At 47.5% G+C, this 107704-nt stretch carries 116 protein-coding genes, 1 rRNA gene and 3 riboswitches; of the genes, 10 read left to right on the top strand and 107 right to left on the bottom strand.

The window, feature by feature from the left end; all coding sequences use genetic code 11:
• The coding region (locus tag BLQ99_RS07265) for an IS30 family transposase (RefSeq protein ID WP_143005878.1) at positions 1 to 274 on the top strand (274 nt) is incomplete at its 5' end.
• 24 nt (positions 275 to 298) lie between these two features.
• Here the strand turns inward: BLQ99_RS07265 and BLQ99_RS07260 are convergent.
• The 3 genes from BLQ99_RS07260 to BLQ99_RS15275 form a co-directional block, all read right to left on the bottom strand.
• Positions 299 to 1219, bottom strand: coding sequence for a MutS N-terminal domain-containing protein (locus tag BLQ99_RS07260; protein WP_245690327.1), 921 nt, complete (start codon positions 1217 to 1219; stop codon positions 299 to 301).
• Between the two features lie 26 nt (positions 1220 to 1245).
• On the bottom strand, positions 1246 to 2601 hold the full coding sequence (miaB, locus tag BLQ99_RS07255; RefSeq protein WP_093689585.1) for a tRNA (N6-isopentenyl adenosine(37)-C2)-methylthiotransferase MiaB: 1356 nt from the start codon (positions 2599 to 2601) through the stop codon (positions 1246 to 1248).
• A 116-nt stretch (positions 2602 to 2717) separates the two neighbouring features.
• Positions 2718 to 3350 (bottom strand): 3D domain-containing protein, encoded by a 633-nt coding sequence (locus tag BLQ99_RS15275; RefSeq protein ID WP_093689583.1) that lies wholly within the window; start codon positions 3348 to 3350, stop codon positions 2718 to 2720.
• Positions 3351 to 3354: 4 nt separating this feature from the next.
• A riboswitch (cyclic di-AMP (ydaO/yuaA leader) is annotated at positions 3355 to 3486 on the bottom strand.
• Between the two features lie 202 nt (positions 3487 to 3688).
• Here BLQ99_RS15275 and BLQ99_RS07245 point away from each other — a divergent pair.
• Both BLQ99_RS07245 and BLQ99_RS07240 read left to right on the top strand, forming a co-directional pair.
• Entirely contained in the window at positions 3689 to 5077 is a 1389-nt protein-coding gene (locus BLQ99_RS07245) for an FAD-dependent oxidoreductase (RefSeq protein ID WP_245690325.1), read from the top strand.
• Entirely contained in the window at positions 5077 to 5373 is a 297-nt protein-coding gene (locus tag BLQ99_RS07240) for a ferredoxin family protein (protein WP_093689581.1), read from the top strand. Before BLQ99_RS07245 ends, BLQ99_RS07240 begins: the two co-directional genes overlap by 1 nt.
• Before the next feature lie 65 nt (positions 5374 to 5438).
• Here BLQ99_RS07240 and BLQ99_RS07235 read toward each other — a convergent pair whose 3' ends face one another.
• Together BLQ99_RS07235 and BLQ99_RS07230 are read right to left on the bottom strand one after the other, a co-directional pair.
• A complete protein-coding gene (locus BLQ99_RS07235; protein ID WP_093689579.1) occupies positions 5439 to 5624 on the bottom strand; it encodes a 4-oxalocrotonate tautomerase in 186 nt (61 codons plus the stop codon).
• A gap of 171 nt (positions 5625 to 5795) precedes the next feature.
• Positions 5796 to 6476 (bottom strand): TVP38/TMEM64 family protein, encoded by a 681-nt coding sequence (locus BLQ99_RS07230; RefSeq protein WP_093689577.1) that lies wholly within the window; start codon positions 6474 to 6476, stop codon positions 5796 to 5798.
• Positions 6477 to 6571: 95 nt separating this feature from the next.
• Here BLQ99_RS07230 and BLQ99_RS07225 point away from each other — a divergent pair, with 95 nt between their 5' ends.
• Positions 6572 to 6835, top strand: coding sequence for a DUF4911 domain-containing protein (locus BLQ99_RS07225; protein ID WP_093689575.1), 264 nt, complete (start codon positions 6572 to 6574; stop codon positions 6833 to 6835).
• Positions 6836 to 6862: 27 nt separating this feature from the next.
• Here BLQ99_RS07225 and BLQ99_RS07220 read toward each other — a convergent pair whose 3' ends face one another.
• From BLQ99_RS07220 to BLQ99_RS07210, 3 genes are all read right to left on the bottom strand, one after another.
• Entirely contained in the window at positions 6863 to 7066 is a 204-nt protein-coding gene (locus BLQ99_RS07220) for a hypothetical protein (RefSeq protein ID WP_093689573.1), read from the bottom strand.
• A 162-nt stretch (positions 7067 to 7228) separates the two neighbouring features.
• A complete protein-coding gene (recG, locus tag BLQ99_RS07215; protein WP_093689571.1) occupies positions 7229 to 9283 on the bottom strand; it encodes an ATP-dependent DNA helicase RecG in 2055 nt (684 codons plus the stop codon).
• A gap of 18 nt (positions 9284 to 9301) precedes the next feature.
• A complete protein-coding gene (locus BLQ99_RS07210) occupies positions 9302 to 9499 on the bottom strand; it encodes a DUF1858 domain-containing protein (RefSeq protein WP_093689569.1) in 198 nt (65 codons plus the stop codon).
• 171 nt (positions 9500 to 9670) lie between these two features.
• On the opposite strand from BLQ99_RS07210, the gene rpmB reads away from it, so the two are divergent.
• A complete protein-coding gene (rpmB, locus tag BLQ99_RS07205; RefSeq protein ID WP_093689568.1) occupies positions 9671 to 9862 on the top strand; it encodes a 50S ribosomal protein L28 in 192 nt (63 codons plus the stop codon).
• Positions 9863 to 9887: 25 nt separating this feature from the next.
• Here the strand turns inward: rpmB and hslO are convergent, their stop codons facing one another.
• The 30 genes from hslO to BLQ99_RS07055 all read right to left on the bottom strand — a co-directional run bounded on the left by hslO (position 9888) and on the right by BLQ99_RS07055 (position 40172).
• On the bottom strand, positions 9888 to 10763 hold the full coding sequence (hslO, locus tag BLQ99_RS07200) for an Hsp33 family molecular chaperone HslO (RefSeq protein ID WP_093689567.1): 876 nt from the start codon (positions 10761 to 10763) through the stop codon (positions 9888 to 9890).
• Between the two features lie 17 nt (positions 10764 to 10780).
• Positions 10781 to 11338 (bottom strand): phosphodiesterase, encoded by a 558-nt coding sequence (yfcE, locus tag BLQ99_RS07195; RefSeq protein ID WP_093689565.1) that lies wholly within the window; start codon positions 11336 to 11338, stop codon positions 10781 to 10783.
• Positions 11339 to 11384: 46 nt separating this feature from the next.
• Entirely contained in the window at positions 11385 to 11849 is a 465-nt protein-coding gene (ribH, locus tag BLQ99_RS07190) for a 6,7-dimethyl-8-ribityllumazine synthase (RefSeq protein WP_093689563.1), read from the bottom strand.
• 3 nt (positions 11850 to 11852) lie between these two features.
• Positions 11853 to 13067, bottom strand: a complete 1215-nt coding sequence (locus BLQ99_RS07185) for a bifunctional 3,4-dihydroxy-2-butanone-4-phosphate synthase/GTP cyclohydrolase II (protein ID WP_093689561.1) — start codon at positions 13065 to 13067, stop codon at positions 11853 to 11855.
• 21 nt (positions 13068 to 13088) lie between these two features.
• A complete protein-coding gene (locus BLQ99_RS07180; protein ID WP_093689559.1) occupies positions 13089 to 13745 on the bottom strand; it encodes a riboflavin synthase in 657 nt (218 codons plus the stop codon).
• On the bottom strand, positions 13708 to 14847 hold the full coding sequence (gene ribD, locus BLQ99_RS07175) for a bifunctional diaminohydroxyphosphoribosylaminopyrimidine deaminase/5-amino-6-(5-phosphoribosylamino)uracil reductase RibD (protein WP_093689557.1): 1140 nt from the start codon (positions 14845 to 14847) through the stop codon (positions 13708 to 13710). The genes BLQ99_RS07180 and ribD overlap by 38 nt, the downstream gene beginning before the upstream one ends.
• 73 nt (positions 14848 to 14920) lie before the next feature.
• Positions 14921 to 15051, bottom strand: a riboswitch (FMN riboswitch).
• Between the two features lie 70 nt (positions 15052 to 15121).
• Positions 15122 to 15766: a ribulose-phosphate 3-epimerase gene (gene rpe / locus BLQ99_RS07170; RefSeq protein WP_093689555.1), complete on the bottom strand. Its 645-nt coding sequence runs from the start codon at positions 15764 to 15766 to the stop codon at positions 15122 to 15124.
• Between the two features lie 3 nt (positions 15767 to 15769).
• Positions 15770 to 16645, bottom strand: a complete 876-nt coding sequence (gene rsgA, locus BLQ99_RS07165) for a ribosome small subunit-dependent GTPase A (RefSeq protein WP_093689553.1) — start codon at positions 16643 to 16645, stop codon at positions 15770 to 15772.
• A gap of 11 nt (positions 16646 to 16656) precedes the next feature.
• The gene (gene pknB / locus BLQ99_RS07160; RefSeq protein ID WP_425440873.1) at positions 16657 to 18477 is read right to left on the bottom strand and encodes a Stk1 family PASTA domain-containing Ser/Thr kinase; all 1821 of its coding nucleotides are present in this window, start codon (positions 18475 to 18477) and stop codon (positions 16657 to 16659) included.
• Positions 18478 to 18553: 76 nt separating this feature from the next.
• Positions 18554 to 19960, bottom strand: a complete 1407-nt coding sequence (locus tag BLQ99_RS07155; protein WP_093689549.1) for a peptidoglycan D,D-transpeptidase FtsI family protein — start codon at positions 19958 to 19960, stop codon at positions 18554 to 18556.
• Positions 19953 to 21227: an FtsW/RodA/SpoVE family cell cycle protein gene (locus tag BLQ99_RS07150; RefSeq protein WP_093689547.1), complete on the bottom strand. Its 1275-nt coding sequence runs from the start codon at positions 21225 to 21227 to the stop codon at positions 19953 to 19955. Before BLQ99_RS07150 ends, BLQ99_RS07155 begins: the two co-directional genes overlap by 8 nt.
• Positions 21228 to 21240: 13 nt before the next feature.
• Entirely contained in the window at positions 21241 to 21963 is a 723-nt protein-coding gene (locus BLQ99_RS07145; protein WP_245690321.1) for a Stp1/IreP family PP2C-type Ser/Thr phosphatase, read from the bottom strand.
• Positions 21960 to 22415, bottom strand: a complete 456-nt coding sequence (locus BLQ99_RS07140; protein ID WP_093689543.1) for an FHA domain-containing protein — start codon at positions 22413 to 22415, stop codon at positions 21960 to 21962. Before BLQ99_RS07140 ends, BLQ99_RS07145 begins: the two co-directional genes overlap by 4 nt.
• Before the next feature lies 1 nt (position 22416).
• The gene (locus BLQ99_RS07135; RefSeq protein ID WP_093689541.1) at positions 22417 to 23178 is read right to left on the bottom strand and encodes an FHA domain-containing protein; all 762 of its coding nucleotides are present in this window, start codon (positions 23176 to 23178) and stop codon (positions 22417 to 22419) included.
• A 112-nt stretch (positions 23179 to 23290) separates the two neighbouring features.
• Positions 23291 to 24343, bottom strand: a complete 1053-nt coding sequence (gene rlmN, locus BLQ99_RS07130) for a dual-specificity RNA methyltransferase RlmN (RefSeq protein WP_093689539.1) — start codon at positions 24341 to 24343, stop codon at positions 23291 to 23293.
• Between the two features lie 9 nt (positions 24344 to 24352).
• On the bottom strand, positions 24353 to 25681 hold the full coding sequence (gene rsmB, locus BLQ99_RS07125; protein WP_093689537.1) for a 16S rRNA (cytosine(967)-C(5))-methyltransferase RsmB: 1329 nt from the start codon (positions 25679 to 25681) through the stop codon (positions 24353 to 24355).
• Positions 25682 to 25690: 9 nt separating this feature from the next.
• Complete coding sequence (locus tag BLQ99_RS07120; protein ID WP_093689535.1) at positions 25691 to 26452, bottom strand: DUF116 domain-containing protein; 762 nt, start codon at positions 26450 to 26452, stop codon at positions 25691 to 25693.
• Between the two features lie 11 nt (positions 26453 to 26463).
• Positions 26464 to 27405 carry a methionyl-tRNA formyltransferase gene (gene fmt / locus BLQ99_RS07115; RefSeq protein WP_093689533.1) on the bottom strand — a complete coding sequence of 314 codons (942 nt, stop codon included), beginning with the start codon at positions 27403 to 27405 and terminating at the stop codon, positions 26464 to 26466.
• On the bottom strand, positions 27405 to 27869 hold the full coding sequence (def, locus tag BLQ99_RS07110; RefSeq protein WP_093689531.1) for a peptide deformylase: 465 nt from the start codon (positions 27867 to 27869) through the stop codon (positions 27405 to 27407). Before def ends, fmt begins: the two co-directional genes overlap by 1 nt.
• 130 nt (positions 27870 to 27999) lie before the next feature.
• On the bottom strand, positions 28000 to 30435 hold the full coding sequence (gene priA / locus BLQ99_RS07105) for a primosomal protein N' (RefSeq protein WP_093689529.1): 2436 nt from the start codon (positions 30433 to 30435) through the stop codon (positions 28000 to 28002).
• Between the two features lie 242 nt (positions 30436 to 30677).
• A complete protein-coding gene (locus tag BLQ99_RS07100) occupies positions 30678 to 30905 on the bottom strand; it encodes a heavy-metal-associated domain-containing protein (protein WP_171904623.1) in 228 nt (75 codons plus the stop codon).
• Positions 30906 to 30969: 64 nt separating this feature from the next.
• Positions 30970 to 32160 (bottom strand): methionine adenosyltransferase, encoded by a 1191-nt coding sequence (gene metK, locus BLQ99_RS07095; protein WP_093689525.1) that lies wholly within the window; start codon positions 32158 to 32160, stop codon positions 30970 to 30972.
• A 56-nt stretch (positions 32161 to 32216) separates the two neighbouring features.
• A riboswitch (SAM riboswitch) is annotated at positions 32217 to 32318 on the bottom strand.
• Positions 32319 to 32369: 51 nt separating this feature from the next.
• Positions 32370 to 33572: a bifunctional phosphopantothenoylcysteine decarboxylase/phosphopantothenate--cysteine ligase CoaBC gene (coaBC, locus tag BLQ99_RS07090; RefSeq protein ID WP_093689523.1), complete on the bottom strand. Its 1203-nt coding sequence runs from the start codon at positions 33570 to 33572 to the stop codon at positions 32370 to 32372.
• A gap of 9 nt (positions 33573 to 33581) precedes the next feature.
• Complete coding sequence (gene rpoZ / locus BLQ99_RS07085; protein ID WP_093689521.1) at positions 33582 to 33788, bottom strand: DNA-directed RNA polymerase subunit omega; 207 nt, start codon at positions 33786 to 33788, stop codon at positions 33582 to 33584.
• A gap of 14 nt (positions 33789 to 33802) precedes the next feature.
• A complete protein-coding gene (gene gmk / locus BLQ99_RS07080) occupies positions 33803 to 34432 on the bottom strand; it encodes a guanylate kinase (protein ID WP_093689519.1) in 630 nt (209 codons plus the stop codon).
• A gap of 21 nt (positions 34433 to 34453) precedes the next feature.
• On the bottom strand, positions 34454 to 34720 hold the full coding sequence (gene remA, locus BLQ99_RS07075; RefSeq protein WP_093689517.1) for an extracellular matrix/biofilm regulator RemA: 267 nt from the start codon (positions 34718 to 34720) through the stop codon (positions 34454 to 34456).
• Between the two features lie 54 nt (positions 34721 to 34774).
• Entirely contained in the window at positions 34775 to 35647 is an 873-nt protein-coding gene (locus BLQ99_RS07070; protein ID WP_245690319.1) for a YicC/YloC family endoribonuclease, read from the bottom strand.
• Positions 35648 to 35828: 181 nt separating this feature from the next.
• Positions 35829 to 36428 carry a hypothetical protein gene (locus tag BLQ99_RS07065; RefSeq protein WP_093689513.1) on the bottom strand — a complete coding sequence of 200 codons (600 nt, stop codon included), beginning with the start codon at positions 36426 to 36428 and terminating at the stop codon, positions 35829 to 35831.
• Between the two features lie 120 nt (positions 36429 to 36548).
• Positions 36549 to 37388 carry a diaminopimelate epimerase gene (gene dapF, locus BLQ99_RS07060; RefSeq protein ID WP_093689511.1) on the bottom strand — a complete coding sequence of 280 codons (840 nt, stop codon included), beginning with the start codon at positions 37386 to 37388 and terminating at the stop codon, positions 36549 to 36551.
• 30 nt (positions 37389 to 37418) lie between these two features.
• Entirely contained in the window at positions 37419 to 40172 is a 2754-nt protein-coding gene (locus BLQ99_RS07055) for a calcium-transporting P-type ATPase, PMR1-type (RefSeq protein ID WP_093689509.1), read from the bottom strand.
• Between the two features lie 125 nt (positions 40173 to 40297).
• On the opposite strand from BLQ99_RS07055, the gene BLQ99_RS07050 reads away from it, so the two are divergent.
• Entirely contained in the window at positions 40298 to 42052 is a 1755-nt protein-coding gene (locus tag BLQ99_RS07050; protein ID WP_093689507.1) for an Rqc2 family fibronectin-binding protein, read from the top strand.
• Between the two features lie 32 nt (positions 42053 to 42084).
• Here BLQ99_RS07050 and pyrR read toward each other — a convergent pair whose 3' ends face one another.
• The 67 genes from pyrR to folP form a co-directional block, all read right to left on the bottom strand.
• A complete protein-coding gene (gene pyrR, locus BLQ99_RS07045; RefSeq protein ID WP_093689505.1) occupies positions 42085 to 42636 on the bottom strand; it encodes a bifunctional pyr operon transcriptional regulator/uracil phosphoribosyltransferase PyrR in 552 nt (183 codons plus the stop codon).
• A 19-nt stretch (positions 42637 to 42655) separates the two neighbouring features.
• The gene (locus BLQ99_RS07040; protein WP_171904622.1) at positions 42656 to 43585 is read right to left on the bottom strand and encodes an RluA family pseudouridine synthase; all 930 of its coding nucleotides are present in this window, start codon (positions 43583 to 43585) and stop codon (positions 42656 to 42658) included.
• Complete coding sequence (gene lspA, locus BLQ99_RS07035) at positions 43566 to 44024, bottom strand: signal peptidase II (RefSeq protein ID WP_093689501.1); 459 nt, start codon at positions 44022 to 44024, stop codon at positions 43566 to 43568. Before lspA ends, BLQ99_RS07040 begins: the two co-directional genes overlap by 20 nt.
• Before the next feature lie 40 nt (positions 44025 to 44064).
• Positions 44065 to 44430, bottom strand: coding sequence for a methylglyoxal synthase (locus BLQ99_RS07030; RefSeq protein WP_093689499.1), 366 nt, complete (start codon positions 44428 to 44430; stop codon positions 44065 to 44067).
• Between the two features lie 227 nt (positions 44431 to 44657).
• Complete coding sequence (locus BLQ99_RS07025; RefSeq protein WP_093689497.1) at positions 44658 to 48323, bottom strand: PolC-type DNA polymerase III; 3666 nt, start codon at positions 48321 to 48323, stop codon at positions 44658 to 44660.
• 185 nt (positions 48324 to 48508) lie between these two features.
• The gene (locus BLQ99_RS07020; protein ID WP_093689495.1) at positions 48509 to 50212 is read right to left on the bottom strand and encodes a proline--tRNA ligase; all 1704 of its coding nucleotides are present in this window, start codon (positions 50210 to 50212) and stop codon (positions 48509 to 48511) included.
• A 1-nt stretch (position 50213) separates the two neighbouring features.
• Positions 50214 to 51281: a flavodoxin-dependent (E)-4-hydroxy-3-methylbut-2-enyl-diphosphate synthase gene (gene ispG, locus BLQ99_RS07015; RefSeq protein WP_093689493.1), complete on the bottom strand. Its 1068-nt coding sequence runs from the start codon at positions 51279 to 51281 to the stop codon at positions 50214 to 50216.
• Between the two features lie 34 nt (positions 51282 to 51315).
• Positions 51316 to 52347: an RIP metalloprotease RseP gene (gene rseP, locus BLQ99_RS07010; protein ID WP_093689491.1), complete on the bottom strand. Its 1032-nt coding sequence runs from the start codon at positions 52345 to 52347 to the stop codon at positions 51316 to 51318.
• Between the two features lie 21 nt (positions 52348 to 52368).
• Positions 52369 to 53523 (bottom strand): 1-deoxy-D-xylulose-5-phosphate reductoisomerase, encoded by a 1155-nt coding sequence (locus BLQ99_RS07005; protein WP_093689489.1) that lies wholly within the window; start codon positions 53521 to 53523, stop codon positions 52369 to 52371.
• Between the two features lie 14 nt (positions 53524 to 53537).
• Positions 53538 to 54365, bottom strand: a complete 828-nt coding sequence (locus BLQ99_RS07000; RefSeq protein ID WP_093689487.1) for a phosphatidate cytidylyltransferase — start codon at positions 54363 to 54365, stop codon at positions 53538 to 53540.
• A 9-nt stretch (positions 54366 to 54374) separates the two neighbouring features.
• Positions 54375 to 55160 (bottom strand): undecaprenyl pyrophosphate synthase, encoded by a 786-nt coding sequence (locus BLQ99_RS06995; protein WP_093689485.1) that lies wholly within the window; start codon positions 55158 to 55160, stop codon positions 54375 to 54377.
• 74 nt (positions 55161 to 55234) lie between these two features.
• Entirely contained in the window at positions 55235 to 55402 is a 168-nt protein-coding gene (locus BLQ99_RS06990) for a DUF362 domain-containing protein (RefSeq protein ID WP_007288516.1), read from the bottom strand.
• A 2-nt stretch (positions 55403 to 55404) separates the two neighbouring features.
• Positions 55405 to 55629: a hypothetical protein gene (locus BLQ99_RS06985; RefSeq protein WP_093689483.1), complete on the bottom strand. Its 225-nt coding sequence runs from the start codon at positions 55627 to 55629 to the stop codon at positions 55405 to 55407.
• Positions 55630 to 55632: 3 nt separating this feature from the next.
• Positions 55633 to 56193, bottom strand: a complete 561-nt coding sequence (gene frr, locus BLQ99_RS06980; protein ID WP_093689481.1) for a ribosome recycling factor — start codon at positions 56191 to 56193, stop codon at positions 55633 to 55635.
• Positions 56183 to 56917: a UMP kinase gene (gene pyrH / locus BLQ99_RS06975; protein WP_093689479.1), complete on the bottom strand. Its 735-nt coding sequence runs from the start codon at positions 56915 to 56917 to the stop codon at positions 56183 to 56185. Before pyrH ends, frr begins: the two co-directional genes overlap by 11 nt.
• A 110-nt stretch (positions 56918 to 57027) precedes the next feature.
• A complete protein-coding gene (tsf, locus tag BLQ99_RS06970) occupies positions 57028 to 57675 on the bottom strand; it encodes a translation elongation factor Ts (protein ID WP_093689477.1) in 648 nt (215 codons plus the stop codon).
• Between the two features lie 71 nt (positions 57676 to 57746).
• Positions 57747 to 58451, bottom strand: a complete 705-nt coding sequence (gene rpsB / locus BLQ99_RS06965) for a 30S ribosomal protein S2 (RefSeq protein ID WP_093689475.1) — start codon at positions 58449 to 58451, stop codon at positions 57747 to 57749.
• 170 nt (positions 58452 to 58621) lie between these two features.
• Positions 58622 to 59128 carry a DUF6115 domain-containing protein gene (locus BLQ99_RS06960; protein ID WP_093689473.1) on the bottom strand — a complete coding sequence of 169 codons (507 nt, stop codon included), beginning with the start codon at positions 59126 to 59128 and terminating at the stop codon, positions 58622 to 58624.
• Positions 59129 to 59142: 14 nt separating this feature from the next.
• Positions 59143 to 59472, bottom strand: a complete 330-nt coding sequence (locus BLQ99_RS06955; protein WP_093689471.1) for a hypothetical protein — start codon at positions 59470 to 59472, stop codon at positions 59143 to 59145.
• Between the two features lie 22 nt (positions 59473 to 59494).
• A complete protein-coding gene (locus BLQ99_RS06950; protein ID WP_093689469.1) occupies positions 59495 to 61120 on the bottom strand; it encodes a flagellar assembly protein A in 1626 nt (541 codons plus the stop codon).
• Positions 61121 to 61138: 18 nt separating this feature from the next.
• Complete coding sequence (locus BLQ99_RS06945; RefSeq protein ID WP_093689467.1) at positions 61139 to 61897, bottom strand: FliA/WhiG family RNA polymerase sigma factor; 759 nt, start codon at positions 61895 to 61897, stop codon at positions 61139 to 61141.
• A gap of 30 nt (positions 61898 to 61927) precedes the next feature.
• Positions 61928 to 62227 (bottom strand): hypothetical protein, encoded by a 300-nt coding sequence (locus BLQ99_RS06940; RefSeq protein ID WP_093689465.1) that lies wholly within the window; start codon positions 62225 to 62227, stop codon positions 61928 to 61930.
• Positions 62228 to 62241: 14 nt separating this feature from the next.
• Complete coding sequence (locus BLQ99_RS06935; RefSeq protein WP_093689463.1) at positions 62242 to 62727, bottom strand: chemotaxis protein CheD; 486 nt, start codon at positions 62725 to 62727, stop codon at positions 62242 to 62244.
• Positions 62727 to 63347 carry a chemotaxis protein CheC gene (locus tag BLQ99_RS06930; RefSeq protein ID WP_093689461.1) on the bottom strand — a complete coding sequence of 207 codons (621 nt, stop codon included), beginning with the start codon at positions 63345 to 63347 and terminating at the stop codon, positions 62727 to 62729. The genes BLQ99_RS06935 and BLQ99_RS06930 overlap by 1 nt, the downstream gene beginning before the upstream one ends.
• A gap of 11 nt (positions 63348 to 63358) precedes the next feature.
• Entirely contained in the window at positions 63359 to 63829 is a 471-nt protein-coding gene (locus tag BLQ99_RS06925) for a chemotaxis protein CheW (RefSeq protein ID WP_093689459.1), read from the bottom strand.
• A 17-nt stretch (positions 63830 to 63846) separates the two neighbouring features.
• The gene (locus tag BLQ99_RS06920; RefSeq protein WP_171904621.1) at positions 63847 to 65880 is read right to left on the bottom strand and encodes a chemotaxis protein CheA; all 2034 of its coding nucleotides are present in this window, start codon (positions 65878 to 65880) and stop codon (positions 63847 to 63849) included.
• Positions 65881 to 65895: 15 nt separating this feature from the next.
• Positions 65896 to 66948, bottom strand: a complete 1053-nt coding sequence (locus BLQ99_RS06915; protein WP_093689457.1) for a protein-glutamate methylesterase/protein-glutamine glutaminase — start codon at positions 66946 to 66948, stop codon at positions 65896 to 65898.
• A 22-nt stretch (positions 66949 to 66970) separates the two neighbouring features.
• Entirely contained in the window at positions 66971 to 67600 is a 630-nt protein-coding gene (locus BLQ99_RS06910) for a flagellar brake protein (RefSeq protein WP_281240875.1), read from the bottom strand.
• Between the two features lie 48 nt (positions 67601 to 67648).
• Positions 67649 to 68536 carry a MinD/ParA family protein gene (locus BLQ99_RS06905; protein WP_093689453.1) on the bottom strand — a complete coding sequence of 296 codons (888 nt, stop codon included), beginning with the start codon at positions 68534 to 68536 and terminating at the stop codon, positions 67649 to 67651.
• Position 68537: 1 nt separating this feature from the next.
• A complete protein-coding gene (gene flhF, locus BLQ99_RS06900; protein WP_093689451.1) occupies positions 68538 to 69629 on the bottom strand; it encodes a flagellar biosynthesis GTPase FlhF in 1092 nt (363 codons plus the stop codon).
• Positions 69630 to 71690 (bottom strand): flagellar biosynthesis protein FlhA, encoded by a 2061-nt coding sequence (gene flhA, locus BLQ99_RS06895; RefSeq protein ID WP_093689449.1) that lies wholly within the window; start codon positions 71688 to 71690, stop codon positions 69630 to 69632.
• A gap of 19 nt (positions 71691 to 71709) precedes the next feature.
• Positions 71710 to 72840, bottom strand: a complete 1131-nt coding sequence (gene flhB, locus BLQ99_RS06890) for a flagellar biosynthesis protein FlhB (protein WP_093689447.1) — start codon at positions 72838 to 72840, stop codon at positions 71710 to 71712.
• Positions 72794 to 73576, bottom strand: a complete 783-nt coding sequence (gene fliR / locus BLQ99_RS06885; RefSeq protein WP_093689445.1) for a flagellar biosynthetic protein FliR — start codon at positions 73574 to 73576, stop codon at positions 72794 to 72796. Before fliR ends, flhB begins: the two co-directional genes overlap by 47 nt.
• 15 nt (positions 73577 to 73591) lie before the next feature.
• Complete coding sequence (fliQ, locus tag BLQ99_RS06880) at positions 73592 to 73861, bottom strand: flagellar biosynthesis protein FliQ (protein ID WP_093689443.1); 270 nt, start codon at positions 73859 to 73861, stop codon at positions 73592 to 73594.
• Between the two features lie 12 nt (positions 73862 to 73873).
• Complete coding sequence (gene fliP / locus BLQ99_RS06875) at positions 73874 to 74614, bottom strand: flagellar type III secretion system pore protein FliP (RefSeq protein ID WP_093689441.1); 741 nt, start codon at positions 74612 to 74614, stop codon at positions 73874 to 73876.
• 45 nt (positions 74615 to 74659) lie between these two features.
• Positions 74660 to 75214, bottom strand: a complete 555-nt coding sequence (gene fliO, locus BLQ99_RS06870) for a flagellar biosynthetic protein FliO (protein WP_093689439.1) — start codon at positions 75212 to 75214, stop codon at positions 74660 to 74662.
• 5 nt (positions 75215 to 75219) lie between these two features.
• On the bottom strand, positions 75220 to 75582 hold the full coding sequence (locus BLQ99_RS06865; protein ID WP_093689437.1) for a response regulator: 363 nt from the start codon (positions 75580 to 75582) through the stop codon (positions 75220 to 75222).
• A 35-nt stretch (positions 75583 to 75617) separates the two neighbouring features.
• The gene (fliY, locus tag BLQ99_RS06860; protein WP_093689435.1) at positions 75618 to 76742 is read right to left on the bottom strand and encodes a flagellar motor switch phosphatase FliY; all 1125 of its coding nucleotides are present in this window, start codon (positions 76740 to 76742) and stop codon (positions 75618 to 75620) included.
• The gene (gene fliM, locus BLQ99_RS06855) at positions 76735 to 77739 is read right to left on the bottom strand and encodes a flagellar motor switch protein FliM (protein ID WP_093689433.1); all 1005 of its coding nucleotides are present in this window, start codon (positions 77737 to 77739) and stop codon (positions 76735 to 76737) included. The genes fliY and fliM overlap by 8 nt, the downstream gene beginning before the upstream one ends.
• 49 nt (positions 77740 to 77788) lie before the next feature.
• A complete protein-coding gene (locus BLQ99_RS06850; RefSeq protein ID WP_093689431.1) occupies positions 77789 to 78259 on the bottom strand; it encodes a flagellar basal body-associated FliL family protein in 471 nt (156 codons plus the stop codon).
• A gap of 17 nt (positions 78260 to 78276) precedes the next feature.
• Positions 78277 to 79059, bottom strand: coding sequence for a flagellar motor protein (locus BLQ99_RS06845; protein WP_093689429.1), 783 nt, complete (start codon positions 79057 to 79059; stop codon positions 78277 to 78279).
• A gap of 12 nt (positions 79060 to 79071) precedes the next feature.
• Positions 79072 to 79269, bottom strand: coding sequence for a flagellar FlbD family protein (locus BLQ99_RS06840; RefSeq protein ID WP_007288430.1), 198 nt, complete (start codon positions 79267 to 79269; stop codon positions 79072 to 79074).
• A gap of 53 nt (positions 79270 to 79322) precedes the next feature.
• Positions 79323 to 80570 carry a flagellar hook protein FlgE gene (locus BLQ99_RS06835; protein WP_093689427.1) on the bottom strand — a complete coding sequence of 416 codons (1248 nt, stop codon included), beginning with the start codon at positions 80568 to 80570 and terminating at the stop codon, positions 79323 to 79325.
• A 97-nt stretch (positions 80571 to 80667) separates the two neighbouring features.
• Positions 80668 to 81057, bottom strand: a complete 390-nt coding sequence (locus BLQ99_RS06830) for a TIGR02530 family flagellar biosynthesis protein (RefSeq protein ID WP_093689425.1) — start codon at positions 81055 to 81057, stop codon at positions 80668 to 80670.
• Complete coding sequence (flgD, locus tag BLQ99_RS06825) at positions 81057 to 81467, bottom strand: flagellar hook assembly protein FlgD (RefSeq protein ID WP_093689423.1); 411 nt, start codon at positions 81465 to 81467, stop codon at positions 81057 to 81059. Before flgD ends, BLQ99_RS06830 begins: the two co-directional genes overlap by 1 nt.
• A gap of 14 nt (positions 81468 to 81481) precedes the next feature.
• The gene (locus BLQ99_RS06820; RefSeq protein ID WP_245690330.1) at positions 81482 to 82882 is read right to left on the bottom strand and encodes a flagellar hook-length control protein FliK; all 1401 of its coding nucleotides are present in this window, start codon (positions 82880 to 82882) and stop codon (positions 81482 to 81484) included.
• 44 nt (positions 82883 to 82926) lie between these two features.
• The gene (locus BLQ99_RS06815; RefSeq protein ID WP_093689421.1) at positions 82927 to 83517 is read right to left on the bottom strand and encodes a MotE family protein; all 591 of its coding nucleotides are present in this window, start codon (positions 83515 to 83517) and stop codon (positions 82927 to 82929) included.
• Between the two features lie 18 nt (positions 83518 to 83535).
• Positions 83536 to 84066, bottom strand: a complete 531-nt coding sequence (locus tag BLQ99_RS06810; RefSeq protein ID WP_093689420.1) for a lytic transglycosylase domain-containing protein — start codon at positions 84064 to 84066, stop codon at positions 83536 to 83538.
• A gap of 8 nt (positions 84067 to 84074) precedes the next feature.
• Positions 84075 to 84518: a flagellar export protein FliJ gene (fliJ, locus tag BLQ99_RS06805; RefSeq protein ID WP_093689419.1), complete on the bottom strand. Its 444-nt coding sequence runs from the start codon at positions 84516 to 84518 to the stop codon at positions 84075 to 84077.
• A 14-nt stretch (positions 84519 to 84532) separates the two neighbouring features.
• On the bottom strand, positions 84533 to 85852 hold the full coding sequence (gene fliI / locus BLQ99_RS06800; RefSeq protein WP_093689417.1) for a flagellar protein export ATPase FliI: 1320 nt from the start codon (positions 85850 to 85852) through the stop codon (positions 84533 to 84535).
• The gene (gene fliH, locus BLQ99_RS06795; RefSeq protein WP_093689415.1) at positions 85849 to 86586 is read right to left on the bottom strand and encodes a flagellar assembly protein FliH; all 738 of its coding nucleotides are present in this window, start codon (positions 86584 to 86586) and stop codon (positions 85849 to 85851) included. Before fliH ends, fliI begins: the two co-directional genes overlap by 4 nt.
• Positions 86579 to 87592 (bottom strand): flagellar motor switch protein FliG, encoded by a 1014-nt coding sequence (fliG, locus tag BLQ99_RS06790; RefSeq protein WP_171904620.1) that lies wholly within the window; start codon positions 87590 to 87592, stop codon positions 86579 to 86581. The genes fliH and fliG overlap by 8 nt, the downstream gene beginning before the upstream one ends.
• Positions 87593 to 87609: 17 nt before the next feature.
• Entirely contained in the window at positions 87610 to 89145 is a 1536-nt protein-coding gene (gene fliF / locus BLQ99_RS06785) for a flagellar basal-body MS-ring/collar protein FliF (RefSeq protein ID WP_093689413.1), read from the bottom strand.
• A gap of 38 nt (positions 89146 to 89183) precedes the next feature.
• Positions 89184 to 89483 carry a flagellar hook-basal body complex protein FliE gene (fliE, locus tag BLQ99_RS06780; protein WP_093689411.1) on the bottom strand — a complete coding sequence of 100 codons (300 nt, stop codon included), beginning with the start codon at positions 89481 to 89483 and terminating at the stop codon, positions 89184 to 89186.
• Positions 89484 to 89497: 14 nt separating this feature from the next.
• Entirely contained in the window at positions 89498 to 89929 is a 432-nt protein-coding gene (flgC, locus tag BLQ99_RS06775) for a flagellar basal body rod protein FlgC (RefSeq protein WP_093689409.1), read from the bottom strand.
• Between the two features lie 2 nt (positions 89930 to 89931).
• Positions 89932 to 90336, bottom strand: coding sequence for a flagellar basal body rod protein FlgB (gene flgB / locus BLQ99_RS06770; RefSeq protein WP_093689407.1), 405 nt, complete (start codon positions 90334 to 90336; stop codon positions 89932 to 89934).
• A gap of 246 nt (positions 90337 to 90582) precedes the next feature.
• Positions 90583 to 91359, bottom strand: coding sequence for a GTP-sensing pleiotropic transcriptional regulator CodY (codY, locus tag BLQ99_RS06765; RefSeq protein WP_093689405.1), 777 nt, complete (start codon positions 91357 to 91359; stop codon positions 90583 to 90585).
• 62 nt (positions 91360 to 91421) lie between these two features.
• Entirely contained in the window at positions 91422 to 92810 is a 1389-nt protein-coding gene (gene hslU, locus BLQ99_RS06760; RefSeq protein WP_093689403.1) for an ATP-dependent protease ATPase subunit HslU, read from the bottom strand.
• 18 nt (positions 92811 to 92828) lie between these two features.
• Positions 92829 to 93359, bottom strand: a complete 531-nt coding sequence (gene hslV, locus BLQ99_RS06755; protein ID WP_093689401.1) for an ATP-dependent protease subunit HslV — start codon at positions 93357 to 93359, stop codon at positions 92829 to 92831.
• Positions 93360 to 93373: 14 nt separating this feature from the next.
• The gene (xerC, locus tag BLQ99_RS06750; protein ID WP_093689399.1) at positions 93374 to 94282 is read right to left on the bottom strand and encodes a tyrosine recombinase XerC; all 909 of its coding nucleotides are present in this window, start codon (positions 94280 to 94282) and stop codon (positions 93374 to 93376) included.
• Positions 94283 to 94352: 70 nt separating this feature from the next.
• Positions 94353 to 95672, bottom strand: coding sequence for a methylenetetrahydrofolate--tRNA-(uracil(54)-C(5))-methyltransferase (FADH(2)-oxidizing) TrmFO (gene trmFO / locus BLQ99_RS06745; RefSeq protein ID WP_093689397.1), 1320 nt, complete (start codon positions 95670 to 95672; stop codon positions 94353 to 94355).
• Positions 95665 to 97800: a type I DNA topoisomerase gene (gene topA / locus BLQ99_RS06740; RefSeq protein WP_093689395.1), complete on the bottom strand. Its 2136-nt coding sequence runs from the start codon at positions 97798 to 97800 to the stop codon at positions 95665 to 95667. Before topA ends, trmFO begins: the two co-directional genes overlap by 8 nt.
• Complete coding sequence (gene dprA / locus BLQ99_RS06735; protein ID WP_093689393.1) at positions 97797 to 98882, bottom strand: DNA-processing protein DprA; 1086 nt, start codon at positions 98880 to 98882, stop codon at positions 97797 to 97799. The genes topA and dprA overlap by 4 nt, the downstream gene beginning before the upstream one ends.
• A 79-nt stretch (positions 98883 to 98961) precedes the next feature.
• On the bottom strand, positions 98962 to 100098 hold the full coding sequence (locus BLQ99_RS06730) for an MGDG synthase family glycosyltransferase (protein WP_093689391.1): 1137 nt from the start codon (positions 100096 to 100098) through the stop codon (positions 98962 to 98964).
• Positions 100099 to 100113: 15 nt separating this feature from the next.
• Positions 100114 to 100596 carry a 2-amino-4-hydroxy-6-hydroxymethyldihydropteridine diphosphokinase gene (folK, locus tag BLQ99_RS06725; protein WP_093689389.1) on the bottom strand — a complete coding sequence of 161 codons (483 nt, stop codon included), beginning with the start codon at positions 100594 to 100596 and terminating at the stop codon, positions 100114 to 100116.
• The gene (folB, locus tag BLQ99_RS06720; protein ID WP_245690317.1) at positions 100593 to 100961 is read right to left on the bottom strand and encodes a dihydroneopterin aldolase; all 369 of its coding nucleotides are present in this window, start codon (positions 100959 to 100961) and stop codon (positions 100593 to 100595) included. Before folB ends, folK begins: the two co-directional genes overlap by 4 nt.
• Complete coding sequence (gene folP / locus BLQ99_RS06715; RefSeq protein WP_093689385.1) at positions 100961 to 102160, bottom strand: dihydropteroate synthase; 1200 nt, start codon at positions 102158 to 102160, stop codon at positions 100961 to 100963. The genes folB and folP overlap by 1 nt, the downstream gene beginning before the upstream one ends.
• A 118-nt stretch (positions 102161 to 102278) precedes the next feature.
• Between folP and BLQ99_RS06710 the strand changes: the two genes are divergently transcribed.
• Entirely contained in the window at positions 102279 to 103331 is a 1053-nt protein-coding gene (locus tag BLQ99_RS06710) for a nicotinate phosphoribosyltransferase (protein WP_093689383.1), read from the top strand.
• A 70-nt stretch (positions 103332 to 103401) separates the two neighbouring features.
• Here BLQ99_RS06710 and BLQ99_RS06705 read toward each other — a convergent pair whose 3' ends face one another.
• Positions 103402 to 104241, bottom strand: a complete 840-nt coding sequence (locus BLQ99_RS06705) for a methyl-accepting chemotaxis protein (RefSeq protein ID WP_093689381.1) — start codon at positions 104239 to 104241, stop codon at positions 103402 to 103404.
• Between the two features lie 302 nt (positions 104242 to 104543).
• On the opposite strand from BLQ99_RS06705, the gene BLQ99_RS06700 reads away from it, so the two are divergent.
• The 3 genes from BLQ99_RS06700 to BLQ99_RS06690 all read left to right on the top strand — a co-directional run bounded on the left by BLQ99_RS06700 (position 104544) and on the right by BLQ99_RS06690 (position 107275).
• The gene (locus tag BLQ99_RS06700) at positions 104544 to 105641 is read left to right on the top strand and encodes a zinc-binding dehydrogenase (protein WP_093689379.1); all 1098 of its coding nucleotides are present in this window, start codon (positions 104544 to 104546) and stop codon (positions 105639 to 105641) included.
• A 137-nt stretch (positions 105642 to 105778) separates the two neighbouring features.
• Positions 105779 to 106597 (top strand): bifunctional DNA-formamidopyrimidine glycosylase/DNA-(apurinic or apyrimidinic site) lyase, encoded by an 819-nt coding sequence (mutM, locus tag BLQ99_RS06695; RefSeq protein WP_093689377.1) that lies wholly within the window; start codon positions 105779 to 105781, stop codon positions 106595 to 106597.
• A 42-nt stretch (positions 106598 to 106639) separates the two neighbouring features.
• Positions 106640 to 107275: a YigZ family protein gene (locus BLQ99_RS06690; RefSeq protein WP_093689375.1), complete on the top strand. Its 636-nt coding sequence runs from the start codon at positions 106640 to 106642 to the stop codon at positions 107273 to 107275.
• A 107-nt stretch (positions 107276 to 107382) separates the two neighbouring features.
• Here the strand turns inward: BLQ99_RS06690 and rrf are convergent.
• Positions 107383 to 107499 (bottom strand): 5S ribosomal RNA (rrf, locus tag BLQ99_RS06685).
• Positions 107500 to 107704: the final 205 nt, after the last annotated feature.

Below are 107704 nucleotides of genomic sequence, written 5' to 3'. Positions count from 1 at the left end.
TAACGGGTCGGAGTTTGCCGAACTGGACGCATTTTTAAAGAGCCATAACACCAGCGTATACTTTGCTCATCCCTATTCTTCCTTTGAGAGAGGCACGAATGAACGCCATAACGGTCTCATCCGCCGATTTATCCCCAAAGGGACCAGCATAGCAGCTTTGGCTGCCTCTGTCATTCAGCGTATTCAGAATTGGTGTAATCATCTGCCTCGCAAAATACTCGGCTATAAAACTCCTCAGCAATGCTTTGACGAGGAACTGGCCCAAATTTCTTGATAGCCTCTTTATATACCGTTAATTTTACAGGGTGTTGCATTTGCTATTGCAATTTAGAGTAAAATCTAATATAGAGAGAAGAGTGTCTTTCCTTCCGCCGTCTCGCAAATTACGAGTAATTTCAAGATTGCGAAGCGCTGCCGTATCAATGGTCATAAATTCGGCGGCATTATACCGCATTAACTTGTTGACATGCGATAAATCGGTTTTTAACGTTTGGTGCAGGTAATATAGTAAATGCCCTACTGCAATAGCGGCTCCCGCATGAGGAAGTTCTTCATCGGGAAAGTGGCGTTGCAGTAGTTCCTGAGTCGTTTCCGTATCTTCAATAGCTAGGTCTGTTATAGTACAGCCATGCAGGCGGTTGGCGAGAAAAGTGTCCAAAGTCTCTTTATCAGTGAGACGACCGGTTAGCACAATCTCCGCCGGTGAAAGGCGATATAGGTGGTCGCAAAGAGTATTGATCCGGTAAGGACCGGCAAAATCTGCCCAATAACATTCGCCGGTTGAAATATCCGCTCCTGCCAGGATTAGGAGATCGTCTTTTTCATGGATAACAACCAGATAATTATTGCTCTTATCCGGAAGTAGCACATCTGACAATACTGTTCCGGGAGTAATAATTTTAATTACTTCCCGGCGCACAATCCCCTTAGCTTGCTTAGGATCTTCTACCTGTTCGCAGATTGCTACTTTATAGCCTTTATTAATGAGGCGGGCTATGTAAGTATCGGCCGCATGGAAAGGAACGCCGCACATGGGAATCCGCTTACCGGACCCTCCGTCGCGTCCCGTTAGGGTAATTTCTAGTTCGCGTGATGCAATTTCGGCGTCTTCAAAAAACATTTCATAAAAGTCGCCCAGTCGGAAAAATAAAATTTTATCGGTATGGTGCCGTTTTATCTCCCGGTACTGCTCGATCATTGGGGTATAGGTCTCTGCCATGGTATTCTCCTTTTTCCCACCCAAAGTTAATCAGCCACTTCACCTTTCAACAACCAAGTCTGCGCTTTAAGAACTTTTATTGGGAGAAGCTGCCCTATTTGCTCATTTCCCCTATTCCAAAGTACAATTTTGTTAGTTCGCGTCCGTCCCATCATCTTATCCGGATCATTTTTACTGGGACCCTCAACAAGTACCTCTACTGTTTGGCCAATAAGAGTTTCATTAATAGCTAAACTAATTTCATTTTGGACGGCCATTAGTTGTTGCAGGCGTTGCTTTTTTACCATCAACGGCACTTGATCAGGCATAGTTGCTGCTGGCGTGCCAGAGCGAGGAGAATACAAAAAAGTATAAGCCGCATCAAAGCGAATTGACCGGACAAAATCAAGCGTTTGCATAAATAGTTCATCCGTTTCCCCAGGAAATCCCACGATAATATCCGTAGTAATACTGGCGTGCGGTATTTCTCTACGAACCTTTTCCACAAGTTTCCGATAATATTCTGTTGTATATCCGCGGTTCATCCGCTGCAAAATGATATCACTGCCTGACTGGATTGGCAGATGAAAATGTTCGCAAATCCTCTGGCCATGCTTAATGACATCAATCACCTTGTCGTTCATGTCGCGCGGGTGCGAAGTCATATACCGAATTCGGGCAATTGTCTCCACTTTGTCCACGGCTGCCAGTAAATCGGCAAAATCAATGTTTTCTTTCCCATCCTTGCCATAGGAGTTTACATTTTGGCCTAGCAGCGTAATCTCTTTAAATCCCTCTGTCCCTAATTGCCTGATCTCGGCAAGGATGTCGGCAAGCGGGCGGCTTCGCTCCCGTCCGCGCACATATGGTACGATGCAATATGTACAAAAGTTGTTACACCCGTACATAATGGGTACCCAAGCCGAAACCAGACTTTTGCGTACCGTTGGCACATCGGGTGCTAGCCGCTCTGCCTGATCCCATATCGCCAGTACCCGATCCTTGGACTGGGAAATCTCTTTTAGCAGGTCTGCGAGTTGGTGGACATTATGAGTCCCCATAACCAAATCAACGTGAGGCGCCTTAGTAAAAATTTTGTCGCGATCTTTCTGTGACAAGCACCCTGTTACGCCTATGATCAGATTGGGATTTGCCGCTTTGAGTCTTTTTAATTCGCCAATTTTTCCATATATTTTTTTTTCCGCGCTCTCGCGGACACAGCAGGTATTAATTAAAATAAGGTCTGCCTGTTCAATTTCATCGGCACTGCTGTAACCAAGACCGCGCAATTGGCCGGCCAGCCGCTCCGAATCATTTTCATTCATTTGACAACCGTAAGTAATAATGTGATATTTTTTTGACCGCCCATAATTGAGGTCGGTATCTCTATTTAAAGTATCCATATCATCACTCCCTAACCACATCCTTCTGATTATTATATCCCAATTTTTTCTGGTAAACAATGCGATATAAAGCTCTCTCCCGTCATAAAAAACACCCGGGATCCCCCGGGTGTTTTTTAGTCTAAGATATAAACTTTAACTTTTTGGATGCCGAAATTATACGCTTCGGCAACCGTCCACATAGCAATATCAATACGGTTGCCCTTGATCGCGCCGCCTGTATCCTCGGCTACGGCATACATGCCATGACCGTCAGGAAACTCGATATAAACACGCGTGCCAAGTGGAATAACTTTCGGGTCAACGGCAATAATGCCTGGCCGAACCTGGGTACCGATATGAGTAAGATTTCCCCATTTGCCGTTATCATGGGGACCTGGAGCATAAGCGGTCGCAACAATATCCAGGATCTGTTTATAACGCACCGGAGCATCGCGGAATACTTTGGGCGCCTTTTTTTGAATAATAGTTAACAGATCTTGATCGGCAATGCCATCGCTCTCGAGATTATTTGCTTTTTCAAACATCTTGACCGCATTTTGCGTTTTGGGACCAAAAATACCGTCTACAGTTCCGGCATTAAAGCCTAGTCCATTTAATTTAATCTGTAATTCACGGACGTCGTCGCCTATGGCACCAACTTGCAGCACTCGTTCCCCGAGGGCTGCAGCACTTACCGGCGCAAGGCCGATAAGACCGAAAATAATAGCAGCAACCATTGATGCTATCACTGTGCGTATTTTTTTCATTATCAATCACTCCCTTTCTCTGCCTACGAAGTTAGCTGCCGGGTTCGGGATAAGGGAAACCCCTACCGCATACGCGGATTCACCCCATTAATGGTTCCTCCGTGTTCCTTTGAGGGAACTTCGGCATGTCAGTATAATACATCATTTCAGTTAAAGAGACAAAAGAGAAAAATGCCCCAAAACGGCGCTATATATCATTTGCCTAAAAAAAATCTTCACTATTCGCCGCTATTCTTATATATCAATATATATACCAATTAGTTGCAAAAAGTAATACAAATCAAATAGAGCATTTTTAATTAAGTGGATGGAGCGCTTATCAGGTGGACACACTAAAAATGGGTGATGGTGTGCTAAAAGAATGGTACAAAACCCAAAAAACTCAAAACCGATCAAAGCCGGAGGTTAATAATACCCATTTGAACTTGGCCGATCCAGCCAAAAAATATGATGCAATTGTCGTAGGAGCCGGTCCGGCAGGGGCAACAGCTGCCTATTTTATGGCCAAAGAAGGTCTTGACGTGCTTTTGCTGGAGCGTGGACCTTATCCGGGCGCCAAAAATTGCGGTGGCGCGTCAATTATCGCCGAGCACGTCCATAAACTCTTCCCCAATTTCTGGGAAGAGTGTCAGTATGAACGTATTGTCACTGACCAATCGTACTGGTGGATGACTGAAGATTCGATATTAACAGCCAGATTTCGCAGCACAAAACTTGCTGCCGCTCCCTATAATCGATTTACAATAAAACGTGTCAATTTTTACAGATGGTTGGCTGCAAAAGCAATTAACGCCGGAGCTACATTGCTGCTGGGCCATCATGTGTCTGAGGTACTGTTTGACGGCTCGCAGGCCATCGGGGTGCACGTATCTCCGCCACAAAACAACGATTTTATTGCCGATATAATTATTCTTGCGGACGGTGCCAATTCTATGTTGGCTGAACGGGCGAAACTGGTCCCCCGGATTTCACCCCAAAATTTTTCCCTTTACGTAAAAGAAACTATTGCCTTACCCGCGAAAGTTATTGAAGAACGGTTCAACTTGCTTCCGGGCCATGGTACCATCATCGGACTTATCGGTTACCCTACTGCCGGGTTTAACGGTACTGGTTCGATTCATACTTTCAAAGACAGTTTTAATATTAACGTTGGTATTTCTTTAGCTGACTTAGCTAAGGCTGCCTTAAGCCCTAATGATCTATTGGAACGAATAAAAAAGCATCCGTATATGCAGCCATTGCTGGATGGCGGTATTACTGTTGAATATGGCGCTGCCCTTATTCCCGAAGGCGGATATTACGCAATACCTGAATTAGTACATCCGGGACTGATGATTATTGGCGATGCCGCTTCATTAGTAAATGGCGTTCATGGTTTTAATTTGGCCATGTGGTCTGGTTTTTTTGCCGCCAGGGCTGCTTATGCCGCAAAAGCCAGTCGTAGTTTTTCCGTTAAGAAACTATCACTGTACCGGACCTTACTTGATGAAAGTTTTGTTATGCAGGATTTCAAAGCCAATGCCGGAGCAGCTAAGTTAATGCAGGATATACCATATTTGTTCGATCTATATACCCGTATGGCCAATGAAACCGCATATCATATTACCAAGGTATACACTATGCCGAAGCGCGAAAAGCGGAAATTTATATTTCAAAAAGTTACCAGTATGCAGCCAATTTTAAAAACAATAAGAGATGTCTGGGAAGTGTTGAAGGTGATACGGTGATGTCCAGCTTAGCTGAGTTAGATGCAAAAGTAAAATTGCTGCTTTTTAAGACCGATGAACAATGGCAGCATATTGTCATCAACGACCAGGAAGTCTGTCGTAATTGCACAGACAAACAGTGTTTAACTATATGTCCCTCCGGTGTATTTAGATGGAATTATCAGCATACTGATCCCATCATAGTGTTATACAAGCAATGTATCGAATGCGGTTCCTGCCGGCTAATATGTCCGGCCAATAATATTAATTTTTCCTATCCTAATGGTGGTTATGGAGTGTTATATAAAGAAGGATAATAAGCAAATATATTTTCTCATAATAAAACAGCCCATTTCGTTATATACGAAATGGGCTGCTATTTTTACATGTCGGAGCGCAGTTTACCAGCTTTACCAAGATGTTCTTTAGGCATTTCACGGATAATAATCGTCACTGCTTCTGGCGGGCAATTGGCAGTTTCAACAATGACCTCTGTCACTTTTTTTACCAATTCCCGCTTTTGCTCGAGAGTCCGGCCTTCCAACATATCAATTTGCACGACTGGCATGTTAATCACCTCCCCTTGCGCTGGTTATTGTATTCGGCGAAGGTGATTCTATCCCTGCAAAACAATCCATTTTATTATTTTATTTAGTTATCTGAAATAATTAGAGAGTGTCTGCATAGCAGCCTAATTTATACAACCGATTTTCTGAATAAAAGGCGAAAGACAATCGCGTTACCGGTTTTCATGATTTTGCTTTTTCTTACGTCTGTGCCACCATAAGGCGGCATAGACGGCAATAACCAAGACAATTATAAAAATCAGCCGTGTCATGTTTTCCTTAGCAAAAACGAGGTCATGGCCCAGTAATACCTTAATAACCACTGGCGGTAATTTCCCCAAAAAAGTGGCCCAAAAAAAATCGTAAAACGAAATCCGGCTAATGGCGGCTACAGCAGTAATGATACCGGACGGAGCCAACGGCAAAAGCCGCGCTATCAGCAAGGCCTTAAACCCGTTAGCCGCGCTGTAGTCGTCTACCTGTTTGAGGTATGGACTTTTCGCAATCCACCCTTCAACGGCGTGGCGAAAAAAATAGCGGGCAAATACAAACATAAATAGGGCGCCAATCAATTCTCCCATCCATGAGAGGAGCGTTCCCCAGAAAAGCCCATAGACAATGCCGGCGGCTCCGGATAAAATCATGAACGGAAAAACGATTGTGAAGGTCATTATAACGAATAATGCCAGCGTGACTAAGATACCCCATGCTCCGAAAGAGCGGAGATACTCTGCTAGGGCGGCAATGTCGCCTCTTTCGATTATGCTGTAAGCATGCTGAAAAAATTCCGGCTGCCACCAGTACAGTAAACCGCAGACAATAAAAATAAAAAGCCATCCCCAAATTTTTCCCATCGTAATCTTTCCTTTGCCAATCTTTTCTCTATCTTTGCAGTTCACAATTAAATATACTAAAATATTGAACAGATGGCAATAAAGGGGTAAAGAATGTGAGTCGACGCTATAAAGGAACCAGCTGTTTTGCCAATACAGCCCGGAAATATGAACAGGATAGCAATGATATTGATATTAAGTTAAAAGTTTGTGATATCAATTTATTCATTCGGTTGCTTGAAGGATATGAAAATATTGTCATGATTATCCCGCTCGAACCCAAACAAGGCTTGGTTAAGCTGCGCCCCAGCCCCGATACCTGTGCTGACGTATGGGAAATTCTCAAGACGTTGCCGATTGAATTTGAAATTATGGGATAAAAAAGAGCACTGCGGTGCAGTGCCTTGTCAATGCCATTGCCGGATTTCGTCACGGAAAATACCGCATGATCCACCAAGCCAATGTATACAGTCACTACAGCGACGAACATAGTTATCTGGGGAAACATTTAGCAGCGAATAACCGTAACCCATTGCATTTATGACATGCTCAAACTCCTGACATTCTTCAGCTATCGCCCGTAACTGTTTTTCCGCAAAATCGTCTTGCATGCCCCGCCACCTCTTGCCAGTTTTTCTTTAGTGTGCGCCAAGATGCGCGAAAATAATAAAAAAATTTCATTAAACGGTGTATAGAAACGATGATACGGGGCATAATTAGAATGTAAATTTTCTCCTCTCCCATAATTGGCGGCCAGCAGCCGCCCTTTTTTTCTAATTGTTAAATATCATATTGAACGCTTCGCCAAAACGAAGCTTAAGAACATCCTGAAGTTTAGCGAATATTTCCGGATGCATTACAGTCTGCTGAGCAGCTTGCCTTGCTTCCAGCAAGATTTCAATGTCACGGACAATATCAGCAAGTTTTAAATCCGGCATGCCGTGCTGCCGCGTGCCAAAAAACTGGCCCGGTCCCCGTAGCAATAGATCCTTTTCCGCTAAAACGAAGCCGTCTTGAGTCGTGGTCATTACCGCTAGCCGCTCTCTACTTTCCTCGCTTTTGCTATCAGAAATTAAAATACAATAAGATTGGTGTTCGCCTCTCCCGATGCGCCCCCTCAATTGGTGCAACTGGGCCAAACCGAAGCGGTCGGCGCCCTCTATGACCATAACGGTCGCGTTCGGTACGTTTACACCTACTTCAATAACCGTCGTGGCTATAAGGACTTGAACTTCGCCCGAATAAAATGCGCTCATCACGGCTTCTTTTTCCTGAGACTTCATTTTGCCGTGAACCAAGCCGCAGGTCAAGCCTTTGAAGTATGTGCTGGCTAATTGCTCATACATTTGTACCGCCGCCTGAGCTTCCAGTTTGTCCGATTCCTCGATAAGAGGACAAACGACATAAGCCTGCCGTCCGGCAGACACTTCCCGGACGACAAAATTATAAACCCGGTCGCGCATTTCTCCGGTAACACTGTAAGTTTTGATTGGTTTACGTCCAGGCGGTAGCATGCGAATTACCGATACATCCAAATCCCCATAGACGGTAAGTGCCATCGTGCGGGGAATCGGCGTCGCCGTCATTACCAGGACATCAGGCAGTTTCCCTTTTGCTTGAAGTGAAGCCCGCTGCCGTACACCAAACCGATGTTGTTCGTCAGTAACTACCAAGCCGAGGTGTTTAAAATGCACGTCATCCTGGATCAAAGCGTGCGTGCCAATTACAATATCGACAAGTCCCTCGCGCAGATGGGCAAGTATTTGATCCCTCTCCCGTTTTGTCAGGCTACCTGTTAATAACGCCAATCTTATTCCCAGGTTGGCCAATAAACGGGACAAGGTATGAAAATGCTGTTCAGCCAAAATTTCGGTGGGAGCCATCAGCGCCCCCTGATATCCGTTTTCTACCGTCTTAACCAATGCCAGAGCGGCAATAACTGTTTTCCCTGATCCGACGTCGCCCTGAAGCAACCGCTGCATAGGTCGCGTATCTTCCATGTCGGCTTTAATTTCTTGTAGTGCCTGCTCTTGATCAGTTGTTAATGCAAACGGTAAGCGCGCCAAAACTTCTTTGCTCAGTTTTCCGTCGGGAGCGTGTTTAATGCCCTGAAGTTCGCGCTTATTACGGTTTTTTAAGTATAAAAGCCCGTACTGCAAAAAAAACAACTCTTCAAAAACTAAGCGGCGCCGAGCTTGGAGCAAAGCATCCTTGTCCGGCGGAAAGTGGATGTTTTCTAGAGCTTGATCCCTCGCAACCAAATTATATTGCCTAATTATATTGTCGGGAAGAATCTCAGGGATAGGGCGACAGTCTGCCAAGGCTTGCCGTACTAATTGACGCAGCAAGCGTTGATTAATATTCTCTGTGGCCGGATACACGGGAACAATGCGGCCAACATTCAATAGTTCTTCCGCTTCATCTACGATTTCCACCTCGGGATTAACGATCTGGATAATATTAAAACGCCGTTCCGCTTTGCCATAGACAATAAGCTCCATGCCCGGTCTATACCGATTTTTAAGATAAGACTGGTTAAACCAGACCAATTGCGCTACCGCCGAATCGTCCCGAACGGTCACTTTCGTCAATGTAAGCCCTCGGCGCGGCTTTTTTTCTTCTAACGCAACTACGGTTGCCCGAAAAGTCTGAACTTCGTTATCTTCAAGCAGTTTTATCGGTTTAAAATAGCTTCGGTCTTCATAGCGACGGGGATAGTGCGTGAGTAAGTCTTCTATGGAAAAAATGCCTAATTTTGTTAAATAAGCGGCTCTTGTCGGCCCTACTCCTTTCAGATATTTAATATTTGTCGACAACCTTTCCGGCAACGGTATCCCCCTTTGGTACTATTTTTCCGACTCGAGAGCGTTTAGTTCCTTCAACAACGTTTCCAAATCAACGTCGTGCATCTTGGCCCCTTTTTCGATTGTTTCCGTAGCCGATCCCATACAGCCAATACATCCCATACCGTGGCGAATAAAAACCTCGCGGGCCTGCGGCAGCAGCCGCAAAACGGTCATTATCGGCATCTCTTTAGTAATCAAAGGGTGCGCCCTCCCCTCTCTTTTTTGTTCTACTTTCAATATATGTTGGCGAAATCCTCCCTGCGCTGCAATATTATTCTTCCAACCCTTGCATACCCTAAGTTTCCTGTGATAGAATAATTGTGTTTAGTTTGAAGGATTGGTTGTCTTCTTTAAAAGGAGGTGGAATAGATGGCAAATATATGTGAAATCTGTGGCAAAGGTGAACGTAGCGGCTTCAACGTCAGCCATTCCAATTTGAAAACCAAGCGCACCTGGAAACCCAATATTCAGCGCGTAAAAGCAGTCGTGAATGGTGAAATTAAGCGGATTAATACTTGCACCCGTTGCTTACGGTCCGGAAAAGTACAACGGGCAATCTAATTTAGTCAGTATTTAAGGGGCGACATTAGGTCGCCCCTTGTTTTATGCGTTGTAAAATATTTTCTAGCTCTTGCCGGTTAAAATGATATTTTTCACTGCAAAAGTGACAAACCAGCTCGGCTCGTCCTTCTCCGATCATATCCGTCAACTCTTGCTCGCCTAGGCTGATAAGAAGCCGGTCCACTCGCTCGCGCGAACAAGGACAATGAAAGGTAACTTTTTTCGGCTCATATAGATTTATTGAAAATCCTGCAAAAACTTTTTCCAGTATATCGGCGGCGCCATATCCTGAGCTTATCAAGTGAGATACCGGCTTTAACGACGCTAGATTTCGCTCCAATTTATCAATAACTTCGTCTGCCGCACCCGGCAGAGCTTGAACTAAAAATCCGCCAGCCGCCTGCACGGTATAGTCAGTCCCGACCAATACCCCCAAAGCGACGCTTGATGGCGTCTGCTCCGAAGTTAAAAGATAATTAGTAACATCTTCCGCAATTTCGCCGCTCACTAACGGGGAGCTTCCGGTAAAAGGCTGTTTCAATCCGGTAAACCGTGTAACGAAAATATTGCCAGCGCCTACAGCTCTACCGACGTCAAGCTTACCCTCCCGCAGCGGCAAATCGATCTGTGGCTTCTTAACATAGCCACGAACTGTACCTCGAGCGCTGGCATCGGCAACAATTTCCCCTAGTGGGCCGTCTCCGGCAATGCGAATGGTAATACTTTCCTCTGCTTTTAAATTCGTCGCCAACAGCAGCGCAGCCGTCATCGTTCGCCCTAGCGCCGCAGCGGCTACGGGATAACAATTATGTCGCCGGCGCGCCTCGTCCGTTAAGTTGGTCGTAACAGCCGCAAAGGCGCGCAACCCCGGCGCAGTCGCCCTAACAATATGGTCATGCATAAAACTGAACGCCCCTATTAACCAAGTTCTTCTGCCAGTAATACCTTACCGGACTCAATATCTAACACCTCAATCCTGCTTCCGATCATGCGGGCAATTGTGCCTACGCCGTCGGGGCGCTTAGACATCGCCGGTGATCCCGGGTTCAAAAAGATACAGCCATTTTGCTTGGTAAGAGCAGCCACATGAGTGTGGCCGGTGACGAAAAGAGAGACTCTCATTTTTTCTGCAAGCGCATGTTTAGCATCATCACTTAAATTATGGCCGTGGTTTACAAGAACAGATACGTTTTCTAGCCGCAGATAAGTATAGGGCGACTGGATTGGAATGTTTAACACCATGCCGTCAACTTCGGCATCGCAGTTGCCGCAAGCTGCAACAATTGGTATTGGACAATTGTTTAGCTCTTCGGCTAACGCCTTCGGGTCATATTCGTCAGGAATAGCATTGCGTGGCCCGTGGTAAAGAACGTCACCAGCATGAATAATCACGTCCATGTCACGGAAATAACGATTGTATATTTTGCGCCACGTTGCTACACAGCCGTGTGTGTCACTCACAATACCTACCTTCACGGTTTATTGTCCCCCATAACGGAAAGTTTCATTTCCTGGAAATATTTTACATGACTTTTAAAAGATTAGCCATCTCAATGGCTGTCATTGCCGCGTCAAATCCTTTATTACCTGCCTTAGTACCTGCCCGTTCAATCGCTTGCTCGATTGTTTCGGTGGTCAGCACACCGAAAACGGTCGGTATCCCGGAAGCGAGAGCGACATGGGCAACTCCTTTCGAAACTTCTGCGCACACATAATCAAAATGCGGCGTATTGCCACGAATGACTGTGCCCAGACAGATAACAGCATCATACTTTTTGCTTGCCGCCATTTTTTGCGCGACCAAGGGAATTTCAAAGGCCCCCGGCACCCACGCGACTTCAATATCTTCGGCCGACGCGCCGTGCCGCTGAAGGGCATCCAAGGCGCCGCTCAGCAGCTTATTGGTGATGAATTCGTTAAAGCGCGCGACGACAATACCGAACCGCAGCCCTTGCGCCGTTAGTTTTCCTTCAAAAATCTTTACCATAAGTTATGCCTCCTCGTATTGTTTGAGCAAATGCCCTAGTTTTGATTTTTTCACCGACAAATACCGACAATTAAATTTATTGGCTTTAATTTCCAGCGGTACGCGCTCCGTAATGGTTAAACCATAACCCTCTAGCCCTGCCCGTTTGCGTGGATTGTTGGTCAGAAGACGAATGCTGGACAAGTTTAAATCAGCAAGGATTTGCGCACCAATCCCATAGTCGCGCATATCTGGCGGAAAACCAAGCAATTCATTGGCCTCTACCGTATCTTTGCCTTTATCTTGGAGTGCGTAGGCCCGAATTTTATTAGCAAGGCCAATACCGCGGCCTTCCTGACGCATATACAGCAGCACGCCCTGGCCTTCCTTTTCAATCTGGCGCAACGCAGCTTCCAATTGTTCGCCGCAATCGCAGCGCTGCGACCCAAAAACATCGCCAGTCAAACACTCCGAGTGGACGCGGACGAGAACATTCTTCTTGCCACTCACGTCACCTTTTACGAGGGCAACATGACATTGACCATCCAGTTCACTTTCGTAAGCGATTAAACGGAATTTACCGTATTTAGTCGGCAGTTCCGTTTCTGCTATCCTGGCAACAAATTTTTCATGCTGCTTACGGTATTTAATTAAATCGGCAATTGTCACAATTTTCAAATTGTGCTTCTTAACAAATTCCATTAACTGGGGAACACGCGCCATTGTGCCGTCATCATTCATTATTTCGCAGATTACCCCAGCCGGATACAGGCCGGCCAGTTTTGCAAGATCAACTGCCGCTTCGGTATGGCCTGCCCGGCGGAGAACACCACCTTCGCGATACCGTAGCGGAAAAACGTGCCCGGGCTTGCGTATGTCTTCCGGCGTAGTGGCGGGATCAAGGACCGTCTTAATCGTCAGCGCCCGTTCGTAAGCAGAGATGCCGGTCGTTACATTTTTAGCATCAATAGACACGGTAAAAGCTGTACAATGAGTATCGGTATTTTCGGCGACCATGGCGCCAATTCCCAGCTCATCTAACCTGCTGCCGACAATCGGCATGCAAATTAGCCCCCGGCCATAAGTAGCCATAAAGTTAATGGCTTCCGGCGTTACTTTTTCCGCGGCCATAAGAAGGTCGCCTTCGTTTTCCCGATCCTCATCATCTACGACTACAACCATCCGGCCTTGTCTGATGTCTTCAATAACTTCCTCAACAGTATTAAATTTAAAGGTCATAGCAAAGCCACCTTTCTGTTGCTAATCCAAAAAGCCGTGCTGCGCCAACAGATCCAGCGACAACCTTCCCGCTGGCGGTGTGTCCGGTTCTTTTTGGGCTAACAGTTTCTCTACATATTTACCAATAATATCTGTCTCAAGGTTGACGGGGTCGCCCGGACCCTTGAGACCTACCGTAGTTACAGCAGCGGTGTGGGGAATAAGGGAAACAGTAAACCAATCGGGACCATAATCTACGACGGTAAGACTCACGCCGTCGATAGCCACCGAGCCTTTGCGGACAATATAACGCATAATCTCGGGGCCGGCCCCGATACGCACAATCACGGCATTATCGCTACGTTCCTTGGCCCGTATGTAACCAACACCATCAATATGCCCAGTCACAATATGGCCGCCTAACCGGTCGCCTAACCGCAAGGTTCGTTCCAGGTTGACCGTATCCCCTGGTTTAAGATGGGCAAGAACGGTGCGCGCTACCGTCTCAGGCATAACATCGGCGGTAAACCAGGTTTCGCCAAACTCTACAACGGTAAGACAGGTACCGTTAACGGCTATGCTGTCCCCGATTTTCACGTCGTCTAACACTTTCCGTGCTGTGACGGTGAGGCGTACCGACTTTGCGCCACGCGCTACCGTCTTAACTTGGCCCAATTCTTCCACAAGTCCGGTAAACATCCCGTCCCTCCCGCTTTTTTACATAGGCGGTAACTAAAAGATCGTCTCCAATATATTCGATTGTTGTATCCTCGAGTTGAACAGCCTGCTCCAAAAATTCCGCACCCATACCGCCAATAGGGCCGGGGGCCGAGCGACCGCCAATTATCTTTGGGGCAATAAACCAATGGACTTTATCAACTACATTTGCAGCTAAGGCTGAAGCGCCGATGGCTCCCCCACCTTCAATCAGCACGCTGGTAATAGACCGTGAACCCAGATAGGCAAATAAACTACGAAGATCAATTCCGTCAGGTCCGCGTGCAACCTGAACTACTTCCGCTCCGCCTGCTTTGAGGGCTGCTATCCGATCAGCAGGCGCCTCGGGTGCTACAGCAATAATGGTAGGCGCTTTACCATCAGTGATAACTTTAGCGTTTAAGGGTGTTCGCGCCAAACTGTCAGCCACAATGCGCAGCGGGTTCTTGCCATTAGTAATCAGCCTGACAGTCAGCTCAGGATTGTCGGCAAGCACGGTGCCAACACCAACCAGTACGGCATCATACTTGCTACGCCATTCATGGACACGGGTACGGGCCGGCAAACCCGTGATCCACTGGGAGTGCCCAGTATATGTAGCAATCTTGCCGTCAAGACTCATGGCCGTTTTCAATATACCAAAAGGCATTTTGGTCGTAATCCATTTAATAAAAACCTCATTTAACTGTGCCGCTTCCGCGGCCAGCACGCCTTCGATTACCTCCACGCCGTTCTCTCTTAAAAACTTAAATCCCTGTCCCGCTACCAGCGGATTAGGATCAGTCATCGCCGCTACAACACGGCTAATACCGGCCTGAACAACCGCTTGCACACAAGGCCCTGTACGCCCATAATGCGAACAAGGCTCTAATGTGACGTATAAAGTTGCACCTTTTGCTAAATCGCCTGCTTGATTTAGGGCATGAATTTCGGCATGCGGCGTCCCAGCCCGGTGATGCCACCCTTCACTTACAATCGTCCCGTCTTTAACAATGACGGCGCCCACCATAGGATTAGGGCTTGTTTGCCCCTCGGCTCTGCGCGCCAAGGCCAACGCCCGGCGCATATAACTTTCATGGTCCATCTGGCATCCCCCAAAAAATAAAAAATCCTAAAGAGTAGTCTTTAGGAAATAGAACAGCAATACGATAAATAATGCCGGCCTTTTCCCATCCAGACTATACTGTCGGCTCCGGAATTTCACCGGATCAGCCGTAATGGCTCGCGGGCTGTACCGCCGGTCAGGAATTAAAAGATTACTCTTTTTCACCTCGCCCCAAAGGCCCCAATTATTTAGTTGTCTACTATATATGTTAGCACTTGCGCATGAAAAAATCAACAAGCGCAAAGATTAATTCCTACCCCCTTAGACTTGCGATTGCTTTAGCCACATCAGGCGCTCCGTAGACGGCCGAACCGGCCACTAAAACCGTAGCACCGGCGGCAACAACAGCCGGTGCCGTCTCGGCATTGATGCCGCCGTCTACCTCGATTGTTACTGACAGATTACGTTCTGTAATCATTTGCCGTAGACGGCGTATTTTGTCTAATACGTTCGAAATAAATTGCTGTCCGCCGAATCCTGGGTTTACACTCATCAAGAGCACCATGTCAACATCTGGCAAGACCTCTTCAATAGTGGCAAGCGGTGTAGACGGATTCAAGGCAATACCGGCTCTAACGCCATGGTCTTTAATAGTTTGCAGCAAACGATGAAGATGGGGGTGTGTTTCGGCATGGACAGTAATCCAGTCTGCCCCCGCTTTGACAAAAGCATTAATGTGCTCCTGCGGATTTGTTACCATTAGGTGTACATCGAAAGGTAGCTTACTCACTTGACGCAGCGCTGCTACAACAGGCGCCCCAAAAGTCAGATTGGGCACAAAATGTCCGTCCATAATATCCAGGTGGAGTAAATCGGCGCCTGCCTGTTCAACCTTTTTAATTTCTTCTGCCAAGCGGGTAAAATCAGCAGCAAGAAGTGATGGCGCAATTTTGACCATAGTTCAATATCCTTTCCTATTTTCTTGTACTTCGCTCAGCACTTCCAGATAGGAAGCGTAGCGTGATGCGGCGATACGGCCTTCAGTCACGGCCTGTTTGACAGCGCACTGCGGCTCTTTGTAATGCAGACAGGTGTTAAACTTACAGCCCAGTGCTGCCGCGGCAATCTCCGGAAAGGCCCTCGCCAGCTCGCTCGGTGCAATATCGGCGAACTCGGTAAAACTAAAACCGGGAGTATCGACAACGAAACCGCCGCCCGCTAAAGGTAGAAGTTCGGCAAAACGGGTCGTGTGTTTACCACGCCCGATTTTTGTGCTAACCTCGCCTGTCACCAAGGACAAGCCTGGTTCAACGGCATTCAACAAGCTAGACTTCCCGACGCCTGATGGGCCGGCAAACACGGTAATCCGTCCGTAAAGCTGGCACCGTAATTCACCAATTCCCTGACCGGTCTTTACAGATGTCGCCAGAACAGAATAACCGATTTGGCGGTAAAGATCTACAATTTGACCTGTCTCAGACGCATCAGCCAAGTCAGCCTTATTCAAGCAAATTAAGGTATTTAGCTGTGACAGTTCGGCTAATATCAGAAAGCGGTCAATGATGATAAAGCTGGGGTCAGGGCTGGCGGCAGCAAAAGTTAACATGACCTGATCAACATTTGCTACCATCGGCCGTTTTAACATGCTGCGGCGGGGCAGGATTGTCTCTATTACGCCTTTGCCTTCATCGAGCGGCAAATATTCTACTTCGTCGCCCACAAAGAGCGAAAAGCGTTCTTTCTTAAAACGGCCGCGCAATGTGCACATTGTTAGCTTATCGCCTGTCTGCACATAGTAATAACTGTTATAAGCCTTCACCACAACGCCCCGCAACAACTTCAGCCCTCCTACAATGTCTGTTCCTGCAGAAGTACACCGTTGATATATACTTGCACACGTACCTGACCAACACCTTCAATTGTTTTTTCTATCCGTTCGCCTGGTTTATGAACTGCTTCATAAACAACGCGCCGTCCATTCGCGTCGGTCACGACAATTTGGATGGCCTGACGGATTGGCCCTTCCGGCACCGTGATTTGTACAACCGCCCGCTTGACGGCCGTTGCCGGGCTTTTAGCCACAACAAAGTCTACAGATGAGCCTTCCACGACTTCGGAAGCCGGCGCCGGATTTTGGTCAGTGATTGTGCCCGGCGGGTATTTATCACTCGCTGCCTCGGTTACCTTGCCAAGTTTCAGCTTTAAGCTGTCAAGTTGCGTATTAACAGTACCTATTGGCGTCCCACGAAAATCGGGAAGAACAATGCGGCGTGGCCCTGCCCCTTTACTAATAACAATATCAACTGCCGTCCCTTTGGTTACTTGGGCCGGTGGCCGTGGGTTCTGCGCAATAACCGTATCCTGAGCGGCATCGGCGGAAAACTGCTCATCAATTCGTCCTAAAACAAGACCGGCATTACGGATCTGCAGCTCAGCATCACGTCTATTTAATCCCCTTAAATCGGGAACGGCCGTTACCTCTCCTCCTCGACTGACAACGAGGTTGATTGTGCGTTGTTCTTTTACTACGGCGCCCGCCTCCGGGCTTTGTGATATAACGTATCCGGCCGGTACTTTGTCACTAAAGCTTTCAGTAACGCTTACCCGCAAATTCTGGCTAGTCAAAATATTGCGGGCGCTGTCAATATGTTTCCCCACAACATTGGGAACGGTAACCTCATTGAGGCTCCAAAACTTGCCATAAGCCAAAAAAGCTCCTATGGCAAAGGCAATGATAAGCAGCGCGGCCAACGCCCAGATCCAGCCCCGCGATTTTGCGGGAGACGGCGCCGGTAGCGGCTTAGCTTCAGCTTCAGGCTGATGCTGGATGTTCCCTTCCGGCGCGGCAATCCGAGGTAATATTTGGGTAGGAAAGTCTTCGCGCGATAGTCGTCGAGTGCGGTCATCACGCAAATAATTTTGTACTAGTTTTAAATCGGCAATCATTTCGCTAATATCGCCAAAACGTGCATCGGCATTCTTGGCCATAGCTTTAAGTACCACTGCTTCAAGGAGCGGCGGAATTTCCGGATTGGCTTCGCGCGGCGGTTTGGGTTCTTCCTGCAAGTGCTTCAAAGCAACGCTAATAGGTGTTTCGCCGGTGAATGGCACTGTTCCGGTCAGCATTTCATAAAGAACAACACCAAGAGAATAGATATCAGACTTGGCACCAATAACGGAACCTTTGGCTTGTTCCGGCGAAAAATAGTGAACAGAACCGATAATCGTCCCTGTCTGGGTCATAGTCGCCGATGTTACCGCCCTAGCAATGCCGAAATCGGTAACTTTCACCCTGCCCGCGCGTGTCATCAGAATGTTGTGCGGTTTTATATCGCAGTGGATTAGTCCGCTTTGATGGGCATGTTCCAATGCCTCTGCAATTTCTAGCGCAATGCGTACCGCCGTTTCTACCGGCAGAGGAGCCTCGCGCAAAATCTTGTCTTTGAGCGTTTCCCCTGAGATATACTCCATGACGATATAGTATATATCCTCGTCGTGGCCGACGTCATAAATGTTAACGATGTTCGGATGGGACAAACGGGCAGCAGCCTGGGCCTCGCGGCGGAAACGGGTGACGAATTCTTCGTCGTTGGTAAATTGGGAGCGCAGCACTTTTACCGCTACCGAACGGTCAAGCAGTTTGTCGTGAGCACGATAAACGTCAGCCATACCGCCACCACCGATACGTTCCAGGATGGTGTAGCGATTATCCAGAGTTCGATTAATTAGCAAAAACGTCACCCCCTCAATATAATTGGTGAGCTATAATTTGGCGGGCTATCGGCGCGGCAACGCCCCCGCCAGCCCCACCATTTTCGACTAATACCGCAACCGCGATTTTAGGATTGTCGGCCGGCGCATAGCCGATAAACCAGGCATGCGGCGCGCCGTGCGGATTTTCGGCTGTTCCCGTCTTACCTGCTACTTTAATGCCGCCAATACGGGCCGCACTACCCGTGCCTTCTGCAACAACAGTTTCCATCATCTGCCCCACAATTTTGGCAAGATTCGGCTCAACCGGCGTCAACCACTCGCTTGGTTTAAACTCATTTATAACGGTGCCGTCAGCCGCAACAATCCTCTCGACTACATAGGGCTTCATAATCTTCCCATTATTAGCAAAAGCGGCTGCAATTAGCGCCATACGAAGCGGCGTCACCAAAAGACTCCCTTGTCCAATTCCTGTTTGCGCCAGGTCGCCGTCGCCCAATCGGCTAAAAACCGGTAGTCGGACAGGGCTTTCCTGCCACTCTTCGCCAATAGAACGAGTAAACCCATAACGTTCAAAAAGGTTGGCCATCCTCGTGCGTCCTAACTCGAGGGCCAATGAGCCAAAAGTGACGTTACAGGAAACGGCCAACGCTTCCTCTAAGTTCACTTTGCCATGCGCGCGTAAACTCGCCTCATTCAGGACATAATCAGGTCCGATTTTTAATTTCCCGTCGCATTTAAATACTTTATTAATATCGGTTATTTTTTCTCTCAATGCCGCCTCGGCTATCATAATTTTGACAGTGGATCCCGGCGGATACAGTCCTTGTGTCGCCCGGTTGAGCAGCGGACTATCAGCAGCCGAAGTTATTTTTTCCCAATCACGGTCGAGCGTGTTGGGATTAAACGCCGGTTTACTCACCATTGCCAAAATGGCGCCGGTTTTAGGATTTATGACTACTACCGCGCCGCGATGTCCGCCTAAAGCCCGGTATGCTACTTGCTGTAAAGTCCCGTCTACGGTGAGAACCAAGTGATTGCCGGGAACAGGCCCCCATAAACGGGCAATTGCGCCGAAATGCCGCTCGGGATGCGTTAGTCCGGAAAGTTCCCCGTTAAATGTCCCCTCTAGCCCCGCTTTCCCATATTGTGGATTATCATATCCGACTAAGTGGGCAAAAATGGCGCCATATGGATATTCTCGATGATAATTTCCCGCAGTATCGCGTTCACTATAAGCTAATTTGTCACCATGGCGATCAAGGATTTCACCGCGCGGCACGCGGCGCGCCGCTTCTATGGCCCGCCGGTTCAAAGGATGCGCGGCCAGACGGTTTCCTTCAAAAATTTGCACAAAGCTGATATAGAGAAATAAGATTGCCAATAAACCTATCAATATTATGGCTATTCTACGCAAATTGGCCTGAATATCGTTACGCATCAACCGCCCTCATTTCTGAAACGGCGAATAAAAGGCCGACAAGCATAAAATTGGAAACGACAGAACTGCCGCCATAGCTGATAAATGGCAACGTTATGCCGGTAAGCGGTACGAATTTAACAACTCCGCCAATGATCAAAAAAATCTGCAGCGCCAAAAAAACGGCAAGTCCGCCGGCAACCAAGGTCAGAAGGGGAGAAATGGCCTTCAGGGCAATACGGAAAGCGCGATAAATAAGTATTTGATATGTAGTCAAGACTGCAGCAACACCGACAAAGCCCATTTCTTCGGCAATGGCTGCAAAGACAAAGTCGGTATGCACTTCAGGAATAAAGTCAGGAAAGCCGTAAGTAAGACCGCTTCCCAGTATTCCGCCTGCCCCAAACGCAAATAGGGATTGCACAATTTGGTAGGCCCGTCCCGTAGGGTCTGCCCATGGGTTAAGCCAAATATCAACTCTTGTCTGAACATGCGGGAAAATATAGTAACAGGCCACTGCGCCGGTAAGGAATAATATCACGCCTATTATAATATAGCTGATGCGACCGCTTGCCAAATACACCATGATCAATGTTGTCGCAAAATAAAGCAATGCCGAGCCTAAATCGCGCTGAAAAACAAGCATTAGCATCGCAAAGCCCCATACCAGTACAAGCGGCCCAATAAACCGCATTTGAGGCACATCTAAGGGGCCAAAGTGCCTGGTGGCAAAAGCTAGTACCTCCCGCCGCTCATTCAAATAAGAAGCCAGAAACAAAATAATAAAAAGCTTAGCGAATTCAGACGGTTGAAAACGCACTGGGCCGAGTACAATCCAATTTTTGTTGCCCCCAACCTCTACACCAAAAAGAATCGTGGCAAGAAGCAGGACAATCCCAATCATGCCGATACTATATTTATAGACGGCTATTTCCTCCAGTCGCCGACCAAGGTTACAGACACCAAGAAAAGCAATGAGACCTACGGCAACCCACAATGTTTGCAACAAAAAAAGCTGCGGTTTCAGGCGTAAGATAATCGTCAACCCTATAGCGACGAGGACGGCAATAATGGGAAGGAGCAGCGGGTCGCCCTTGGAGCTTTTATTACGTCTCACTAAGCTATGGACGATAAACCATGCCAAGCAGAGCGCAATAGCTACTACGAGATATGAAGGATTTATATTGCCGCCAGCCATTTGTACTGCGGCAATGCCATTAAGGAGAATTAGGCTGGCAATAAGCAGCAGACCCCGTTCACAGCGTCGTACAGAATCTAATCTTTGCATATGCTGCGAACCCTCACTCTTCCCGCTGCACCAGTATTGCCGTAATATTATCTAATCCACCAGCCGCGTTAGCCCGCCCGACTAATTCTTCAAGAGCCTTTTCCCCGTCAGCTTTGTAGCGTTGGATGGTCTGAAAAATATCCTGTTCACTGACCATGTTGGTCAAACCGTCAGTACATAACAACAAAAAATCACCCACCTGCCAATCAGTTTTACCCATATCTACCCGTACTGATTCACTCGTCCCCAAGGCACGGGTGAGGATGTTCCGATGTGGGTGATTTTTGGCCTCCTCTAAGGTGATGGTACCGCTTTTTATCAGCTCCCAAACGACAGAATGGTCTTCGGTGAGAAGTAGCATGCCGTCCTCACGAATTAAGTAAATGCGACTATCACCTACGTAAGCCCAGTAAACTTTTTCCCCATCGACAAATGCAACGACAATGGTCGTCCCCATACCAGCATATTCCGGATTAGACTGGGCCATTTGATAAATGATTCTATTGGCCTCGTTTACAGCTTGACCGAGAATAACTTCCGGGCTACCGCCATCTTGCCGCTGCACATATTCACTGACCGTCTTGGTTGCCAGGCTACTGGCGATCTCTCCCGCTACATGACCACCCATTCCGTCTGCAACGATATATAAACGAGGGTAAATACAGACATAACTATCCTCATTATTTTTTCTGACCTGTCCGATATCGGATTTCGCAAAGGCCGGCAATCCTATCACCTCTCAAACTTAAAACTGACTGATCCGATTTTAATGATATCTCCGCTACGCAAAGGCACTTCTTCGGTGATTCGCTGACCGTTAACAAATGTTCCGTTGGTACTGTTAAGGTCAGCAAGCCAATACTGCTGCTTGTAAAAATTTATGCAAGCATGCTCATGAGAGACGTAGGCTTCATTAATCACAATATCGTTCGCATCACTGCGCCCAATTGACGTCGTCTCTGCCAATTCAAAAACAGGCTGAGCGAGTTGTACCGAAGCCGCCTGCACTCTAAGTTTCGCTGGCTTGAGCTCAGCGGGCTGAACCGGTGCATGGGTTGTTATTTTAGAGCTTTGCAAATCAAGATAGATGATTTTGACAACCCGGAATAAAAAATAGTATAGAAGTAACAGCAAAGTATATTGCAGGACCGTCCCGGCTATAGCCATAGCTAGCGCTTTTCCCGGCACGTTAATTCACCTCGTACAAGATCAGTGAGTTGCCCACTTTGATGCGGTCACCGCTGCGCAACTTCTTGCGCGTAATCCGATGCCCGTTTACATAAGTCCCATTGAGACTTCTTGCATCGTATATGACATGAGCGCCTTCTTCATAAACAATATAAGCATGCAAACGGGAGGTATTCATATCGGTGAGCGGAAGCTCATTACCCTCCCTCCGTCCGATATTGACGCGGTTAACGCCAACATCAGCCTTCAGGCCGACGTCTAACCCTTCTACTACTGTTATCATGCCAGTGAGCGGAACCGATTTGCACGCTACCTCCAGCGGGGAGAGCTTTTTGTAGACCTTAGTTTCTGATAAATCACCCATTTTCTCCACTATATTTTCGCTGGGTGAAACAACGGTAAACCGGCTGGCAAACCGGAATTGACCCTGCTGCAACTTCTCGTCGGGTATAAACTCCACTTTGGGGCGCCCCGGCATAACATAGCCCCGCTGGTTAGCCTGTTTGGCAAGATAGGCGGCAATTTCGTCGGCGATAGTTTGTCCGTAAGGTGCTATACGTTCATAGTCGGGAGGAGTGAGGAAAACAGTATAATGATTAGGCACGTAAATATTCGCGACTCCTACCGATCGTTGGTTTTCCATCTCTTTAACAAGTTTCTTAGCGAGCTCCACCGGCTGAAGCCCCGTATCCTTTCCTTTGTTAAAAAAACCTTCAATATAATTCGTAAAAAAGGCTTCCAACGCGTGTAACAACTTAGCCATAACACACTCCATAACAATTACTGTGTCTATTATACGCAATATTTCCACTTTAGTCAAAAACCGCCATTTCTATACGTTACATATTGGGCGAATAAGAAAAGCAAGGTCGTGACTACCTTGCTTCTTGTTGTGCTAAAACCTTTTTTCGCAACTGACCACAGGCGGCTTGAATATCAGCGCCCATTTCCCGCCGGACAGTGGCATTAACATTTTGCCGCAGTAAGGCTTGCTCAAATGCGGCAATCTGCTTCTCATCGGGACGCAAAAGCCCCCGTTCTGGCACAGCGTTAACAGCAATCAAGTTTACGTTAGCCAGCCGCCCGGCTAGCAGCCTGGCAAGCTCATACGCCTGCTTAAGTCCGTCGTTAACCCCTTTAATGAGCGTATATTCATAAGTGACCCGCCGTCCTGTCGTTGTCGCATAATAATCTGCTGCCGCAATAACTTCTTCAATAGGATAACGTCGGTTAATTGGCATTATTTGCGAGCGCAGTTCATTATTAGGCGCATGAAGTGACACGGCTAAAGTAATGGGTAGTCCCTCAGCAGCAAGTTTACGCATCTCCGGTACTAAGCCGCAGGTGGACAAGGTAATGTTGCGGTAGCTCAAGTTAAGACAGTATGGTTCATGACACAGGCGAATAAACCGTAAAACATTGTCATAGTTAGCTAAAGGTTCACCGGAACCCATGATAACAATAGAATTAAGGCGTGATTGCTCGTTGGACAGCAGGTTATTAACAAAAATAGCCTGCGCCAATATCTCCCCGCCACTTAAGTTACGAGCTACACCCTGCAGGGTAGAAGCACAAAAACTGCACCCCATACCACATCCTACCTGGGTGGAAACGCAAAGACTGTTGCCATAAGAATGGCGCATAAGTACTGTTTCAACTGCTGCGCCGTCGCTAAACTTCAGCAGGAACTTACTCGTTTTTCTGTCGGCGGAATGCTGCGCTGCCGTAACATATGCTGTGTCAATCGTAAAATTCTCTGCCAATAGGTCCCGCTTTTTCAGGGGCAGATTGGTCATATCGGCGAAGCAGCTTACTCCCCGGCGGTAAATCCACTCGGCGATTTGGCGCCCACGATATTTTTCCAGGCCATACTGCGCGATAAGGTCGGAAATTTCTTGGGCAAAATAGCCAAAGATATTGGTTTTCATAGTTGTCACCTATCCTCTGCGCACCATCCGGGCAATAAAAAAACCGTCTACACCGTCCGAATGCGGCCAAAGTTGTACCATCTCCTCCTGCCGGGGCACAGGTAAATAGCGTCCAGCCGGTTCAAGGATGAATTCAGGGTTTGCTGCTAGAAAACTTTTTACCACTTCTCCGTTTTCTTCCGGCTCCGTAGTACAAGTACTGTAGACTAAAATTCCCCCAGGCTTTAGACATTTGGCCGCGCTGGCCAAAATGGCGAGTTGCAGACGCGGTAAGTCGGTTAACATTTGTTCGTTTTTACGCCATCGTGAGTCAGGTTTGCGCCGCAAGACGCCAAGGCCGGAACAGGGCGCATCGACCAGCACCCGGTCAGCCTGCCCGGGATATAATTCGCCAAGTTTAACGGCATCCAATAATTGCGTCTCAATAATGGAAATGCCTAAACGGACGGCGTTATCACGCATCAAAGCCAGCTTATGCTCATAAATATCCGTCGCCAGCACCTTTCCCTTATTTTCCATAAGAGCGGCGATATGGGTACTCTTACCGCCCGGAGCGCCGCAAGCGTCGATTACAAAATCTCCTGGCCGCGGCGACAGTACATGGGCTACCGTCATGGAACTTTCGTCCTGAACTTGAAACAAACCGGCGCGAAGCGATGCCAACTTGCTTAAAGCCGGATACTCATGGCATAAAATTCCTTCCGGCGCCCAGGCCGAAGGTTCGCAAACCACGCCCTCGCAGGCCAGGCGGCGCAGCAGGTCGACCCGGTTTATCTTTAAGGTATTGGTTCGCAGTGTGAGAGGTGGTGTCTCGTTATTAGCCTTACACAGCCGCTCACATATAGCGGCGCCAAATCTGGCAACCCAACGCCTAACCAACCATTCAGGGTGAAAATAGCGAAGAGCAATGTATTTTTCCGGGTCCCGCTCCCTATCAGGGTAAACGACCTTGTCGGGATTTCGCCCGGCACTGCGCAAAACAGCATTTACAAATTTGACTGTCCCGGTATGACCATATTTTTTGGCTAGCTTTACAGCCTCATTGCACGCAGCGGAAACCGGGATCCGCGACAAAAAAAAGATCTGATAAATCCCCATACGCAAAATATTGCGGATTACCGGGTGAATCTTGTCCAGCGGGCGGCTGCTATAGTGGCTCAAAATCCAATCAAGAGTTGCGCCTGCTTTTATCGTGCCATAAACCAGTTCGGTAATGAAGCGCCGATCCCGGTCAGTAAGGTCCCTCTGGCTAATTTCCTGCGCCAGGGCAATATTTGCATAAGCACCATCGATATCCACACTGTTGATAACTTTTAGCGCCACTTCTCTCGCGTTCACATTAATCCCCTATTTCAAAAAATCCTGCAAAGCTTGTTCCACGACTTCCAGATTAACCCGTGTGTTGCAACATGGACCGCATGGGCGTTCATTAAGAACGCCGATTACCGGAAGGGGAAAGACATCCTGGATCCCGCTCGTCAGATCCCGTTCACAGGCGATAGCCAAAACCGCTTGGGGGCGAAGAGTTTTAATTATTTTTCGGGCCAGCGTACCGCCAGTGACGACAGCGAGATGAACCCCATACCGGCGGGACAAGTTAAGCAGATCACCGACTTGACAGGCGCCGCAGGCACGGCAATTGGCAACATCGCGCGTGATTTTATGAGGACAAGCCTCCTGCTGGATACAGTGAGGCGTAAGAATAAGTAACTGTTCCGGTTGTACTTTGACCGCCTTTTTACGGACCAGATGATTGCTAACCTCGATGAAAGACCGCTCTACCCGTTCCTTATTGATGTCAAACAACCGTCCAATAGATGTCGCCAACGGAAAGAGAAGATTGATGGCTGACCAAGCCAGTCCCTGAAAAATTCCGGGAGTAGATACACCCAAGATAGCCAAAATAATACCCGTTACCCCTACGGTAATAGCCAAAACAATACCGGCTAGCAAAATCCCTAATATAAGCGGCAGATAGGCGCTAATATTTGCCAGACCGGGAAAGCTGACTTTCCATAAACCATATGTAGAAAGGGTCGCTAACCCCAAACTGGTAATGGCAAGAGTTAAAAATAACCGTTTTTTAGGACGGGGCACTGCCTGAATCATTACATACACCTCTATCCTAAAATGTCGCCCGCACAAAGGCTATATCCCCGTGCGTACTCGCAGGCCTGCATCCGTTTCTTACTTTCCGGTTGAACTTCCGTGAGCTGAATAAGACCTTGACCGGTCGCAACTACGATCCCGTCATGGCACACGTCAACCACCGTACCTGGCGAAACAGACCGGGCATGACCGTCGATAATCCGTGTACGCCAAACTTTAAGCGTTTTACCGCCGTGCATCGTATATGCCCCGGGCCAGGGGTTAAGACCGCGAACCAGATTATGGACATTTATGGCCGACCGGTACCAGTCCACCTGTTCAATATCCCTGGTTAGCAGCGGAGCATAACTGGCCGCGCCGTTATCCTGCGGTATCCGGGGAGCATTGCCAGCCACCAGCAGTTCTAGCGACCGGACTAACAATTCAGCTCCCATCCATTTTAACCGATCGTGCAGCTCTCCTGTCGTTTCGTCCGGCCCGATAGGAGTTTCAGCTTTTAATATCATGTCCCCCGTATCCATTCCAATATCCATCTGCATGATAGTAACGCCTGTTTTCGTTTCACCGTTTATGATTGCCCAGTGAATAGGGGCTGCACCCCGGTATTGGGGCAGTAAAGAAGCGTGAACATTAATGCAACCAAGCGGAGGCAGATCGAGCAACCCTTTCGGGAGAAACTGGCCGAAAGCCACGACAACGATAACGTCTGGCCGGATTTGGATCATCCTGTCAATAAAGGCCGGATCTTTAATTTTTTCCGGTTGTAAAACGGTTAGTCCCTGGCGGGTGGCAAACTCTTTGACCGGCGAAGCTGCCAGCCGCTGTCCCCGTCCTTTGGGACGGTCCGGCTGAGTGACAACGGCAACTATGTCGTGCTTAGCAGCCAGCAGCTTTTCGAGTGTCGGCACGGCAAAATCAGGAGTACCCATAAATACAACGCGCAGCTTCCCCATTACTCCTGTCCTTGCCCCTTGTATAATGTTTTTGCTTTTTCAATAAACAGCACGCCATCAAGGTGGTCAATCTCATGCTGCAGTGCCCGCGCCAGCAAACCGGTGCCAGTAATGCGCACTTTTTTCCCTGAACGCTCCAATCCCTCGACAACTACCTGGGCATATCTTTCCACTTCACCGTATACCCCCGGAACGCTGAGACAGCCCTCGGTATTTGTTTCGCTGCCTTCTGCTGCAACAATCACAGGATTAATTAATTCGATAAGCCCGTCACCGACATCGATAACAATAATTCGTAACGAGGCACCTACCTGCGGCGCTGCCAATCCCACTCCTTCTGCAGCATACATGGTCTGGGCCATATCATCCAGTAATTGTTTGACTTTGCGGTCAATTTTACCCACCGGCGCGGCTTTTTCTTTTAGAACTTTATCGCCGGCTTTTTTTATCTCTAGGACTGACATGCGTACCTCCTTAATCGGTATTTACTTATGTCCAATTCTAACATAAAAAATGGAAAAACGCTATCCACCGTTCGTGACACGATCGTAATACTAAATTGCCCGAAAAACAGCATCATAATAATCCACCCACCTACAATAGGTTAAGTGGATCAATATCGAGAATAACGTCGCGTCGTGAAGCAATTCCCATACTAGCAAGCGTTTCCTTAACTTCCGCCATCGTATTACTTTTGACTAAAATATTCATGCGGAAAATATCTTCAATCTTGGCAATTGGAGCAGGAAACGGGCCTACCACTTGCGTTTTCCCAATACTACCAAGCGACCGTTTCAATTCATCGGCCAAATTTTGCGCCTGGCGACAAACAAGCGTTTCCTCAGTCCCGTGTACAGTTAATTTTATTAATCCTCCAAAAGGAGGATAATACAGTTGACGGCGATACGCGGCTTCAATATTATAAAAAGCTTGGTAATCGTGGGCGGCGCCGGCTTTAATTGCATAGTGTTCGGGATTATACGTCTGGACGACGACATGCCCCGGCCGGCTGCCCCGCCCTGCCCTGCCGGCCGCCTGCGTTATTAGGGAAAACGTCTTTTCCGCGGCGCGAAAATCTGGAAGATTCAATGATGTATCAGCGGCAATAATGCCAACAGCCGTTACGTTTGGGATATCAATTCCTTTTGCGACCATTTGTGTCCCTAGCAGTATATCGTATTCTCCCCGCGAAAATGCAGAGAGTATGCGTTCATGCGCCATCTTGCCGGTCGTGGTATCCTGATCCATCCTTACCACCCGGGCTTCGGGAAAAAGCTCGGCCAGTTCTTCTTCTACCTTCTGCGTGCCCGTTCCAAAATAGCGAATATAGCGGCTGCCGCAAGCCGGGCAAAGATTGGGCGCCTGCCGCGTCTTTTGGCAATAATGACACCTAATTGTTTTATCCGTGGCGTGATAAACAAGCGAAACGTCACAGTGCTCACATCGCAAGACATAACCGCATTCCCGGCATAACACAAACGTGGCATAGCCCCTGCGGTTCAGTAAAATAATAGCTTGTCCTCCTTCACGACGGGTCTGCGTTAGCAGTTCGCGTAGTGGCTGAGAAATTACCCCCCGGCGCCCGGCCGCCAGCTCCTCACGCATGTCTACCACCGTCACCGCTGGCAAGACCTGGCCATCTACACGCTCAGACAAGGTTAGCAAAATGTGCTTGCCCGAAAGGGCTTGATAGTAACTTTCTAATGACGGAGTCGCACTGCCAAGCACTACCGGCGCTCCTGCCTGTCTCGCCCGGGTAAGGGCCACCTCACGTGTATGATAACGGGGACTTTCTTCCTGTTTATATGTAAACTCGTGTTCTTCGTCCAATATAATAAGGCCAATTTTTGCACAAGGGGCAAACACGGCAGAGCGAGCGCCAATCACTATACCCGCTTCGCCGGACCGGATTCGTTGCCAGGCATCGTGACGCTCGCCTGCTGACAGGCGGCTGTGAACCACGACTACGTCTTCCCCAAACCGCTCTTTAAACCGGGAAACGGTCTGGCCTGTCAGGGCAATTTCCGGCACCATCATAATAACCTGCCGACCCTGCTGTCTTGCCGCCGCTGCTGCCTCAATATATACTTGCGTTTTGCCGCTCCCGGTTACGCCATGAATAAGAAAAGACTTATACTCTCTTGAAGCAATAGCTGCTATGATTTGGGCAACGGCCTGGCGCTGCTCGTTCGTCAATGCAAATCGAGCTCCCTGCGGCGGCGTCCCGCGATACAATTGTGCATAACTATTTCGCATCACCCGCCGCCGTTCACTGCGGACTAAGCCGGCTGCAATAAGACGTTTAACTGTATCCGCACTGATCCGGTGCTGTTTTAGGCAAGTTGGTGTTAGTTCTGACTCTTCCAGTAGGACTGCCAGCAGCCGCTGTTGCGCTGGTTTGCCTGTTAGGCGGTCAAGAGCTTTCGCGGCTTCTTGACGGCTTACTGCAAGCATCAGCCGCTGCTCAAACCGCGGTCGGAACTTCGATGTACTCGTTGCTGCCCGTTCGACCAAATTCAACCGCTCCAATTTACGGAGAACATTTAACACGCTCGGGCCAAATTCTGTAACAAGTTGTTTTTGGGTAGTCAGGCCCTTTACACGTAAATGATTAAGCACCTCGCGCATTTCGTCTGAAATTTGGCGAGGAAAGAAAAATTCTGGTTCGCTCTCTTTTTCGTTCAAACGATATGCGGTATGACTTTTTAATTCTCCTCTTCCGGGCACAAACAGGCGCAAAGCTTCGGCGAGCGGACACAAATAGTAATTGCTCATCCACTCGGCCGTTTGCAGCATATTTTCATCAAACCATGGCTCATTGTCCAACACGCTCAATAAGGGCTTTAACCCTTCTGCCTCGGCCTGCTCTTTGACGGCAACAACAAAGCCTTCGGCCTCGCGTTGGCCAAAAGGCACCCGCACACGCCATCCCCTGCCGACAAACGCCAATTCCGGCGGAACCAGATAAGAAAAGGTGGCAGCGATAGTCCGTACCGGAATATTGATGGCCACTTCCGCAATGCGCCCCATTTTCTTCACCTCATAAAAAAGAAGAGTACTGTTTGCAGCAAACAGTACATCTTACTTCGCTGTTCGGTATAATCTAGATAATTCTAGCTTAGGCCGGAAATACCTGCTACCGGTCATCATTTTGTTCATAACCGGCCAGGAACTCATCTAACTCAAAACACGTATCCATAGGCTGACGTTTAAAAAAACGTTTCAAGCGACGCTTTCCCAGCGGCGTAAAACGGTACCGCATAATAAATAGCCTACCTGCGGATGGAATATCCGAGCGTCTGCAAAGTTTCTTCAATATAGCCGCTGGCGATTATATTAGCGTCATACTCAACCGTAACTTGTCTGGTATTTAGATTAACATCGACATCGGTAATCCCGTCAAGATGGCTTAAGGTGTGCTCAATGCGGTCACGGCAATGATCACCCTTAAGACCGCCAATCGAATATACCGACTTCTTGATTGTTTTTGAAACAGGCACTGCAATACTAACCCCCTTTGGCTTATCTCTATGATGTTAGTATTGCCAGTACCAGCGGTTAAAATTAAAGATTTGCTTCCCGCCGTAAAATTTCCGCTTTATCGGTTCGCTCCCACGGAAGGTCAATATCCGTTCGGCCAAAATGTCCGTAAGCTGCTGTCTGGCGGTAGATAGGACGACGTAAGTTCAGGCTTTTGATGATACCGGCCGGACGGAGGTCAAAATGCTTTTGAATAAGTTCGACAATGCGGCTTTCGGGAATTTTAGCGGTACCAAAAGTCTCAACCATAATCGATACCGGGCGGGCAATACCGATTGCGTAGGCTAACTGAATTTCACACTTATCGGCCAAGCCGGCGGCTACAACATTTTTGGCCACATAGCGAGCGGCATAAGCTGCTGACCGGTCGACTTTAGTGGGGTCTTTGCCGGAAAAAGCGCCGCCGCCGTGACGGGCCATGCCGCCATAGGTATCGACAATAATTTTGCGCCCAGTCAGGCCGGCATCTCCCTGCGGCCCACCAACGACAAAACGGCCGGTAGGATTAATATAATATTTGGTTTGAGCATCTAGCATATCTCCGGGGACAACGGGAGTAATAACTTTGGCGATGATATCTTTTTCAATGGTGGCAAGATCCACGTCAGGGCTGTGTTGAGCCGAAACGACAATGGTATCCACACGAACCGGCTTGCCATCCATATACTCTACTGTCACCTGGGTTTTTCCATCAGGACGCAGGTAAGCAAGTTCACCGTTTTTACGAACTTCGGCCAGCCGGCGGGCCAAACGGTGAGCTAAGGCAATAGGCAATGGCATGAATTCGGGGGTCTCATTAGTTGCATAGCCGAACATCATGCCTTGGTCACCGGCACCGATTGCCTCGAATTCATCCATCTCGCCGCGTTTAGCTTCCAGCGCTTTATTTACGCCCATCGCGATATCCGGCGACTGCTCGTCAATTGATGTCATCACACCACAGGTATCACCGTCAAAACCGAATTTTGCACGGGTATACCCAATCTCTTTGATGGTCTCCCGCACAATCTTCGGAATATCGACATAGCAAGACGTTGTAATTTCTCCTACCACGTGGACAAGGCCGGTTGTTACTAAAGTTTCACAAGCGACACGGGCCATGGGGTCTTGGGCAAGGATTGCGTCGAGAATACTGTCAGAAATTTGATCGGCAATTTTGTCCGGATGCCCTTCGGTAACCGATTCCGAAGTAAATAATACCCGTTTTTTTTCCATTTGTGCACCTCCTAATCAATAAAAAAACTCCCATAAGGGAGGCTTTGGTCGTATACTCCCCATCTCGCGCCATGCGCCGGAATTGGCACCGTTTTGGACTTGCCAAATGGTTGCCGCGGTTTCATCGGGCCAGTCCCTCCACCAACTCTTGATGAGTATAGTATATGTAATTTTCACCAAAGCAATTTTAAAGTAAAACAAGAAAAAAATCAACCTCTTTTTGTCAATAAATCGCAAATTCTGTCAAGAACAATTTCCGCAACACGCTTTTTTGGCATTTGTTCTAGTTCTTCAACACTACCATCACGGTAAATAAGCTTAACAATATTAGTGTCGGCGTTAAAACCCGCACCCGGGAGCGTAACATCATTAGCTACTATCATATCAAGATTTTTCTTGGCCAACTTTTCCTGGGCATTACCAAGCAAGTCCTGCGTTTCAGCGGCGAACCCCACCAGGATCTGGTGGCGCTTCAACGCTCCCAACTCCCGTAAAATATCCGGGTTTTTTTCCAAAACAAGAGTAAGCGTCTCCCCGGTTTTTTTGATTTTATGCTCAGCTATTTCTTTAGGCCGATAATCGGCCACAGCCGCCGCCTTAATCACTACATCACAGGCAGCATATTCGGCCAACACGGCCTGCCGCATCTCTTCCGCTGTTTCCACCATTTTTACTAAAACACCCCGTGGCGGGTTTAATCCGGTGGAGCCGGAGACGAGAATAACCTCCGCGCCGCGGAGCGCCGCTGCTTCGGCGATTGCATAGCCCATTTTGCCACTCGACCGGTTGCCTAAATAACGCACTGGATCGAGCGGTTCCCGCGTACCGCCGGCAGTAACCAAAATTCGCTTTCCGGCCAGTACACCGTGCGGCCGGAGCAGTTCATCCACTTTGGCAACAATTATCTCCGGCTCGGGCAAACGTCCGGGACCTTCCACCCCGCAGGCCAGCATGCCTGTTGCGGGTTCAATAATGTGATAGCCCAATCCAGCCAGTTTTTGCAAATTTTGCTGGACAATAGGATTTAGATACATATTGCTATTCATGGCTGGCGCCAGTACTATCGGCGCTTTGGTAGCCATCACAGTCGTTGAAAGCATATCATCGGCAATACCGTTGGCAATTTTGCCAATAATGTTGGCAGTTGCAGGGGCTATTAAAAATAAATCGGCCAAAGTGGCCAATGCAATATGCTGAACATTCCAGTTTTTCGGTTCTTCCCACATATCAACAACTACCGGATTACCGCTTATCTCCCGAAAAGTAAGGGGTGTAACAAATTCAGTAGCCGACTTGGTCATAATAACATGAACAGAACTCCCGGCTTTCCGCAAACGGCTGACTATTTCCACACTTTTATAAGCGGCAATGCCGCCGCTAACGCCCAGGACAATATTTTTGCCCTTCATCACGGTGGCCTCCTACTTAATACCTGTCTTGGTACGTTCATAAGTAATTTTGCCTTGGGCAACCTCTTCCAAGGCTATGGTAACGGGTTTATTCGATTTGCTTTCCACAAGCGGAGGCTCACCATTCATAATTTCCCGGGCCCGCTTTGCTGCAAGAACGACTAATGTATATTTACTGTCAACTTTATCAATTAAAACGTCTAAGGATGGACGAATCAACCAGACTCCCTCCTTTAAAGTTTTAGTACGTTCCGTGAAGTTTGACAAATGCTGTCAATCAAGCCATTGTTGCGCTCCACCCGGCATTTTTCCGCCGTAATAATTGCGGCTATTTTGTGTACTGCACGCTCCACTTCGTCGTTCACAACCAAATAATGGTAGTTATAAGCGCAGCTTAATTCACTCGTTACACAGCTTAACCGTTGTTTAATCGCTTCAGCACTGTCAGTCCCTCGTTTATGAATGCGATCCGCCAGTTCGTCCAAAGAGGGCGGCAAGATATATATGAATACCCCCTGGGGAAACTTCTTTTTAATCTGCAACGCGCCCTGGATATCGATCTCCAACAAAACATCCTTGCCACCATTTAGTAAATCCATTACATATTGCCGCGGTGTTCCATAAAAGTTCCCGTACACTTCGGCCCATTCAAGCAGCTCATCGTTTTCAATCATGGCTTGAAATTTTTCGCGAGATACAAACCAATAGTTAACCCCGTTCACCTCCCCGGTACGGGGTGAGCGGGTGGTGGCTGAGATTGAGTAATATAAATTAGGATCATTACGCAGCAATTCCCGGCAAATCGTCCCTTTACCTGTCCCGGACGGCCCGGAAAGCACAATTAAGATCCCTTGCTGCGCCATTTGCGAGTCTCCTTTCAGTGTCTATTCCGCCGTATCATCGCTTGTATCCTTGCTGGCCAAACGATGGGCAACCGTTTCGGGCTGAACAGCTGAGAGAATGACGTGATCACTATCGGCGATAATAACGGCGCGAGTACGGCGGCCATAAGTCGCGTCAATTAACATCCCTCTGTCACGGGCTTCTTGAATAATTCGTTTGATGGGAGCCGATTCGGGGCTAACAATGCTAACAATACGGTTAGCCGATACGATATTGCCAAAACCAATATTAATAAGTTTAATCTCCATAATAAATTCCCCCTAATAAAATTCTGGCTGCGCTTCACATTTTATTACTCTATATTACTCTATGTTTTGGATTTGCTCTCTGACCTTCTCAATCTCACTTTTAATTTCAACAACAATGTTCGCAACAGCGAAATCGTTGGCCTTGGAGGCAATGGTATTGGTTTCGCGGTTGATCTCCTGCACGATAAAGTCCAACTTTCTTCCTACAGCCTCATCAGCGTCCAGAGTGGAACGAAACTGGGCAAGATGGCTCTTTAGCCGTACCAGTTCTTCCGCAATATTAGTCCGGTCGGCAAAACAAGCCACCTCTTGGAGCAACCGCGTCTCGTCAGGCTCGGCCCCTATAGCAGTCAAGGCATCGCGCATGCGTGCCAGCAGTTTGGCGCGATATTCTTCCAGCACTACCGGCATCCGCTCTTCAAGCTGCTGAACATAACTCTCTATTTTGGCAATTCGCGTTGTCAAATCAGCTTGTATGTTGGCGCCCTCGGCCAAACGCATAGCGAGGAGATTGCCGATAGCTGCATCCATTGCTTCCGCTAATTTGGGCCATAACTTCAGGACATCTTGCTCTTTTTCTTCCACTTTCAGAACATCAGGAAACCTTGCAATAAGCGACGTAAAATCCACGGCCGAGCTGTTCAATAACCCCGCTAATTCTCTCATTGCATTATGGTAAGCCATTGCCAATTCTTTGTCAACCCTAACCATCCGTTGCTGCTCGCCAAATTCTTCCATGGCAATATATATATCAACGCGGCCTCGGGACAACGCTTGGGCAATGCTACGGCGAATTTTGTCCTCCAAAGCCCCCAGATTTTTCGGCGCCCGGATTCCAATTTCGGTATAACGATGATTTACAGCTTTAATTTCGACGGTAAAACGATGATTGCTGTCGATATATTCCCCGCGACCAAATCCAGTCATACTTTTGAGCACCAGATGATGCACCTTCCTTCGCGTTGTTATTATTGACGGCAAAAAATATATTTAAACCATGATTTTTTAAAATTACTTCGCCTTACTTCCTATAATTCCTTTTTTCGCCGGAAAAAAGCAATAGAAAAAGGAGGGGCTTTTGCCCTCCGTACAGTACCTAATTCATTTTTTACTTAATGTTTGGTAAATCAAAATAAAAGCTGTGTTTTTTCTGGTCATACGCTGTAACAACCAATATAGCCGGCTTGTTCGCATCTATATTCCGTTCTTTAAAATAGAGATATGCTTGCACAACGTAGAGCTTTTGCGTCCCTTTGTTAACAATGACAGTAGCTTCACCAGGTATATTAATCTGATCGGCGGTAATACCCCGCCGACCTTGTTTTATAACGGCGTTTACCGTTTTTGCGAAGTCTTTACTATTGCCGACCAAGGTGACGCTGAACGCTAGAAACCCGGCGTAATCGGCCAATATCTTTTCACTGTCGCTTAGTTTTATCGGCTGAGACTTTTGGGTTTTTTCCCGCGCATCACAAGCCAAAAGCAAATACGGTGTATATAAATGTGCGCGTTCCGTCATCTCATCCAGGACAACTGCCTGCTCTTCATAGGCTGTCCAAGCAATAAGGAATTCATCTAGGGACACATGGGCTTTCTCTATCCCATATCTTTGCGCTTCTTTCATCATCACAGCATTAACAGGGGCAATAGCCAAAGCCTGATTGCACAGCAAAAACATAATCACGACAGCGGCACAAACTATCCTCATTTCGGCACCCCCTACCTCTTATATATTTATTATTATTATATTATTTTTTTGTAAAAAATTTCCTTTTAAATACCAGGTACATAGTTTAAAAAAAGGAGCCTCAAGAAGAGGCTCCGTTATCTACAAACTCAATAAGTATTCACCGCGGAATACTTCTACGGCTGGACCAGACATATAAACATGGTTATCGTTACCCCATTCGACAACTAAATCGCCACCGTCCAGGTGAATGGTAGCCATCCGGCCTGCCTTTCCGTTCAGTACGGCTGCCACCAGTGTAGCGCTTGCTCCGGTTCCGCAGGCCAAGGTAATACCCGCGCCTCGCTCCCAGACACGCATCCGCATTTCACGGTCGTTTAACACCTGAACAAACTCAACGTTTGTTTTGCGGGGAAAGATTGGATGGTTTTCGATGAGCGGCCCTATAGCCGGTAAATCAATTTCCTCAACATCGTCCACAAAAATCACGCAGTGAGGATTGCCCATCGATACACAAGTAATGTTATAAGTCCTGTCATTAACCACAAGCGGAACGTTAATAGCTTCCACGTCAGGTTCGCCTATCATAGGAATCTGTGCCCGCTTTAAGCGCGGTTCACCCATGTCAACCCGGACGGTTCGAAAAACGCCATTTTCAAAAACAAGTTCGGGCTTAATGGGGCCGGCAAGGGTCTCTAAAGTAATTTTCGTTTTGTCCGTAAGACCGTATTTATAGACATAGCGAGCGACGCAGCGAGTCACATTGCCACACATTTCCGCTTCGCTACCGTCGGAGTTAAATATGCGCATCCGAAAATCGGCCGTTTCCGAAGGTCCGACGATAACTAAACCATCGGCGCCTATCCCAAAATGACGGTCGCAGATTTTAACCGCCGCTTGGGCATAGTCCTCAATTTTCTCTTGAAAGCCGTTAACAATAACAAAGTCATTGCCTTGTCCGTGCCATTTTGTGAACTGCATTATTCTTTCCTCCTGATGCGCTCGTGGCAATTATCTATAACTTACGGCATAGCGCCGTCCAGGGCGCCGCCGCAAGAAATGCCGTAACGTGCTGAGAATAAAAGTCCAGCCGGAAACAACCAACACACATGCCCAGTCGATAAGCGATAAAGGAGCTGTTTCAAAGATACCGCGCAGGAAAGGGATATAGATTACGGCCAATTGCATGGTAATTGAACAGAAAACAGCCAATACAAGAAACTTATTGGTAAGTATGCCAATCTCATGAATGGTTAATACTTCAGAACGGCAATCAAAAACATGGAACAACTGGCAGAAGACCAATGTACTGAAGGCCATCGTACGGGCCAGCGATAAATCGCCTTTCCAATAATATACAGCGGCAAAAACCAAAACCGTGCTCAACCCAATTTGGATGCCGCGGGTAACGATTATCCAGATTAAACCGCGCGAAAAAACACTTTCGGCTGGGTGGCGGGGCGGTCGGTTCATAATATCCGGATCGCTGGGATCAACGCCTAACGCCATGGCCGGCAGGCCATCGGTAACAAGATTGACCCACAAAATTTGGACTGGTAATAGCGGGAGCGGCATTCCCGCAAGGGCGGCGATAAACATTGTAAGCACTTCACCGATATTGCATGATAAAAGATAGCGGATAAACTTGCGAATATTATCGTAAATACCCCGGCCTTCTTCTACCGCACCGACAATAGTAGCAAAATTATCATCTAACAGCACCATAGAAGAAGCTTCCTTAGATACGTCAGTTCCAGTGATCCCCATGGCGACGCCGATGTCGGCTTCCTTAATAGCAGGGGCATCGTTAACGCCATCGCCGGTCATCGCCACAATATGACCGTTTTGACGAAGGGCACGAACAATCCGCAGCTTATGGGCCGGCGATACGCGGGCATAGACCGATACCTGATTGGCTATTTTGGCTAATTGGGCGTCGCTTAAAGCGTCAAGTTCCGCCCCGGTAAGAGCTTTATCAGAATCATCCTTATACATTTGCAGTTCTTTGGCAATAGCAATTGCTGTATTGCGATGATCGCCCGTAATCATCACGGTCTTAATGCCCGCTTGTTTGCACAAAGCTATAGCTCTTTTGGCCTCTTCCCGCGGCGGATCAATCATGCCAACTAGGCCGACAAAAACAAGTTCCCTCTCTTCTGCGTCGCTGACATTTACCGCTTCAGCAGCGGAAAGGTTCCGATAAGCAACGGCCAAAACACGTAGGGCCTGGGAAGTCATGCTCTCGTTGGCCGCTGTGATGGACGCGACCAGTTCCGGCGTCAGAGGCACTTCGGTTGTACCGTTGTAATAATAGCGGCAAAGTTCCAAAACCGTATCGGGTGCACCTTTAACGTAAAGAGTGTGGTTTCCGTCAGCCGTCCGGTAGACGACAGACATCCGGCGGCGCTCCGATTCGAAAGGAATTTCCGCCGCGCGGCTTATTGCTTTTTCAACGGTTTCGCGCCAAATACCGGCTTTCGCCGCGGCAACGACAAGCGCCCCCTCGGTGGGATCGCCTTCCACCGTCCATCCCGAACTGTTTTTCCGGCGCCAGAGTCCCGTAATACTCACATTGTTCTGTTTTACCACACTATTATTGCAAAGAGCGCCAATTAATAAGCATTTTTGTAAAGAGTTATCCTTTTTGGGGTCAAATTCCTGCCCGTTTAAGAAAAATTCTCCTTTAATGTCATAACCCGTCCCAGAAACGTCGAAAAGCTTTCCTCCGGTATAAATCCGGCGAACCGTCATGGCATTTTGCGTCAGCGTACCTGTTTTATCGGAACAGATAACGGTTGTGCATCCTAACGTTTCTACGGCGGGCAGTTTGCGGACAATGGCATTGCGTTTGATCATTCGCTGTACGCCAAGGGCAAGCGAAACCGTCACTATCGCCGGCAAGCCCTCCGGAATGGCTGCGACCGCCAGGCTGATACCGGACATTAACATAAAAAACAAAGGTTCTCCTTTAAAAATGCCGGTGACCATAACCACAAAGCAAATGGCCAAACAGCCCCAGACCAGCCATCGTCCGAGATTTTCCAGACGGCGCTCCAGGGGAGTGTTCTCTTCTTCTGATGCCTGAATTAGTCCGGCAATATGTCCCATTTCTGTCCTCATACCGGTAGCGCAGACGACCGCCTTACCCCGTCCACGGGTCACACTGGTGCCAGCGTAAATCATGTTTTTTCGATCGCCCAGCGGCACGTTTTCCCCGAATTGACGATTGGCGATTTTACGAACAGGGAGCGACTCTCCCGTGAGGGCCGCCTCTTCGACTTGCAGATTATAGTCGTCGATCAGACGTCCGTCGGCGGCAATTTTGTCCCCTGCTTCCAGGACAAGAATATCTCCCGGCACCAACTCACGGGCAACAACTTGCTGAACCATGCCGTTCCGTATTACCCTGGCCGACGGGGCCGCAAGCTGCTTTAAAGCTTGCATGGACTGTTCGGCCCGGTATTCCTGGACAAAACCCAAAATGGCGTTGATGATTACAATCGCCAGGATGGTTACGGCGTCAGAGTATTCGCCCAAAAAAGCAGAAATAAGCGTCGCGGCCAAAAGTACCAAGACCATGAAATCCTGAAACTGGGCCAAAAAACATTTCCACCAGGGCTCCGCCGGCTTTTCCGCCATTTGGTTGAACCCGAATTTATTTAAGCGCGCTTTCACTTCGCTTGATGACAAACCATCGTAAGGATCAGTCTGCCAGAATGCTAACGCTTCATCTGCAGTCCGTGCATACCATTTGTCGCTATTCATATGCTAGCCACCTCGCCACATGGATTTTCTTTACCATGTTATTCCTGTGCGACAACAATTAGACCAGGTTTGACCTGCTGAAGCGCTAATGTTATACTATTGCCAAATTATGACGGAGGACGACTATGAATATTGAAGGATTAACGCTTGCACCGCTGCTATGGGAACTAAATGCCAAACTAACCGGCGGACGGATTGATAAAATTTTTCAGCCCGATGACTATACACTGGTAATCTGGGTACGCCAGCACCACGAAACACTACGCTTGATTATTTCTGTAAACCCCGCTAGTCCCTGCCTGTACCTAAGTGACACCCCGCCAGAAAACCCGGCTGTACCACCAACATTTTGCATGCTGCTGCGTAAACACTTGGTTAACGGACGCATTGCCGCCGTCACCCAGCACGGTCTTGACCGCATTGCCTACATAACGATTGACGTTCGCGATGAGTCCGGCGGTATAACCAGTAAAATACTAGCGGTAGAACTTATGGGTAAATATAGCAATATCATTTTTATCCATGACAATTCTATTCTTGACGCCATCCGACGCATACCGGCTTCCCTGAGCCGCCACCGCCAGGTGCTCCCCGGCAAGCCCTATTTGCATCCGCCGGCACGGGACGGCGTCAACTTTCTAAATGATACAACCGAAATTTTTCTGACTAAACTCCGTTCGGTCAAAAACGGATTATTGACCAAAGCGATAATTGACGTATCCGTTGGCATTGGCCCTCTCACCGCCAAAGAGCTTGTGTGGCGTGCAGGCCTGCCTACCGATATTAAAATAGACCAGCTTGATACGGCCGACTTTGCTTCTCTGGCCGAAGCAGTTCAGGACCTTGTGGGTCCCTTGCGCAACGGTTCGATCCAACCAGCCGTGGTTGTAGACGACAAAGACTCCCTTATTGCTCTCGCCGCCTACCCGCTTGAACATTTGAACGGCTATAAAACTTGCTTTTTCCCAACAATGAACGAAGCGGTTATTTTTGCCCTCGGTCTCGATAAAATCCGGCGGCTACCGGACAAAGACGTTCTGGAAAAAGTTATATCGGCGGAATTAGCGCGCCTGCAAAGAAAAATAACGGCCCTTAAACAAGAAAGTGACGAAGCCCTCACCGCCGAAACATGGCGCCGGCTAGCCGATATAATTATGGCGAATGTCTATCAAATCCCTAAAGGCGTTAATCAGGTAAAATTGCCAAATCTGTATGATATTCACGGAGACGACCCTTATGTAACCATCGAACTAGACCCTCTCCTGACACCGGTTGAAAATGCCCAATCTTTTTACGCTAAATATAGCAAGCTGAAGCGCGCCCAAGAATTAATTGCCGCCCAGCTACAACAACGCCGTCAGGAGCTGGCGTATCTGGAAAGTATTCAAGTATCTCTCAATCAGGCCACCACTTTGCCTGAAATTAACGAAATCCGTCAAGAACTCGCTGCCGCAGGCTATCTTCCCCAAGATAGTCGCAACCGACGACAAGTCCCGGCGCCGTCGACACCCTTAACCGGGACAACGCGGGGCGGCTTTAAATTCATTGCAGGCAAGAATAATATCCAAAATGATTTTGTGACTTTCAAAGTTGCCCGCCCCGATGACATTTGGCTGCATGCCAAAGACATGCCGGGAGCCCACGTTATCCTGCAGTGTCACGGCGAAGAGCCGGACGATCTGGACCTTTGGGAAGCAGCGCAAATAGCGGCCTACTTTAGCAAAGGCCGGCAATCATCTAATGTCCCTGTTGATTTTACCAGACGCCGGCATGTAAAAAAGCCGGCCGGCGCCAAACCAGGATTTGTGATTTATGAGCACCAAAAAACTCTTTATGTCACACCGGACGAAAATCTCGTAACAAACCTTATTGATAAATAAAGGCTGATGCTGCTAACGCATCAGCCTTTATTTCACTCGGCAAATTCCTTAATAACAACCTTGTCGGCCTTATCAACCGGTTCTACTTGCACACTAACCACTTCTTTCCGCGACGTTGGTACATTTTTCCCCACATAGTCGGCCCGAATCGGCAATTCCCGATGACCACGGTCAATTAAAACCGCGAGCTGAATCAAGCGCGGTCGCCCGATGTCGATAATAGCATCAAGAGCCGCACGAACGGTCCGTCCGGTATACAAAACATCATCTACAAGGATAACTTTTTTTCCGTTTACATCGACGGGAATCTGCGTCCCATGAACAACGGGCTGATGACCGAGCGTGGACAAGTCATCTCGGTAAAGCGTAATATCAAGAATACCAACCGGCGGCTCTACGCCTTCAATATTCTTAATTTCTCTGGCCAGACGTTCGGCTAACGGGACACCTCGCGTGCGAATACCGACCAAAACCAGGTCACCGGTGCCTTTGTTTTTTTCGATAATTTCATGAGCAACGCGAATTAGCGCCCGTCTTATCGCCTGAGCATCCATAATTACCGTTTTCTCTATTAATCCAGCCATTGCCATCCTCCTTAAAATCCTATCGGCAGCGCAGATCGTCCAATATTGCGCGCATATCATCCGGTAATGGTGCTGTGAAGTTCATGCGCTCTCCTGTTATTGGATGCTGAAAGGTCAATTCAGCAGCATGCAGCGCTTGCCCCGTAATGGCGAAGCGTTGGCGTTCAGGGCCATACACAGGGTCGCCTACAACCGGGTGGCCGATATAAGCCATGTGTACTCTGATTTGATGTGTTCGCCCTGTAAGCAATTTGCATTCTACCAGCGTATAATCGCCAAAGCGTTCGAGTACTTGGAATGTGGTAATTGCTTCCTTGCTATTGACAAAAACCACGGCCATTTTTTTTCGTTCTGTAGGATGCCGGCCAATAGGCGCATTAATAATCCCCTGATTCTCTTTTATATTGCCATGCACGATTGCTACATATTTGCGTCCGGCAGTACGCTCCTTGATTTGTCGGGCCAAATCAAGGTGAGCGCGGTCCGTTTTAGCGGCAATCATAACTCCTGAAGTATCTTTGTCCAGACGATGGACAATTCCCGGGCGGCTAACGCCATTAATTCCCGACAACCTATCACAGTGCCGGAGTAAGGCGTTGACAAGCGTGCCTTCGTAATTCCCGGCAGCGGGGTGTACAACCATTCCCCGGGGCTTATTTATTACAATAATATCTTCGTCCTCGTACAAAATGTCAAGCGGAATGGCTTCAGCCTTAATTTCGGCTGGTTTAGGCTCCGGCAACCGAATGGTGACAGAATCGGCAGGCGTTAACTTATAGTTGGCCTTTCCCGCCTTGCCGTTGACCGTTACCTCGCCGGCAGCTATTAATCTTTGGATGTGAGTACGCGATAATTCCGGTAGCCGCTCAACCAAAAACAAATCAAGCCGCTTTCCTTTGTCCGCATCTTCTGCTATAAATGAAAACGTTTTATTTGTCAAGGCTGTCATCCTTTTCCTGCCCCGATTTTACCAGAGTAAAGATAATGCAAGCCACACCGGTCACAATAGCAATATCAGCAATATTAAAAATCGGCCAAATGCGAAAATCGAAAAAATCGACAACATAGCCAGTCCTAATCCGGTCGATTACATTGCCGGCCGCGCCGCCAGCCATAAGCCCCGCACCCCAACGCAGCAGCGTCATGCCTGCCGGGATTCGTGGAACATAATAAGCAACTGCCCCTAGCATTAAGGCTGCCACGACAATAAAAAATATCCTTTGGTGTTCAAATAGTCCAAATGCCGCTCCAGGGTTTAGGATCAAAGTTATATGAAAAATGCCAGAAATAATCGGAATAGAGTCGCCAGGCAGCATCCGTGACAAAAAATAAAATTTCGATAACTGGTCCAGCACTACAATTCCCGCAACCAGTAATAATATCGGCACAAACTCTCGCTCCTATCCTTGTTTCCCACTAAATCCGCGTCTATAGTAAAGCGGAGAGCATCAAATGGGCGCCCCGTTCATTGGTCGCTACTGGAATATTATGAACGTCGCACACCCGCAATAAGGCAGTAATATCAGGTTCATGAGGCTGAGCCGTAAGAGGATCGCGCAAAAAAATAACCAGATCAATCTCTTTGCAGGCGATCCGCGCCCCGATTTGTAAATCCCCGCCAAGCGGGCCCGATAAATACGAGGTAACTGCCAGCCCGGTCTTTTCGCTAATGAGTCTTCCTGTGGTCGCCGTGGCCACTAAATTATGTTTTGCCAATATTTCACGGTGGGCAATTACAAAATCAAGCATTTCCTGTTTTTTGCGATCATGGGCAATAAGGGCGATCGTACGCACAAAGGGCTTCCTCCTAAATTCGTCTCCGATATTTAAATGATACCCAAAAACTTGCTAAAGGTAAAGCGAAAAGCCAAGATAATTGAGAGGAAAGACAGTATTAGAGAGTGAACAATACTCCATGAAACATCACCTCCGTGTAATCGTTTTTGGTTACGCGGAGGTGATGTCTCTTCTTTTTTGACTATCTAAAATTCACAATAAATACATTTGCACTAACCCCAACATTAGGCAAAAAGCATAATCTGGTCAGTTTCAGGAAGATCGGCAAGGCAACCGTGATCTTTCAAAGTGTCGATGACCGTCTTTGAGACCCGTGCGCGAGTGCGTAAGTCTTCAACCGAAGAAAAAGGTCGTTCCTCGCGAGCCTGGACAATATTGCGGGCAGCCGTATCACCAACTCCCTGCAGCGAACCTATTGGCGGCAACAACCCATTGTCAACGATTAAAAACTTTGCTGCATCTGAACGGTATATATTAACAGGGTGAAAGATATAACCGCGCAAGTACATCTCCAAAGCCATTTCCATTATGGTTAATTGGCTTTTTTCTTTTGCCGTAAGATTATTGCCTTTCTGTTCAAACTCATTGATTTTGGAACGCAAGGCGGCCTCGCCCTGGATTATCAGGTCGGCGTCAAAGTCAGTAGCCCGTACAGTGAAATAGGAAGCGTAAAAAGCCAACGGGTAATGAACTTTACAATAGGCAATGCGGAATGCCATCATTACATACGCTACCGCGTGGGCTTTGGGAAACATGTATTTGATTTTCTGGCACGACTCAATATACCACTCTGGCACGCCTTTTGAGCGCATATACTCTACATCTTCCGGCTTTACTCCTTTTCCTTTACGGACGCCTTCCATGATTTTAAAAGCGATTTGAGGTTCTAAACCTTTCTGAATCAAGTAAACCATAATATCGTCCCGGGCAGAAATGGCTTCAGAAAGTTTGGCAATGCCCTTTTTTATTAAATCCTGAGCGTTATTCAGCCAGACATCCGTACCATGAGAAAAACCGCTAATCCGGACCAACTCGCTGAATGTCTTGGGTTTCGTATCTTCTAGCATCTGCCGGACAAATTTTGTGCCGAACTCTGGGATACCGAAGGTGCCCACAGTGGTACCCAACTGCTCGGGCGTCAATCCCAACGCTTCCGTTGACGAGAAAAGACTCATAGTCTTTGCATCGTCGAAAGGTATTTGTTTAGCATCAATACCGGTAAGATCCTCCAACATTTTAATAACAGTCGGATCGTCATGCCCCAGAATATCCAGTTTTACGAGACGGCTACTGATGGAATGATAGTCGAAATGGGTAGTAATTGTTGAAGAGTTTTTGTCATCAGCCGGATATTGGATGGGAGTAAAATGATGCACGTCCATATCGCGGGGAACTACCATTATGCCGCCGGGATGCTGTCCGGTCGTACGCTTCACGCCCGTGCAGCCGCTAACAAGCTTATTAATATAAGCATTACGAGCGGCATATCCTTTATCAGCAAAATAATTTTTAACAAAACCGAAAGCCGTTTTATCGGCGATAGTTGCAATGGTACCAGCCCGAAATACATTGTCCCGCCCAAAGAGTTCCTCTGTATACTTATGCGCAATCGGTTGGTATTCCCCGGAAAAGTTCAGATCGATATCCGGCACTTTGTCACCGTGAAAGCCCATGAAAACAGCAAAAGGAATATCATGCCCGTCTTTTTTCATTAGTGTTTGGCATTGAGGACAATGTTTATCAGGTAAATCAAAACCGCTACCATAACTGCCATCGGTAATAAATTCGGAATGCTTACATGCCGGGCAACGCCAATGGGGAGCCAAGGGATTAACCTCGGTAATACCTGTCATGGTAGCGACGAAAGAAGAACCGACCGAACCGCGCGATCCGACAAGATAACCGTCATCCAAAGATTTTTTGACCAGCTTGTGAGCGATAAGATACAAGACGGCAAAACCGTTGTTAATAATTGAATCCAACTCATATTTTAGTCGAGAAGCAACAATCTCGGGCAACGGATCACCGTACAGCTCGATTGCTCGTTGGTAGGCCATTGACCGGATTTGTTCCTCCGCTCCGGGAATTTTGGGCGCATAAAGCTCATCCGGAATAGGTTTAAACTGTTCAATCAACTCGCTTATGCGCCTGGAGTTTTCGACTACTACCTCGTATGCCTTATCCGCCCCCAGATAAGCAAACTCGTTTAACATCTCGTCAGTAGTACGGAAGTAAAGGGGCGGCTGCTGGTCGGCATCGGCAAACCCTTGCCCAGCCATTAAAATCCGACGATAAACCTCATCTTCCGGGTTTAGAAAATGAACGTCACAGGTAGCGACAACGGGTTTATTAAGTTTTTCTCCTATTTCGCAAACGCGTAAATTTAATTGCCGTAACCCTTCGTCATCGGCTACCTTGCCTTCTCGCACCAGAAAAGCGTTGTTGCCGATCGGTTGAATCTCCAAATAATCATAAAATGAAGCAATTTTTAGAAGGTTTTCCTCTGAAGCACCTGCTAGAATGGCTTGAATAAGTTCACCGGCTTCGCAGGCTGAACCTAAGATGAGGCCTTCACGGTGTTCTTCCAGTGCCGTGCGAGGAATGCGGGGTGTCCGGTACAGAAATTTTAAGTGAGACAATGAGACAAGGCGGTACAAATTTCGCAGTCCTATTGCATTCTTGGCCAAAATAATTATATGACGGGCTTGCGTTATATCATCGTCAAAGAGGTAGCCTTCCATTCCGTAAATTACCTTTATACCGGCCTTCGCGGCTTCCTCATAGGCCTCAGGGAAAGCCTGAACTACGCCATGGTCCGTAATGGCAATCGCCGGATGCTTCCATTTTGCCGCTGTCTTGATAAGTTGTTTTGCAGAGACAACGGCATCCATATTACTCATCCGCGTATGGGCATGAAGTTCCACCCGCGGGATGACGGCCGTATCCATGCGCTCCTGTTTATGAGTTCGGCACATACTATCTGCAAACATCATCAATTCATTACCAAACTTGTCAAACTGAACGGTCCCCTTTACCTTGACCCACATGCCCTCACTGAGAATTTTAGTTACCTTGCCGGCTTCTTCGGCATCCTCAAAAAATACCTTGCCGCTTATGCCATCTGTGGTATCGGCCAGATCAAAGGTGAGCAGCGTACGACCGGAACGGAGGTCACGCGTCTCAAAGCTGATAATTTCTCCTTCAATAACAATGTTACGCGCTTCATCCTGAACACTACTGATTGGCACCGGATCGTCTTTAATATTTCGACCGAAAATAACAGGATTGTTATCCTGCTTCTCCCGTGGATCTTGACATTCTGTAAGCGCTTCCAGGTATTCAGGCGTTATCAGATCTTCATTAGAAATGATCTCGGCCGTCGGCTGGGAGGAAAGAAACTTTACTTGGCAATGCTGGCCAACTTCATGAAGAATATAGTCCCTGATACTTTCATCTATTTTCTTGCTGATCAGCATCTCAGCCGATAACTCGCCTTCAACTTCAATGGTAAGCGTATCCCCATCAATACGGTAATTAGCGTGACCAAGCAGCACGGCAATGGCCTGGTTACCCTGAGACACCTGGGCGACTAACTTTGGCCATTCGTTAGTAAGAACTTCATCGAGATCACGCACCGCCTGATGAAAGGTCACTCTCGTTAATCCGCATGACGCCGATAAATATTGAGCTGCCACCTCAAAGACCTTAGAAGGTAATGGTTGAGCAAGATTAATAAATAAATCCCATGTACCTTCGGCGGTATTCACCTCAACCCGGGTTATAATGCTTCGTTGTAGAATATCCTTATATTTGCTCGCGATTGCCAGGTTGTCGACAAATTTCCAAAATTCCCGGCAATCACGGTCGGGTATGATACAATAATTGTGCATGAATTACCTCTCCCACTATGGCACTCATAACCTATTTTAGCACAATCTCGCTATGGAAAGAACACCTTTAAAAATCGGCAAACTGCCCGAAAATCCTAACACGTGAACGTAGGCTAGTGGCCAATGACTAAGAGGCAGAGTAAATTAAAACGCGTGATAGATACTATCACGCGTTTTGGTCATGACTATAATCGTGCAAGAAGCGCCTGAACCTCACTAACATAATTTGCTTTGTCGAAATAAATAATTTCGCCGGTACGGCGCACTTTGACTTCTACACGGCCTTCGCTCAGTGCTTTTGGTCCAATAGTAACTCGCAAGGGATAGCCAATCAGGTCAGCATCCTTAAATTTAACACCGGGACGCTCGTTGCGATCATCTAATATGGCTTCAACCCCTGCTTTGTTCAACTCAGTATATACTTCTTCTGCCAGCGACATTTGCGCTTCTTCTTTGGCGTTGACCGGAATGACTACAACCTGAAAAGGCGCAATAGGCACCGGCCAAATAATGCCGTTTTCATCATGGTTTTGCTCGATAGCAGCAGCCATTGTCCGGGTTACGCCTATACCGTAGCATCCCATGACAATAGGCCGCTCCTGCCCGTTTTCGTCCAGATAAGTAGCGCCTAAAGCATTGCTGTATTTTGTATAGAGTTTAAAGACCTGTCCGACTTCAATCCCCCGCGCTGTTTTAACGGAAGCACCGCAGCGCGGACAAGGATCGTTCTCTTGAATCAACCGGATATCTGCTACTTTAGTTGCCGTAAAATCCCGGCCGGGATTGACGTTGCGGTAATGTTTGTCCACTTTATTGGCACCGCAAACAACGTTAAATAAGTTCATGACCGTAGCATCGGCCACAATTGTAATATCTTTTACGCCAACCGGCCCGATGAAACCAGGCTCACAGCCTAAAGCTCCGATTACCGCTGCTTCCGACGCTAATTCGAGCTGTAGACAATTGAGCTCATTTTTAAGTTTAATTTCATTAACCTCATGATCGCCGCGAACCAAAGCCAGTACCAGCCCTTTTTCCGTCTGATACGCCAGCGTTTTAACCGTTTTTTCGGGGCTAATTCCCAAAAACGCCGTAACATCCCCAATGGTTTTGCGGCCGGGAGTTTCGACTATTTCCATCGCTAACCGCTCTTCTTCCATCGCGTGGATAGGCTTTAGTTCGGCTTTCTCCACGTTAGCCGCATAGTCACAGGTTGTACAGTAAACAATTGCCGCTTCACCCGACTCGGCCAAGACCATAAATTCGTGGGACCCACTGCCGCCAATAGCTCCCGAATCAGCCTCAACCGGCCTGAAAGTAAGACCACAGCGCGTAAACACCCGGGTATAGGCGTCATACATTTTATTATAGCTTTCGTTAAGTCCTTCCTCGTCACGGTCAAAGGAATATAAATCTTTCATGATAAATTCACGCCCCCGCATCAGACCGAAGCGCGGCCTGATTTCATCGCGGTACTTGTTCTGAATTTGGTAAAGCAATAACGGTAATTGCCGGTAAGACCGCACTTCATCCCGGACAAGGGTGGTAATCATTTCTTCGTGGGTAGGACCGAGACAGAAATCGCGTTGGTGACGATCTTTCAGTCGGAACATTTCGTCGCCGTAAACGTCCCAGCGCCCTGTCTCCTTCCATATCTCTGCCGGCTGGACAATGGGCATTAACAGTTCCTGGCCGCCTTTAGCGTCCATCTCTTCGCGGATAATGTCCTCGATTTTTTTTAATACCCGCCAGGCTAAAGGTAGGTAGGTATAGATCCCGCCGGCCGCTTTTCTGATCATCCCTGCTCGCAGCATTAATTGATGGCTGATTACTTCCGCTTCCGCAGGTGTTTCCCGCAGTGTGGGAGCATATAGGTTTGATGCGCGCATTTTATTCTGCCTCCTTAATAAGCCTGTCTAATTCGGCAAATAACGCCGGTATCAGTTCATCTTCATCTACTTTCTTGACAATTTCACCTTTCCGAAATACCAGTCCCTGTCCCTTGCCGCCAGCAATACCAATATCAGCCTCACGGGCTTCGCCGGGGCCATTGACAACGCAGCCCATAACCGCTACCTTAATCGGTTTACGGATGCCGCTTAGCCGCTGCTCAACCTGTACGGCCAACTTCTCAAGGTCGATATCGCACCGCCCGCAAGTGGGGCAAGAAACCAACGTCGGACCATAACTGCGCAAACCAAGTGCTTTCAATATCTCATTGCCTACCCTGACTTCTTCTACCGGGTCGCCGGTCAGTGAGACCCGAATAGTATCGCCAATTCCTTCGGCCAACAAGGCGCCTATGCCAACCGCCGACTTAATAATCCCAGACCGGACCGTGCCGGCCTCGGTAATTCCGAGGTGAAGCGGATAGTCGACGGTATCAGACATTAACCGGTAGGCTTCAATCGTCATTGGGACGTCGTTGGCTTTAAGCGAAATTTTTATATCGCAAAAGTCTAGGTTTTCCAAAATTGTCACATGCTGCAAGGCACTTTCAACCATCGCCTCGGGAGTCGGATGTCCTCCATACTTGTCGAGTATCGCCGGGTCAAGCGAGCCGGCGTTAACCCCAATACGAATCGGAATACGTCTTTTCTTCGCCTGGTTTACCACAGCCTTAACATGTTCAGGCTCACGGATATTCCCTGGATTTAATCGTAGCGCGTCGGCGCCGCGTTCGATAGCGGCAAGGGCCAAACGATAATCGAAATGAATATCAGCAACAATGGGGAGACTAACATGTTTTTTGATAGACTCAATAGCCTCGGCCGCCGCCAGGTTCGGCACAGCTACCCGGACGATGTCACAGCCGGCCTCGGCTAAGCGCCGTATCTGAGCTACCGTTGCGTCAACATTTTCTGTTTTAGTATTAGTCATAGACTGCACGGAAATGGGAGCATTCCCGCCGACAATCACATTGCCGATACGGATTGGGCAAGTCTTTTTTCGCCGCATAAACTATCATCCCATACATAGTTTTTAGAAATTATTAAAACAGACGAAGCCGGCTAATATCCTTAAACGTTGCAACAATCAGCAACAGCATTAGCAAGGTAAAACCTATCATTTGAATAAATTGCAGACTGTTGCGGTTTAATGGCTTGCCGCGAATGGCCTCGACGGCAAGGGTAACAACATGGCCGCCGTCCAGTACGGGTACTGGAAACAGATTAATTAGCCCTAAGTTGATACTTAAAAAGGCCGCGAATTGAAGTAGCGGTGTAACACCAAGTTGTGCCACCTGCCCAGCCATTTGGGCAACACCGATCGGACCGGCAACGTCAGCAGGAGCTTTACCGGTAATCATCTGCCCAATACCAGCCAACATATTGCTTGCTACCATATACGTTTGCTTTACGGCCAAGCCTAAAGATTCAGCCACTCCCGGCCGATAGTTCCGAATTTGCGGAACAACGCCAATGATCCCACGGTTCGCTTTAGCATCATATTCTGGTACCACTCTGGTATGATGGCTTTGTCCATTTCTTTCAAACTTGATGATCAACTCTTTGCCAGCGTTAGGCTGTACTAGGCTGACAAATTGTCGCCATGAAGAAACTTCCTGATTATTTACCGCCAGAATGCGGTCGCCCGGTGCCAGCCCGGACTGGGCCGCCGGTCGATCCGGAAAGACACTGCCAATGATGGCTTCGTCGGAAGGAGTATCAATACCGGCAAAAATAAACACAAACATAAACAGGAGAACCGGCAGGACGAAATTCATGACCGAACCGGCAACAATTACCAGCATCCGAGCCCAAATCGGCTTAGCATGAAAAGAACGCTCATCCTGTTCTTCGTCGGGATCCATCCCGGCTATTTTGTTAAATCCGCCTAACGGAATAACCCGAATCGAGTAAACCGTTTCTCCTTTTTTACGACTCCATAGTTTAGGTCCAAAACCGATAGCAAATTCGTGGACGCGCATGCCTACCATTTTGGCAGTAAGGAAATGCCCCAGTTCATGAAAGAAAATCAGCAGACCGAAAACAAAGACGGTGGCGATTACGGTAGTGGACAAATAATACTCACCTGCCCCTTTTTACTTAAAAGTAGCGATTATGTTCCGCGCTTCCTCGCGGGCCCACCGGTCGGCGGCGCAAAGGTCTGACAGCCCAGGTGCATCTATCTTTTCATGATTATTAAGTACTTCTTGAATTACGGAAGTTATGTCGAGAAAGGTAATTTGACCGTGCAGAAAGGCATTTACGGCAACTTCATTCGCCGCATTCATGACGCACGGCACCGTACCGCCGGCACGACCGGCATCATATGCGATCTTTAGGCCAGGGAAAGCTGCTAAATCAGGTGCTTCAAAAGTCAGAGACCCAAGATTATAAAAATCAAGGCGCGGAAAAGAATTATGCAAACGGTCAGGATATGCGAGAGCGTACTGAATTGGCAGCCGCATGTCCGGGCGCCCCATTTGTGCCATGATACTGCCGTCAACGAATTCAACCATCGAGTGAACAATACTTTGCGGGTGAATGACTACTTCAATCTGCTCGTAAGGAACGTCATATAACCACCGGGCTTCAATCACTTCCAGTCCTTTGTTAATTAAGGTCGCCGAATCAACGGTAATTTTTTTTCCCATCGACCAATTAGGATGGGCAAGACATTCCTTGACCGTCACTTTACTCATCCTCTCCCGCGTCCAACCGCGAAAGGGGCCGCCTGAAGCAGTCAGAATAAGTTTGTTAATATTTTTTTTATGTTCCCCCTGCAAACACTGAAAAATTGCGCTGTGTTCACTGTCAACAGGCAAAATCGTCACTCCGCGCCTTCGTGCCTCGGTCATCACCAGTTCGCCGGCAGCCACCAATGTTTCTTTATTTGCCAGCGCAATTGTTTTCCCCGCTGCAATGGCAGCTAAAGTAGGTTTGAGGCCTGCAAACCCTACCATTGATGTCACCACTGTATGGACAGGATCATACGTGGCAGCTGCCAGCAAACCTTCTTCCCCTGCCAGAATACGTGTCTTGCCTACATTTCTCTGCTGCAGCCGGCGAGCGGCCTCCTTATCGACTAAAACCGCCAGGTCAGGGTTAAAACGTTCAATTTGCCGAGCCAAAAGTTCATCATTTTTGTGCGCAGCAAGGGCAACAAGCTGAAATTCATCGGGGCGACCAGCAATTACCTCCAGTGCCTGTGTCCCTATCGATCCTGTACTTCCCAAAATAGCAATATTTTTCAATGCCTACCACCCCGTTAGTTCAGTAGAAAAGCGTATATGTAGTAATATACGGTTGGAACTGCAAACATTATACTGTCAAAACGGTCCAGTACGCCGCCATGTCCGGGGAGCAATCGGCCGGAATCTTTTACACCCGTATAACGCTTAATTGCCGATTCAGCTAAGTCGCCTAATGGTGCGGCTATTCCTGCCAATAAACCAATAATTAATCCGTGAAATAACGGGATTTGAAACAAACTCCCCAAAATCGCCGTTCCCAGCAAACTGCCTATTATTCCGCCTATAGCGCCTTCCCACGTCTTATAGGGACTAATAGCGGGACACAGCTTGTTTTGGCCGAACTTAGTACCAACAAAATAAGCAAAAGTATCATTTGCCCATGTTCCGACGAAAGCTAACCACAGGTAAACCGCACCGGCCGGGAGGGTCACGTTTCCTACATTATATGAAGTAAAGTTGTCGGCAAAACGGAGTAAAATAATATGGGAAAACGTCAGGCCCACATAGGCAATGCCGAAAAAAGTAAAGGATGCATCCGCAATAGTAAAGCTGCTAGAACTGGTAACCGCTTTAGCCAAACAAAGAACAAGAAGCAAAAACATAATAATTATCGTTTCCTGGGGATTGCCCAAGGCAGTGCAGGCCATTAGCAGCAATATTCCGGTAACTCCCAGCCCATAGTGGACATTTATTTGCCGGCAGCCTAACATGGCGAAATACTCATGCCAAGCGATAACCGCTAAAAGTGCAACCGCCCCGATAAACAACCACCCGCCTGAATTTATGAGATAAATGGCCGCTAATATGCCGATTAAGGCTGTTAAAATACGTTTGCCAAGCAATTCAAACACCTACTTTGATGTTTTCAGTCCGCCAAAGCGTCGGTCGCGCCGTTGATAGTCAGTGATAGCCTGGATTAAATGGGCAGGAGTAAAATCAGGCCAATTGGTGTTAGTAAACCAGAATTCCGTATAGGCTGATTGCCACAACAGAAAATTACTCAGACGCAAATCGCCGCTAGGACGTATTAACAGATCCGGGTCAGGTAAATCAGCCGTATAGAGGTGATCTTGAATGGTCTGCTCGGAAATATTGTCGGGAGCTATGGCGCCTGCGGCAACTTTTCGGGCGATTAATTGCATTGCCCGCGTGAGTTCGGCCCGACCGCCGTAATTAACGGCTAGGTTTAAGATAAGACCGGTGTTTTTGCTGGTTCGTTGTTGAGCCTGCATTATTTTATGGTATAAACTAGGTGCCAATTCGTCCGTTTTGCCAATAAAACGAATTTGGACATTATTACTATCCAGCTCATCAATTTCACTATCAAGATAGTCTGATAACAGCCGCATGAGGACATCGACCTCTTCGGCTGGTCGTTTCCAGTTTTCGGTGGAAAAAGCATAAGCCGTCAATACCTTGACGCCGAGTTCGGCTGCCGTCTTTACAATATTACGTAGTGTCTCCGCTCCCGCGTGATGGCCCAAAGTTCGTGGCAATCCACGTTTCTGAGCCCAACGTCCGTTACCATCCATAATAATCGCAATATGTGCAGGGATTGAATTGGGATCAAGCGAATTTTGCAGATAACTCTGGTTCTGGTCAACGTCGCTCTTATTGCTAAACCACTTTTTCCACACAGTGAGACCTCCAAATTCTTGGGCTTTTGCGCCTCCTAAACTTTTAAACCCCCTCTTGCGAGGGGGTTCCGAGATTATGGAGCTTTAATAGCACCAACCGGGCAAACCGCCGCACAGGCCCCACATTCAACACACTCTTCGGTGATGACGTAGGTAGGATTACCCTCTTTAATCGCACCAACCGGACAGGTCGCCGCGCAAGAACCACACGCAACACATTCTTCTGTAATTTTATAAGCCATGTTTACACCTCCTTTCCCATTTTGGCAGCAACAACCAAATGATAAACCCCATCAGCAGCTACATGCTGACGCACAACATAAAGACACTCCCGTTCCACCTTAAATGTGGGGCGCGATGGACAGGTAATTCGCACGCTGTATTGGAAGCCGCGGCTTTCTAATAATGTCTTGGCTTCCTGTAAAGGCCGACCAACGGTGTCGACCGCTGTTTCGCCGTTTTGCCGCATATGTTACACTTCCATTATTTCTTTTTCTTTAGCGGCCATTACTTGGTCAACTTCCTTTATATACTTGTCGGTAAGCTTTTGCATATCTTCCTGTGCCTTTTTGGCCTCATCCTCAGACACCTGTTTTTCTTTTTCCAGCTTTTTGATGGCGTCGTTGGCATCGCGCCGTAAATTGCGGATAGCTACCCGCGCTTCCTCAGCTTTCTTATGGACGACCTTAACCAGTTCACTGCGACGTTGTTGGGTCAGTTGTGGAATGGAAAGACGGATCACATTTCCATCGTTTGTAGGCGTAAGACCAAGGTCTGATTTCAAAATAGCTTTTTCAATGGGGGCAAGCATGCTTTTCTCCCACGGCTGAATAACAATGAGCCGGGGTTCAGGAACTGAAATATTCGCTACCTGGTTAATCGGCGACGGCATCCCATAGTAATCAACTGTTACCTTGTCAAGGAGCGCAGGGGTTGCCCGGCCAGCCCGCAAAGCACCAAACTCTTTGCGCAATACTTCTAAAGCTTTTTTCATCTTTTCTTCATGAGTGGCATGAATTTCCTTAATGCCCATTTTTCGTTCCTCCCACAATAGTGCCAATTTCTTGACCAAGAGCGGCCTTCAAAATATTGCCGGGTTCGTCAATGCTGAACACGATGATGGGAATTTTATTATCCATACAAAGCGTGGTAGCAGTTGAATCCATGACCCCTAAACCACGCTGCAGTACTTCTATGTACTCGAGTTCCTTAAATTTCTTAGCATCCGGATTATAGCGGGGGTCGCTGTCATAAACTCCATCAGCATTCTTCTTGGCCATAAGAATTGCGTCAGCTTCAATCTCAGCCGCACGCAACGCTGCAGTAGTGTCTGTGGAAAAATACGGATTGCCTGTCCCTGCGGCAAAGATAACGACACGCCCCTTCTCCAAGTGGCGTATCGCTCGCCGCCGGATATACGGCTCGGCAACTTGACGCATTTCTATAGCCGTTTGAACCCGTGTATCAACACCTAAGTTTTCGAGCGCGTCCTGCAAGGCTAAAGAATTCATTACGGTCGCCAGCATACCCATATAATCGGCGCTAGCCCGGTCCATTCCTTTAGCGCTACCCGCCAGACCGCGCCAAATATTGCCGCCGCCAACCACAATTGCAATTTCAAGGCCTGTAGCTTTGGTTTCCCTAATTTCACGGGCAATTGATTCAACAACGGCCGGATCAATGCCATAGCCCTGGGCACCGGCCAATGCTTCGCCACTGAGTTTAATCACCACACGTTTATATTTTGCGACATTCAAAGCTAAAAGCCCCCGTTCATCAATCAAATTCTATGTGTCCAACGAAAATCCTTTATTATAATGGCTATTAATGGCCTATTTTGGAAAAAAGAGAACACAAAGGTGTTCTCTTACTTTTTCACCGCAGCCATTACTTCAGCAGCAAAATCATTTGCTTTTTTCTCGATACCTTCGCCAAGCTGATACCGTGTAAATCTTCTTACCGTAATATTTTCACCAATTTTGGCAATTTGCTCGTTAATTAATTGTTGAACAGTTTTATCAGGGTCTTTAATGAATTCTTGTTCGAGCAGGCATACTTCTTTATAAAATTTTTCCAAACGTCCTTCAATCATTTTTTCAACAATATGGGCCGGTTTTCCTTCGTTAAGCGCTTGCGCCCGCAAAACTTCCCGCTCATGATTAATTACTTCAGCCGGAACGTCGCTACGGCTCACATAGCTGGGGTTAGCAGCAGCAATCTGCATACAAATGTCCTTGGCCAATGCTTTAAACTGTTCTGTCTTAGCCACAAAATCAGTCTCGCAGTTAATTTCAAGCAACACGCCTATGCGGCCGCCACCGTGTATGTACGCTTCAACAACACCTTCCGCCGTAATTCGACCAGCCTTTTTCGCTGCTGCGGCAAGTCCTTTTTCCCTTAAATAGTCAATAGCTTTTTCCATATCGCCCTTAGTTTCGGTCAGCGCTTTTTTACAATCCATCATGCCTGCACCGGTACGTTCGCGCAGTTCTTTTACCATTTCAGCCGTAATCATATATCCAATCCTCCCGTCTACTTATAAAGGTAAGGGATGCAGTTTCCCGCCCCCTTACCTTCCCAAACGAATTATGCTTCTGCCGCCAGTTGTTCGCCTTGGCGACCTTCCAGAACAGCATCGGCCATTTTGGAAGTCAATAGTTTGACAGCACGAATCGCATCATCATTGCCCGGAATGACATAATCAACCTCATCTGGATCGCAGTTGGTATCCACGATCGCCACAATTGGAATACCAAGCTTACGCGCTTCGGCAACAGCAATGCGCTCTTTGCGCGGGTCAATAATAAACAGGGCGCCGGGTAATTTATTCATATTCTTAATACCGCCCAGGAATTTTTGCAGTCTTTCCATTTCGTGCCGCAGAGCAATAACTTCCTTTTTGGGCAGCAGGTCAAAAACGCCCTTTTCTTCCATGTCTTCAAGTTCGCGCAAACGGTTAATCCGCTTTTGGATAGTCTGGAAATTGGTCAGCATACCGCCGAGCCATCTTTCATTAACATAGAACATGTCGCAGCGGGTCGCTTCTTCTTTCACCGCTTCCTGTGCCTGTTTTTTCGTACCTACAAACAAAATCGATTGGCCTTGGGCAGCAACGTCACGGATGAAGTTATAGGCTTCCTCCACTTTTTTGACCGTTTTCTGCAGATCAATAATGTAAATACCGTTACGCTCCGTAAAAATGTAAGGAGCCATTTTGGGGTTCCATCTCCTGGTTTGGTGACCGAAATGGACACCAGCCTCCAGCAGCTGTTTCATGGAAATTACCGACATATTCTGCACCTCCTGTTAATATACCGCCGCATTCCTCATTTTTTGTCTTCACCGCTTACGGCACAGTGACAAAATTAGAATGCGTGTGTGATTTACACCAAAAGTTAGTATACCATATCTTCCTAATTATAACAAGCAAAATAATCCGTTTTGTTAGTATACAAAAATTTTCATCTTTTATTCAACTGTAGCATTAACATAACTTCACCTTTGCCAATCCCAGTGGCTTTAGCAATTTCAGTTATATTGTAACCCTGTTCCGCCATGGCGAAAACAAGCCGCCGTTTGCCATTTCCCGTTTCTTGGGAATACGGATTCGCCTCAGCCTTTTTGCCAGTATCTTGGACTATGCCTATATTCTGCTCGTTCGGTACAGCTTGCTCCGCAAGAGAAGTCCCTGCTATACCTAATTGTTCAAAAACCGCTGCTGCCTGGATTTTTTGATCTAAAGCAGTCATCTTGGCGTCTGCTTCTTCTAATAAATATTCAAGATGAGCAATTTGTGTCTCTAACCGTCTGAGAATATGGTCAGCGGTTTGTTCAAGCTGTTGCTGAAATTCCTGCGCCGGCGCCGCCGTATTAAGGGAAAACAGCTTTTGCAGCATGTCCTTTTTAGTTACAACAAAAAAAACAAAAAAAAGGAGAACAACAAGCGTAACGGTAATTCCGGTAAGCAAAATTCCCACCTCGACTATGTTTTTAAATCCACGTTATGCCCCCGGATCGGGTCTTCTGCGCTTGCGCTATGAACAGGTTTTCCGGGTATTTCTTTGTCTGTTTGACCTTTCCGGTTACGTCCCCTATCTTGTTTCTCCTTATACTCTTTTCCCCGTTGAATTTTAGCGCCTTCATTTTTGGCGGCTCCCTGAACTTGGTGCTGACGGTTAGCCATAACCTGTTGCCATTGTTGCCCGAATATTTGCTGCTGCAATGTCGGTTGATGGTCGGTGATTTCCTGGGCCTTGCTCACTTCAGTTGCACGGGTAATCAGTACCTGTAGGTCCATCGGTCTGATATTCACGTTCCCACCACCCTTATTCACCTTACTTATAAGGGCCGACCTTTATTTCGCCATCCTCGGCATAAAACGTGACAAAACTTAGTGTTTCCCGAATGGGTTTTACTAATGACCCTATGATGATTTTGACTCCAGGGTAGACGGTATCACGCACTCGTATCTTGCCATGCCGCATTTCCTCAAAAGCAACTTCGATCTCGTTTATGCGATTTCGCATTGTTTCTACTTGCCCGACAAGATGAAATTGAGCTTTCGTCAGTCGTAACATCATTTCGTGCTTATCTTTCGGCATGGTAGCCTGATCCATAGCGCGGAGAAGCCCTAAAGCTTTTTGAGTTTGTTCGAGAGTAAACTCCAATTTTTTAATTTCCATGCGCAGTTTTTGATATTCTTCCCGCAGTAGCGGATTAATCCCCACTCCTAAGTCGGTATTGGATGCCAAATGGGTACCGGTAACTTTCGCTCTGATTTCTTCTCCGGCCAGCACTCGACCACCAGCAATCAGTCCTCTTCGCCCCTCCACAACTACTCGTTTACCAGCGCTGATCCGACTATGGAGAATAACGTCGCTGACCAACACGTCTGAGCCGGCATAAACTGTGGCGTTTTCGATAAATTTTGCCACAACATTTTCGGTTGCCTTAATATAGCCACGATTCATGCCCTGAACACCCATTCGTACACAAACATTTTTCCCTTCTACAGTCCCGCCGCTGACCGTACCGGCAACTTCCACATCACCTTCAGCTTTGACCAAAAATCCGGCCTGCACTGAACCACGAACAATTATATTGCCAACAAAATCAATATTGCCTGTGGACAAATCTACATCGCCATTTATCTCTATAACCGGAACCACATTGAGCTTATTGTTGGTAATGATTAGCTGCCCGGACATTGTGGCGACGATTTTACCGTTATCTATCATTTGCACATTCTTGCCTAGTGGCGGCAAAATATCTTTGCCAGGTTTTGGCGGCACCGGCTGTCCTAAAACATCGATGCCAGGGGTACCAGGAGTTGGCGGCACCTTTTCGGCTAATAAATCACCCTCGCGCACAATGGTAAACATGTTCAAATTTTTAAAATCAACCCGACCATCTTCGAGTTCAGCCGGTTTACCTTTGTTTTCCAGATCAACATAGTACTTGATATAGGCGTCTTGGCCGTCCGTTGGCCAAAGCCCGCGCGCACATACCACCTTTAGACCAGGGTGAGCAAAAGCTCTTTGAATGGCGGCATGGTCAAGGCCATAAGTTACTCCGACCTGCTTAATTTTTTCTAAAACTTCGTCCATAGTTACGGGACGACTCCCTTTAGGAGCAATAATCTGCAACGTTGCTTCCATCCGATCCCGCCCTACCAGAACCTGAATCTCCGGTTCGGCCGAAAGCGGCGGTGGCGGAGCAATCCGTACCGGCAGCCCGGAAGCTTCTCGCACAGTACGCACGATAACAGGCAGGTCAAACCCTTTAATGGCCCGTTTTTCTAAATCAAGGAGAATAACGTGTTCACGAACAGGACTACCATTCCCTTGCGGCGGAAAGACAGTAAGAAAAACGCCACTATCGCTCAAGATAATTTGATAATAACCGTCTGATGCCTCGGTAGTTTCAGCGGTCCGTTCAAGTAGCCGTTCCTCGTTATCCAAGCGGATCCCTCCCCGGCATTATAAGAGACTGGATTTAAGGCGGGAAAGAGCACCGCGCAACCGGAAAATGGCTTTCGTGTGGAGCTGGGAAATACGCGCTTCCGATAGCTTTAAGACTAGACTTATCTCTTTTAACGTCAGTCCTTCATAGTAATAAAGAGAAATGACCAGACGCTCTTTCTCCGGGAGCCTGTCAATTGCTTTCGCTAATGTATTCTTTACTTCTTCCTGTTCAATTTCCTGGGCTAAATTGGGACTTGCCTGATTCACCGTTTCGTTCTGGACAAATTCTTCTAAAGGAACAAGGGTACTTGCGTTAAGTTGATTAATAAGCTGGTGAAGCTGCTCGACCGTAAAATTCATTGCCTGAGCAATTTCCACGTCGGTGGCCGATCGACCCAAGCTGTTTTCTAGTTCGGCAATCGTCCTCTCCAAAAGCCGTCCTTTCTGGCGTAAACTGGCGGGTAACCAATCCTGTACCCGTATTGCATCGAAAATTGAACCGCGGATACGGGCTACGGCATAGGTCTCAAATTTGATATTACGGCTTGGATCGAACCGTTCAATAGCGTCCAACAGGCCAAAGAAGCCGTAACTAATAAGGTCCTCTTTGTCTATATGCTGCGGAAGACCAATGGCTACTCTACCAGCTACCATTTTTACCAATGGTAAATATTTTTCGATTAGTTTTTCCCGAAGCTCCGGCTTTTTGCTAGCCTGATACTCCGCCCAGAGCCCGGCAACTTCATTTGCTTGGGTAAGAGCATTGTCCGTCATTTCGCCTAAAACCCCCATATATATGAAACATTAATCAGGGCGAACAACCCGTTCGACCATGTCGGGGGTCAAAGGACTGAATGACACACCAGCTGGTGCCTCACTAATAATATCGACATTTTGGCCTTTGGTCTTAAGCTCTTGCTTGAAACGGTTTAGGATATTTTGGCTGGCTTGCCCCAGGGCAAAACCAATAAGACCAAATATAAAAGCCGATATGGCAGAGCGATAAAGAAGGGTCAAGGGGCGAGCATCATTTAAAAAGCTGAACAACAATGTCAGTGCACCGGCAATGCCAGCCATTATTAAACTTAGCCGCACTTTCAGCACTCTGTCCCCCCGTTCTAGAGTTCCTTCTCGCCTTTATCAATCGTTTTAACCCGAAATACACCCGTATCAAGCTTCAGTTCCACTGTTCGTCCATAATTACCGCCCGTATCCTCTGCGATAATGCAAATATCCATTTTCCTGAGAACTGACTTGACTGCCTCGCTGTTTCGCTCTCCTACCCGCATAATGTCAGTAGTATTGGTAAAAGTGAACATCTGGGCACCGCCGGCAATCTTAGCTACAACGCGGTTTTTTGCTGCTCCTATTTTTAGCATTTCATCCAGCATAAGCGGCAGTGCCGTATCGGCAAATTTGGCCGGGTTTTCCGCCGAACGAGCCTGTTTGCTATCAGGCAGCATAATATGAGCCAGACCACCTACTTTTGTAACCGGGTCATAGAGAGCGATCCCCACGCAAGATCCCAAGCCGTAACTAATTAGGCTGGCTGGGCTTTTGCCGACCTTGTAGTCTGCCATGCCGACCTTAATGAGTTCGCCCATTATTCCTTCACCCCTATTGCTGCCAAAATCGTAGCAAGCGAACCAGGATCAGGGATGAGGAAAAAGTGACCCTTGACTCCATCGGCTTCTGTGGCAAATTCTGTTTCAATCACCAATGCATGATCGCCCATCTGGCCGAGCTGAATTAAAACAACGCTAAGAATTGCACCGGCCATATCCATCGCCAAGGCCGGAATGGACGGCAGCAGCGTAAGGCGGGTAAAATATGACAGAGCGTTTAAATAGGCACCGGCAAGAATATTGCCTATTTCCATAAGGGCGGATTCGTCCATGGCCGTAAGCGCCGTCGTTGTCCCGGGACTACGCCCCATAACCATGTCGACAAGACTAAAGGCACTATCACGCGGTAAAAGAAAAAGTATACTTCCCGGAGCCGGACCAAAAACGCGGAGATATACGCCGGCAACCATAGCATCAGGCCCGCCAACAACCTCAGGGACTTCACCTAAGGGTAATATAGCCACCTGTGGAACAGTCATATCAATTTTGCGATTAATTATCTGTGATAACGCGGTAGCAGCATTACCAGCCCCGACGTTGCCAATTTCGCGTAAAGCATCTAGCTGCAGCGCCGATAGTTTTAAAATTTCTTCCGACAAAACTTCCACCCCTATTCTCGGCCTTGCCGTGCCGGTTCTTGTCCCAGCCCGATAATGGCATCTAGATTCAATAGTATTAACAGTCGGTTATCGAGCTTGCCTACTCCGCTTAAATAACTCGCACCAACCGTGCCAATAGCAGTCTGAGGGGGCTCAATATTATCCCTGCCGATTGTTAAAACTTCGGAAACGGCGTCTACAATCATCCCGGCTGAAAGATCTTCAACTTTGACAATTATGATACGCGTATCGTCCGTAAACGGCTGAGGTTGAAGACCTAGCCGTTTCTTTAGGTCAATGACCGGCAATACGCTGCCCCGCAAATTAATGACGCCAGTAATATAATCAGGGGTGTGCGGAACACGGGTAATATCGGTCATTCGTTTTATCTCCTGGACCTGGAGGATACTAATGCCGTATTCTTCTTGTCCGAGTCTAAAAACTACCAATTGAACATCATTGTCGAAACCATTCTCGTGCATTTTTTCTCCCACCCCCGCTACATTAATGAGCCAACGTCCAGGATGAGGGCCACCTGTCCGTTGCCAAGAATGGTTGCGCCGGCGATAACTTTAATACCTGCCAATAGCTTACCTAGTGACTTAATGACAATCTCCTGCTGACCGATTAGAGTATCAACGACAACACCAGCGCGCTGTTCTCCCATGTGGATAATGACCACAAACAGTTCTTCCTGGTTTTTCCGGCCAGTTTCCGGCACATTCAACACTTTGGCAAGCCGCACTATAGGAATAATCTGGCCCCGTAGCAGAATAACTTCGTGGTTTTGGATTGTTTTGATATCCGCTGGCCCCACCTTGATGGTACTGTCGATGGAACTTAGCGGAATTGCGTAAATCTCTTCCCCGACCTTAACTAATAGCGCCTGAATAATGGCTAATGTCAACGGCAAGCGGATTTTAAACTTACTTCCTTCATTGACCTTAGTTTCTACATCTACCATCCCGCCAAGCGACTCAATCTTTGTCTTCACGGCATCCATGCCGACGCCCCGTCCGGATAAGTCGGTAATGTTGTCCGCCGTTGAAAAACCAGGGAGAAAAATTAAGCGAATGGCTTCGGCAACATCCATTTTATCTGCTTCTGCTTGGGAAATAAGCCCCTTTTGCACCGCTTTCTGCTTAACTGTCTCGGGGTTGATCCCCCTTCCATCGTCTTCAACTACAATAATAACGTTGTTGCCTTCGTGACGAGCGATAAGGCGAATTTCCCCAACCGGATTCTTGCCTTTCGCCTCCCGTTCCTCGGGGCTTTCTATACCATGGTCGATTGCGTTGCGCAGGAGGTGAACAAGCGGGTCGCCAATCTCATCAATTACAGTTCGGTCCAATTCAGTCTCTTCGCCTTGGATAATTAAGTTCACTTCTTTATTTAGTTCCCGCGATAAATCGCGTATCATGCGCGGAAACCGATTAAAAACTTGTCCGACAGGTACCATTCTTACCTTCATGACAACCGCTTGGAGATCAGTAGTAACACGATCCATCTGCTCAATTGTTTCAACCAAATCTGGTAGACGATGGGTAATGCCGATTTGTTCCAAGCGGGTTTTGTTTATAACAAGTTCGCCTACTAAATTTAAAAGAGTATCAAGTTTTTCAATATCAACCCGAACGGACTGCCCGCCTTTGACTTTCTTATCAACAGTACTATTAAGCCCAGGAATTGCAGTTTTTTCCGTTTCTTCATGGTGTTTGCCGCCTAGCCGCTTCGACTCGGCATCACCCGGTCCTGCAACAGCCGCGGCCTTCTCTAGTCTAGGCGCCGCTTCGCAAAGGATAACATTAACACTCTCGATTTCGGCAATGGAAAGCAACGATTGTTTTATTTTATCAGGTTCGGCATCAGAAATTATTACCGCCTGAAAGCTCAAATCGAAATTTTCTTTTTCCAGTTCCTCAGCCGGAGGAATACTTTTTATTACATCACCCAATGTATCAAGGGTGCTCATAACCATATAGGCCCTAGCTGACTTCAGCAGGCATCCCTCTCGTAGCCGGACCTGCACCGCATAAGCGCGCAGCCCTTGGCTATTTGCAGCTTGAATTATTTGGGTCTCTGTATCATTTAAATCAATTGCCGGCACTGGTCTTGCGGCAACCGAAGAGGGCGCCTTGCTGTCGGTAGACGTTTCTCCCTTGGCGAGGGCGGTAAGTGTTGCGACCAACGGCTTAATATCCAGATTAGTTTCATCGCTCACTGCCACTTGCTCTACCAACTGTTCTAGATTGTCCACACACTTGAACAAGGCATCAATAATCTCGCTATTTGCCTTTAGTACAGACTTGCGCAGTAAATCCAGAATATTCTCCATTTCATGAGTTAACTCGGCAATAGCTGTAAAACCCATGGTCGCAGACATACCCTTTATCGTATGGGCGCTGCGAAATATCTCATCAAGGACGGCTAAATTGCCCGGGTCTTGTTCAAGTTCAAGAAGACAACGGTTCAGAGTTTGCAAATGTTCGCGCGTTTCTTCTAAGAATACGCCCATATACTGGCTAGTGTCCACAGTCCGCACCTCCGTTTATTGGGTTACCGCTTTGATAACTTCTGCGGCAATGGCATTAAGTGGCAGTATCTTATCGACTACGCCAAGCTCGATTGCCGATTTTGGCATGCCAAAAACCACGGCCGTAGACTGGTCTTCGGCAATTGTATACCCATTACTGTTTTTAATAGCTTGCATCCCTTTCGCCCCGTCGTGTCCCATCCCGGTTAGGAGGACACCGACGGCTTGGGCTCCGTATATTCGGGCCACTGTTTCGAACAAAGGGTCGACCGAAGGACGATGGCCGGAAAGAGGCGGGGTCTGGTTTAATTTAACAAGCGTCCGGCCCCCCTCACGTTCCAATGTCATATGATAATCGCCTGGAGCAATAAACGCCGTCCCAGGCTGGATAAAATCATTATGTTCTGCCTCTTTCACTCTGATCGATGACAATGAGTTAAGCCTTTCGGCAAGCGACCGAGTAAATCCGGGAGGCATATGCTGAACGATAACAACGCCACAGGGAAAATTAGCCGGTAACTTCGTAATAATCTCTTGTAAAGCGCGCGGTCCACCCGTTGAAGCGCCAATAGCAACTACCTTTTCACTCCCCCCTGCCGGCGACTGTGGTATGGAAAGCGGCTTAGGGGCAGTAACAGCCATAGGCTGCAGGCGCTTAAGCAGTAGTTGGTTGAAATTAGAACGTGCCGCCGCCCGGCACTTTGCTACTAATTCCTGTTTAATCGCGTCAATACTGGCGATCGGTCCGGCTGTTTTCGCAATGAAATCAACGGCCCCGAGTTCCAGTGCCCGCAGGGTAGCTTCTGCCCCAGCCCGCGTCAGACTACTGACCATGACAACAGGGGTAGGCGACTCGCGCATAATGGCTTCTAAAGCCTTAAGTCCATCCATTACTGGCATTTCGACGTCGAGTGTAACAACATCAGGCCGTAGTTTTATTACCTTTTCGACAGCGTCTTTACCATTACGAGCTGTATCTATAACCGTAAAGTCTCTTTCGCCAGCAAAAAGATCGGACAATAATTTACGCATAAAGGCTGAATCGTCTACAATTAAAACTTTGATCACAAAATATCCCACCAGTCAAAAGTTATAGTCCTTTACGGCGGTCTTCAAGCTGTTTTTTAAATATGTAGCGGATTATTTTGCTGCGTTCCCGTTCCGCTAAATCCAAAAATTTTATGCCAATCCAAAATATGTCGCGGTCATGGTGGGGCTTTTCAATACGTACAACTTCCCCATTAACAACAATTAGGCCGGCTTCCGGAAGTTCAAAAGCAAGCTGTACCTTCATTCCTAAATCTAAAGCTTCTTTACTTACGAGCTGGATTCCGCCGCCGCTAAGGTCACGGCTACACGCTTGGAATGAATTTGAGAACTGCGCGGTTTCATTGTCGAATATACTGATTTCCACCGGTAACGCTGTGCGTACCCGCACAAAGGATCGCTGCTGAACTTTTATTATTTCGCGAGGCCGGGTCACAACCCATACCGGTAAAGGATGCAATTTTTTACTAACCAAGGTGCAAGTAAATTGGTAAGCTGTACCATTGTCGACTATTCTGACATGAAGATTATCGCCAAGGGACAAAAAGACTGGGTATCCCTTGCTCATGGGCATGGCAATGATCAAGTATTCATCTGTCACTTCCTCAATCCGGCTGGAGTAGCGCTCGGCTTTGTCGCCATTAGCAAGCATAACTTCCAGACGTTGGTTAATCTTTAAGATACTGTGCTGTATAAAGATTACCTCCTTTGCCGGATACTGTTACCACATCATTTCTAAAAACTTACTGAAGAAAGCTTTGATGCCCCGCGGCCGAGGAGTATTTTCCCCACAAAGGAGCCGCTGAGCAATATGTTCAATACACCGGGCCGATATGGTGTCAGGGTAAGAAAGCATAAGCGGTTTTTGCAATTTCACCGCATTAATCATATTGCGGTCTTCATAAACCAAGCCTAGGCTGGTAAAAGAAATTCCAAGAAACCGTTGCGTCACCTTAGCAAGTTTATTTATGGCCATGTCTCCTTCTTCCTTATTGGCGACGCGATTTATGACCAATTTAAGCGGCGCCGTCCCTTGGTGGCTAGCATAAGCTTTTATCATGGCATAGGCATCGGTAATCGCTGTCGGCTCCGGTGTTGTGATAATAATTACTTCATCCGCGGCCATAACAAAATTGAGAACGTTACGGCTTAAGCCGGCGCCCGTATCAATTAAGACCAGGTCCGCCCAACTGTCAAATAATGTGATTTGACTGACAATACGGCTAAGTTGGTCACCGCTTAAATTAGCAAGCTGATAAATCCCTGAGCCGCCGGACAAAAATTTAATGCCCCACGGTCCTTCAGCAACAATGTCATAGATATTAAGTCCTTCGTTAAGCAAATGCAATATATTGTAAGGGGATGAGCTACCCAATACAATGTCAACGTTGGCCATGCCAAGGTCAGCATCGATTATAACGACCTTTTGCCCAAGACTAGCAAACGCCAGTGCTAAGTTTACCGTAAAATTAGTCTTCCCTACCCCGCCTTTACCACTGGTAACAGTAATAACCCGTGCCGGCCGGTCAAGCTGCTTTAAAATCGGCCTTTTGGTTGAACTATGGGCACTTTGTACCATTTGTCGCAACTTTTCGGCTTGGTCATACATACTAATCCCTCAAAATTAAATTTACTAATTTACTGGGGTTAGCGAGCTCGATATCATCTGGTACGTTTTGGCCACTAGTTACATAAGACAGTTTTGTTGGAAACTGATAAAGCAAGTTGAGAACCGTACCCAGATTACTGGCCTCGTCAATTTTAGTAAAAAGAAATTTTTGCGGCGAACACACACTAAACTTCTTGACCAGTTCCAGCGCATCCTTGTATTTTGTTGTGGTACTGAGAACCAGATGCGTATCAATATAAGGATCTACGGAAAGGAGAGCCTGAAGTTCCGCCAACTGATACTGGTTGTTGGGACTGCGTCCAGCCGTATCAATCAATACCAAATGTTTGTCCCGGTGACGGTATAAAGCGGCTTTCATTTCATCAGGAGTATAAACAATCTCTATGGGAATACCGATGATGTCGGCATAAGTCTTTAACTGTTCTACTGCCGCAATCCGGTAAGTATCGGCTGTAATTAAAGCAACTTTATAGCCGTCACGTAGCGCAAAATTAGCGGCCAGTTTGGCTATCGTCGTCGTCTTGCCTACTCCGGTCGGACCAATGAGGGCCACTACTTTTGTCCCATTTTGCGGAATGGTGATACCCTCGACCTTTTGGAAATAATTGCATAGGCGGTCGAATAAAAGCTGGCGCACAATGGGTGATGCAGCACCGATAATAGAATTATCGTCAGGAAGCCCTTGAACAAGATTGCGGGCGATGTCTGGTTCGACATCGTTTTTTACAAGGAGCTGATACAAAGAGGAAAGCCGTTGCTCCTGCTGCGGTATCTTACTAACAAGCTGTTCCAACAGCTTGCGCATATTTGCCAATTCAAGCTGCATTGATGCAACCTTAGCCTCATCCTCGACTGAAGGCCGCACAAGCGTCGGTTTAGCCAAAGCGGCAGACCCTACAGGTGGTGTGTCCACAGCAGCCATTACTTCGACCATTTCTTTGCCGAAAAAGCCTAAAAAACCGCCCTTGCGAAATTTGCGCGTATGCAAGATAACGGCGTCGCGTCCCAGGTCGCTTTTAACCTGCGCCATGGCGTCATTTATCGTGCTAGCTGTGTAGAGTTTAACTTTCAATTATACCTTCACCACCCCAAGTGCTTGCACCTCAATCTTTGGTTCTAATTCTGCATATGATAAAACGGTAAGATTAGGCGCCACGCGTTCTGTCAGTTTCCGGAAATAAAGTCTGGCAGAAGGACTAGTCAAAACAATGGGAAGGAAGCCAAGTCCAGTAAGTTTAGGCAGTTCATTAGTCAAGCTGTTAATTACCGCCTGTACAATATGCGGTTCAAGGGCTACATAAGTTCCCTGCTCCGTCCGCTGCACCGCACCAGTAATCATGTTTTCCAGTTGAGGATCGACGGTAAGGCAGGTCAAATTATTATTTGGTGCGTACTGGCGAGTTATTTGCCTTGCCAAAGCGTGTCGCACATACTCGGTTAGAAGCTCCGTATCCTTCGTTAGCGGCGCGTAATCGGCCAGAGTTTCCAGAATTGTAACCATATCGCGGATGGACAGACGCTCTCGCAATAAATTAGCCAGCACTTTCTGAATTTCACCCAAGGATAGTAAATTAGGTACAATCTCTTCCACAAGTACCGGATTAGTCTGTTTTACAGCATCAATTAGGGTCTGTACTTCCTGACGGCCAAGAATTTCGGCAGCATGAGTCTTAATTACTTCGGTAAGATGCGTGGCCAAAACCGACACCGGATCAACAACAGTATAGCCGGCGAGTTCAGCCTGTTCACGTACCGTTTCCTGAATCCATAAGGCTGGGAGACCGAAAGCGGGTTCCACTGTTTCGATTCCCGGCACTTCTTCATAGACCGTACCAGGATTCATCGCCAAATAGTGATCAAGTAACAATTCGCCCTTTGCTATTTCAATACCTCTTAATTTTATGACATAGGCATTGGGTTTTAACTGAATATTGTCGCGGATGCGAATAGTCGGCACAATAAGTCCTAGCTCCAAGGCACATTGGCGACGAATCATCACTACGCGATCAAGCAGGTCACCACCCTGACTGACATCAACTATTGGAATAAGGCTATAGCCAATCTCTAGTTCCATGGGATCAACCTGCAGCAAAGAAACAAGGTTTTCCGGCTTGCGGACTTCCTCCATCTCCTTTTGTTCCTGCCGTGACACCTCAAGCTGCGCTGCTGTTTTTACCGTATTATGCAAAACATAGGCAATTCCCGCGGCAAAAACACTGAGAATGAAAAAAGGCACACCAGGCAAGCCGGGAACAAGACCTAACAGGGCCAAGACACCACTGGCCAAGAAAAAAACGCGCGGATTGGTCATAATCTGGCTGGCAATGTCCTGGCCAAGATTCGCTTCCGATGCGGCCCGGGTGACGACAATGCCCGTCGCGGTAGAAATTAATAACGCCGGGATCTGGTTGACTAAGCCTTCGCCAACCGTAAGCAGTGTATAAGTTTCCAGCGCCTGTACGACGCTTAGATTGCGCTGCACCATACCAATAACAAAACCGCCAATGATATTGACGATAATAATGATGATGGCGGCAATAGCATCACCCTTTACGAATTTGCTAGCGCCATCCATCGCGCCATAAAAATCGGCTTCCCGCTGAATGTTCTTTCGGCGTTGCCGGGCTTCAGCATCAGTGATAAGTCCGGCATTAAGATCAGCGTCAATACTCATTTGCTTTCCCGGCATAGCGTCCAAGGTAAAACGGGCAGCTACTTCCGCTACTCGTTCTGCCCCTTTAGTAATAACAATAAACTGAATAATAATTAAAATGACAAAAACAATGAACCCAACGACTGGATTGCCGCCTACTACAAAATTGCCAAAAGCCGTAATTACCTCACCGGCATAACCGTCAAGCAAAATCAACCTGGTTGAAGAAACGTTGAGGGCCAAACGGAATAGGGTCGTGATCAACAATAAAGACGGAAAGACGGAAAACTGCAGGGCCTCGACATTGTAGATAGCGACCATGACAATGATCAACGCGAAGGTGATGTTAAAAGCCAGCAGTATATCCAATAAAAAGGCCGGTAAGGGAATAATCATCATTACAACGATCGTTACAATGCCAATAGCTATTAATACGTCACTATACTTAAGAAAATTAGCCAAGGGTGTCTGCGTAATCAACCTTTCCGCTCCTCCTAACTTAGGACAGGCGTTTTTTCAGCCGATAAACATAGGCAAGAACTTCGGCAACTGCTTGATATAGTTCGGGTGGCACAGTTTCGCCAATTTCAACGCTATCATACAACGCGCGCGCCAGCGGCTTGTTTTCCACGACGGCTACGCCATTTTCTTTAGCTATAAGTTTAATTTTTTCTGCCATAAAGTCTTGCCCCTTGGCAATTACCATTGGTGCAGTCATGGCTTTTTCGTAGAGCAAGGCTATTGCAAAGTGGGTCGGGTTGGTTACCACTACATCGGCCTTGGGAACCTCCTGCATCATTCGCCGCATAGCCAAGGCACGCTGCCGTTCCTTGATTTTGCCCTTAATCTGCGGATTGCCTTCTGTTTGCTTAAATTCCTCCTTCACTTCCTGCTTGGTCATCTTCAGATTTTGGTTATGTTCCCACCACTGATAATAGTAATCTAAAATGGCCAAGACAAGAATAACGGCGCCAATCCGGAAAGCCAAATCAAGCGTCAAAGCGGCAATCGCCGAAAAGGCATCCCTGAGATCAAGCCTCGATAGGTAAGCAACGTTCAGCGTTTCTTCGATAATAAATTGGTAAATAAAATAGCTAACAATGGCAACCTTGAGTAAAGACTTAACAAGTTCAACAAGCGCTCGCTTTGAAAAGAGCCGCTGCAGCCCTGCCGCCGGGTTTATTCGGCTAAGCTGCGGCATCAGCGGCTCGAGCGAAAACGTAAACCCGACTTGCAAAAAATTAACTGTTAGGGATACGGCTAGAATTACCAGCATTATGGGTAAAACTGTTTTAAGAAAGACAAGCACCAAATCGAGAAAAAAGCGGTAGGCCGACGTGATGGTCATATCCTCCGTCGTAAAGCGCGAAAAAAGAAATTGCATGTAGCCGGTTAGTTGTTCATAAATATATGGACCAGTCAGTTTAAGGGCGAAAAAGGCAGCCAATAGGCATAGGGCTGAACCAAGCTCAACGCTCTTAGCCACTTGCCCCTTTTTACGGGCTTCCTCCCGTCGCTTTGGCGTTGCTTCTTCTGTTTTTTCTTGGTTAAATCGCTGTATATCGAATATAAAAACAGTACTGCTAGGATAATGTGAGCAGGAGGCGGTAAACGTCCTTATACATTGCACTAAACCCTACCTCCAGTAAAGTGATATAAAAAGGCAAGGTCAAAGCGAGAATAAAAATACCAACGATAATTTTGCCAGGCACGCCCACGACAAAGATATTCATTTGCGGCATAATCCGGGCTAAAATGCCCATGGCTATATCGGTTAAGAATATAGCCGCTAGTATAGGTAAACTAATTTTTAAAGCAATAATCAAAACATTAAAAGTGATGTCAACGATCAAGTCTGTCAAATGCGGGCGAAAAACCACCGCGCCGACGGGAACTATTTTGAAGCTAGTAAATAAAGCGGACAGGAGGATATGATGGCCGTTTGTGGCTAAAAAGACCAGAAGGGAAAGAATATATTTAAAGTTGCCAATTAGCGGCAACTGCTGGCCTGACTGCGGATCAAGGATGTTTACTATCCCAAAGCCGATTTGCACGTCCAATAATTGTCCGGCCATTTGTACAGCATAAAATATCATGGAACTGATATAACCGAGACTAAGACCGAGCAGCAATTCGCCTATAACCAGAAAAACAAAAGCCCAAATTTGTTCGGGGACAATAGCGAGATTGCGCTGTATAACAATTGGAGCCAAAATATAACTAAGAATAAGGGCAAAACCAGCTTTAGCATAAACGGGAATATTGCGACTGCCTAAAACGGGGGCAGTTATCAAAATACCGGTTATTCGGGTAAAGATTAATAAAAAAAAGCCGAGCTGAGATTGTATTATTGTAAGAACGTCCAACTACAGCCCACCTTGCTACCGGATTAAGTGCGGCAAGTTTATGAAAATTTGTCGCGTATAGTCAACCATTAGACTTAGCATCCAGGGACCAAACAGGATAATGGCTGCAAATACGGCGATTATCTTGGGAATGAAACTGAGTGTCTGTTCCTGGATTTGGGTTGTAGCCTGAAATATACTGATAATGATACCGGCCAAAAGTCCCAATCCCAGCATGGGAGCCGATACCAGCATTACCATTGATAAGGCGTCACGCCCGATTTGAATAGCCAAGTCGCCTGACATAGCTCCTCCCTCCTAATTGAAACTCGTAATTAACGAGCGGATAATTAAATGCCACCCGTCTACCAGAATAAACAACAAAAGTTTAAACGGCAACGAGATCATAACAGGCGGCACCATCATCATCCCCATCGACATAAGGGTGCTGGCAACTACCATGTCAATAACGATAAACGGGATATATATTAAAAAGCCAATTTGAAAGGCTGTTTTCAGTTCGCTGATGATAAAAGCAGGAATAAGGGTAGAAGTTGTAATGTCTTCCGGCGAATTAGGCCGCGGTCCTTCGGAAAGATTAACAAATAAGGCTAGATCGTTCTCCCTGGTCTGTTTTAACATAAATTGGCGCAACGGCTTCATTGCTTCGTTCATAGCCGTATCCTGGGAAATTGCACCCGTCAGATAGGGTTGGAGAGCGTTTTGGTTAATTTGATCCCAATAAGGGGACATGGTGTAAAAAGTCAAAAATAACGCCAAACCAACTAAAACCTGGTTGGGCGGCGTCTGCTGAGTGGCAAGAGCGCTCCGCAGGAAAGACAGGACAATGATAATCCTGGTAAAGGATGTCATCATAATTAAAATGGATGGTGCCAATGACAGAACTGTCAGTGTAAACAGAACCTGCAGACTAAGGGCAACATCCTTGGGGTTTTCGGCGGGAGTTACGCCAATATTAACATTGGGTACCGGAATAAGCGGCGCTGCCTGTGCCGGCGCCATTAACAACAGCCACGCCACCATCACCATGAAAAGCATGATTGTCCCCTTTTGTACCACCTTACTACCTCTTCCTGTTCTCGCTCACTTTTTCGTCTTTTCGTCTGACTGGCTTAGCCGGTCACTGCCAAAAACTACGGGAAATTTGCCCGACATTTGTTGTAATGCTGCCATTTGCCGCCGAAGCACAAGGTTAAAACCATCTGAGCCAGCAACGCCCGGACGCGAACGCAGCTTTTCGATATCCTCGGCCGAAGTAATTTCCTGGAGGAGGTTAATGGAGTGATCGGTAACCCCCAAAACTAGGACTTTTCCGGCAATGTCTACCACATAGACCGCCTTGCCAGGCCCAAGCGGTAAGGTAGCAAGAATTTTGTGATCCCCTGCTACCGCATACCCGCCAAATTTTTGCCCTAAAAACCAGGAAGTAAAATACGCCAAAGCAATTACCACTAAAAAAACAACAATTAGAGAGAATACATAGGCCAAAGTAGAAAGAACAGACGTAGACGGCGGATCAGGAGCTTTGTATTTTAGAAACTCCCCGTCAGGCTCCTGGGCCCATGCCTGACCGCCAACAGCCAAAACAATCAAGATTAGGATAAGAAAAACAGCACAAGAGTTATTTAATTTAACCATATATATCAACCGACGGCTTTGCGCACAGCCTCCAGTACCCGGTCAGGCTGAAATGGTTTGACAATAAAGTCACGGGCGCCCGACTGAATGGCTTCAATGACCATGGCTTGCTGTCCCATGGCGCTGCACATAATAATTTTCGCAGCAGGGTCAATCTTTTTAATTTCTTTAACGGCAGTAATCCCGTCCATCTCCGGCATAGTAATGTCCATAGTGGTAAGATCCGGACGCAGCTCCTGATATTTTTCAATGGCTTTAAGACCGTTTTCGGCTTCGCCGACTACTTGGTAGCCGTTTTTTGTTAATATGTCTTTAATCATCATTCGCATAAAGGCAGCATCATCAACAATTAAGATTTTGGCAGCCATCAATAACCCTCTCCTATCTTCATATATCTAAACTGCTACTGTAAATTGTTCGCCCGTTCAAGCGGACTGACAATGTCCGTAATTCTAACGCCGAAATTTTCATCAATTACTACTACTTCCCCCTTGGCTATGAGCTTACCGTTTACCAGGATGTCGACCGGCTCTCCGGCAAGTTTATCTAGTTCCACCACGGAACCGGGACCTAATTCTAAAATTTCCCGGATAAGTTTCCGTGTACGTCCGAGTTCCACGGTAACTTGCAAAGGTACATCCATAATAAGACTAATATTGGTATCACCAGCGACTGGTGCACTCGGCTTCAATGGAGCGAACTGCACTGGTTGAACGGTAACATTGGAAAGTGGTTGATGCGTTTTGGGTACTGCTGCCGCTTGTTGCGCCTGCGCTAAATTAGTCTCCCTAGCCGGTGCCGTCACCGACTGAGCCGTAGGAGCTGCAACCTTGGGCGGTACCGGTGCAGTTGTCCCTGAAGGTTGCACAGCAGCCATCAGACTTTCAACCATCTCTTTGGCAACATTAATTGGAATAATTTGCATAATTTCGCTATCAATTAAACCTTCTACTTCCATCCGGAAAGATACGCTCACAATGGGTTCGTTGCCAGCCGCCATTGCACTAATATTCCCCTCTGTACTAAAGTCAAAGACATTTACTTGCGGCGGCGAGATATCAATTTTCTTTTTAAAGACGGTAGACATAGATGTAGCGGTAGAACCCATCATCTGATTCATCGCTTCGGAAACGGCACTCATGTACAAATCGTTGAGCTCGGCCGGCGGGTTTGAACCATCGCCACCCATCATGAGGTCAGCGATAATTAGCGCATCTTGTTTGCGGATAGCCAACAGGTTAGTACCTAAAATACCGTGGGAATAAAAAACCTCAATTACTAAGTACGGTAACGGGTACTGCCGCTTGATCTCGTTTAAAGTTGAGACGGAAACGCGAGGGGTCGTAATCGAAACACGCTTTCCCAGCAGAATAGACAGGGTTGTAGCAGCACTGCCCATGCAAATGTTACCGATTTCTCCAAGAGCGTCTTTTGCCATATCGTCAAGTTCAGGTGCGACAGGAGATGTAATTTGCTCGCCGCGTAGCAGGGCGTCAATTTCTTCTTGGGACAAAATACCATCACTCATCATTTTCATCTCCTTTCAACATAACTTCGGTGATTTGCACGGCAATCTTTCCGCCAACAAGCCCAGGCTTACCTTTGAACTTTTCTCGTTGGCCGATGATAACGCTGAGTTCGCCGTCAAAGCGGCTTTCGAGCTGTAGTACATCGCCAACGGCAAGGTCTAAGAGATCCTGCACCGTTACCGTAGCCCGTCCCAATTCAACAATAACCGGTACAGACGTGCGCTGCAGTTTCCGTTGCAAAGTGGTTATATTTTCTTGGGTAGCTTGTTTGGTTCCCCCCGAAGCTACCCAGAAGGTCGTCGTCAATTTTGACATGATTGGTTCAAGAACCAGATAAGGAATGCAAACATTGATAAGCCCTTCGGCCTGACCAATTTTAGCCTGCAAAGTAATGATAACGACCATGTCGTTGGGCGGTACAATTTGGGTAAACTGCGGATTGGTCTCAATCGCGCCAATACGCGGCTCAACGACCACCACCTGTTTCCACGCTTCCTGAAACCCTTCCAGCATTTTGGTCAAAACCCGGCGGACAATAGCTTCCTCAATATCGGTCAGCGGCCGCGTTTTAACTGGCGCCACACCGGTGCCGCCAAAAAGACGATCAATAATAGCAAACACGATATTAGGGTTCAATTCTAAAATAACATTGCCCTTAAGCGGAGGCATTTGAAAAATACTAATAACACTCGGATTAGGCAGCGACCGGATAAACTCCTCATATGTCAACTGGTCAACCGAGGCAACGTTTATGTGAACAAGCGTCCGCAGATGGGCGGAGAGATAAGTGTTGATAAGCCGGGCAAAGTTTTCATGAAGCATGTAAAGAGTACGAATTTGATCCTTAGAAAATTTATCGGGACGTTTAAAGTCGTATACTTTAATTTTGCGCTCTTTTTGTTCACTTTTGATCTCTTCGGCGGACACCATGCCAGTGGACAATGCTGATAAAAGCTCATCGATCTCCGCCTGGGACAAAACGTCAGACCCAGCCATTCTTCACCCTCCCTTCGCACCCTTCTTTCCTTATGAATAACAAGCCGAATTACTGGAGAACAAAGTTAGTAATATATACGTCGAGTACCCGCTCCTCGCCCAGCGCTTTGTTAATCTCATTTTTAAGCAGTTCTTTCAGCGCTTCCTGTTTGGCAGGCTCAAAATCTTCAACCTTTTGCGAACGTAAAACAAAAATGGCTGTATCCAGCATTTTTATTTCATCAGGCGCCGGGGTTTTTCCTTCTTTGGAAGGCGCTTTCTTGTCCGGTTTGACTTCAAGGATGATGCCAATTTTCAGATACCGGCCGCTATTTACGCCACCTATGTTTAAAATCAAGCCTTCTTTGGGATCGCCAAGTTTGATAAATGTGCCCGGTTCGCGGGCCTGTTTCTTTTCCATTGTTTGGCTAGCTATTACTTTAGTCGCAATATAATAAGACACACCGCCGGCTAATACAAGCCCAGCAACAATCAGGGCAATAATTATAAACAGCGGAAACTTTTTTCCATTCTCTGCCACGGAAAAACACTCTCCTACTACTCTTCGCCTTTATCCGGTTTCATCAAATCCCGCTGTTTGGGCGCTAAAAAGGCTGCAAGTTTTTCCGCCACAATTCGCGGGTTATCGCCCGCCTGTACTGACAGTATGCCTTCTAGCGTCACCTCATGAAACAGAATTTGGCGAGAGCTGCGGTTTTTTAGTTTAGCGCCAACAGGCAGGAAAAAGATATTGGCGCTGGCAACCCCGTATAGCGTAGCAATAAAGGCGGTGGCTATTGCCGGCCCTAAAGACTCGGTATCGGTAAGATTTCCCAACACATGGACCAGTCCCATAACCGTCCCGATTATGCCCATAGTGGGCGCATAGCCTCCTGCTGTTTCAAAAATACTGGCTGCTTTATGATGCCGTTCCTGAATAAACGTCAGTTCGGTTTCCATGATGCTGCGCACCAGTTCAGCATCCGTACCGTCGATAACTAACTGCATCCCCTTCTGTAAAAATTTATCCTCAATACCGGCCAAATCTTCCTCCAAGGCTAGCAGTCCTTCCCGCCGCGCCTTTTCGGCAAAGCCTACCATCATAGCAATCAGCTGCTCGGTATCATATTTTTCTTCTTTGAACGCAATGCGCAGCAAAGCAGGAACACTTTTTAACTCTTCCAGGGTGAAGCAGATGGCCGTTGCGCCAATAGTACCGCCAAAAACCAGTACAAAAGCCGGTAAACTAAACAAACTGGTAATATGGCCACCCTCCAGGACGACGGACAGGAGCAGCGCCGCCAAGCCCAATGCCAGGCCAAGAATTGTCATTAAATCCATACTTGCACCTCGTTAGCGGAAATTCCGATTAATAGCCCGACGATACTCCATTACCCTGCGCACCACTTCATTCATCGACTCTTCCACAATCAGCTTTTTACCGGTAGTTAGCGTAATCACCGTATCCGGTGTTTCTTCCACGGTTTCGATTAAATCCGCATTAAGCACAAATTCATGATTACCGCTCTTGAACCTCGTTAATTTGATCAAATTTGCCGCCCCCGTTGTTCTAACTTAAGGGGGGAAGAACCCCCCCTATTATGTTAGCGCTTGAGATTTGCCAGTTCTTGCAGCATTTCGTCCGTAACGGAAATAATCTTCGAATTGGCCTGAAAACCGCGCTGGGTGATGATCATATTACTAAATTCCTGGGCTAAATCAACATTGGACATTTCCAATGTACCAGGGTTAAGTTTGCCTCGGCCGCCGCTGCCGGTAACGCCGATCTCTGCCGTTCCGGAGTTGCTGGAAACGGCGTACAAACTATCGCCTATTTTGGTTAAACCGGCCGGGTTATTGAACGTCGCCAAGGCAACCTGCGCCAGGTTTCTTGTTTTGCCATTACTAAAACGGCCAACGATTACACCATTGGGGTCAATGGTAACACCTTCGAGACTACCGGGAGGATAACCGTCCTGATCAACGATTTGTAGCGTAGTATCGCCGCCGTATTGGGTAATTTGGTCAAATTTTAATTGGATACCGCTCACTGTTTGGGCCGGAGTCGTATAATCGATGGTGATTGTCGGCGGCGCTGCAGGCGCTGTCAATTTGCCGGTATTTGCATCAAAAGTAAGGGTGCCGTTGGCGGAAGCCGAGTCCACTGTATAACCGTTGCCATCAGTAACAGTATAATCCCAGGTGGTATCGCCTGTTTTTGTAAACTCCACGGCCAACGTATAGCGTTTGCCCACATTGTCATAGATATCATAACTTGCTTTCACTATGGTACCGGTAGCCGCTTCAGCACTTAAATTATTGGCAAAAGTAATCGCCTTTGTAGCCTGAGCAGGCATTTGGGTACCGACAGGAATATCAATGGTCGTCCGTTTGGATGGGTCGGTATCGATATTGCCGGTACTATCGGCTTTCCAGCCGACAACTTTATAACCCGTGCCCGGCACAATAAAATTGCCCAATCTATCGAAGTCAAAATTACCTGCCCGGGTAAATACTTCCGTCTTACCGCCATCAGGGGATAAAACAAAGAAGCCTTTCCCTTGAATCGATAGGTCGGTCTGCTTGCCCGTCGGCTGGAAGCTGCCGTCGGTAAAAATGGTATCAATACTGGCAATACTCATCCCTAAGCCAACTTGAATGGGGTTAGTACCGCCTTGGTTGCCGATTCCCGACGAAGCTCCCTGCATGGTCTGGCTTAATATGTCTTGAAAATTTACGCGGCCAGCCTTAAAACCAATGGTGTTGACATTGGCAATATTGTTACCGATAACGTCCATTCTGGTCTGGTGATTTCTTAATCCAGAAACGCCGGCAAACAATGAACGCATCATTGTGATATGACCTCCCACCATAAATGTTAGAGTAATAAATTTTAGCGGCTGTCTCAGTCATTCGCCAGCCTACGGGCTTCCTCATGGAGGTCCAGCCCTATACGATGACGGCGCTGTCAATATTGGTAAAAACGTTTTCTTTCATACTCGCGCCATCAATTGCGGTAATCACTGTCTTATTCCGAATACTTACAACCAAAGCAAGATTATCCATCAAGATGAGTGATTCTTTGGCTCCTTTCTGCGCTGCCTTTTCTACCGCACTATTTAATTTGGCCAGCTCGGCCTGATTTAGCTGGATATTGCGGCTCTGCAACCGCTGGAGAGCATGCTGCGAGAATTTGATACCTGTTAAATGTTGGTCCAGCACCTGGCTGAAACTTGGACCGGCATGAACAGGAGCCGTCGACTGTTTTTCCGGTGTTGGCGCCGGTGGATTAAGCGGCCCAATGGGTCGCTGCGGATAATAAATGCGGTTATCGGCCATCATGCACCTCCTTTTGCGCTCTCTTCTACCACTTGAATTTTACTCAATTTAACGGTAGCATCGCCCACAACTATATAAGGCTGTCCGTCGCTAATTTTAACGGCGCGAACAGTACCGGCCTGTTCGATGCCATTTTCATCCTGCCACCGGACCGTCTTACCTATTAAACCCATAGCCTGCGTAATAAACATGGTAGAGTTGAGGTTCTGCATTTGTTCCAAGCTGGAAAATTGCGCCATTTGCGCAATAAACTCCTTGTCTTCCATCGGGTTCATAGGATCCTGATACCTGAGTTGCGCTACCAGCAGTTTTAAAAAATCATTTTTGCCCAATTGGTCGTTTTTCTTAACCGACGAAACGCTTTCATCCGTAGCACTACTGACTGCGGTCGCACTACTGACAGATGTCACTTTTGCCTTCCCTCCTATACTCGGTAGTCAACGCCGGAAACGGCAGGAACCACATAATGTGCCCCGTGAGTTTCCATAGCGGCGACCTCCGAAAGCTGACGCATTGTTTTTCGTAAACCGGACTTTGTGAAAATATGCTGGCGCTGGTCACGTTGATCATTCATAAAAGACTGACTAAGCCCGGTGTAAACGCCTACATATTCCACCTTCAGGCCTTGGTTGATGAGTTCTTGTTTTAGTTCAGGCAACGAAGCCTCGATAATACTGCGGACTTCGGGATTATTGCTGTGAAAACTAGCCGTAACCGCCCCTCCGTTTTCTACCGACACCTTTAAAGTTAGCTCCCCAAGATGCTCGGGCTTCAAATGAATAACCATTTCGGAGTTGTCGGGCCGCATGCGGAGACGAGCCTGAGCTACTACTTGTTCTACTACTTTATAGGGATCGTGAATGACATGGGCTGGCGGAGCTGAATTACCAGAGGACGTAAAAGGAGCAGCAGGAGAAGTGTTTAAATGATCAATCATGCCGACAAAAACACTGGCAGGGTTATCGGCGCGCTCCGGTCTTGCTGCCGACAGCAATAGTTGAGCCTGTTTTTGTACTACTGGCTCGCCGTTAAATTCGCGTAAAACCACTTTCCCAACATCACTGTCCGTCGCGGCTGCCAGTTGCACGGCTCTCGATAAATCGTCCGGTAGTTCACCCGGTACAGGCATTATATTATCTCCCGCAGCCTGTAAAAGAGCATCGGTCGGCTCGTTCCCCTTGCCGGTAGCAGGCCATTCCTGTGATGACTTTTTCATGTCCAAAGGTTGAATTGGGATGTATTGGAATTTTTTCCCACTTTGCATGTCCGCGGCATAGGTGCTTAAGTCAGTAGTATTGGCAGTTATTTGCTGCGTTGCGCCTTGAACCGTAACCGTTTCAGTTTGGATTAAGCTTGCCGGAAAGGTAACGTCAACGGCCTTGGTCAGTGCGGTGGCATTCAGCAAAGTGGGGGTTATTGTACCATTTTGCGACAAAAGTGGCCTGTTGACTGACTCTAGCGCAATCGATGCCTGCTGACCTGGCGAGACAGGCTGAATCCCCGCGTCAATAGCAGTAGCCGTTCCAAATACACGGTTAAATTGTTCTTCAACCGGCAACGACGACGGCAGCACTAAAAATACCCACGGCATTACTATTGGGGCCGCGCCCTGCGCCAATGACGATATGGCAGGCATTAACTCGCCTTGCTTCTGCTCCTGTTTTTCCACCCTGCTGTCCGCGGAAATTGGCTGAAAATTCACCATCTCGCCAAAGATCGCCGCGAAATCAAGCGCCATTCCTATTTGTCCGGCTGCGTTTTTAATTTCGCGCGGCTGAACTCCCACTACAGTTGTTTCGCTGCTCATATTTTGTAAGGCCATCATTATGTCCAAATTATTCACCTCCTTTCAAGCGTGTTGATAAAAAACTAAATATCCGGTTTCGCCTTCAGCATTGCCTCGGTAAGACGGGCCGCGCGCCTGGCATCAAATGCTGCAAGTATTTTTGCTGCCTGGTCCTCTTCCATTTTATTTAAAATAGCCAAAACCATGCCGTCGTCCAATTGATTAAGAATGGCAACAGCTTCTTCAGGTTTCATACTAGTGTAAAGACGAGCAAGTTTGCTGACGCGTTTAGCCTCCTCCGCTTGGCGCGCTTTCTTGCTTTTTTCTGCCGCTTCTTCTGCGACTGTAGGTGGTCGGCTATCAGTTGGAACCATAACAGATGGTGAGGGCGGCGCCGGCTGAACCGGTGGCAGCAACGCGGATGCTTCCGTGTCCGGTACAGGCGGTGCAAATGGTTGCGGTTTTTGGAAAAAGCGCCCGATTACCGGTTTATCATACACTTTCCAATCGTCCGCCAGTTTATCAAGATCTATAAAATTTAGGTAGGCACCAAGTACAAAAGCCCCTCCGGCCAAAATAAGTGTTACCAAGAGTATCAGCAGTATTTTAAAGAAACCGCCAGATTTAGCTTTTGGGGGAGTAGAAGCAACATTTCCTTTGATTTTTCCTGCCATTGCCAACGCTACTCCTCATTAGATACTCTGGCCGTAAAAACCCAGCACTTTCGCCACATACCTCTGGGTTTCGGCATAAGGCGGAATACCACCATAACGGGCAACTGCCGCCGGTCCGGCGTTATAAGCAGCAATAGCTTTAGTGACGTCGCCATTGAAAGTATTCAACATATCCTTCAGATAGCGCACACCGCCGTCAATATTGTCCCAGGGATCGTAAATGTTGCGCACCCCTAACCGTTTTGCCGTTTCCGGCATAAGCTGCATAACACCGACTGCCCCGGCGTCAGACACAACAAGCGGCGATAGGCCCGATTCGGCCTGGGCTACGGCTAACGCCAAATTAGGATCTAAGCCATGCCGGCGAGCAGCCGCGTGAACCATTTGGGCAATTTCGCTTGACGTGTTAACGCCTGCCCCCGGCTGGGGCGATTGGTTTTTGGCAGCAGCAAACGTTGCCGCAAAATTACTCTTGGCCAAATGCGAAGGAGAAGCAAACCGCTGTTCTATTGTCGCAATGCGCTGGGTAACTCTGCTAATACCTTCCATGTCAAACCTCATTGCTTACGGGCAACAAACAAAGCGCCCATTTCGTCCAGTAGTTTTTGTTCTTCCCGGCCAAGCTTGCTCAAGTATTCCCGCCGCCGTTTTTCATGGAGTTTTTCAACCACCTTGCGGGCCTGAACAGCCTGCTCAAGATCCTTCTGTCGCTGGCGGCAGCATTGTTCGGCATAGTTAACTTGTTTTTTTTGCCGTGCTATCTCTTCTTTAAGTTTATCGAGATAATTATAGGCAATCTTAAGCTGGGCAATTGTAGGACAGGCCAGTTGACTTGACTGGAGGGCGTTAATATTGTCAGCAAATTTGCCTGTCAACCGGCGCAGTTTTTCTTGTTCATTAAAGCTCTGTTGCATCGCTTCCGCCAGTCGAAGTTGGGCCTGTTCTTCTTCCATATGGCGCATTTTTAGGAGCGTTGCCAGACGAAAACGAAACTTCTGCACTCTTTATCCACCCTTTAAGCCTGCTGTGCCAAGTCATGCAGCCAGGCAAGCGTATTGGTAAGGTCGGCCATCTCATGGACATCCTGCCGGAGAAATCGTCGCACACCTTCAATTAGCCTTACCGCCTGGTCTATCCTGGGATTGCTGCCGGCGGCGTATGCGCCAATATTAATCAAATCTTCGGCTTCACGGTATGTGGCCAAGATTGAGCGAAGCTTCTGCGCGGCCTGCCAATGCTCCTTACTGACGATATCCAGCATGACACGGCTTACGCTGGCTAAAACATCGATAGCCGGATAATGGTTTTGTGATGCCAAATCGCGGGACAAAACGATATGACCGTCAAGAATGCTACGCACCGCGTCGGCAATTGGTTCATTCATATCATCGCCATCAGCCAGCACCGTATAAATACCTGTTATTGACCCTTTATCACCAGTCCCCGACCGCTCCAGAAGCTTGGGTAGCATTGCAAAAACCGACGGGGTATAGCCACGGGTAGCGGGGGGTTCGCCTACTGTCAAGCCCACCTCCCGCTGGGCCATTGCGAAACGGGTAACCGAGTCCATCATGAGTGTTACATCTTTACCTTGGTCACGGAAAAACTCGGCAATAGCCGTGGCCGTCATAGCGCCTTTGATTCGGACAAGCGCGGGTTGGTCCGAAGTTGCGACGACAACAACGGAACGTTTCAAGCCGTCTTCACCGAGATCGCGCTCGATAAATTCCCGGACTTCACGCCCCCGTTCGCCAATTAAAGCGATAACACTGATGTCAGCTTCCGTATTGCGGGCAATCATACCTAGCAGTGTGCTTTTACCTACGCCGCTGCCCGCCATAATACCAATCCGCTGTCCGCGCCCTAAGGTTAAAAATCCGTCAACGGCCCGCACACCTACCGAAAGTATCTCCGTAATCCGCCGCCGGCTAAGCGGCGGCGGCGGCAGGGCATGAAGCGGATACTCGGCAACGGTCGCGACCGGGCCTCGGCCGTCGATAGGATTTCCCAGACCGTCCAGTACACGACCGAGCAAATCCGGTCCTACTCTTACTTTCAAAGTCCGGTTAGCCGATACAACGCTGCACCCTGGCCCAATTCCCTCCAGCTCACCAATCGGCATAAGCAGCACATGGTTGGGACGAAAGCCAACCACCTCCGCCGGAATAGGCCTGCCGCCGCTGCGCGGATGAATGTAACACAGTTCGCCCAAATTAACGCTCGGTCCCTGCGACTCAATAATCAAACCAATAATTTGGGTAACTTTCCCGTTCAACCGCATTGTTTCAGCGCTCTTAACCGCGCCGAGGTAGCGCTCAAAACCGACTAGCTTCATGGCAATAGGTCCTCTAGCGCTCTTTTTACCATTTCAAACTGTGTATCAATACGGGCATCTACCATCCCAAAGGGAGTATCGAGCAGGCACCCGCCCCTACCTACGGTATTGTCGGCGATAATTTGCAAGGCGCGCTCGCGGCCAATCACCAGCTCTAGGTCACGCTTGGCCTCCAGCACTACTTCGAAGTCTTCCGGATTTACCAGAATAGTTATTTGCTCCTGGTCGCGTACTTTTTCGAGAGCAGCCCGGACAATCGGCAAAACTACCATTGGATTCTCCTCAATTTCGCGGGCTAAGATTTTCCGCGCCACCGCCAAAGCCAAGTCGATAATGTGCCGCTCGGCATCTATCAGGGTTTGCTGATATTCCCGCCGCGCAGCAGCCAGGAGCTGTCCGGCTTGGTCGGCTGCCTGACGCAATGCGTTCTGCCTCTCAGCCTCGATATCCTGTCTCCCCTGTTGCATCCCCTGACTGTATCCTGCTTGATAGCCCTGATCAAAAGCCTCTTTTTTCAATTTTTCATACTGCTGGCGGGCCTCGTTAAGCAAAGCGGCAGCATTTTTTCTTGCCTCGCTTAACAACCTGGCTGCTTCTTTTTCCGCATCGGCAATTATTTCGTCATGAACCCCTGCCAGCGAATCCTTCACTACTTCCGTTTGTTCAATTGTATGAACTGGCTCGATAACTACAGGCGTGCCTTGAACGCGCACGTATTTAATAATCTTAGACAATAATCTCGTCCCCCCTACCGCGGGAAACGATGATTTCACCTGATTCTTCCAAACGGCGAATCACATTGACAATTTTTTGCTGCGCCTCTTCCACATCGCGGATGCGGACCGGTCCCATGTACTCGATTTCCTCGCGCAACATTTCTGCAGCGCGTTTGGACATATTCTTATAGATTTTTTCCGCCACTTCGCCAGACGACGCTTTGAGGGCCAGTGCTAAATCTTTAGAATCAATTTCACGCAACACCAATTGCAGAGCGCGGTCGTCAAGCATCACAATGTCCTCGAAGACAAACATACGCTTCTTGATTTCTTCAGCCAGTTCAGGATGTTGGACTTCTAAATTCTCGATAATAGTTCTTTCCGTAGTCCGGTCGACCCGGTTGAGAACTTCCACGATAGAGTCCACGCCGCCAGCAGCGGTGAAATCCTGAGTGACAAGGGAAGAAAGCTTCCTTTCCAAGATGCGCTCAACATCTCTGATAACGTCAGGTGAGGTACGGTCCATGGTAGCAATTCGCCGCGCCACGTCAACTTGACGCTCTGGCGGTAACGCCGAAAGGATAGCGGCTGCCTGATCAGGTTGAAGATAGGCCATTATCAAGGCAATTGTCTGCGGATGTTCATTTTGAATAAAGTTAAGCAGTTGACCAGGATCTGTTTTACGGGCAAAGTCAAAAGGACGGATTTGCAGACTGGAAGTTAAACGATTGATAATAGCCATGGCTTTCTCCGTGCCAAGCGCTTTCTCCAAAATTTCCCTGGCATAATCTAAACCGCCGGCAGAAATGTACTCTTTGGCTAGACATATTTGATGGAATTCAGCCAGCACGCGGTCCTTGTATTCTTGCGGAACTTTACGCTGATTGGCAATTTCCAAGGTGAGCTTTTCAATTTCGTCTTCGCGTAGATGTTTAAACACCTGGGCGGAAATATCGGGACCAAGGGCAATCAACAAAATTGCGGCCTTCTGCTTTCCTGTGAGTTCACCAGACTGATACACCATTCCACCCCTCGCTTGAGCTACTCTTCGGCCAACCAGGTTTTGATTAAATGCGCTACTTCTTCGGGTTTGGATTTTGCCAGTTTCGCGACTGCCTCCCGTTGCTGCAGCCGTTCTTTTTCCTGCGGCGTAAGTTCTTTGCTCTTAGCCGGGACAGGCTGCGGCTGCGGCGGGGCAATGGTTACAACTTCGAGTTCTTCTTTTTGAAGGCGGCGTCGCACCAACAAACGCACGATGTATAAAAGCGCGATAAGTCCGATTGCCGCGGCGCCAACCCTTAACCACAACTCTTGCCGCTGTTGCTGTTCTAAAGCCTGTTCTTCCCGACGTTGTCTTTCCTGCAGCTCGGTGCTGAAGGGAATGCTTTCCACCGAAATCGTATCACCGCGCGACGGATTCAAACCTACAGCCGATGCAACCGTTTTAGCAATGCTTTCCTGCTTTGCCCGATCGATACTGGCATCAATCAATACTGCTACCGTTAACCGCTTTATCGTCCCCGGCGCCGTAACAACCCTTTCCTTGGTTTCATTAATCTCATAATTACGGGTTATTTCTTTTTTCTCGTAATTCGACTGATTATTTGCGCCTGTCACATAACCGGGAATGTTAGCTGTGGTGCCGGGCACGCCTCCAGGAGCGGGCGCAGAGCCACGGTAAGATTCGGACATTTCTTGCATGCTCCGAATAATTCCCTTATCGTCAGCGACAGGCTCGAAAGTCTGTCGATCAATCGTGCGTTGGTCGAAATTAAGTTCCACATTCACGCGTGCCGCCGCTTTGCCTGGTCCCAAAACCTGCTCCAACAGGGTATGAATATTTTTCTGCAAATCCTCCTGAATTTTTTTTGTCAGTTCAAGCTGCGTAACTGTAATCGCGCCAGTAGTAAAAGGAGTTTCCATCTGATCATTAAGTACACGGGCATAGTTGTCAACTACCGTGACATTTTCCGGCTTAAGCCCCTGAATACTGTGGGCAACAAGATTGACGATGCCGCGAACTTGTTCGCGTGATAACTGAACGCCGGGCCGAAGTTTCAACATAACGGAGGCTGTTGCCGGTTTTTCATTTTTTTTATACAAACTGTCTTCCGAAAGCACAATATGCACCCTGGCCTTTTCTACTTCGGCCATTTGTTCAATCGTGCGGGTTAACTCGCCCTGCAAAGCTTGTAAAAGGTAGACTTTCTGCTGAAAATCGGTAACGCCGAATTTAGTTTGGTCAAAAATTTCAAATCCCTTATATCCGCGTGGCAGCCCCTGGCTAGCTAATTCCAGCCTGACACGGTGCACATCCTTTGCGGGTACGAGAATAGCCGTCCCATTGGCCTCAATCTGGTGCGGAACCTTCATTTCCTTTAGTTTACTGACCACTTCACCGGCATCCTTAAGATCCAGGCCAGTATATAGTGGAACGTAGTCAATGCGCCCGCCCCACCAGTAGCTCCACAGTAAAATTACCGCAAAAACGAAAAAGGCTGAAGCGGCAATTAAATAGCGCTGTTTCTTGCCTAGGCTCCGCCAGATCTGCAGGGACTGCTCTTTCCAGTCAGCCATGGTCCCCAACCTTTCAGTGACAAATAATCATCCCGCAACTATACCTGCATGCGCATAACTTCCTGGTAGGCATCAACTACCTTATTGCGCACCTGCATGGTAAGTTGTAAGGCGATCGTAGCTTTTTCTGCTGCAATGACAACCTCGGAAATATCCTGCACTTTACCGGCCGCCAAATTAAGAGAAGCCTGCTGCGCTTCATGCTGTAGCCGGTTGACGTCCCGCAACGCGTCTGTCAAAAATTGGGCAAAGTCTTTATGATCGTTCCGCGCGGAAGCCGCTTCCTCTATATTAATGCGGCTTCCCACAGGAGAAAGACCCAATTTTTTGATCTGCATTACTTGCTTCCTCCCTATCGTCCGATTTCCAGCGCTTTCAGAGCCATGTTTTTCGCCGCGTTTATAGCGGTTACATTGGCCTCATAAGCCCTGGCTGCAGTCATCATATCAACCATCTCAGCAATGATGTTCACATTGGGCATTGTCACATAGCCATCAGCGTTGGCATCGGGATGATTAGGATCATACACTTGGCGAAAAGGTGCATTATCCTTAACAATACCCACCACCCTAACGCCAACGTTTTCCAGTTCATTGGAAAACAAATCAGCGAAAGACTTTTGACCTAAGCGAGGCTGGAATATAACCATTTGACGCCGGTAAGGTCCGCCTTCCGCTGTGCGGGTGGTGTTGGCATTGGCAATATTGTTAGAAATAACGTCCATCCTGAGACGCTCCGCCGTCATGCCGGATGCGGCCGCATCAATTGCGCCAAATAAACCCATATCTAACGTCTCCCTTCATTAATAACGGACTTAAGGTTGCTAAAATAACGATAGAGTTGCTGCGCAACAGCGTCATAGTAAATGTTGTTTTTTGCCATTTCGGCCATTTCAAAATCAATATCGACGTTATTGCCGTCAGCACGAAAGGCAGTATTGGTGACGGCCATTATTTCAATAGAAAGATCATCACTCTTTGCCGCTAGGTGTCGCTGATGTGTCCTGGAAAGACCTGATTTTCCGGTAAGAGCCTGCTTTAGATGCTCTTCAAAGTGCACCTCACTGCGTTTAAAGCCTGGCGTGTTTACATTGGCAATATTATTACTAATGACTTTGTGCCGCAGAGCAGCAGCCGCTAAAGCCCTCTCTAAAACTTTTACGTGCGGAGAGGAGACTAAGGCGTCGAACACCCAAACCAGCTCACTTTCTGTAAACTCCGTAATTAGTAAAATTTGCTAAGTTCAGTGATTAGTTCTACAAGAATCGGGAAAATCCTTTAAAACTACATAATAATTGCTATAAGAAGCGAAAAACCGACAAAAGTCCTATTTTATGTGAAAATTGGTTTAGTCCGTATGCCTCATGCCGGGCGCACAATATCCAAAAACCCGCTTCCTTGCCTTACGGCTTGAAAGCGGGTTTTGTCTACACTCTGATTACTTTTTAATTTTTTTTAGTTCATCTAATAGCCGGTCGTTAAGCACCTTGATATAAGTTCCCTTCATGCCCAGTGACTTGGACTCAATAACACCTGCGCTTTCAAATTTACGAAGCGCGTTGACAATAACAGAGCGGGTAATGCCAACCCGGTCGGCAATTTTACTCGCCACTAGCAACCCTTCATTGCCTTCCAGTTCTCCAAGGATGTGCATAACCGCCTCCAGTTCAGAGTAAGAAAGAGTTCCAAGCGCAACCTGAACGGTTGCTTTTTTTCTAGCTTCTTCTTCAATTTTGTCACTGCGGTCCCGCAAGATTTCCATACCAACGACGGTAGCACCGTATTCCGCTAAAATAAGGTCATCGTCCGTAAACTCCTCGTGGAATTTAGCAACAATCAACGTGCCAATTCTTTCACCGCCGCCATGAATAGGAACGATAGTCGTAAACTTATCATTAAATATGCACGCCGTACCTTCGCTAAAAGCACACATACCGCTTTCCAGGCGGAGGTTGGGCGAAGTTTCACTGATTTTGAGCAGCCATTCGACGTAGCGTTCTGGGAAGTTTCCCTGTTTGAGGACTCTGTCGCGCATTAAGTCACATTCGAAATCGTCAATGAGGGCATACCCTAAAACGGCGCCTTCTTTGCTGACAATGTAGACGTTGGCGCTCATTACACTGCTTAATACAGAAGAAATATCGTCATATTGGACTTTTTCGGCTTTTTGCAGCAATTTATTAATTTTTCGAGTGCGATCCAGCAATGATGGCACGGTTCATTCTCCTACCTTTCATACTTACTTAATTAAAATTAAAAATAAATGAAAAACCATAATTATAAAATATAATGAGATAGATCCTGGTTAACAACGATGTGCTCGAGTTTAGACTGCACATACTGCCGATCAATGACAATATGCTTCTCTGTCAAATCAGGAGCTTCAAAAGCAAGGTCTTCCAATAATTTTTCCAAAACGGTATGTAGGCGGCGCGCCCCAATGTTTTCCGTTTGCGCATTTACTTTGCATGCAATTTCTGCTAATTCATCAATAGCATCTTCGGTAAACTCGATTATTATACCTTCCGTTGCTAATAACCCGGTATATTGCTTAATGAGGGCATTAGCCGGCTCGGTGAGAATTTGTCGGAAATCTTCTTTTGACAAGCTGGTAAGTTCTACACGGATGGGAAAGCGCCCCTGCAATTCGGGGATTAGGTCAGAAGGCTTGGAAATGTGAAAAGCGCCGGCGGCAATAAACAAAATATGGTCGGTCTTCACCGGGCCGTATTTAGTCATTACCGTGGAACCTTCGACAATAGGCAGAATATCGCGCTGTACACCTTCCCGCGAAACATCAGGCCCGGAGGAATGTCCGCGCCCGGCAATTTTATCAATTTCATCTAAAAAGATAATCCCATAGTTTTCTGCCTGATAAACTGCCTCAGCGATTACATCATCCATATCAATTAGCTTTTGCGCTTCTTCCTGCGTAAAAATCTTGCGGGCATTCGCAACTGTGACTTTACGCTTCTTCTGCTTTTTCGGCAGCAAACTTCCAAGCATATCTTGAAGATTGATTCCCATCTCTTCAATACCAGCACCCGCGAACATGCCGACCATTGGATGCGAACTGTCTTCAACCGTAATTTCAATAAGTTCGTCCTCTAACTCACCTTGCTTCAGCCGCTTACGCCACCACTCTCTGCCAACATCCTGCCGAGGCGGCTCGGGCGCCGGTTGCTGTTCTTTTTGCGGGCTCATTCCCCCGGTGAACAGTATCTCAAAAGGATTCCGCGGTGGTTCTTTTTTGGCGGGAGGATAAAAATGGTCTATGATGCGCTCATCCGCCAACTCCCGCGCGCGGTCATTAACCTCAAGCATTTTTTCCTGCTTGACCATACGGATAGCCGTTTCCACCAAATCGCGCACCATAGATTCCACGTCGCGTCCTACATAACCAATTTCCGTAAATTTCGTTGCTTCCACTTTTACAAAAGGAGCATTAACCAACTTGGCCAGGCGACGGGCAATTTCTGTTTTACCTACGCCGGTAGGACCGATCATAAGAATATTTTTGGGAATGATTTCTTCCTTGAGTTCCGCTGGAAGCTGCTTGCTGCGCCAGCGGTTGCGCAAGGCTACAGCTACTGCTTTTTTCGCCTCATGCTGCCCAACAATATATTTATTTAATTGGGCGACGATTTGTTTTGGGGTTAGTTCCATCCCCCGCACTCCCCCCCTTTAAAGTTCCTCTACCGTGATCTGGTCATTGGTGAAAACACAAATCGCAGCGGCAATTTGGAGCGCTTCTCTGGCAATCTCCGCCGCAGATAAGCCGGAATGCTTAACTAGCGCTCGGGCTGCGGCCAGGGCGTAAGGACCGCCGGAACCAATCGCGGTAATACCATCATCCGGCTCGATCACCTCGCCGTTACCAGATATAATTAGCATTGATTGAGCATCGCAAACAATTAAAAGCGCTTCTAGGCGCCTGAGCACCTTATCCATTCGCCATTCTTTTGCCAATTCAACGGCAGCGCGCATAATGTTGCCGTTAAACTCTTCCAGTTTGCTTTCAAATTTGCCAAACAGCGTAAAAGCATCGGCAACTGAACCAGCAAAACCGGCCAAAATTTTGCCATGGTACAGACGGCGCACTTTTTTCGCATTGTGTTTCATAACCGTATTGCCGCCAAAAGTAACTTGGCCGTCCCCGGCAATGGCCGTTTTCCCCTGATGGCGCACAGCGACAATAGTTGTTGCATGAAACATAACCCTTCCACCTCCTATGCTCGGGGATGAGTCTCCCGGTAAACTGCCTTGAGCCTTTCTTTCGTAACATGGGTATACAGTTGTGTGGTCGAAAGGTTGACATGCCCAAGCATTTCTTGCACAGAGCGTAAGTCCGCACCATTATTTAGCATATGTGTGGCAAAGGTATGCCGGATGGTATGAGGACTAACTTTTTTAGCAACAGCAAGAATAGCTACGTATTTGTCAACAATTCTTCTTACGCTGCGATCAGTAAGCGGTCCACCTTTGCTGTTGACAAATAAATATTGGTGTTGTTCTTTACGCCATTTGCTGTATAGTTGCGGGCGGGCATCAGCTAGATAGTGTTCCAGAGCTGTTGCCGCTGTACGCCCTATGGGCACAATGCGCTCTTTGGCTCCTTTGCCACAGACAATGATAAAACGACTGACCAAATCCACATCACCAGTTTTCAGACCTGTCAGTTCAGCAACACGAACTCCAGAGGCGTATAGCAATTCCATTATCGCCGCATCACGCCGGCCAAGTGCATCATCAGCCGGCAGTTCCAATAGGTCTGTAATTTCCCCCTCGTCTAAAAAAACAGGCAGTTTTTTTTCGATTTTAGGTGTGTGAACTAGTTTAAAAGGATTAATATCGACTAAACCTTCCCGGCATAAAAAACGGTAAAAAGAGCGCAACGCGGCAATCCGCCGGGCAATGGTCGTGCGTGCATAATCATCAGCCTTCAGCTTTGCCAAATAGGTGCGGATAAGCAAGGGAGTAATGGCGGCGAAATGCACCTCGCCTCCCTCATGTTGGAGGGCAAATTCCCAGAATTGTTCAATGTCCTCTCGGTAACTCTTTACCGTGTGCGGGGAGGCGTTTTTCTCTAACCGTAGATATCGAAAAAATTGTTCTATTTGCTGTCGGCAGAAGCGCATAATACCTCGTTTTTTGTCGAAAATCCTGTTAGACCAAACTCATTAATTTATACTAGCATAAGCGGTAATTTTATGCAAGACCATTGTCTAATTTTTCTATAAAATTTTCCAGACTGGCAATCGCCCTCTTGGCAATAAGCGCATTTTTCCGTTTTTTGTCACGGACCGGCTGATCCAGGGAAGGAAGCAACCCGAAATTTACATTCATAGGTTGGAAATGTCGAGGATCCGCATGAGTAATGTACCGGCAAAGCGCACCATGGGCCGTCTCCTCAGGAAAAACTATTGGCTCCTGCCCGCGGGCCAGCCGAGCGGCATTGATGCCGGCGACTATGCCGCAAGCCGCCGATTCTACATATCCCTCAACACCGGTGATTTGTCCGGCAAATAGAATATCGGGATTGCTCTGCATCTGGAGAGTGGGTTTTAGGAGTTTCGGAGAATTAATAAAAGTATTGCGATGCATTACGCCATAACGCGCAAATTCTGCATTCTCCAGTCCCGGTATTAGCCTAAAAACACGCTTTTGTTCCGGCCATTTAAGGTGAGTCTGAAAACCAACGATATTGTATAGAGTTGCTGCCCCATTGTCTTGGCGAAGCTGTACCACGGCATACGGGACTTCTCCCGTTACGGGATGTCTTAGCCCCACCGGTTTCATTGGGCCAAACCGCAACGTGTCGATACCGCGTTTGGCCATTACTTCAACAGGCATACATCCTTCAAAAAATACTTCTTTTTCAAATTCTTTTACCGGAGCCGTTTCGGCATGAACCAGTTCATGCCAAAACCTTTCATATTCTTCTTTGGTCATTGGACAATTAAGGTAGTCATCATCCCCTTTTCCGTAACGGGAAGCGCGATAGATTTTATCCATGTTCAGCGAATCGGCGGTTACAAGCGGCGCGGCAGCATCGTAAAAATACAGATAATCATGTCCGGTCAACCGCGCGATGGCCTCGGATAAAGCAGGAGAAGTCAAAGGACCGCTGGCAATAACCAGCGGCTGAGCTTTAGGAATATCTTTTACTTCTTCAGCTATCACTCGGATACGAGGATGTGATGAGATAAGGTCGGTTACCATTCGGCTAAACTTTTCCCGGTCTACGGCCAAAGCGCCTCCCGCGGGAACGCGGTTAGCATCGGCGGCCCGCATAATAATGGAATTAAGCCGCCGCATTTCTTCTTTTAATAGACCGACCGCATTTTCAACCGCCGCAGCCCGGAGAGAATTGCTGCAGACAAGCTCAGCAAAAAAACCGGTATGATGCGCCGGCGTCATAACCTTAGGACGCATTTCGAATAAATCTACGTCCACACCGGCCTCAGCAATTTGCCAAGCTGCCTCGCTGCCAGCCAGACCGGCCCCGATTACTGTTACTCTACCCACTTTTTTTCCTCCGCTTACCGCTAGTTTTTGAATCCTCAGATTTAGCCGCCGGTATCTGCTCATTTGTAGGACAGGCAGGGTTAGCGCAGACTACTTTCGAACTGCCTTTTTTGAAACTATGGCGGGCCATAAACGAACCACAAGTTTTGCACGTTTCCTGCAAAGGCGTATCCCAAGTTACAAATTCGCAAGCTGGATAGTTTTCACAGCCGTAAAAAACCTTACCCCGTTTTGTCCGTCGCTCTACAATCTCACCTTGACACTTAGGACACCTTACCCCCATTGTTTTTAAAATTGACTTGGTGTTGCGACATTCCGGAAAACCCGGACAGGCCAAAAAATTGCCATAACGTCCGTGTTTAACTACCATAAAACGCCCACAGTTTTCGCACTTCACGTCCGATACTTCAACGGGAAGCTCTACCTGAAGGATTTCTTTCTCAGCATTGCTTAACGTCTCTGCAAAGGGTTGGTAAAAATTCCGGAGCACCTCAACATGGGAAATTTCACCTTCGGCGATATCATCAAGACGGTCTTCCATGCTCGCGGTAAACTCTACGTCCACGATATCGGGAAAATGGCGTTTTAGCAGATCGACAACTACAAACCCTAACTCAGTTGGTTGAAACTTCTTATCAACACGCTGTACATATCCGCGTTCAATAATCGTCTGAATTATGGGGGCGTAGGTACTGGGGCGGCCGATCCCCTTCTCTTCCAGTGTTTTTACCAGTGAAGCCTCGGTATAGCGGGGCGGCGGCTGTGTGAAATGCTGTTTGGGAACAATTTTGGCCAATTTTAGCGTCTGGCCAAGCATAAGCTCCGGCAGTTGAATATCTTTTTCTTTTTCTTCCTCATCTTTTGCTTCGGTGTACACTGCCATGAAACCCGGAAATTTAAGTTGGGATCCTGTGGCCCTAAGGCCAAACCGGCCAGCCGTAATGTCTACCGCTAGAGTGTCATAAACAGCGGCTGCCATTTGACTGGCAAGAAACCGCTCCCAAATAAGCGTATACAGTTTAAGTTGATCACGGGTAAGAAAATTAGCCAAACTTTGCGGCTCCAGTTCAAGACTGGTCGGCCTGATCGCCTCATGCGCATCTTGGGCTTTTTTATTAGCATAGATGGGAGGACGTTCTGGCAAATAAGAACTGCCATACTTGTCCGCAATGTATTTTCGCGCTTCTTGTTGGGCAGTTTCCGCAACTCGTGTTGAATCGGTACGGATATAGGTAACAAGACCTACCGGGCCTTTGCTGCCGATATCCAATCCTTCGTAAAGTTGCTGAGCCAGCATCATGGTTTTGCGGGACGTAAACCCAAGCTTGCGCGCCGCGTCCTGCTGGAGACTGCTGGTAGTGAAAGGTGGCGCCGGATTGCGGCGACGCTCCTTACGTTTAATTTCGGAAATTGTAAACTCTGCCTGTTCAAGCTCGGTTTTAAAGGCTTCCGCCTGCGTCTCGTTGGCAATTTTGATTTTTTCGCCATCTACGGTGATTACTTCCGCTTCAAATAAAGCTGCCCGGGCTTTCTCCCTTAGTTTGGCCGTCAGCGTCCAATATTCTTCCGGAACGAATGCTTGGATTTCTTTTTCGCGGTCGCAAATCAGCCGCACTGCCACTGATTGCACCCGCCCGGCACTGAGTCCTTTGCGCACTTTACGCCACAGCAACGGACTAAGCTTGTAGCCGACAATGCGGTCCAAAATACGTCGGGCCTGTTGAGCATCTACCCGATATTTGTTAATTGGCCGCGGCTTTTTAATTGCCTGCTGAATGGCAGTCTTAGTAATCTCATTAAATTCAATCCTACATGCTTTATCGGCTGGTATATTCAAGATATGAGCCAAATGCCAGGCGATGGCTTCACCTTCCCGATCCGGGTCGGTGGCAAGAAATACTGCATCTGCTTTTTTTGCTTCTTCTTTCAGGTTTTTTATAATTTCTCCCTTACCGCGGATATTAATATATTTGGGAGTAAAATCCTGTTCTATATCAACACCAAACTGACTTTTCGGCAAATCGCGCAAATGCCCCATCGAAGCACGGACGGTATAATTTCTACCTAAAAACTTTTCAATTGTTTTAGCCTTAGCTGGCGACTCCACGACAACGAGCGCTTTACTCACCTGTCTCCCTCCCTAGCCGTGCGAATATAACGCTTGGCGCCGTCTTCGCCTATCAGGCCGCGTAATTCAAGCTGTAGGAGTGCATATGTTACTTTAGATGCGGGAAGATTTGTTTTTACGACAATTTCGTCAACGCTGAGAGGATGTTCATAATCAAGACTGCCATAAACAGCAGCTTCATCAGGCAAAAGTTCCGGAGCCGCATAATGAGACACTGGCCGCACATCATATTCTTCTAGGATGTCCTGAACTTCGGTAACGAGCTTTGCGCCCTGTTTAAGCAGGCGGTGAACGCCTTTACTACCTTCGGAAAATATGCTTCCGGGAACGGCAAATACATCCCTGCCCTCCTCCAAAGCATAGTCGACTGTAATCAAAGCGCCGCTTCTTTCCCCTGCCTCCACCACGACAACGCCACGGCACATCCCGTTTATAATACGGTTACGCGCCGGAAAATGACCGGCGTGTGGCGGCGTGCCCGGGGCGTATTCCGATATAATGCCACCTGTCTCGGCAATTTCGGCCAGTATTTTGGCGTTTTCCGGAGGATAACAGACGTCCACGCCACACCCTAATACAGCATAGGTTGGGCCTTTTTGCAGCGCCCCCTTGTGCGCCGCCGTATCAATACCCCTTGCTGCGCCGCTGACCACACCGATACCGGCGGCAGCCAACCCGGCACCTAGCATTTGGGCGACATTCCGTCCGTATGATGTTGCCCGCCTGGCGCCAACAATTGCAATTAGAAGTTCCTCTGTCCGGGGAAGCCTGCCTCGGTAAAATAAAACGTAAGGCGGATTAAAAATTTCCCGTAGTAGTGGCGGGTATTCATGGTCGGTAAACAGACAAATGCAAATCCCAGCTTGACGCCACCGTTCCGCTAAACGATGTATATCTATCTTTTCCCGGTGTACAAGCAAATTATTACAACTGGTCTCATCGAGACAACGACACAAAAATAAATCGCCCCTATTAGCCTGCCAGGCTTGCTGGGCGCTACCAAAAAAAGCAATTAAGTTCCTGAGCCGCGAAGAACCGATTCCCGGCACCATTTGCAGAGCTGCCGCATATATTCTCTCCATCTGCCCGTGCACCGCCTTGAAAAAAGTTGCCTATAAAGGCAACTGCTGGGGATTATTATAACTGGTATGAAAATTCTGGTCAAGGCATAAATTGAGATATTTTATCATTGATAATACGGGCAGCATCCTGGGCGGCGAATGGCCGTCCCAAGGCTAAGGCTTGTTGCCGCATCATCTCAAGATCTGCCGGATGGTCAATAAGTAGGCGCGCCAACTGTATTTTCAATTCTTGCAGCTGATTGGCCTGTACAGCGACTCCCTGGGCTAATAGATATTGGGTATTAGCTTCTTCTTGACCAGGTATGGGACGATAAATTAAAATCGGTAGGCCTTTCGCCAGAGCTTCTGCCGACGTCATGCCGCCAGGCTTGGATATAAGCAGGCTGGCGGCAGTCATAAGTTCATGTACATTGTGGGCGAAGCCAAATACCCGCACTGGATGCCTGGCGTCCTTGGCCCGGCGAAGTACTTTATCATACATTTTAGCATTGTTGCCAGTAACAACTATAAGCTGTAGCGAAACGTCGAGACCGTCACATATATCAATAATTTTGTCCATAGGCAATATGCCTGCCCCGCCCCCCATAACCAGGATCGTTCGCCGCTCTGGATCAAGACCTAACTTTGACAATATATTGGGGGAGCTGGGTACAGCGAAGGCACTATCTATTGGTATGCCGATAACAGAAATACGTGCTGAGTCTACTCCATGCTCAATGAGATAGTTACGCATGGTTTCATTAGCAACAAAATAATGACCAATTTCCGGATAAACCCATAGGCGATGCACGACAAAATCAGTAACAACGGCAAAGGTAGGAATATCCAAGCCAGCAGTTTTGGTTAAATGAGCTATAAGTCCGGCCGGAGTAGCATGAGTACAAACAACGGCAGAAGGCTGATACTGGGAAATATAATGTCTCATCTGACGAGCAAGGTATTGGCTTATTAATTCCCGCCCCTTTACCGCCAAAGGACTTTTATTCCCCCAGCCATACATGGCGCCATAAGCACCGGGAATCAAATCCAAAATGGCGAGATATATCTTCAGTATCGATTTGCCAATGGCAGCGGGAAAGAAATCAAAAACATTGGCAATAGCCGTTTCCGCGCCGGGTTGGAAGTCCTGAAGCGCCTTGCTTACTGCCTGCGCCGCGCGAACATGACCCGCTCCAATCGGGGCAGTGATAAAGAGAACGCGAAACTTATGCTTCATGGTAAACTCCTCTTCTCAAAGGGTTCCGTACCATTCCACCTTGCTGTTATCAGCAGTGCGTGCCAGTAATTCAGCGGCGGTTAGATCGCCATAAACGGGCAGGTCACCAGTGATTTCCTGCAAAGGAACCAATACAAATCTTCGTTCTGAAATCCGGGGATGAGGTAAGGTGAGTGTATCCGTTTTCATGCAGACATCGTTATAAACTAAGATATCAATATCGATAGTCCTAGGTCCCCACCTCAAGGTACGCACTCTGCCCAATGTCCTTTCCACACTCAGGCAGGTTTCCAGAAGCTGCTCAGGGCCATAAGCCGTCGCAATACTTGCAACCGCGTTAAGAAAAGACGGTTGATCCTTCTTGCCAACAGGTTCCGTTTCATATAGAGACGAGACACGTAACACCTCAATCGATGGGTCCTTACCCAGAAACTGTATAGCCAAGCGGATGTTTTCTTCCCGGTCGCCTATATTCGAACCGAACCCTAGAATTATCATGTTCTTAGCCTCCGAGTGATCTCAATCTGTACATAGTCGAGTGAACCCGGAATAGGTACGGCCGGTTTTCGTACCCTGACGGTAACGGCGCTAACCAAAGAACCTGTGTTAAAGACAGCGGTAGCAATGTGGTCGGCCAAGGCCTCCAATAACCGGAAACGGCGTGTTTCCACAATATCCTTGACAATGCGGTAAATCAAAGTATAATCCACGGTATCTACCAAGTTATCAGTCTTACCCGCTAAACCGAGATCGGCCTCTATTTCTAAGTCTATATAAAACCGCTGGCCATGTTCCTGTTCATGTTCATGTACGCCATGATAGCCATAAAATACCATGTTTTGCAATAAAATCCGGTCGCTCATCATCCCCGCCTCCTTACCATGGCATCACTCATCCGCGCAATACGTGCTATTTGCTTTACGTCGTGTACGCGCACAATGCTAACCCCTTTGACAATCCCTAAGGCTACCGTTGCCCCTGTGCCTTCTACCCGGTCGTCAACAGGTAAGTTAAGCACTTCGCCAATAAACCGCTTGCGCGACGTACCGAGCAATATGGGACATCCTAAGGACTTAAGTTCGTCGAGGCGGGCCATAATTGCCAAATTCTGGTCAGGTGTTTTGCCAAAGCCAATTCCCGGGTCCACAATAAAATGCTCAGCTTGAATGCCGGCGGCCGTGCCGATTTCCAGACTGCGCCGCAGGAAGGCGCATATTTCAGCCATAATATCACGCTCGTAAACGGCATCTGTCTTATTATGCATTACGACAACTGGTACTTGATATTTGGCCACCACTTCAGCCATACAGGGATCGCCCTGCAGGCCCCAGACATCATTGATGATATGGGCGCCAAGTTTCAGGGCTTCTTCAGCAACGGTGGCTTTATAAGTGTCCACCGAGATCGGCACCGGAACGGTGGACACTAATTTTTCTAAGATAGGAAGCAGCCGTTCCATTTCTTCTTCGGCCGAAATCTTAGCAGCTCCGTAAGGTCGGGTCGACTCAGCGCCGATATCGATAATATCAGCACCGTCTCTAACCATTTTTTCTGCCTGTTTCAGGGCAGCGTCCAAATTATTATACCTTCCGCCATCAGAAAAGGAATCAGGTGTTACATTTAAAATTCCCATGATAATCGTCCGCTCCGGACTTAAGCTGAGCTGCCGGTCAGCCCAGGAAAAATGACGGACAGGAAAATTTTCACTTGCAGCCAAAACCATTTCCAGTTCCTCCGCCACTTTCGGCAGGCCCCAAGGCTGAGCTTTCAGTTGGGATAATGCTAACCTGTATTGCTTTAAAGTTGCACAAACAACTACATCGGTCGTCTCCACACTGAGGTCAGCCGTCCCGCGTGACACCGCCACTTCAGCACCTTTGGCGAGAAAAGTCTGTTTAAGGAGATTGGCCGCTTTGCTCGAAACATTCTCCAGCATAACAGTTTTAAAAACAGACTTTCCCGCCATTATCTTGATACCTGCCGGATCACAGCCTAGGCGGGTTAGGATTTCCCAGGCTTGCTGTTCGTTATCTATTTGTATAACGCGGGGATTGAAACTCATAAGGTAGCCTCCTGTATTGCAGTGAAATATATCTTATTGTATCATAGATAATATGTAGAATAATAACTAATAATGTAAAATTTAGCAACAAAGATGAAGTATTAGGAGGATATTTAGAATGAAAAAACGTTTGGCACCAGACGTTTTTCGGATACCTGTTGACGAAATCAAAAGTGGTTTTTATAGTGACAGTTATTTTCTCCGTACCCAAGAAATATTGACAAAAGATAATCATCACCCCCGCGTTTTGATGCAGGTGTTTCAACGGCAGCATGCCATGTTGTGCGGTATTGACGAAGCAATAGCCATTATAAAAAAATGTGCCTTTAATCCAGAAAAGCTTACTATTCATGCCCTCCATGACGGGGACATGATCGAACCCTGGGAGACTGTGATGACAATTGAAGGAGACTTAGCCGATTTCGCCCATCTCGAAACAGTGTATCTCGGCGTTCTTTCCCGACAAACCAAGATTGCTACCAACGTCCACCAAGCTGTCAAAGCCGCAAATGGTAAACCCGTTCTTTTCTTTCCATCCCGCTTCGACCACTATTCTACCCAGCTAAGTGACGGCTATGCCGCCCACATTGGCGGCATACACGGTGTTTCGACTCCCGCCAACGGAATTTATTGGCATGCCCCGGCGCTAGGTACTATTCCGCATGCCTTAATTGCCGCGTATGGTGGAGACACCGTAAAAGCCACTTGCGCATTTGACCGGCACATTGACCCTGCTGTTCATCGCGTGGCACTGGTTGATTTCAATAACGATTGTGTCGGTACAGCATTAGCAGTAGCCAAAGAACTGGGCGAAAAACTATGGGCTGTTCGCCTGGATACGGCTGATAACCTAGTTGATCAGTCTGTTATCCCCTACATGGGAACTTTTAAGCCAACCGGAGTTTGTCCGCAGTTGGTATTCAATGTACGTAAAGCACTTGATGAAGCTGGTTTTGGCCATGTTCGCATCATGGTGTCCGGTGGCTTTACGGCCGAACGTATTGCCCAGTTTGAGGCAGAAAAAGTACCTGTCGACATCTATGCTGTAGGAAGCAGTCTTTTTAATAATAATATTAATTTTACCGCAGATATTGTCATGGTTGACGGGCGCCCTTGCGCTAAAGTGGGGCGCAGTTACCGCCCCAATCCGCGTCTCGAATTAGTAGAATAGAACTTGAGTATATAAAACCTAAAGAAATCCCCCGCTGGTAAAAAGACCGGCGAGGGATTTAATTTATAGATCATTGCTTATTATCTGTATTAAGATGAGAGGCCAGCTTCGCCAGCTGCTCTGACATAGCCAACAGTTCCTGACTATGGGCCGTTAGTTTTTGGATCGTATTTGCCTGATGTTCGGTTACGGCATCGATTTGCGTAATCTCTGCGGCGATTTTTTGAATAGATTGATTAATGCGATTAAGAATAGAGGTAATTTGAGTGGCAGAACTAGCGCTGTTGATAGCTAGCTTTCGGACCTCATCAGCTACTACACCGAATCCGCGTCCGTGTTCCCCAACCCGGGCAGCTTCAATAGCAGCGTTCAGTCCCAGTAAGTTTGTCTGACTAGCCACATCCTGAATAAACCTGACAACGGTGTCAGTCTCGCTTACCTGCTGATTAGCCTGCAGAGCGAGGTCCTTTAAAAATTTCCCACTGGCTGCCAATTCTTCCGCTTGGGCTAAGATAGATTGTATAGAGGAGGCTAACTCGGTAGCGGAATTTGAAAGCTGCTGCGCGGCCGTTAATAACGTTTCTTTTCTCTCCAATGATTCGTGGATAGCGACCGCTCCTATGACTTCACCGTTCTCAATAATCGGCATACTTACGGCAATATAAGGAATTCCGTAAACTTCCTTAGCCACCTCTACGACAACTCTCTGCCGTTTCTGCATGGCCTGGTATACGGCCGAACCGGGTTTGATGCGCTCGCCAACCACTACTTGTTTAGCCAGTTCAGGAATAGAATAGGACACAAGCCATTTTTCCCGGTCACTAACGACCATACCGACTTTACCGGTTACTAACTGTGGAATATATTTTGCCACACGTACAAACGACTGGAGTAAACTGCTCTCGGTCATATGTCCCACCTTTTTAAAACCGGTTTATAATGCACAACAATAAAAATAATTATCCTAATTTGATTTTTTGTGGTTTGGCCCGTTCATTGCGAAGGTGTTTTTATGCAAAAACCAAATAACTTGGTTTCACCGCTTCAAAGCTTTAGTTCGTTTTAGTGTATTAATTCTGTGTAAAAAGTATATTTCCTTTTTTCTTTGAATTTTTTTGGTTTATTTTGACATCCTCTTGCCTTTTCCTTAGCAGGAAATCTATACCTCTTTCCAAAATATTTTAAATATCAACGCAAGAAAGGGGTATGGCTATGATCCGAGCAGCAATCATGGAAAAGCCGCTTGCTAAAGTGCGAATCGTTGATTTGCCGGAGCCAAAGCTGGAAGATGGAGCTGCCTTACTCGAAACAATTTATAGCGAAGTATGCGGAACTGACGTTCACTTGTTCAATGGACGCCTTGCCGGTGTTCCTTATCCAATTATTCCAGGACACATAAATGTCGGGCGCATCACACAAACCAACGGACCTGTCTATGATGTGGACGGCAACTTACTTCATCCTGGCGATGTGGTCACATTTTTAGATGTTCATGAAACTTGCCATAATTGCTGGTATTGCCTGGTTGCAAAAGCATCGACCCGCTGCCCTCACCGCAAAGTTTATGGAATTACCTATGGCGTGCAGGATGGAATTTTAGGTGGTTGGAGCGAAAAAATCTACTTGAAACCGGGCGTGAAAATTGTCAAATTACCATGGCAGATAAAACCGGAAGCTTTTATTGGTGGCGGCTGTGGTCTTCCTACCGCTTTTCATGCCGTTGAACAGGCAGGAATAAAGTTAGGGGACAGCGTGGTAATCCAAGGCTGCGGCCCTGTGGGCCTAAACGCGGCCATCCTGGCACAACTGGCCGGCGCACTACAGGTCATTGTTGTTGGCGCCCCCGCTCTACGGCTCAAACTGGCCGAGGATTTTGGAGTTGGCGCCGTTATTAACATTGAAACTATGGATACAGCGGATAGGATCGCAGCAGTAAAGGAGCTTACTGGCGGCCGCGGCGCTGACGTAGTAATTGAAGCAACAGGTGTTCCGTCTGCTTTAAACGAAGGTATGGCCATGGTACGGGATGCAGGTACTTATATCATCGTTGGTCAATATACTGATAACGGGGAAGTTACCTTTAATCCTCACCTAGACCTAAATAAAAAACATCTGACAATAAAAGGCGTTTGGGGAATTGACCTGAGTCACTTTTACCGTTCTATCCAAATCATGGCTAAATATCATCAACGTTTTGCCTGGGAACGTCTTATCAGCCGACACTATAGTCTTACCGATATTAATCAAGCTTTAGAGGACGTTGAACACTGCCGCGTAATAAAAGCCGTCATCGCCCCCAACGGCAAGTAAAGAAATCCGCCAGACCGACTTATTCGGCCTGGCGGTTCATCTTTTCTAAAATTCGGGTAAATTTCCCAAGTTATTAGTATACTATTTTCAGACTACAAAGGCCTAGACCAAAAGTTCGCAAAAGGACTGATTTGTTTATGCCGGAAATTCCAGAAATTGAAACCTTACGTAAACATCTTGCGCGAAGCGTAGAAGGTAAAAAAATCGCAGAGGTAGAAGTATCCCGTCCGAAAACACTTAATACATCTCCCGAATTATTTCAACAAGCTCTCATAGCTCAAGAAATTTGCCAGGTACAGCGCCGAGCAAAAATTCTTGTCCTGTCGCTGACTAATACATTTTCTTTTATAGTGCATTTTATGCTTGAAGGTTTTGTTCGTTTCTATTATAAAAATGAGATCATTGCAAAACGACCTTCTATTCTCCTCGGTTTTGACAACGGCGAACGCCTAGCGTTTTTTAAAATGAATTTAGGATACATTCACCTAGTTCCTACAGCAGACTTAGCACAAACACCTGAACTTGCCGCCCTGGGGCCTGAACCTTTATCACCTGCCTTCACTTATGATATCTTTAATAACCTTCTGCAACAACACAAGGGAATGATAAAGCCCTTGCTGATAGACCAAAAGTTCATTGCCGGCATAGGGAATGTGTACTCCAATGAAGTTCTTTTTTGCAGCCAGATCCTTCCTACGCGAAAAAGCAGTACCCTTTCAGAAGAAGAAAAGCAAAGCCTCTACCGGTGTATCCGTAGAATTCTAAATGATGCTATTAATTACGGCGGCGTCTATGAAGAAAAATTTTCGAGCGACGATACCATTACCGGTGGTTATACGCCTCACCTGCAAGTGGCTTACCGGACAGGCGAACCCTGTTATGTCTGCGGCACTCCCATTCAAACCAAACGTGTAGGCGGCAGGAATGCCTTTTTTTGTCCAGTATGTCAACATTGAATTACATTTATTTCCAGGGAAATATTTGCACAGGAGGAATACATGGAAAGTTATCGGACAGTGAAAGGTTATGGGGAAACAGCGCTAGAAATCAATAAATCCAAATTTATTGTCCAAGTTAACCGGGCAATCTCTGTCCAAGATGCCATTGATTACATCGGAACTGTCAAAAAGAAGCATTGGGATGCTACCCATAACTGCTCTGCATTCATTATCGGTTCACACGGTCAGCAGCAAAAAGCCGACGATGATGGTGAACCTGCTGGAACGGCAGGCATACCCATTCTCGAAACTTTAAAGAAAAATAAAATAACAGATGCCGTAATTGTCGTTACCCGCTATTTCGGTGGAATAAAATTAGGCACAGGCGGATTAATCAGGGCTTACGGAAAAATGGCCGCTTTAGGACTGCAGGCAGCAGGAATCTTGGAAAGAATTCCCCATACTTATTTCATACTTAAAGCTAATTACGATTTATTGGGGATAGTTGAACACTATCTGCACAGCAATAACTATATCATAAAAAAGAAAGATTTCGCCGAACAGGTAACAATCCATGTGTTGGCTGAAAAAAACAGGGAAAATTTTTTATGTCAGACAATAACCGATTTGACATCTGGTCAAGTTACCCTTTCGGTGGCAGGTATACAGTATGTCGATAAACCCTTAAATATTTAAAAACGTTACAGCACCCGCGTAAAAGACGTATTTTGGCTGGCAAAATTAATAAGGGCAAAACTATAAAATACCAAAAGAGCACCTAGTGTTAGGTGCTCTTTTGGTGTAACCGGCGTCTACCTATCCTCCCAGGCCGTCTCCAGCCAAGTACTTTCGGCGTTTACGGGCTTAACTGCTGTGTTCGGTATGGGAACAGGTGGGTCCCCGTAGCTATCGACACCGGATTATCTCGCCTGTCGACTTTCGACATTCGAGCTTCGACTATTTTTTGAAGGATTGATCCTTCAAAACTGCACAGAAGATTATTAAGCTATGCACTTTAGCTTTCTCCGTCAAACGTCCAATGTCCAACGGCTATTGTCTTTTAGGTCAAGCCCTCGGCCGATTAGTACCAGTCCGCTCAAGCGGTTGCCCGCCTTACACTCCTGG

Origin of the sequence: Sporolituus thermophilus DSM 23256 (assembly GCF_900102435.1) — a bacterium.
Taxonomy (GTDB): Bacteria; Bacillota; Negativicutes; order Sporomusales; family Thermosinaceae; genus Thermosinus; species Thermosinus thermophilus.
Note: the sequence above shows the minus strand (reverse complement) of the source record. Positions and strands in the feature narration are given on the sequence as shown.

Excerpts from the sequence above, each read along its gene's own strand:
- BLQ99_RS07260 (WP_245690327.1), bottom strand. The coding sequence starts at position 1,219 with ATGGCAGAGACCTATACCCCAATGATCGAGCAGTACCGGGAGATAAAA.
- miaB (WP_093689585.1), bottom strand. The coding sequence starts at position 2,601 with ATGGATACTTTAAATAGAGATACCGACCTCAATTATGGGCGGTCAAAA.
- BLQ99_RS15275 (WP_093689583.1), bottom strand. The coding sequence starts at position 3,350 with ATGAAAAAAATACGCACAGTGATAGCATCAATGGTTGCTGCTATTATT.
- BLQ99_RS07245 (WP_245690325.1), top strand. The coding sequence starts at position 3,689 with ATGGGTGATGGTGTGCTAAAAGAATGGTACAAAACCCAAAAAACTCAA.
- BLQ99_RS07240 (WP_093689581.1), top strand. The coding sequence starts at position 5,077 with ATGTCCAGCTTAGCTGAGTTAGATGCAAAAGTAAAATTGCTGCTTTTT.
- BLQ99_RS07235 (WP_093689579.1), bottom strand. The coding sequence starts at position 5,624 with ATGCCAGTCGTGCAAATTGATATGTTGGAAGGCCGGACTCTCGAGCAA.
- BLQ99_RS07230 (WP_093689577.1), bottom strand. The coding sequence starts at position 6,476 with ATGGGAAAAATTTGGGGATGGCTTTTTATTTTTATTGTCTGCGGTTTA.
- BLQ99_RS07220 (WP_093689573.1), bottom strand. The coding sequence starts at position 7,066 with ATGCAAGACGATTTTGCGGAAAAACAGTTACGGGCGATAGCTGAAGAA.
- rpmB (WP_093689568.1), top strand. The coding sequence starts at position 9,671 with ATGGCAAATATATGTGAAATCTGTGGCAAAGGTGAACGTAGCGGCTTC.
- hslO (WP_093689567.1), bottom strand. The coding sequence starts at position 10,763 with ATGCATGACCATATTGTTAGGGCGACTGCGCCGGGGTTGCGCGCCTTT.
- ribH (WP_093689563.1), bottom strand. The coding sequence starts at position 11,849 with ATGGTAAAGATTTTTGAAGGAAAACTAACGGCGCAAGGGCTGCGGTTC.
- BLQ99_RS07185 (WP_093689561.1), bottom strand. The coding sequence starts at position 13,067 with ATGACCTTTAAATTTAATACTGTTGAGGAAGTTATTGAAGACATCAGA.
- BLQ99_RS07180 (WP_093689559.1), bottom strand. The coding sequence starts at position 13,745 with ATGTTTACCGGACTTGTGGAAGAATTGGGCCAAGTTAAGACGGTAGCG.
- ribD (WP_093689557.1), bottom strand. The coding sequence starts at position 14,847 with ATGGACCATGAAAGTTATATGCGCCGGGCGTTGGCCTTGGCGCGCAGA.
- rpe (WP_093689555.1), bottom strand. The coding sequence starts at position 15,766 with ATGGTCAAAATTGCGCCATCACTTCTTGCTGCTGATTTTACCCGCTTG.
- pknB (WP_425440873.1), bottom strand. The coding sequence starts at position 18,477 with ATGGCTGACGTTTATCGTGCTCACGACAAACTGCTTGACCGTTCGGTA.
- BLQ99_RS07155 (WP_093689549.1), bottom strand. The coding sequence starts at position 19,960 with ATGCGTAACGATATTCAGGCCAATTTGCGTAGAATAGCCATAATATTG.
- BLQ99_RS07150 (WP_093689547.1), bottom strand. The coding sequence starts at position 21,227 with ATGCAAAGATTAGATTCTGTACGACGCTGTGAACGGGGTCTGCTGCTT.
- BLQ99_RS07135 (WP_093689541.1), bottom strand. The coding sequence starts at position 23,178 with ATGGCTAAGTTGTTACACGCGTTGGAAGCCTTTTTTACGAATTATATT.
- rlmN (WP_093689539.1), bottom strand. The coding sequence starts at position 24,343 with ATGAAAACCAATATCTTTGGCTATTTTGCCCAAGAAATTTCCGACCTT.
- BLQ99_RS07120 (WP_093689535.1), bottom strand. The coding sequence starts at position 26,452 with ATGATTCAGGCAGTGCCCCGTCCTAAAAAACGGTTATTTTTAACTCTT.
- fmt (WP_093689533.1), bottom strand. The coding sequence starts at position 27,405 with ATGGGGAAGCTGCGCGTTGTATTTATGGGTACTCCTGATTTTGCCGTG.
- def (WP_093689531.1), bottom strand. The coding sequence starts at position 27,869 with ATGTCAGTCCTAGAGATAAAAAAAGCCGGCGATAAAGTTCTAAAAGAA.
- priA (WP_093689529.1), bottom strand. The coding sequence starts at position 30,435 with ATGGGGCGCATTGCGGAAGTGGCCATCAATATTCCGGTACGGACTATC.
- metK (WP_093689525.1), bottom strand. The coding sequence starts at position 32,160 with ATGGAAAAAAAACGGGTATTATTTACTTCGGAATCGGTTACCGAAGGG.
- gmk (WP_093689519.1), bottom strand. The coding sequence starts at position 34,432 with ATGGCGCAGCAAGGGATCTTAATTGTGCTTTCCGGGCCGTCCGGGACA.
- remA (WP_093689517.1), bottom strand. The coding sequence starts at position 34,720 with ATGGAGATTAAACTTATTAATATTGGTTTTGGCAATATCGTATCGGCT.
- BLQ99_RS07070 (WP_245690319.1), bottom strand. The coding sequence starts at position 35,647 with ATGACTGGATTTGGTCGCGGGGAATATATCGACAGCAATCATCGTTTT.
- BLQ99_RS07065 (WP_093689513.1), bottom strand. The coding sequence starts at position 36,428 with ATGAGGATAGTTTGTGCCGCTGTCGTGATTATGTTTTTGCTGTGCAAT.
- dapF (WP_093689511.1), bottom strand. The coding sequence starts at position 37,388 with ATGCAGTTCACAAAATGGCACGGACAAGGCAATGACTTTGTTATTGTT.
- BLQ99_RS07055 (WP_093689509.1), bottom strand. The coding sequence starts at position 40,172 with ATGAATAGCGACAAATGGTATGCACGGACTGCAGATGAAGCGTTAGCA.
- BLQ99_RS07050 (WP_093689507.1), top strand. The coding sequence starts at position 40,298 with ATGAATATTGAAGGATTAACGCTTGCACCGCTGCTATGGGAACTAAAT.
- pyrR (WP_093689505.1), bottom strand. The coding sequence starts at position 42,636 with ATGGCTGGATTAATAGAGAAAACGGTAATTATGGATGCTCAGGCGATA.
- BLQ99_RS07040 (WP_171904622.1), bottom strand. The coding sequence starts at position 43,585 with ATGACAGCCTTGACAAATAAAACGTTTTCATTTATAGCAGAAGATGCG.
- BLQ99_RS07025 (WP_093689497.1), bottom strand. The coding sequence starts at position 48,323 with ATGCACAATTATTGTATCATACCCGACCGTGATTGCCGGGAATTTTGG.
- BLQ99_RS07020 (WP_093689495.1), bottom strand. The coding sequence starts at position 50,212 with ATGCGCGCATCAAACCTATATGCTCCCACACTGCGGGAAACACCTGCG.
- ispG (WP_093689493.1), bottom strand. The coding sequence starts at position 51,281 with ATGCGGCGAAAAAAGACTTGCCCAATCCGTATCGGCAATGTGATTGTC.
- BLQ99_RS06990 (WP_007288516.1), bottom strand. The coding sequence starts at position 55,402 with ATGGCTTATAAAATTACAGAAGAATGTGTTGCGTGTGGTTCTTGCGCG.
- BLQ99_RS06985 (WP_093689483.1), bottom strand. The coding sequence starts at position 55,629 with ATGCGGCAAAACGGCGAAACAGCGGTCGACACCGTTGGTCGGCCTTTA.
- frr (WP_093689481.1), bottom strand. The coding sequence starts at position 56,193 with ATGGGCATTAAGGAAATTCATGCCACTCATGAAGAAAAGATGAAAAAA.
- tsf (WP_093689477.1), bottom strand. The coding sequence starts at position 57,675 with ATGATTACGGCTGAAATGGTAAAAGAACTGCGCGAACGTACCGGTGCA.
- rpsB (WP_093689475.1), bottom strand. The coding sequence starts at position 58,451 with ATGTCGGTAATTTCCATGAAACAGCTGCTGGAGGCTGGTGTCCATTTC.
- BLQ99_RS06945 (WP_093689467.1), bottom strand. The coding sequence starts at position 61,897 with ATGACGGACAATGCTCTTACCCAAGCAAATGAAGTTGCCGGGCTCTGG.
- BLQ99_RS06935 (WP_093689463.1), bottom strand. The coding sequence starts at position 62,727 with ATGGGCGAACTCATTAAGGTCGGCATGGCAGACTACAAGGTCGGCAAA.
- BLQ99_RS06925 (WP_093689459.1), bottom strand. The coding sequence starts at position 63,829 with ATGCACGAGAATGGTTTCGACAATGATGTTCAATTGGTAGTTTTTAGA.
- BLQ99_RS06905 (WP_093689453.1), bottom strand. The coding sequence starts at position 68,536 with ATGTATGACCAAGCCGAAAAGTTGCGACAAATGGTACAAAGTGCCCAT.
- fliQ (WP_093689443.1), bottom strand. The coding sequence starts at position 73,861 with ATGTCAGGCGACTTGGCTATTCAAATCGGGCGTGACGCCTTATCAATG.
- fliP (WP_093689441.1), bottom strand. The coding sequence starts at position 74,614 with ATGCTTTTCATGGTGATGGTGGCGTGGCTGTTGTTAATGGCGCCGGCA.
- fliO (WP_093689439.1), bottom strand. The coding sequence starts at position 75,214 with ATGGTTAAATTAAATAACTCTTGTGCTGTTTTTCTTATCCTAATCTTG.
- BLQ99_RS06865 (WP_093689437.1), bottom strand. The coding sequence starts at position 75,582 with ATGGCTGCCAAAATCTTAATTGTTGATGATGCTGCCTTTATGCGAATG.
- fliY (WP_093689435.1), bottom strand. The coding sequence starts at position 76,742 with ATGAGTGATGGTATTTTGTCCCAAGAAGAAATTGACGCCCTGCTACGC.
- fliM (WP_093689433.1), bottom strand. The coding sequence starts at position 77,739 with ATGGCTGGGTCTGACGTTTTGTCCCAGGCGGAGATCGATGAGCTTTTA.
- BLQ99_RS06845 (WP_093689429.1), bottom strand. The coding sequence starts at position 79,059 with ATGGATTTAATGACAATTCTTGGCCTGGCATTGGGCTTGGCGGCGCTG.
- BLQ99_RS06835 (WP_093689427.1), bottom strand. The coding sequence starts at position 80,570 with ATGATGCGTTCATTGTTTGCCGGCGTTTCTGGATTAAGAAATCACCAG.
- BLQ99_RS06830 (WP_093689425.1), bottom strand. The coding sequence starts at position 81,057 with ATGGCCGATAACCGCATTTATTATCCGCAGCGACCCATTGGGCCGCTT.
- BLQ99_RS06820 (WP_245690330.1), bottom strand. The coding sequence starts at position 82,882 with ATGATGGCCTTACAAAATATGAGCAGCGAAACAACTGTAGTGGGAGTT.
- BLQ99_RS06815 (WP_093689421.1), bottom strand. The coding sequence starts at position 83,517 with ATGGCAGGAAAAATCAAAGGAAATGTTGCTTCTACTCCCCCAAAAGCT.
- BLQ99_RS06810 (WP_093689420.1), bottom strand. The coding sequence starts at position 84,066 with ATGGAAGGTATTAGCAGAGTTACCCAGCGCATTGCGACAATAGAACAG.
- fliI (WP_093689417.1), bottom strand. The coding sequence starts at position 85,852 with ATGAAGCTAGTCGGTTTTGAGCGCTACCTCGGCGCGGTTAAGAGCGCT.
- fliG (WP_171904620.1), bottom strand. The coding sequence starts at position 87,592 with ATGGTGTATCAGTCTGGTGAACTCACAGGAAAGCAGAAGGCCGCAATT.
- fliF (WP_093689413.1), bottom strand. The coding sequence starts at position 89,145 with ATGGCTGACTGGAAAGAGCAGTCCCTGCAGATCTGGCGGAGCCTAGGC.
- fliE (WP_093689411.1), bottom strand. The coding sequence starts at position 89,483 with ATGCAGATCAAAAAATTGGGTCTTTCTCCTGTGGGAAGCCGCATTAAT.
- flgC (WP_093689409.1), bottom strand. The coding sequence starts at position 89,929 with ATGGGTTTATTTGGCGCAATTGATGCGGCCGCATCCGGCATGACGGCG.
- hslU (WP_093689403.1), bottom strand. The coding sequence starts at position 92,810 with ATGGAACTAACCCCAAAACAAATCGTCGCCCAATTAAATAAATATATT.
- hslV (WP_093689401.1), bottom strand. The coding sequence starts at position 93,359 with ATGTTTCATGCAACAACTATTGTCGCTGTGCGCCATCAGGGGAAAACG.
- xerC (WP_093689399.1), bottom strand. The coding sequence starts at position 94,282 with ATGCGCTTCTGCCGACAGCAAATAGAACAATTTTTTCGATATCTACGG.
- dprA (WP_093689393.1), bottom strand. The coding sequence starts at position 98,882 with ATGGAGAGAATATATGCGGCAGCTCTGCAAATGGTGCCGGGAATCGGT.
- BLQ99_RS06730 (WP_093689391.1), bottom strand. The coding sequence starts at position 100,098 with ATGAAGCATAAGTTTCGCGTTCTCTTTATCACTGCCCCGATTGGAGCG.
- folK (WP_093689389.1), bottom strand. The coding sequence starts at position 100,596 with ATGATAATTCTAGGGTTCGGTTCGAATATAGGCGACCGGGAAGAAAAC.
- folB (WP_245690317.1), bottom strand. The coding sequence starts at position 100,961 with ATGAGCGACCGGATTTTATTGCAAAACATGGTATTTTATGGCTATCAT.
- folP (WP_093689385.1), bottom strand. The coding sequence starts at position 102,160 with ATGAGTTTCAATCCCCGCGTTATACAAATAGATAACGAACAGCAAGCC.
- BLQ99_RS06710 (WP_093689383.1), top strand. The coding sequence starts at position 102,279 with ATGAAAAAACGTTTGGCACCAGACGTTTTTCGGATACCTGTTGACGAA.
- BLQ99_RS06705 (WP_093689381.1), bottom strand. The coding sequence starts at position 104,241 with ATGACCGAGAGCAGTTTACTCCAGTCGTTTGTACGTGTGGCAAAATAT.
- BLQ99_RS06700 (WP_093689379.1), top strand. The coding sequence starts at position 104,544 with ATGATCCGAGCAGCAATCATGGAAAAGCCGCTTGCTAAAGTGCGAATC.
- mutM (WP_093689377.1), top strand. The coding sequence starts at position 105,779 with ATGCCGGAAATTCCAGAAATTGAAACCTTACGTAAACATCTTGCGCGA.
- BLQ99_RS06690 (WP_093689375.1), top strand. The coding sequence starts at position 106,640 with ATGGAAAGTTATCGGACAGTGAAAGGTTATGGGGAAACAGCGCTAGAA.